Raw genomic sequence first — 112898 nt, 5'->3', positions numbered from 1 at the left:
TGTCTGAGCAAAAAACCTCCAAGAAGATGATTGCATAATCCATGTATGATCTAATTCAGCTTATTGAGAACTCAAGTCGAACTATTAATTCCGACTTCTGCCGCTGGTTTAAAAACGTTCCGCCGGCAGCTGGATGGAATGTTGTTTCTGACTATAGTTTAGGCGATAGCAATAAGCAGAACGATGCATTTTCGTTTGTCATTTTTCCGAACCACGATACCCTTGATAATATCGCGTCATATATAGCCGCGGTGGCCCCCCGCGACATAAAAGCTTCGCGGAAACCATCGCAAGGGCTTCTCGACTATCTCTGTTGTCCAGTAACGTTCAGCTTTAGCTTTTTGGTGGAGCGCCAAAGCCGCTATCTGAGGAGTGTCATTACTCTAACAGAGATGAAGGGACTCGCAGATGTGCTACAAGCTATTGTGCGAGAGTGGGCGGTGGAAGAGCCACCAAATGCGGCTTACTACGAAGCCGTCGGCCAGAGGCTAAGACTTCTCGCCGCTGAACTGGCTAAAAAAGACCCGTCGCTCAAACTGTTGCGTCAGATATTCATTGTCGCGTCTTTTGCCACCATCGTTCTCGCTATGGTTAATGACGCGAAATCACCTTTGACCATTCGCTGGATTAGCGATAGGGACGCAATGTTTGACCGACACGATGGCATCGCTTTCGATCTTGCGTGGGTGCTCTTCCAATGCATGCGGCGCATCAAAGGCGGTGTAGTTGATCTTCGTCGACCTCAGCTAGCCTTTGCAACACCAGGCATGGACGGCGTGACAGAATACGCCGAATTTGTACGGCTGGCCGATTACTTGGCGGGAACCTTGGCAGACATAAAGCTACCTCAGATGATGTTTACGCACCCAAAGTTTCCGCCTGTGTTCAATCGCCTCTTAGTGAATTCTCCAAATAACGCCGTAATTGAGCTTGTTGACGCAGAGATTGGAATAAAATCGCGACGCCTCGTGTTCGGAGAACCGCCTATCGGAGCGACAAGCGCGCGCCGAAGAGGCGAAGGTGATAGCTCCCGGGGGTCCTGAATATTACAAACTATAGCTTTCAAGCCTGCGCTCAAAAAGAAAGTCGAAGGGCGCTAAGCTGCTGTTCAATGCCCTTTAGGAGAACGTCGGCATTGGGCCCACAATTGCCCATCCCCGCAACCAGTCTCATAACGCTATCAGCCGCCAGAGCCATCCGGCCTGCCAGCCACGCGAGTCTGGCCCGATCACCCCGGCCCCGCAAATAAACGCTTGTTCACCGGCCGCCATTGGTGCCAGTTTAGGGCTTGTATCAAGGGGAGAATTCTGTGTTTCACGGCAAGGTACTGGTGGCCCAGGGGGGCGGGCCGACGGCGGTTATCAACCAGTCGATGGTTGGGGCGGTTCTGGAATCACGCAAGTTCCGCGCTGTCGAGTTGATCTACGGCGCGGTCCACGGTGTGAGCGGAATCCTGGACGAGGATTTTTACGATCTGACCCAGGAGACCACCCACAATCTGGAGATGGTCGCCAACACGCCGTCCTCGGCGCTTGGTTCGACGCGCGACAAACCGGATCTGAAGTACTGCCAGGAACTGTTCAAGGTGCTGCGGGCGCACCAGATCGGCTATTTCTTCTACACCGGCGGTAATGATTCCTCGGACACGGTGCGCATCGTCAATGATGAAGCGCGCAAGGCAGGCTACGATCTGCGCTGCATCCACATCCCGAAGACCATCGACAATGATCTGGTCGAGAATGACCATACGCCGGGCTTCCCTTCCGCTGCGCGCTATGTGGCCCAGGCCTTCATGGGCATCAATCTCGACAATGCGGCGCTGCCCGGCGTCTATATCGGCGTTGTCATGGGCCGCCATGCAGGCTTTCTCACCGCGGCCTCGGCGCTCGGCAAGAAATTCTCCGATGACGGCCCGCACCTGATCTACATGCCCGAGCGCACCTTCGAGATCGACGGGTTCCTGAGCGACGTCAAGCAGGTCTATGAGCGCTACGGGCGCTGCATCGTGGCCGTCAGCGAGGGCATCCATGACGCCTCGGGTGAACCCATCATCACCAAACTATCCAGGGCAATCGAACGTGACGCCCATGGCAATGTGCAATTGTCGGGAAGCGGCGCGCTCGCCGATCTGCTGACGCAGAAGGTCAAGGACGAGTTGGGGATCACCCGGGTGCGCGGCGACACGCTCGGCTACATCCAGCGCAGTTTCGTTGGATGTGTGTCCGATGTCGACCAGAACGAGGCCCGCGAAGTGGGCGAAAAGGCCGTTCAGTACGGCATGTTCGGCGATCGCGACGGATCGGTGACGATCAAGCGCACCGGCCACTACTCGGTCGACTATGAACTGGTTCCGCTGGAATTGGTTGCCGGAAAGACCCGGACCATGCCCGACGAATTCATCGCGGCCTCGGGTCACGACGTCACCGACGCGTTCCGCATGTATCTTCGCCCGTTGCTGGGCTCAGGCATGCCGGACGCCCATCGCCTGCGCCCCAACAAGGTGCCGAAGATCCTGGCCGTCCGGTCATAAGGCCCCGCATCCGGGCGGGGTTGTGGTGTCCGGCCATGTGCATTTGGCCGGATGCGCGGCAGTGTGGCGTGGCGGCGTTGTCAGCCGCCTGAAAGCTCGGCCTCGAGCCGCGCGAATCCGCGAAACCTTATGCGGCCGCCCTGTTGGCGGGAGGTTATCCGGTAGCTTTGAAAGCGGTTCAGGAACCGCGTCAGGGCCACCCGGCCTTCGAGCCGCGCAAGGGTGAGGCCGACGCAGATATGTGGCCCTCCGGCAAAGGCCAGGTGACGGTTCGGCTTGCGGGCGATGTTGAAGCTGCCGGGATTGCCGAAGACCGCCGGATCGCGGTTTGCGGCGCCGATGCACAGGTGCAGGTTGGTGCCTGCGGGGATGGCAACGCCATCGATTTCGGTGTCTCTAGCGGCTTCGCGATTGCCGAACTGATTGGGCGAAGCCATGCGCAGCACCTCCTCGACACAGCTGTTGATCAGCTCCGGATTGGCGCGCAAACGGGCCTGTTCCTCGGCGTGATCATTGAGCATTGCGAGAGCGTTTCCGATCAGGTTGGTGGTCGTCTCGTGGCCGGCGTTGAGGATGAAGATGCAGTTCTGTATCAGCTCGATTTCGCTCAATTTGCCGCCCTCATCGCCGGCTGTCAGGCGGGTCAGCACATCGGTTTCCGGATCTCCCGGGTGCTGCCTGCGATGGGCGATGAGATCCTGCAGATAGGCCTTGAATTCAGCCACGGCCTGATTGCCCTGAGCCTGCTGAGCGGGGGTCAGCACCGGCTCCAGGGCCCCGAGGATCGCCAGCGACCAGTCGCGCAACGGCGCCCGGTCCGCCATCGGGACGTCGAGCAGGTTGCCGATGATCTGGATCGGGATCTGCGCTGCGAAATCCTCAATCAGGTCCGCCTTTTGCGGCAAGGCATCCAGCAGGGCGTCGACGGTGCCGATCAGGCCGGGCTCAAGCCGCGAAATGGCGCGCGGCGTCAGAGCCGAGGACATGATCCGCCGCACACGGGTGTGCAGTGGCGGATCATTGAACACCAGCGATGTGGTGTGATGCTCGAACAGCGGACTGTTCTCGCCGAATTTTGGCTTGAAGGCAGCGCGCTTGTCGGAGGTGAAAAGGCCCGTGTCCTTGTAGATCCGCTCAAGATCCGCGTGACGCGACAACAGCACCGAGCCGTCGGGTTGGAGGCACACAGGTGCGTGCAAAAGCAGCCGGTCGTAATGGGGAAAGGGGTTGTCGTGAAACCCGCCGGGCAAATTCTGCAGATCAAGCATGATCCATGGGTGCCGTGCTGATCGGCACATGTCAACGCTCAAGCCTGCCTGATCAGGCTGCGGGCTTCAGCGCTGCCTGATCAGCTGTCCGCCTGCCATCATCCGCTGACAGGACCCTACCCTGGCTCCTGGCCCTAGCTCTTGGTCTCTTCCTCATCTTCTTCCGGCAGCGCATGGCGCTGCATCAGCGGCAATTGCAGCAGCGTGAAGACGATAGAGAGTGGCAGGTTGCCCCAGACCTTGAAGGCGATCCAGAAATCGGTGGAGAAATTGCGCCAGATCACCTCGTTGACCACGGCCATCACCAGGAAGAAAATCCCCCAGCGCAGGGTCAGGATGCGCCAGCCCTCGGCATCGAGGCGGAAGGCGGAATCGAAGACGTAGCCCAGCAGAGACTTTTTGAAGAGCAGCCCGCCCAGCAGGATTCCGCCGAACAGCGTGTTGATGATGGTCGGCTTGACCTTGATGAAGGTCTCATCCTGCAGCCACAGCGTCAGGGCGCCGAAGACCAGCACGATAATGCCCGAGACAAGCGGCATCATCGGCAGGGTGCGGGTCAGGCTCCAGGAGACCGAGAGCGAAATCGCCGTGGCGATCATGAAACAGGCGGTGCCGACAAAGATCGGTCCGCCGATATCGGCCAGAAACGGCACCCGCTCGGCAATCCAGTCGCCACGCGCATTGGCAAAGAAGAAGACCAGAAGCGGACCCAGTTCCAGCGCCATCTTGAGGGCGGGATTGATGTGCTTGCGCTTGGGATCGTTGGGATCGCGCTCGAACAATGGAGCAGGATCCTCGCCGGCCACCTGTTTGTCGGGGCTCTTGTCGTTCATGTTGGCTCTCCAGCGATGGCGGAGGCGAAATCTGCTGCCTCGAAGGGTTCCAGATCATCTACCCCTTCGCCGACACCGATGAAATAGACCGGCAATTTGTGCTTGGCCGCGATTGCAACCAGAATGCCGCCGCGGGCGGTCCCGTCGAGCTTGGTCATCACCAGCCCGTTGACGCCTGCGACATTTTTGAAGATTTCGACCTGGTTGAGTGCGTTCTGACCGGTGGTGGCGTCGAGCGTCTGCAGCACCGTATGCGGCGCGTCGGGGTCGAGCTTGCCGATGACGCGGACCACCTTGGCGAGTTCGTCCATCAGCTCGGTGCGGTTTTGCAGCCGGCCGGCGGTGTCGATGATCAGCACGTCGGCGCCATCCGCCCGGGCGGTCTCGAAGGCTTCGTAGGCGAGCCCCGCCGCATCGGCGCCAAGCTTGGTCGAGACCACTTTCGAGCCGGTGCGATCGCCCCAGATCTTGAGCTGCTCGATCGCTGCGGCACGGAAGGTGTCGCCTGCGGCGAGCGTCACCTTGAGCCCGCCCGAATGCAGTTTTGCGGCAAGCTTGCCGATGGTGGTGGTCTTGCCGGTGCCGTTGACGCCGACCACCAGAATGACATGCGGCTTGTGGCTGAGATCAAGCTCCAGCGGCTTGGCCACCGGCTCAAGCACGCGGGCGATCTCGTCGGCCATGACCTTCTGCACTTCGGCGGGCGAAATGTCCTTGCCGTAACGGCCCGAAGCCAGCGCGTCGGTGATCCGCAGCGCTGTTTCAACGCCGAGATCGGCCTGCAGCAGCACGTCCTCGAGCTCTTCGAGCGTTTCCTCGTCGAGCTTGCGTTTGGTGAAGATGCCGGTGATCTGGCCGGTGAGCTGACCCGAGGTGCGCGACAGGCCCTGGCGCAGGCGCTGCCACCAGCCGCCCTGCGGTTCCGGCTCGGTCGGTGCGGGCTCCGTCGCGGTTTGCACGCTTGACACTTCGTCGCGGACGATAAGCTTTCGAGGCTCAGGCTCAGGCTCAGGCTCAGGCTCAGGCTCAGGCTCAGGCTCAGGCTCAGGCTCAGGCTCAGGCTCAGGCTCAGGTTCGGTGTCTGCCGCCGGTTCGGGATCTGCGGTCTCGAACGCTTCGGTGGCGGCGATCTGTTCGATGGCCGGGTCAGCCGCGATGTCGGCCAGCGTCACCTGATCCGGGGTTTCCGCAACGGCGCCTTGGTCCGGTTCCTCGCCCGAAAGCGGAGGTTCGCCGGAATGTTCTTCATCCTGGGGTTCAGGCGCGGACAGCGTGCCGTTGCCCGCCGTCTCCGGCGTGAAGTGCATTTCGCCGGGGTTGTGGGGGAAGGACTGTTCGGTTTCCGCGGTGGCAGCTGCCGCGGGTTCCTCAACGTCAGGATCCGGCGTGACATCAGGCGCAACGGGCTCTGGCCCGGGCGCGGCTTCTGTCTGAGCCGTGTCTGCTTGTGGAGTCTGTGCCGGCGAAGATTCGGGCGGGGCGGTTTCCGGCGGTGCTGCCGGCGTCTCCATCTGCGGCTCTGATTCCGGAGCTGGCGCTTCGTCCTTGGTCTTGCCAAAGGAGAAGACTTTCTTGATGAAATTGAACGCCATGCCGGAAGTGTGTCCTTTTCAGATCGAGCTTGCGGGGAGAGCGCTCAGGCCAGGTTGCCAAGCCGCGTCATGTGAAAGGGCAACGCGCTGTCCACCAGCCTTGCCACCCAATTCTCCGCCAACAGGCCCCTCTGCAAGTTCCCCGGTGAGCCGCTCGCCGTCCTGTCCGGTAACCCTGATCAGTGCCATCTGCCCTTTCGGCGCGCCGGGCGCAACCACCGGGGTGAAATTTTCTGTCCGGGCGATGCCGGAAAACTCGACCAGCGCCGAATGGATGCCGCCGGTCCTGGCCATCTCCCCGAGATGGGCGCGATAGGCTTTTTCGCCCGAGTCCCGCAGCCGCGCGGCGCGGGTCTTGATCAGGCCCCGGTCAAGCTGCGGCATGCGGGCTGCCGGTGTGCCCTCGCGCGGCGAATAGGGAAACACGTGCAGGAATGAGATGCCGCACGCCTCGATGATCTCCAGAGAACGGGCGAACATCTCCTCGGTCTCGGTTGGAAATCCCGCGATCAGATCGGCGCCAAAGGCAAAGCCGGGTCTGAGATCGCGCACCGTGCGGCAGAAGGAAACAGCATCATCACGGCTGTGACGGCGTTTCATGCGCTTGAGGATCATGTCATCGCCATGCTGCAGCGAAAGATGCAGATACGGCATGAAGCGCGGCTCATCGGCAATCAGATCCATCAGCGCGTCGTCAACCTCGATGGAATCGATCGAGGACAGTCGCAACCGCTGGAGCTCGGGGATCTGGTTGAGAATGGTTCTGGCCAGGGTGCCAAGGCTCGGCCTGCCGGGCAGATCGGCGCCATAGCTGGTGGCATCGACCCCGGTGATGACCACTTCCTGATAGCCGTTTTCGACCAGAGTGCGGATCTGGTCGACCACCGCGCCCATCGGCACCGAACGGGAATTGCCGCGGCCATAGGGAATCACGCAGAAGGTGCAGCGGTGATCGCAGCCGTTCTGGACCTGCACGAAGGCGCGGGCATGGCCCGCGACCGCCTCAATCATCTGCGGTGCGGTTTCGCGCACCGCCATGATGTCGTTGACGCGGATCTTCTCGCTCTGCGAGACGCCGAAATCGGGCAGTTTGCGGTAGGTGGCGGCCTCGCCCTTGGCGTCGTTGCCGATCACCGCATCCACTTCGTCCATGCCTGCGAATGTCTCAGGCTCGGTCTGCGCGGCGCAGCCCGAAACCACGATGCGGGCGTGGGGGTTGTCGCGCCGCAGCCTGCGTATGGTCTGCCGCGCCTGGCGCACCGCGTCCGCGGTCACCGCACAGGTGTTGACCAGCACCGCATTGTTGAGCCCTGCGGTTTCCGCGGCCTTGCGCATGGTTTCTGATTCGAAGGTGTTGAGGCGGCATCCGAAGGTCACCACCTTCACTCCGCTCACGCAAGCACCTCGTCGGCCTGCCAGGCGCCGGTCAGCGGGTCGACCCGGCCGGAGAATTCCCATTCCGCAGGCCCGGTCATGATCACGTGATTGTTCTCGCGCCATTCGATCTCAAGCGGACCGCCGGGAACATTCACAGTGACTGTGCGCCCTGTGCGTCCGGTGCGGGCCGCCGAGACACCGGCCGCGCAGGCCGCCGAGCCGCAGGCGCGGGTCAGGCCGGTGCCGCGTTCCCAGGTCCGGATGTCCAGTGTGTGATCATCGATCACCCGGGCAATCGAGATGTTGGCACGTTCGGGGAAGATCGGATGATTCTCCAGAAGCGGGCCAAAACGCTCGAGATCATAGGACCAGACGTCGTCCTTGACCCAGAAGACGGCATGCGGATTGCCGATCGCCACGGCCGATGGTGAATGCAGCACCGGCGCGTCAATCGGGCCGATCTGCAATTCGATCCGGGTGGTGTCGTGGAACTCCTCGGCCAGCGGGATCTTGTCCCAGGCAAATTCCGGCCGCCCCATGTCGACCGAGATCAGGCCGTCTTCGTGTTCCTCGGCGGTGAGAATGCCGGCCAGCGTCTTGAAGGTGAAGCTCTTGCGCCCGGTTTCCGACGCCAGCGCCTGGACCACACAGCGCGTGCCGTTGCCGCAGGCCTGGGAGCGCGAGCCGTCGCGGTTGAGGATGTCGATTCGGTAATCGACGCCGTCGAGATCGATGTCGTGGATCGCCATGATCTGGTCAAAGCCGGTCCGGTCCCCGCTCGCAAGCGCAATGGCTGCCTCCGAGGTCACGGCATCGCTGCGGCCACGCATGTCGATGACGACAATGTCGTTGCCCAGTCCGTTCATCTTTGCAAAAGGAACCGTCGATTCCATGTGCGCGCCTACCAGTTAACTTCCCGGCCTATATGGCTGAAAAGCGGCCGGATTACCAGTGTGCCGGACCTGATCTTACCTTCAGGCCGTCTGCGGAAGATCCCAGACTTCACCGACATGAAGCGGCCGGAAGCGCTCGGGCGCAACGCCCTTTTGGGCAAGCGCGGCATTGAGAACGTCCTTGGGGGCGTCACGCCCCTCATTGGTCAGCTGGAAGGTGCCCCAATGGTGGCCAAGCGCGTAGTCGGCACCCGAGAGCACAAAACCCTCGATGGCTTCTTCCGGGTTCTGATGCTGGTCCTTCATGAACCAGCGCGGCTCGTAGGCGCCGACGGGCAGGATTGCGGCGCGGAACTTGCCGTGGCGTTCCCTCGCATTGGTGTAGGGCCGGCCCTTGTCGAAGCCGGTGTCGCCGATATGCAGGATCTTGCCGCCGGACGTTTCGATCACGAAGGCCGCCCACAGCGCCATGGAGCGGTCATTCATGCCACGCGCCGACCAGTGATGGCAGGGTTCGAAATGGATGGTTGCTGGTCCGGATTTGACGGCCTGACCCCAGTCGCCGGTCATGATCTGCATACCCGGAGTATGGTTCTTGATGATGGCGTCATTGCCAAGCGGCGTGATCACCAGCGGATTGTGCGCCTGCCGCAGCCGCGCCAGGGTGGTCAGATCGAGATGGTCATAGTGATTGTGCGACAGCAGCACCAGATCGATCTTGGGCAGGTCTTCAAAGGCGACGCCCGGATCGATGATCCTTTTGGGGCCTGCAAAGGACACCGGGCTGGCGCGGTCGGACCAGACGGGATCGGTGAGGATGTTGATTCCTGCAGTCTGGATCAGCATCGTCGCATGACCCACCATGGTGATTCTCAACGCATCGCCTTCAACCCGGGCTTCCGGCTTTGCCGGTGCAAAGGGGCTTGAGGCGCTTGCAGGCCAGGTTTCGCTGGTCTCGCCAAGCTTCCACTTGAGCAGCTCCGAAAATCCCTTGGGCGCCGAGCCGTCGGGATTGAAGAACCGGGTCCCGTCGAAATGATCGCTGACAGGGCCGGAATGATAGGGATTGTTGGCGCGAATGAGTGCCATTGCGGTTCCAGAGGCGCCAAGGCCAAACAACCCTGCAAGCGCGGACATTTTGAGAAAAGAGCGTCGGTTCATGGTGTGAAATATGGGCTTTCTCAGAAAAGGATCAAGAGACTGGCTTGCCCGGTCCGCGCGCCGTTTCAGGCAAGATGTTGCTGTCTGTGGCAAAGGTTCTTTAGGAAAACTCGGGTATCTCTGACTTGGAGAGGCGCTCACAAACGCGCAACCAGCGCCCTCTGCCTGATTGGCCCAAGGAAAGAAGATGAGCTTCTCGACTCCGCTCCTCGTCGTGATAACGGTGCTGGTGATCCTTCTGATCGTCATAACCGTCCGGTCGCCACAGGCGCCGGGGCGAACCGCTTTCGGGTTGGCCGCCGTGGCATCGCTCTGGTGGACCGCCATGGTCGTGCTTCGCCTCAACAGCGATGACCTGACGGACAAGATAATGTTCAGCAGGCTGGCCTGGTTTGGCATCATGGCCACGCCTCTGTTCTGGTCGGCAGCCCTTCTTGACCATGCCGGCTTCAGCCAAGTCACCAAACGCCTGCCCATCACCATCATGTTCATAGTTAGCGCGCTGGCTGGCTTGGGCGCCCTGACGGATGGCTATCATCACGGGCTCTACACCGGAATCATCAACGAAGAACGGCCGAGCTTCACCTACGGATGGCTGTTCTACACGTTGTTGCTGGTGGCGTATCTGTGCATGATGCTGGCATGCGCGATGTCGATTTCGCAACTGAAGCGGGCCGCCCGTCTGCACAGAAACCAGATGATTGCGCTGCTGATCGCAACATGTGTCCCGTGGGCATGCAACGCGGCTTTCGTTCTGTTCGGGTTCCGGCTTTTCAACGATGACCCGACGCCCTTCGCCTTCGGTGCAACGGTGTTGTCCGTGCTTTTTGCCCAACACCGCGGAAAACTGTTCACTGCACCGCCCATTGCCCGGGGCATCATTTTCTCGGTTCTGCCGGATCCGATCGTCGTGCTTGCGCCGAGCGGTCTGGTTCTCGAAATGAATCCGGCAGCGGAGAAGCTGACGGGATTCAGCAACGAAACCGTGGGGACCACACTGCCGCCGTTTCACCCGCTGATGGGTCTTGTCGCTGCGGACGGGGGGCCCGGGACAAAGAAACCGATTGTTCACTTCGCCGCGATGGGGAAGATCTTCGAAGTCTCGGTTCAGCCACTGGAGCGCTGGGGCCGGCAAGGCAGCATCATGTTCGTGTTGCGCGACGTCACCGAGCGCGAAGCAGCGCAGCAAAGCCTCTCGGATACCGGGAAAGCGCTGAAACTGCGCCTTGAGGAAAATTTGCGGCTGCAGGAGAAACTGGAGCGGCAGGCTTTTGAAGACCACCTGACAGGTCTGTTCAATCGCCGTCACGCCAGCTCCACCATGCCGCCTGTACTGGCGAGTGCGCGCGAAGACGCGCCGGTTTCCTTGATCATCGTGGATCTTGATTACTTCAAGCAGGTCAATGACCGCCACGGTCATGATGTCGGCGACAAGGTGTTGCAGGCTTTTGCAAGGATCCTCAGTGACAGCTTGCAGGCCGGAGAAATTGCGTTCCGCTACGGCGGCGAGGAATTCCTCATCGTGTTGCCGGGCGCAGGCCGCAATCAGGCGCTGGAACGATGCAGTTTGTGGCGGCAAGAGCTTGCCGCGCTGACCATTGTAGAGCTGAAGGACGACCAGCTGTCTTTCTCTGCAGGCATAGCCTTCGCACCCGAGGCAGGCGCGTCGCTGACAGAGTGCACAAAGGCAGCCGACATTGCCCTTTACCGGGCAAAGATATCCGGTCGCAACACGGATGTCGTCTGGGGCGAGCATCTTGGCGGCATGAGCCGCGACGGGTCAACCGACAACCGCAATGCGGTCGAGCGCCGGACACACAGAGCCTGGGTGTGATGCCTGGCGCGCTGGATCGGATTGCCTTGCGCAACAATCTCCACGCATCCTTTCAAATCTCAGACATGGATGACGGTACGGCGCAGGCATTGCCGTTTTGAAGCCGGCTTAAAAAACCACGCCGCTTGACCAAAAAGACTCTTGCATTTGCATGCAAAGCCTGTTGAATACGGCTCACCACAGGGGTGCCGCGTAGAGCCGCGGCTGAGATGCGGGCGACAAGCCTGCGGACCCTCGAAGCTGATCTGGATAATGCCAGCGTAGCAAGGAGGAACCAGGATGTTCGCAGGCGCGCAAGTCTCCCTTTACCCCATGACCGACGGGTTCGTGGACGTGATCATGTCGTCACTCTCGGCGCTGGATCCCTATCGAGAGCGGCTCAGGATCGAGACCGACGATATCTCCACGCTGATCGTCGGGCCGCCGGAAGTGCTGTTTCCCGCCCTGCGCGATCTTTATGTCGCAGCCGCCGCGTCCCGGCAGCATGTTGTGCTGCGGGCAACGCTGTCGCGTGGCTGTCCCGGCGAGCCTGATGACCCGATCTGCCAGACCAATGCGCTTGCCAATCCTTCCGAACCGCTTGATTCGCGGCAGGCCGGGGCCTTGGCCGCTCTGGCTGAAACGCCACAAACCGGCGAGACGGCGCGGGCGCAATTCTCGCTTTATGTGATGGGTGCCGGCGACCACATGGCCGAAATCATGGGCTGCATTGATTTCCTCAAGAGAAGCGGCACGTTCGACCGGTCGAAAAATTTCTGCACCCGGCTGATCGGCGATTCGGGTCCGGTATTTGCCACACTGCAAGAGGCCTTCTGCCGCTTCGGCCCGCCGCAGGGCCATGTCACCATTGATCTGACGGTTTCAGCCAACAGTCCTTCGATCGCCTGATCCGATGGCCCGTTTGTTGTCCCGCCTGCCGGCGGCACGGTTTCGCCGTGTCCTGCCCGCAATTCTCAGTGTCGCGGCTCTGCTCGCGGCCTGGGAAGTCTATGTCCGTGCCTCGGGCATTTTGGCGCTGGTGCTGCCGGCGCCCTCACGGGTGATCGGCCAGATCGTGGCCAATCGCGAAATCCTGTGGGCCAACACGCTGCCCACGCTCACCGCAACCCTGACCGGGTTTGCCTGTTCGCTCAGCGTGGCGTTTGCGCTGTCGGTTCTGATCGATTTCATCCCGCGTCTCAGGCGTGCCCTGTTCCCGGTCTTCGTCATCAGCCAGACCCTGCCGCTGGTGGCGATCGCGCCGCTGGTGGTGCTGTGGTTCGGCTTTGGCCTGACCCCGAAAATCCTGCTGGTGGCGCTGGTCACCTTCTTTCCGATGCTGATCGCGCTGGTGGATGGCTATCACTCCACCGATCGCGATATTTCGGCACTGCTGGCGTCGATGGGTGCGTCGCGCGCCACGATCTTCCGCCGCGCCCGGCTGCCCTCGGCGACGCCCTATTTCTTTGCCGGCTTACGGATCTCGATCACCTATGCGGTGGTGGCGGCGATCTTTGCCGAATATGTCGGCGCCCGCGCAGGGCTCGGTATCGTCATTCTCAATGCCAAGAACAGCTTCCGGCCCGATCTGATGCTGGCCGCGGTGGTGATCAGCTCAGCGCTGACGCTGGCCCTGTTTGCGGCAACGGCTCTCGCCCAACGCATGGTGCTGGGCTGGCGTCATGCGGGGGCGGGTCAATGAGCGCGCTGATGCTTGCAAATCTGGCGGTCACACTGGGCGGCACCCCGGTTCTCGACAACATTTCCCTGAGCGTGGCCAGGGGCGAGTTCGTCTCGATCCTCGGGCCATCGGGCGCGGGCAAATCCACCCTGTTCCGCTTGCTCACCGGTGCGATTCGTCCCGATGCGGGCACGATCCTGGTCGATGGCGCGCCGCTTTCACAAACACAGCGCATATTCGCCTTCATGCCGCAGCGCGATGCGCTGATGCCGTGGCGGCGGATCATCGACAATGTCACGCTCGGCCTTGAGGTGCAGGGGGTGGACCGGGAGGCCGCGCGGCGTCATGTGCTGCCGATGTTTCCGGCCTTCGGGCTAGAGGGGTTCGAGCGCCACTACCCGGCGCAGCTCTCGGGCGGCATGCGCCAGCGCGCAGCGCTTTTGCGCACCATCGTTCAGGACCGCCCGATCCAGCTTCTCGACGAACCCTTCGGCGCGCTCGATGCGCTGACCCGGGCCGAAATGCAGCGCTTCATCGAGCGCAGCTGGAGCCAGGCGCGCTGGACCATAGTTCTGGTCACCCATGATGTGCGTGAGGCGGTGGCGCTGTCGGACCGGATCTACGTTTTCTCGCGTCGGCCCGCCCGGATCCTAACCGAATTCCATGTTCCCTGGCCGCGCCCGCGGCTGGGCGGCTCGTTGCCGCCAGAGGCAAGCCGTCTTGAGGCCGAGCTTCTCGACACCCTTCTCAACCAGACAGGAGACTGATCATGAAACACATCCTTGCAGCGCTTGCCCTGCTTGTTGCCTTGCCGGTGCAGGCTGCGGAAAAACTCACCGTGGCGCTCGACTGGACGCCCAACACCAATCATGTCGGCCTCTATGTGGCCCAGGCCAAGGGCTGGTTCACTGATGCCGGTCTTGATGTCGAGATCCTGCCCTACACCGACACCTCGTCGGGCACGCTGGTGGCGACCGGTGTTGCAGAGTTCGGAATCCTCAGCGCCGTCGGCTTTCACAGCCAGCGCTCGATGGGGGCTGACATGACAGCGGTGATGGCAGTGGTGCAGCATGAAACCGGGCGGCTGGTGTTCAACGGTGAGCGCGAGGACATCCAGCGTCCCGCCGATCTTGATGGAAAGATCTATGCCGGCTTCGGCAGCGCCTGGGAAAATGCGCTGATCTCCTCGATCATCCGGCATGATGGCGGCGAGGGCAGGTTCGAGACGGTGACGCTCGGCACCTCGGCCTATGAGGCGCTGGCCAATGGTTCAGTCGATTTCACCCTTGAGGTGCGAACTTGGGAAGGGGTGAATTCGGTGCTGCTCGGCCGCCCGCAGCGCGCCTTCAATTATGCCGATTATGGCGTGCCGGATCAGCACACCACCTTCCTGGGCGGCAATGCGACCTGGCTTGCGGCCAATCCCGCCACGGCCGAAGCCTTCGTCAAGGCAGCCCAGCGCGGTTATGAATTCGCCGCCGACAATCCGGATGAAGCCGGTGACATTCTGATCGCGGAGACCAACGGCATGCTGTCCAATCCCGATCTGGTCCACGCCTCCATGCAGGCGCTGGTCGATGGCGGATTCCTGCGCGATCCCGGCGAACCCGCCGGGCTGATCGATCCGGAGCTGATTTCAGGAATCACCGCTTTCCTGTTCGAAGCGGGGATCCTGCGCGACGCCAATGGTGACGTGCACAAGGCAATGCCGGATGTGTCGGGCTGGACCACCAACCAATATCTGGCGCAGTAGCTCGCGGGATCTTTGAGAGGTCAGCACCGGGTTTCGGCGGAGTATTGCGCGGGCCTGTTGAACAGCAGCCGCAGGTTCCGCTTGATGATGTTGACCCAGATCAGAAATGGCAGGCCCCGGAAGAAATCCGGAGCCGCGCCCTTGCCTGCATGGCCCAGCGTGCGCAAGGCGACAGCGGGCGTTGCGGGGAAAAAGAAGCTGCGCGCAGTGACGGGGCTGTTGTCGGTGAGTTGCCGCAGCGCCTTGCGGGTGGCGGTGGGATTGTTCCATTCCGCGTGGAAAACCACGCATCTGTGCTTGTTGATGATGAACACGGCATTGGGCATGCTGCCATAGGCCTTGTGCGCATGACCTTCCAGATCGTCGATGAATATGGTCCTGGTCTCGCCGTCGAACTGCTTGAGGCGGCGGGCGCAATGGGCCTTGTCGACGAAGCTCTTGTGCGCGGGGATGTTCGCGCCGGGATGGGCTTCTCGGACATAGAGCACGGCTGAAGTTGCGTTGGGGAATTCGCGCTGCAACGGTTCCATGATGGTTCGCCGACTCTGGAACAGTGGGCAGGTGATGCTGCCAAGCTCCAGCACCAGGAAATCTCCGGGAAAGTCGAGCAGGTTTCTGCTTTCGCCGTCGACTGTCTCGAGCGTGAAGTCCAGGGCCTTGTGCCCAAGGGCAGCGCCGGTTTGGGTGTCGAACTCGTAGTCATTGGTCGAAAACCCGTCGTAATTGTAATCCTGCATGTTCAGCTCCTTTCGGGGGCGTCCGGGCCTGTGCGCGCTGTCAGTGTTTCGGTGATTTTCCGCAAGGTCCGTAGGGTTGTTTCCATGTCGTCGACCGGGATTTCGGCGACGGCCTCGGCGATGAAGGCCTGGGCTATGGGGATCAGAAGGTGTTTGAGGTCTTCGCCGTGGCGGCTGAGTGTTATGATGCTGCGGCGTCTGTCGGCTAAATCCTCGGAACGGGTGACCAGGTCTTTGCGCACCATGGCGTCGATCAGCCGGGTGACGGTGGTCCGGTCCTTGACCGTTTCCTGAGCCAGCTCGCCTGGCGTTCTCGGCCCCTTTGCCCAGAGCATCAGCAGCAGCGCCCATTCTTCGGCGCTGATCGAATGGCCGGCCGCGCGAAACCGCGCCGCCAGTTCGCTTCGGCTGAGAAATCCGATCCGGTTGACCCAGTGCAGGACGATGTCTTCATGATTGAACATGATGGGTATATACAATAGGTGTAGTTTACACGCAATAGCATGGACTTCAAATTTGTCAGACGAGCGGCGGGCGCGTTATGTGTCCGTCGTTGTGATCGGGTCGTGAGTGCCGGGGTTGACCATGGGCATGGTCCATGTACCCCTCAGCCGGGAATTTCACGTCCAGGACACGAGAGACCACGCCCCATGACCACCGAACAGATCATGCTTTTTGGAATTCTGATCGTCCTGTTCGGGATGCTGGTGTGGGGCCGGTTCCGCTACGATCTGGTGGCGTTTGTCGCCTTGCTTGCCACGGTGCTGCTCGGGCTGATCGAGCCGGGTGCGGCCTTTGGCGGCTTCGGCCATCCCGCCGTCGTCATCATCGCGCTTGTTCTGATCGTCTCGCGCGGGCTGATGAATTCCGGCGCGGTCGAGCTGATCGCCCGCTTCGTCATCTCTTCAGACCGGCCGCTTCCTGTCCATATCGGGGTGATGGCGGTGGCCGGTGCGGCGTTGTCTGCGGTGATCAACAATGTCGCGGCCCTGGCCTTGTTGATGACGCTCGACATCGATGCGGCGCGCAAGGCCAAACGGGCGGTTTCGCTCTCGCTGATGCCGCTGTCCTTCGGCACCATTCTGGGCGGAATGATCACCCTGATCGGCACGCCGCCCAACATCGTGATTGCCCAATACCGCGAGGATGCGCTCGGCGCGCCGTTCTCTATGTTCGATTTCGCGCCGGTGGGCATCGCGGTTGCTGTTGTCGGCATTGCCTATGTGGCCTTCATCGGCTGGCGTCTGCTGCCCGCGCGCCCCGATGCCGTCTCGCTGGAAGGCGATGCGGGCCTCTACGTTGCCGAAGCGCGGGTGAAGGAGGGCTCCAGATCGATCGGTCAGACCGTCGGCGACCTCTATTCCCTCGCCAATGACAGTGACGTCACGATCCTGGGCCTTGTGCGGCAGGGCAAGCGGCTGCCGGGCTTCTCGCGTGCCCGCGAACTCCGGCAGGGCGATTTTCTGGCGCTGGAAGGCGATCCCAAGCAGATCGAGGCGTTCATGGGCGCGGCCGAGCTCGATACGGTCGGGGCCGAGCACCATGGGGGGTTGCTGGGCAAGTCCCTGAGCCTTGTCGAGGTGATCGTGCCAGAAGACGCGCGCATTGTTGGCCGGACCACGGCAGGCTTGCGGCTGGTTCAGAAACACGGTGTGACGCTGCTGGGTGTTTCGCGCCAGGGCAAGCGGTTCCGCGAGCGGGTGCGCAATCTGCCGGTGAAGGCCGGCGACGTACTGCTTTTGATCGGGCCGGATGACAACATTGCCGCCGCCAGCGCCTGGCTCGGTGTGCTGCCGCTGGAAAACCGCCGGCTTGAGGTGTTGCAGCGGACCAAGGCGCTCGCCGCACTGGCGATTTTCGCGGCCTCGATTGCGCTTACCGTGATCGGCGTTGCGCCGCTGACAATTTCATTGGGTCTGTGCGTGGTGGCCTATCTGGCGCTCGGGGTGATCGGCGGGCGCGATTTCTACGCGCTGATCGAGTGGAAGGTGATCGTGCTGCTGGCCTGCCTGATTCCGGTGGGGGCAGCACTTGAGCAGACCGGGGGCAGCCAGCTGATTGCCGGGCTCATCGTCACCCAGACCGTCGACCTGCCGCCCTGGGCGGTGCTCATGGTGCTGATGGTGATCACCATGACACTGTCGGACTTTCTCAACAATGTCGCCACCGCGCTGATCGCGGCCCCGATCGGAGTCAGCATCGCCAATACGCTCGATGTCAGTCCCGACCCGTTCCTGATGGGCGTGGCGGTCGCCGCCTCCTGCGCCTTCCTCACCCCGATCGGGCACAAGAACAACACCATCATCATGGGCCCGGGCAACTACCAGTTCGGCGACTACTGGCGCATGGGCCTGATCCTCGAGGTGATCGTGATTGCCGTTTCGGTGCCGATGATCGTCTGGGTGTGGGGGTTTTAGAGGGGCGTGCAAGATTGGGGCGCGATGATTGTACCGCTTGTGCGGGATGTCGCACCTTCCCTTGGTATTGGTCTTGATTACAGGCGCATGGCTCTATGCGAGTTTGAGACATATCAGTTAAGGTCTGGCGGCCAGCCGGCTTGTGGATTATATGCCAGACAGTCTTTCGCTCTGGTCAGATGGGCTGCAATGATGTGGCGACGGAAATTTCTCAGGAAGCTTGCTTTGATCGGCGCAGTCGGGCCGTCTTTCTTGTCGACCGTGACCTATGCAGGGGTCAAGCTGGAAGGAATTGACGGCATGGCGGGCCAAGCGTTGATTGCAGCGCTACGCGAGATTGGCAAACCGGTCTGCAGCCAGATGGCCGCGAAACTGGAGGCGGATGGCTTTCCGGCGTCCGGGTTCGATCTGCATCTGCGCCGGGCCGGCTTGAGCCCGCAAGATGCGCTGGCGATCGCTCAGGGGCTGAACGCGCTGCGTTTGCACGATGCGCGCGCGATGCGCTCATTCAGCATCAGCTACAATCAAGAGATCGGCGAGACCGGTGCCGTTGCCCTCGTCGACGCCTTGCCTGCCTCGCTCCCGGAGATCGGGATGGTCGGCTGTGACCTGGGTGATGAGAGCGGCGAAGCACTCATGCAATTTGCGCTCGATGCCCCAAAGCTGAAAATGATGTGCATCGAAAACAATGCCTTCTCGCCAGAAATGCGCCGGCGCTTAGAGACATTGCGCACTCTGCGCTCTGACATGTTTTTGGTCGTCTGAACCGGGCTGAACGATACGGTTAGGCGATGGCCGGCTGTGTTGTCACAACCGTGATGGCCGCAAAGAAACAGGCCGACGCCGCAATGACGAAACCATGCCAGATCGCGTTCGAGAATTTCATTTTCTTCGCCGCGTAAAACACCACGCCGACGGTGTAGAGCAGTCCACCGGCGATGATGTAGCCAATGGGCAGTTGTGACCATGCCGACCAGAACAGCACCACGCTCATCCACCCCATGATCAGATAGAGCGCGGGGCCGAACTGACCGGGCTTGCTCCAGAACACCAGCTTGAGCACCATGCCGACCAGCGCCAGGGCCCAGACAACGGCAAGAACCACATAGGCCAGTCCGGAACCGATCATCACCACCAGAGGCGTATAGGTGCCGGCGATCTTCAGATAGATCGCCGCATGATCGATCCGCCGCAGAACCGGCCGGAGGCTCTCCCACGGGGTCATGTGGTAAAACGCCGAGGCCGAGAATGTGCCAATCAGCGTGATCGCGTAGACCGAGATGGCCGTGATTTCCAAGGGCGAGGCGACCGGCGCCGCCCACACCAGCAACAGGATCGCACCGAGCAGTGCCCCGGTGACCCCGATGGCGTGCATGCTGCCGTCGGCAATGCGTTCTGATCTGGTGTAGGTGGGGTACATGGGGCGCCTCAAACTCCGCATCAATATTAGAAGATAGCAAAACAAGCTGGCAAGAATAGGGGGAGGGTGCCGGGATTTTTTGCTGGATGGCGGGTTGGGGAGGATGCGGCGGCTGGGGGAGTGCGAGAACTGTCGTTCAGGAGTGTGAAGTCACAAATGCGGGCTTGGAGATGCGCTGGCAGTCAAGCGAGTTCGCCGTGGCCTATTTTCGCCATGTGCTGGATGCGTATGGGATTCACGTATCAGAAAAAGTAGGAACTATTCTCACTTTGTGTCATGATCGGCCACAAAGAAAGGGCTGAGCCATGGCGAATGTGAAGAAATCTTATGTGGTCGGAGACCGCTACGAAGCCTTTATTGCCGAGAAAGTTGCGTCTGGACGCTTCAACAATGCGAGTGAAGTTGTTCGGGCTGGTCTGCGGATGCTGGAGGATTATGAAACCCGCCTTGTCGAAACGCGTGCATTGGTGGACATTGCTGACGCAGAAATTGCAGCGGGCGAAGGTATCGAGTATGCTGGTGGCCAAGACATTACAGACGAAATCGTGAAACGGGGAATGGTAAGATTGTCTCAAAAAGACTAGGGCCTGTGGACAATCATCTTGACGCAATCAGGGTCGCGGCAAGGTTCCAACTGGCTGTGTAGCTACAGTCCGTTTTGTCATAGCGTGTTGCTATGCCTCTGAATTCCTTGATCTTCGCGAAGTAGTTTTCAACCAGATGCCGCCACTTGTAGGCTTCGACATCGTAGTCACGCTGTTGCTTTCGGTTTGATTTCGGTGGGATCACGGCGCTTGCGCCACGCTCATCCAACTCCTCTAGAAGCCAGTTCGCGTCGAATGCTTTATCCGCCATTAGCGCGCCGAAGGAGACATCCCGGATCAGCGGCGCAACGCCTTTCATGTCGTGCGCATGACCCGGCAGCAGCAGAAAGCGGACCAAGTTGCCAAGAGCATCGACGAGTGCAACGATTTTGGTCGTCAGGCCGCCGCGTGAGCGCCCGATGGCCTGAGCCTGAGTCCCCCTTTTGCGCCAGCTGCCTTCTGGTGAACCTGAACAATGGTGCCGTCGATGAGCGCATATTCGAGGTCGGGGTCACCGCTCATGGCTTTGAAAAGACCCTCGAATACTCCCGCCTTCGCCCAGCGGCGAAACCGCCGAAACTGACTGTTCCAATTCCCGAAAGCTGGCGGCAGGTCGCGCCATGGTGAGCCGGTCCGAACGCGCCAAAAAACTGATTCAAGAAACAGCCGATTGTCTCTTGCCGTGGCTCCCGCATCGCTGGCCTTTCCACGCAAATGCGGCTCAAGTCGCTGCCATACATCATCCGTCACCACAAAGCGCTGCTCGTTCATTCAAACCTCCGTTTGGAAAGTTTGAATCAGAAATCAAACCCGATGGGAATCCTGAATGTCCACAGGCCCTAGTTCTCGCGCCGAAAGCGCAGGACGACCTGACAGAGATTTTTATCTATCTCGCCCACGAGGACGTCGGCATTGCCACCAGGTTTGTGGCCGACCTCAACGCGAAGATCGAGTGGATTGCCAAAACCGGATTCACGGGTGTGCCCCGTGATTGGATACGTCCAGGACTGAGAGCCCTCCCCTACCGCGAACGCTGTATCTATTTCCGCATCGATGGTGATGCCGTCATAGTTTTGCGCGTCATTCATGGACGGCAGGATGTGGCAGCGCAGGAGTTTTAGTGGATGTGGTTATTGTGGAGCGAAGTTCGAGCCAGAGACGTAACCTTGGCCAAGGCATTAAAGTGTGATGGCTCCGAAAAAAGCCGAAAACTGAAGGTGAACCATGACGCGGGATGATGACTATATTCGCGAGCTGTTGTTAGAGATCGAGAAATCTACGGAGCCTTATCTTTCGGCTGCGGAGCATCTCAACATGTCAACCGATGAGCAGAAGCGGCATCAGCACGCCGAGCATCTATGTGATGCGGGTTTTTGAATCTGTAAATAAGGTGTCTACCGGATAACCAATCAGGTTCACGACTATCTCGCGGCCATCCGGTTGGATACGATTTGGAAGAAAACCAAAGGGGCCACAAGCCAACTCGGTGGTGGTGGTACGATTTTTATTATGAAAGATATGACCGCGGCTTCCCTAAAGCAGGAAGCCAAAGAGCGGCTAGGCTTGTATCTTGCTTAGCTTCGCAATTGATGACTTCGATGCTGCGAACACAGAATACATTATACTTCCGTCGGCAATAAGTGTCGGAATGGCCTGATATCTTGATGAGCCTGATGGTTCCCATAAACTCACAATGAATCAACGCGAGCCTCATGACCATGTCCGCCGTTATCGTCCGCGTGCCCGATGAAAACGCAGATCGGCTCGAACAACTCGCTGCAAAGCAGGATCGCTCCCGCGCCTACATGGCTGCCAAGGCGATCGAGGACTTTGTCGCCCGTGAAGAGCGGCAGCTTGCCGAAATCGAGGCGGGGGTTGGCGAGGGCGTCAACCAGGCGGCCATAGCTGTCCTGGCAGGATCAAGACCACGCGCGAACTGGTGCTGGCGGATGCGCCCTAAATCATCGCCTATCGCTTGACATACAGCCATGTCGAGTCCTGACCGTGATGCATTCCGCCCAGAAGTGGCCGGTGTCGTTTTAGGGACCGGAGCGCCGGTTGCCGCGAAATCGCCGGCTGAGCCTCCCCCGCCCCCAAACCTTGACTCAGCCCCCCTTTTCCTGTTTACCCCACGCAAATCTGCGACGAGCATGACTCCGAGCCGCCGACCGGGACCCCAAGTGGTGTAAAATCGATCCCGGAGGTCACCACCCGACAGCGCGATGCGCCCTCGGGTGTTGTTTGGCTTTGGGTAATGGTCGTCCCATATGGGCTGGAGACCGCTTCAGCAAAAACAGGACGACGTAATGTTTGAAAATCTCCAGGACCGGCTTGGCTCCATCCTCAACAATCTGACCGGGCGCGGCGCCCTGTCGGACAAGGATGTGTCGGAAGCCATGCGCGAGGTTCGCCGCGCGCTTCTGGAGGCCGACGTGGCGCTGGAAGTGGTCCGCGGCTTCACCGACCGGGTGCGCGAAAAGGCCGTCGGCGCCGAGATCGTCAAGTCGATCAAGCCGGGCCAGATGGTGGTCAAGCTTGTCCACGACGAGCTGGTGGCGCTTCTGGGCGAAGAAGGCGTTGCCATCGATCTCAATGCCGCCGCGCCCGTCGTCATCATGATGGTCGGCCTGCAGGGCTCGGGCAAGACCACGACCTCGGCCAAGATCGCGGCACGGCTGGAAAAGCGCGACCGCAAGAAAGTGCTGATGGCCTCGCTCGACACGCGGCGGCCGGCGGCGCAGGAACAGCTCAGGCAGTTGGGCGAGCAGACCGGGGTCGCCACATTGCCGATCATTGCCGGCCAGTCGCCCACCGACATCGCCGCGCGCGCGGTGCAGGCGGCCAAGCTCGGCGGCCACGACGTGGTCATTCTCGATACCGCCGGCCGCACCCATATCGACGAGCCGCTGATGGCCGAAATGGCCGAGATCAAGCGCCGCGCCAACCCGCATGAAATCCTGCTGGTGGCCGATGCGCTGACCGGCCAGGACGCGGTCAACCTGGCCCGCAATTTCGACGAGCGCGTCGGCATTTCCGGCCTGGTTCTGACCCGCATGGACGGCGATGGTCGCGGCGGTGCCGCGCTGTCGATGCGCGCCGTCACCGGCAAGCCGATCAAGCTGATCGGCACCGGCGAAAAGATGGATGCGCTCGAGGAATTCCATCCCCGCCGCGTCGCCGACCGCATCCTCGGCATGGGCGACATCGTCAGCCTGGTCGAAAAGGCGGCGGAGAATTTCGACGCCGAAAAGGCGCAGACCATGGCCGCCCGGATGAAATCCGGCAAGTTCGATCTCAATGATCTGGCCGACCAGCTCGGGCAGATGCAGAAGCTTGGCGGCATGGGCGGGATCATGGGCATGATGCCCGGCATGGGCAAGATGAAGGACCAGATGTCGGCCGCCGGCATGGATGACAAGACGTTTGCCCGCCAGCTCGCCATCATCGGCTCGATGACCAAGGCCGAGCGCGCCAATCCCGATATCTTGAAGCACAGCCGCAAAAAGCGTATCGCCGCCGGTTCGGGCACCGATGCCGCCGCCATCAACAAGCTTCTCAAGATGCACCGGCAGATGGGTGACATGATGAAAGCCATGGGCGGCAAGGGCAAGGGTGGCGGCATGATGCGCGCGGCCATGGGCGGCCTGGCCCAGAAAATGGGCCTGCCCGGCGGTATGGGTGGCATGGGCGGCATGCCGGATCTGTCGAAGATGGACCCGAAGCAGCTTGAGGCGCTCCAGAAGCAGGCCGAGGCCGCCGGTCTCGGCAAGGGTGGTTTGCCGGGCGGCCTTCCCGGTGGCATGCCGGGTGGATTGCCCGGTGGTCTTCCAGGCCTGGGCGGGCCGAAGCTTCCGGGACTGGGTGGCGGCCTTCCCGGCCTGCCGAAGAAGAAGTGAGGGCCGGGGCATGAGCACCAACACCGAGGCGATGGCCAAGCTGCTTGAATACCGCCGTTCGATCGACAATTTCGACGCGGCGCTGATTCACATCCTGGCCGAGCGCTTCCGGGTGACCAAGGCCGTCGGCGCGCTCAAGGCCTCGGCCGAGCTGCCGCCGTCCGACCCGAACCGCGAGGCAGAGCAGGTTGCCCGGCTGCGCGATCTGGCGAAATCCTCCGATCTCGATCCGGATTTCGCCGAAAAATTTCTCGAATTCGTCATTCGCGAAGTCATCCAGCACCACAAGCAGGCGGCCTCGAAATGATTTCACCGATCTGGCGCTGAACGGCGTCCGAAGACTTTCAACCCAACAGCCAACAAGACTGCTTACTCAAAGGAAAAGAAAATGGCACTGAAAATTCGTCTGGCCCGTGGCGGCTCCAAGAAGCGTCCTTACTACCACGTTGTCGTTGCCGATGTGCGCAGCCCGCGCGACGGCCGCTTCATCGAGCGCCTGGGCTACTGGAACCCGATGCTGGCCAAGGACGACGCGGCCCGCGTCAGCCTGAACCAGGAGCGCATCCAGCACTGGCTCGACAACGGCGCGCTGCCGACCGACCGCGTCGCCCGCTTCATGGCCGAAGCCGGCATGATGACCCGCGAAGCCCGCAACAACCCGAACAAGGCACAGCCTGGCAAGAAGGCGCAGGAGCGCGCTGCCGAGAAGAAGCAGAAGGAAGAGGATGCAGCAGCAGCTGCCGCCGAAGCCGCTGCCGCACCGGCAGAAGAAGCTCCGGTCGAAGAAGCAGCTGCGGAATAACCGGGACAGCGTCTCGCCCATCCTCTAGGCTGGGCGTTTTGCGCTATATTACGGGCGGCATCATGCCGCCCGTTTCGCGTTGCCCACCCTGGAGATGTCCATGAGCAAGCTCGAAAACCCCATCCTGATCGGCATCATCGGTGCTGCGCAGGGCATTCGCGGTGAGGTGCGGGTCAAGCCGTTCACCGAGGATCCGATGGCGATCGCCGAGTATGGTGCGCTCTACAGCGAAGATGGCCGCCGCTTCGAGATCCTTGATCACCGGCTTGCCAAGACCGTCGTTGTGGTCCGCTTCCGCGGCATCAACGACCGCAATGCTGCCGAAGCGCTCAAGGGCCTCAATCTCTATATCGACCGCTCCAGCCTTGATGACGAGGATCTGGAGGAGGGCGAGTATTTCCATGCCGATCTCGAAGGGCTGGAGGCCTGGGACGCCGAGGGGCAATTCTGGGGCGAAGTCTCCGGCGTGCTCGATTTCGGTGGCGGCGACCTTTTGGAATTGCGTGAGGACGGCAGGAAGCCGGTGGTGATCCCGTTCACGCTGGCTGCCGTACCCAAAGTCGATCTCGAGGCCGGCCGCATTCTTGTCGATCCCATCGCAGCCGGGCTGATCGACACCGGCGAAGATGACGAGCCCGGCGAAGGTTTTGATGGCAAGGGTGAAGGCCCGGGCGGAGCGCGGGACTGATGGGCTTTCGCGCCACCGTTCTCACACTCTATCCGGAGATGTTTCCCGGCCATCTGGGGGTGTCGTTGGCGGGCCGGGCGCTCGAGCGCGGTGACGCATCGCTCGAGCCGGTCAATATCCGTGATTATGCCACCGGCAAGCACCGCAATGTCGATGACACGCCGGCCGGCGGTGGCGCCGGCATGGTGCTCCGGTCCGATGTGCTGGCCCGGGCCATCGATGCGGTCAGCCCCGAGGGCGACACGCGGCCACGGCTGCTGATGAGCCCGCGCGGGCGTCCGCTGACCCAGGCCCGGGTTCGCGCGCTGGCGGATGGCCCCGGCGCGATGATCGTCTGCGGCCGCTTCGAGGGAGTTGACCAGCGGGTGATCGAGGCGCGCAATCTCGAGGAGGTCTCGATCGGCGATTATGTGCTCTCGGGCGGCGAGCCTGCGGCGCTGATCCTGCTCGATGCGGTGATCCGGGTGCTGCCGGGCGTCATGGGCAATGCCGAGTCCGGAAGCCATGAAAGCTTCGAGACCGGATTGCTCGAACACCCGCATTACACCCGGCCGCAACTGTTTGAAGACCGCGAGATCCCTGCCGTTCTGACCTCGGGCAATCACAAGGCCGTGGAGGAGTGGCGCGAGGCGGAATCGCTCAAGCTGACGCGCGCGCGGCGGCCTGATCTGCTGGCTCAGAGAAAAATCACTGATATCGGGTGACAAGCGGGCGCGTTTGGTGTATCTGCCCCGCGATCGGCAACGTCCGACAGCCGTGCAAACAACGGCGCCTGCCAAACAATGAATGGTGAATCCGCTCCTGCCTTCACCGGCACAGCACTGAGGATGATCCCGGACCGGGACATGCCAAAGAGGCGAGACGAGAGCGCTCTGACCGTTTGAGAAGAACGAAAGGTCGAGGACCATGAACATTATTGCCCAGCTGGAGGCCGAACAGGCCGCCAAGATCGAAGCTTCCCGCAAGTTTCCAGAATTTTCCGCCGGCGACACACTGCGCGTCCAGGTCCGCGTGACCGAAGGCAAGCGCACCCGTCTGCAGGCTTTTGAAGGCGTGTGCATCGCGCGCGCCGGCGCCGGCCTCAATGAGAGCTTCACCGTCCGCAAGATTTCCTACGGCGAAGGCGTGGAACGCGTGTTCCCGATGTACTCGCCGCTGGTTGAAGCCGTTGAAGTGGTCCGCCGCGGTAAGGTTCGCCGCGCCAAGCTCTACTACATGCGCGACCGTCGCGGTAAGTCGGCCCGTATCGTCGAGAACACCAACACCCGCGCCCGCAAGCTCAATGACGCCGAGCGTCAGGCTCTGGCCGAGGAGAAGGCACGCATCGAGGCCGAGAAGATCGCAGCCGCCGAGGCTCTGGCCGCGGAAAAGGCAGCAGCAGACGCCGCTGAAGCCGCCGCCGCAAAGGCCGCAGCGGATGAAGCAGCTGCCGCAGAAGCAGCAGCACCGGCTGAAGAAGCCAAGAGCGAATAGGCCGCACACATCGTTTCTGACAAGCCTTCGGGTCTGTCCCTCAAAGCGCCGGTTTCCCGGCGCTTTTTTGGTTTTTGGGGCCGGCGCCCGTGATAAGTGACCGATGCCTAAAATGCGACGGATCGGTTTAAATCTCTGGCAATGGGGAGCGTCCATAGCTGGAGGTTGATCCTGGCCTTGGCCCCGTGAACACCGGCTCATCGTGACTGGTGGATGGGGACCTGGGCCCTTTCGGAGTGAACCGCCGTGTCCCTTCCTGTTCTCGTCAACACCGGTAAGCATGCGGTTGTGCCGCAGATTGCGCTGCCGGTGCGGCCTGACAACGGGACCGCGAGCCAACGCACAAATGCGAAAAAGACCAGCGCCGAGCGAAGCCTTGAAGCCGAACTCAAGGCGATGGGCGACAAGGCGCCTGCGTCAAAGGCCAAGTCTTCCCCTTTCGAGGCCGGTGCTGACATGTGGGACCTCCTCGCCTCCGCCGCCCGCAACGAAGCCGGCCGCTGAGCGGTTGCTGACGTAGCTCACGAGTGAGGCGTGCTCTCTGCGCGCCAGTCCAGGGCGCATTCTCTCCTTGGTCATCCCGGGGCACATTCTCCCGGTCGTCAGTCCAGGGCGTATTCCCTCCTTCGTCATCCTCGGGCTTGACCCGAGGACCCAAAGCCAAACCTGCCTGACTCTCATCACCACAGTTCGTCATACAAATCCCGCCAATCCGGATTGACGCTTTCGATCAGCTCGATCTTCCATTTGCGATACCAGCGCTTGAGCGATTTCTCCCGCTGGATTGCGCCGGCAATATTGAAATGCTCCTCATACCAGACCAGTTGCCGGCAACCGTATTTCGAGGCAAATCCCGGCGTTCCCGCCTCCCGATGTTCATGGATCCGGCGCGCGAGATCGGACGTCACGCCGATGTAGAGCGTGCCGTGTTTGTGGTTGGTGACGATGTAAACATATCCCGTCATGCGGGAAATCTGCTTGGTTCTGGGTCCTCGGGTCAAGCCCGAGGATGACGACGGAGAGAACGAACCAAGGATGACGATGGAGAGAGTGACCGAGGATGACGACGGAGAAAGTGAGCCGGGGATGAAGAGGTGAGAGCTCTGGACAGCTCCGAACCCGAATTTCAAGCGCAAAGGTGTAACCTGTTCGGGACTATCTGTGCCGCATGCACGAATTGAAGTTGACGAGAAGGAAGTGAACGTCCGTAACAGGCTCTCCCGGTCGTCATCCCGGGGTGCATTCTCTCGGTCGCCGGCCCGGGGCACATTCTCCCGGCCGTCAGTCCAGGGCGTATTCCCTCCGTCGTCATTCCCGGGCCCATTCTCTCCTTCGTCATCCTCGGGCTTGACCCGAGGACCCAAAGCCAAACCTGCCTGACTCTCATCACCACAGTTCGCAAGTTCATGTTGTCTTCTGCTTTATTGCCCACCCACCGGCACGTCAGTTCAGGCCGGACATGGCGGAGGACAGGGTACGCTTGAGTCTCCTCCTCCCACAAAAAAATCCACAATTTCTTCCCCACCTTCCAAACCCATGGGATCATCGTCTCACTCCTGCTGCCGGATGGTTTCGCGGACGTTTCGGGCCAGGTGGGAGGGATGCCGTTCAGGCGGGCCGTAGCGTGCGGCCGGGCTGGGCGGAGGCGATTGCGCGGCGGTGCTCCGCTGGCAGCGCGATCGTCCCAAGCGGGATGCCAAGCCGGATTTCCGGGCGGCATCTTCGGGCGGGAGGATCGGGCCAAGCCAGCCACCGGTGAAGCGCCGGATCCCGAAAAGCCCCATTGGCGGGGCGGGGCCGGCGCTGAAACGGGCCTGTGGCGGTCTGTCTGCCCGAAAGGGCGGCATGTCCGTGCCGGACCCGCTGTTTGACGCCATGCCTGCGGGCCCGGCCGGGGCCTGCTGTTCCGGGCCAATCCGGGGCGGACGCACGGAAGGAGACCCCTTCTGTCCGGCATGGTCAGCCAGATGCCTGTCGGATGGCGCACCCCATCCGGCGAATTCCGGGCCGCGCGCGGGTTCGCGCCACCCTTTCTACCCTTTCCGTTCGGCACAGCCTGCGCGCGGCCCTCCGGACTGTCATTTCCCAAACTCCGGCGCTCAGCGCGCGGAGGGTTTCGGTGTGCCTGTTCAAATCAACCCACTGTTTTCATCCTCGGGTCAAGCCCGAGGATGACGACGGAGAGAGTGTCCATGCCATGACGATAGAGAAATGCCGTTATGTCTGTTGCTTGATCGCCTCTGCCCTTGCAGCCCGCCGTGCGGCATTGCAAAGTGCCAGTCTCGCGCCGCGCCATTGCCAATGGCTGCCGCGCCGGCAATTCGATCCCGAGACCTCATAGGGGAAAAACCATGTTCTATTTCAAATCCGCAATGATGGCGGCCGCCACCATGTTTGGCCTTTCCGCAGCCCTGCTCCCGGCTGCCGCCCAGGCATCCGACCTGCCCGATCTCGGCGGCGAGACTGTCGTGGTCGTGACCGAGAACGCCTATCCGCCGCTGCAGTTCATCGATCCCAAGACCGGCGATCAGATCGGCTGGGAGTATGACGCGATGAACGAGATCGCCAAGCGGCTCAATTTCACCGTCGAGTACCAGAACACATCCTGGGACGCGATGATCCAGGCGGTGTCGGACGGTCAGTACCAGATCGGCATGACCGGGATCACCATCAAGGAAGAGCGCAAGGAGAAGGTGGACTTTTCCGATCCCTATATGCGCTCTGAAATGTTCATGCTGGTGCGCGGCGACGAGGACCGGTTCACCGATGCGGCAAGCTTCGCGGAGTTTGAAGACGGGCTTGTCGGCGCCCAGGCCGGCACCACGCCGTTCTATGTGGCCGTCTATGACATGCTGGACGGCGACGAGCAGAACCCGCGCATCAAGCTGATGGAAACCTTCGGCGCGACGGTGCAGGCGCTCAAAACGGGCGATGTCGATCTGGTGCTCACCGATGGCACCGCCGGCAAGGGCTATGTCGAAGCCTCCGATGGCGGGCTCAAGCTGATCGGCGAAGCCATGGGCACAGAGGATTTCGGCTTCATCTTCCCCAAGGGCTCGGAGCTGGTGGCGCCGATCAATGCGGCAATCGCCGACATGAAGGCCGACGGCACCATCGACGCGCTCAACACGAAGTGGTTCCTCGATTACAAGCTCGGCGGCTGATCGGGCGGTGTTCGTGGTTTTTGACGGCTACAGGCCGGGTGCGCTTTCGGGCGTTCTCGGCCTGCATATGGGCTATTATGCGCGGGAATGGGGTTTTGGCCTGGCGTTCGAAACCAAGGTGGCGGCGGAACTCGCGGAGTTCCTCGCTCGCATGGATCCGGAGCGCGACCTTTTCCTGACCGCCTGGCGAGGCGGGGCGCTCGCCGGGTCGGTCAGCATGGATGTGACGGGTGGCGGGCCGGATGGCGCGCATCTGAGATGGTTCGTGGTCTCGGATACCGCGCGCGGCAGCGGGCTCGGCAAACAGCTGATGCGCCGCGCGATCGATCATGCGGACCGCGTGGCGGCAGGACCGGTCTGGCTGACCACCTTCGCCGGGCTTGAGGCGGCGCGGGTGCTGTATGAGCGGCATGGCTTCGTGCTCAGCGCGCAGAGCGAGGACGACCAATGGCAAGGCGGGGTGCGGGAGCAATTGTTCACGCGGCCGGCGCCAATTGGTGGACAAACGGAAAGCCCCCAGGCGTGACCATGGCCCCAAAGCAGGACGGCAAGGATGATTTTCCCTGGTGGCTGCTGGCCGCCGGCGCCATCGCGCTGTTCCTGGCGGTCCAGATCGCGATCAACGATCTCTACAGCCAGATCTTCACCATCGTCTCCAAGGGCGTCTGGATCACCATCTTCGTCACCCTCGTGGGATTTGCGTTGGCGACCCTGTTCGGCCTGCTTCTGGCGGTGATGGGGCTTTCCGGTTCGCTGCTGGCGCGGCAGGTGGCGCGGTTCTATGTCGAAATCATCCGCGGCATCCCGATCCTGGTGCTGTTGTTCTACATCGCCTTTGTCGGCGCGCCGGGCTTCGTGATCGCCTGGAATTTCCTGATGACGCCGCTGATCGAGGCGGGGCTGATCGGCGAGTTGCTGGTGCGCGACGTGTCGCTGCTCTGGCGGGCGATCATTGCGCTGACCATCGGCTATTCGGCCTTCATCTCGGAAGTGTTCCGCGCTGGCATCCTGGCGGTCGACGAGGGCCAGATCGAAGCGGCCAAGGCGCTGGGGCTGACCCGGCTGCAGCGTTTCCGCTTCATCGTGCTGCCGCAGGCGATCCGCACCATCCTGCCACCGCTCGGCAATGACTTTATCGCCATGATCAAGGATTCCTCGTTGGTGTCGGTGCTGGGCGTTGCCGACCTCACCCAGATGGGCAAGGTCTACGCCTCGGGCTCGTTCCGCTTCTTCGAAACCTATTCGATCGTCGCCTATGTCTATCTGCTGCTCACGGTCGGTTTGTCGCTGGGGCTCAGGGCGCTGGAGAAACGCCTGCGGCGTGCAGATGAGGAACGTTCGGGCGGGCGCGACTAGACATCGCATATCCCGGTCGATGTTGCTGTCAGCCGGCCGCCCAGAAAACCACTTAAATCTGAGTGTTATTTCTGCAGAGCTTGGAAAAATATCGGATTTCAGAAAGCCAACACCGGCGGTTTAGCGTTTTGTTAGGGGAGCACGAGCAGGTTGTACCCAGCTCACATTACGGATCTCCGCGTGCCTTTGAAACTCACAGCCCGAAACTTCACAGCCTGGTTTTTCGCCTTCGCCGCCCTGCTTGCGCTGGGCAAGGTGTTCTTTGCTCAGGCGCTGTGGTTCGTCGTTCCGCTGCTCGCGGGCCGGGGCTGTGTCAGTGGCGGCATCTGCGGGGAGGTGGCGCAGGTGCTTGGCCTGTGGCTTCAGCCGTCGCTGCTTCTTGCCGCGGCCTGGGTCGGGGCGGTTGCCTTCTACCGCCGTGGTCTGGCGGTCGGGTCGCGGTTCTGGGTGCTGTTTCCGCTGGCGCTGCTGCTGCCCGATCTGCCTTCGTTCTTCATGTATGGCAGTTTCTGGGGCATCGATCTGTCGGCCGCGTTTCTGTTTTTTCCGCGCGCGGGCCTCGTCGAACTCCTGCCGCTCTTGGCGTTCGGGGCGCTGTTGTGTTTCCATGTCGAATACATGCCCGGCTTTGCCGGTTCGATCCTCCGGACACGGCTTTATGGCAGCATCCCGATCGGGCTGATCTATGTCGGCAGTTGTCTCTGGATTGGTTCGGATCTGGCTTTGTCCCTGTCACCGGCCTTGGGCATTCCCGTGTTTTCGGCCCAGAGCATTCATGATGCCCTGCATTTCCCGATATCGGTCTTTGACGGCGAGGTGTTCGCGGGGTTGCCGCCAAATGGCGACCGGCCGGATCTCCTGGTTCCGCTTGGCAGCCTGATCAATCTGATCAGCTTCGCCATTCTTGTGTTCGCGCTTGTGCTTGATGGCTCGGGCCGTCTGCGCCGTCCTGAGGCGAGCACCCTTGGCATGCTGAACAACTGACCCCACATAGGGTCCGTACACACAGACTGTCAGAAGGATACCCCGATGAAACGCATTGTGCTCATTGCCCTTGCAGGAGCGCTGGTTCTGCCGACGCTGGCCTGGGCCGATTCGAGCCGCTCCGGCCGCAGGCTTGATGCGATCCAGTCCGGGCGGCTCTATGATCCGATCCTGACGCCGCAGCTCAATCCCGGTTTCGAGTTCAATGATCCCAACGCCGAGGCCCGTTTCCTGCATGAACTGCGCCGGGGCCGGGTCAATGTTGACCGGATTCCCGAACAGCAGCTGCAGTATTTCCAGATGCAGCTCAACCGCGACCGCTAGATTCTACGGGTGTTGTGGCGCTAATGTTGCGCTCATCAAACGGGGAATCGCCGATGGCTGGCCGCAGCAATGAAGAGCTTGAACAAGTCTACAATGCCGGTACGCCCGATGAGCTGAATGCGGCCTATGCGAATTGGGCCGCCGGCTATGACCGCGACACGCTGGCGGCGGGCTACTGCCTTCCCTTCCAGGCGCTGGCCTGGGTTTCCCGCCATGTCCGTCCGGATGCAGGACCTGTTCTGGATGCGGGCTGCGGCACCGGCTTGTCCGGTCCCTATCTCAATGCGCTGGGATATCTAGAGATCGAGGGGCTCGACTTTTCCGAGGAGATGTTGCGGCTTGCAGGCTCGCGTGGCGCTTACGCCGCACTCAAGCGCGCCACTCTCAGAGAGGAGCTGCCCTGGGCCGACAATCATTTTGCGGCATTCCTGTCCACCGGGGTGTTCACCGAAGGCCATGCGCCCGCCTCGAGCCTTGGGGAATTGTGCCGCATCACCCGGCCGGGCGGACATGCGATCTTCACGGTGCGTGACAAGATCTTCGAAACCGGCGGCTTTGCGGCGGTGATTGCCGATTTGAGTGCCCGCGGCATCTGGCGCCAGCTTGAGCGAAGCCAGCCGTTCCGCGCCTTCGCGCTTGACGAAGCCGATGTTCTGGTCACGGCCTTCGTCTTCGAGGTGCTGGCCTGAACGGACCCGACACCGTTGCTTCAGGCGTCTGGATTGTCAGGCATTGCCGGTTCCGTGCGTAGCCTGTCGGCGGCAACAGCGGCGGTGATCCATTCGCGGAACGCCTTGATCTTCGGTGTGTTGCGGCGGCTGTGTGGATAGACCAGCCAGACCCCGACATCGTCTCCGCTGGGTGTGTGGAACGGCGCAACCAGCCGTCCGGAGGCAAGTTCATCCGGGTAGTAGATATGATTGAGCATCGCGACCCCCTGGCCGGCAAGCGCCGCGTTGCCGCTCAGATCCTGTTCGATGTAATTGTGCTGCTTGTGCGATGTCAGGTCCGGAATGGCCTCACCCATGGCCGCGAACCAGTGTTGCCAGGCTTCTTGCTGGGCGCCGATGATCGGCAGCTTCAACAGGTCTGAGGGCTGGTTGACGCCGCCGATGCTTGCGGCCAGCGCCGGGCTGAGCATCGGGGCATAGGTGAAGCGGCCCAGAAGCTGACACTCGAGATCGGGCCAGGGACCAACCCCCCAGCGGATCGCGACATCCGCCGGGTCGCGGTTGAAATCGGTGATCTTGCTGACCCTGAGCAGCCGCACCGCAATGCCTGGGTGTTCGAGCTGGAAAGCGCCGAGATTGCGCGCCAGCCAGTGCGAGGCGAAGGTCGGCGAGGAATGAATCTCCAGCGTCTCGCTGGCCGTCTGCTGCGCCAGCGCCATGGCTTCGCCAAGAAAATCGAAAGCCTTGACGACAGACGGCAGCATGCGCTCGGCAGTCTCTGTGTTGACGATCTGCCGGGGCTGGCGTAGGAACAATTGGTCGCCAATGTGCCCTTCCAGCAGCTTGATCTGATAGCTGACTGCGGTTTGCGTCATTCCCAATTCATCCGCCGCACGCGAAAAACTGCCATGCCGGGCGACTGCCTCGAACACGCGCAGGGCATTGAGCGGAACCTTCCTCGACAGTTTCATGCATAAGCTCTCTTTATGGGCTTAGATCGTATTTCCATTGGAAATCCGAGCTTTTAGGTGGCACCCTAGCTTCAACACATATCAAAAGGAAAGAGCGATGAGCGATCACAATCGCGCCTCGCAAGGCCGGCTTGCACGGTTTTGCGAAACGGGAAAGCTGTGCCTGTTTCTCAAAAGGCTGTTCGGCGCCCGCACCGTCATCAGGGCTGACGGGCTTGATGAGCGGCTCAAGCGCGACATCGGGATTGCCGGGGGCATTCATGATGGCGGGCTGGACGGTTCGGCCCGGCCAGATCCGCGTGGCGATCACTACCGCCGCCTGCTCCGGCGCGGCTATCCGCTTGGGTGATTCATGTCTCCTTTGAACGCATAACAGCGGCCTTTGCCGATCCAATCGGATGTGCCGCGCTTGCAAAGGCGGGAGTGTCACAGACGCGCGGGCCAGTGTCTGCAGGCATCAAATGCCGATGCCTGAGGCCAACACGCCGGTGTCACACCAACGTGTTTTGAGCTTGATCGCGGGAATACCCAGTTTGATCATGCGGAAGCAATCGCTTGCCGCAGAACGAAAACCATCATTGGTGGCCTTGCACAGGCCGGAAAGGATTCTGACATGATCAAGGCACTTGTATTCGCGCTGGCCGTGATGGCCGCAATTCCTGCGCAGGCAAGCGGACGCTGGGACGCCATTTCCTCGGGCCGAATCTACGACCGGCTGCTAACGCCGCAGCTCAATCCGAGTTTCTCTTTCGTCGATGACCGGGCCGCGCGTCTCTACCAGAAGGATCTGGCGGAAGGTCGGGTCAAGCCCCCTCAAAAGGGCCAGAGATACCATTTGTTCGACTTCCAGCGGCGTTGATTGGCCCATTCCGGATGGCATCGATCCTTGACGCCGCATATGGTTCAAGTGCATATCGCGGCCTGAGTATCGATGACCATTCGGAGACTGGATGATGACCGCACCGCGCACGCTCTATGACAAGATCTGGGACGACCACGTTGTCAGCCAGCAGGATGACGGCACCTGCCTGCTCTATATCGACCGCCATCTGGTTCACGAGGTCACCAGCCCGCAGGCCTTTGAAGGCCTTCGCACCACGCACCGCAAGGTGCGCGCGCCGGAAAAGACGCTCGCCGTGGTCGACCACAATGTGCCGACCTCGCCGGACCGGGCGCAGGGCATCAAGAACGAGGAAAGCCGCATCCAGGTCGAGGCGCTGGCCACCAATTCGGCCGAGTTCGGCGTCGAGTATCTCAACGAGAACGACAAGCGCCAGGGCATCGTTCACATCGTCGGCCCCGAGCAGGGCTTTACCCTGCCCGGCACCACTATTGTCTGCGGCGACAGCCACACCTCGACGCATGGCGCGTTCGGCGCGCTGGCGCACGGCATCGGCACATCGGAGGTCGAGCATGTGCTCGCCACCCAGACGCTGATCCAGAAAAAAGCCAAGAACATGCTGGTCGAGGTCAATGGCGAACTGCCTGAGGGCGTCACCGCCAAGGACATCATCCTGGCGATCATCGGCGAGATCGGCACCGCCGGCGGCACCGGCCATGTCATCGAATTCGCCGGCGAAGCGATTCGCGCGCTGTCGATGGAAGGCCGCATGACGGTCTGCAACATGACCATCGAGGGCGGCGCCCGCGCCGGCCTGATTGCACCCGACGAGAAGACCTATGCCTATTTCAAGGACCGGCCGCGCGCCCCCAAGGGCAAGGCCTGGGACATGGCGGTCGAGTACTGGAAGACGCTGCCGTCGGATGAGGGCGCGCATTACGACAAGATCGTCCGGCTTGACGCCGCCTCGCTGCCGCCGATCGTCTCCTGGGGCTCGTCGCCCGAGGACGTGATTTCGGTGACCGGTGCGGTGCCGAACCCTGACGACATTGCGGATGAGGCCAAGCGCACCTCGAAATGGCGGGCGCTCGACTATATGGGCCTCAAGCCCGGCACCCCGATCACTGACATCACCATCGACCGGGTGTTCATCGGCTCCTGCACAAATGGCCGGATCGAGGATCTGCGCGCAGCCGCCAAGGTGGTCGAGGGCAAGACCGTCAGCCCGACGGTTGACGCGATGATCGTTCCGGGCTCCGGCCTGGTTAAGGAACAGGCGGAAGCCGAGGGCCTCGATAAGATCTTCAAGGCAGCCGGCTTTGACTGGCGCGAGCCGGGCTGCTCGATGTGCCTGGCGATGAATGACGACCGGCTCAAGCCCGGCGAACGCTGCGCCTCGACATCCAACCGCAACTTCGAAGGCCGCCAGGGCTTCAAGGGCCGCACCCACCTGGTCTCGCCGGCCATGGCGGCGGCGGCTGCGATTGCCGGGCATTTCGTCGATATCCGCACGTGGGAATAGGGGTTAGCCGGGTAAGTGCCTGACCGGCGCTCAGTGACCCCCACCCGGATCAGCTGCGCCCTCCACTTCGCTCCGGCCTTGCTTCTCCGACCTCCCCTCAAGGGGGAGGTTGGAATTGCCACAACCGGTTGCCCCCGGTTCCCACCTCCCCCTTGAGGGGAGGTCGGCGACTGGCTTGCAACGCAAGACAGAGCCGGGTGGGGGTGCTGCCGCCGGAGAGCCCGTCCTGCTTCAGGGCACACCCGTCACTCCGGTTCCTTGAGCCTATCTCGCCGCCGCCATCCCGGACTTGATTCAGACAAGCGAAGCGACGTCGTAATCACCGGGATCCAGCTCGCCCAAGTCCTTGGGCGAAAAGAGTCTTTGACCCGGCAGACGCCGGGTCGCGGGACTCCGGATCACGTCCGGAGTGACGGAGATTGAGGTTCGTCATCCTCGATCTCCCGTTTTGTCATCCTCGGCCTCCGAGCAAGACAAGCCAGAGGATGACGAAGGAGGGGGCGCGCCTACGCCAACTACTCCGCTTCCGCCGCCCGCAACCTCTCGCGCAACATGCCGGGAATGAAATCATCGACCGGCGCCAGCCGTTCGACGATCTCTAGCCCTCGGGAAAATATGCGGACTGAAACTTCTGATTGCAAGCGAGAATGGGTTCGCCGGATGTTGCCAAGGCTGAGGCATCGCTGCCGCAAAGGCCTTACAAGCGAAGGCCCACTTTGTTTACCGGCTGTAAACCCTGTCCGGAAATTGGCGCGCGGAAAGCCAGCCGGGAGGCCTGCTGTCCGCCGCATATTCGTCATTCCTTAATTCAAATCCCGCTATGTTTGGCTGTTAGACGAATGTTGGAAAAGCATATGATGGCAGGCAACACTCCCAAACATATCTTCGGATATCTGTTTCTGCTCGGCATTGTTGCCGTCGGCATGATCCTTGGCAGCGTGTTCTGGCTTACAGGCCGGATCGACCAGCTGGAGAAGGAAAGCAGCGAGAGCATCGTGGAATTGCTGGTGACCGAGAAGGTCGCCCATGTGAAAGCCTCGACCAGCGACTATTCCTACTGGGATCTCGCCTATGAGCTGGTCAAGGCCGAGGATGCTGCCGGTCTCTACGACAATATCGGTGCCGGAGCGACCGAGAGCGACCTGTTTGATCACATCATTGTTCTGAGCGCTGATGGTCAGGTCCTGCATGTCTATGACGGAACCGGCGCAATGACGTCGGCGGAGCAGTTTGATGTCGAAAGCGTACAGCCGTTCCTGTCGCGGCTTCGGGAAACCCGGCCCAAGGATTATGTCACCGTCTCCGGAATCGGTCAGATCAAGGGGATCTATGGCGCCATTGCCGCGAGCTGGATCACGCCTGACTATCTCGCAAGGGTAGATGCGGCGTCGCTGCCGATCATGCTTGGCGTCAAGCTGTTCGGCGATGAGGCGTTGCACACCATTGCCAAGATGACCCAGGGGACGGGTTATGCGATCACGCCGGCGGACAATCCGCCGAATGAACCGTCGGTCGACCTGGTTGGCCCGGACGGCACACCGGTTGCCCAGCTCGTCTGGACCCACAAACATGTCGGGACCATGCTGCGCATGGAGATCATGCCCGGCATCCTGCTGGTCTGTTTCGGCATCTTCGCGATTTGTGTTTTCGCTGCGCGGTATTTCCACCAGCAGAGCAAGGCGCTTGCGCGCGCCATGACCGTTGCCTCGACGGACAAGCTGACCGGTCTTCTGAACCGCTCGGGGCTTGATGAGGTGCTCAGAAAACCGGATGCGAAAGCGCGGATCGATGCAGGCGAAGTCGCGGTGCTCTATCTGGACCTCAACGACTTCAAGAAACTCAATGACGAGCATGGCCACCGGGAAGGTGATCATGCGCTGAAAGCCACCGCCGAGCGGCTCAAGGCCTCGGTAAGGCCGCATGATTATGTGGTGCGGCTGGGGGGAGACGAATTCATCTGCGTGGTGTTTGACCAGAACCCGGCAGCTGCTGCGAAGTCCGTTTCAGACCGGGTGCTGATCAGCTGCAACGCCCCGATTGCGTTCGTGGGCTTTGAGTGCATTCTTGCTCCCGCGTTAGGTGTTGCGGTGGCCGAACCGGGCATCGCCTGGGAAACGCTGCTTGGCCGTGCGGATGCCGCGATGTACAGCGCCAAACGGAAACAGCTTCGCATTGCGGAGTTCTATGTGCCGGAAAATGCGGGCGGCTTGGAAGATGCGGCGGTCTCTAAGCCCGCCAAGTCCAAAGGAACAGCTGCCGCCTAGGCCCAGGTGCTGATCCCAAACCGGATTCTGCGCCAGCCACATGGCTGATGCGGCCCGCGGTTCAGAGCGCCGCGTGCCCAATCACGCGCGACATGCATCGGGCCGGTCTCCCGGTCAGCTGGCGCCTCAAGGCCTGATCACGCAGACGCCGGAGCTTTTGCAAGCGCTCGAGTTGCGGTCGACAATGATGATCTTCGGGCCGTGATCCTTGCCACTTTCCCGGTGTCCCGAGCCGTCATGCCCCGTTCCTTTATGCCCTGCTCCGTCTTGACCGGCCCAGCGGCGTTCATCTTCATCATTGCCATATCCCCGGTCGCCGGTTTGCTGGCGCCGGTGATTATTGTCTCGATGGTCGCTGGAGTGGCGCGGAATGCGGATGCGGATTTCATCGTCGCGCTGCTTGAAGGTCGTCGCCGCACCTGGCTTGCGTTTGTCTTCGGTGACGAAACGCTTCCTGTCGCTGTCCTTGCGATCGATGACGATGATGGTCACATCGTCCTTGTGGCGTTTCTTGAACACAGGGCTGTCAGTTGCAAAAGCCGAGGCGGATGCCGCCAGCGTGAATGCGACCGCCAGGGTGGCGGATGCCAATGTCGTGGCTTTTGCTGCGGTCAGAGCAGATCTGGTCATGGGTCAATCCTTTTTCGCAATCCGGGGCCGTTTCGCAAAACGGGGTTGGTTCCCAGGTCAATTCTGTGCGATCTGGCCGTATCCTGCCCGAAGGGCGGGGCGAAGTCACCGCTTGGCCAGGCCTAGATGGATTTAACGTTAAGATTGCGGCCCGGATCGGGTCCCTGTTGGGGGCCCACACAACTTTAGCAAGGCTTGACCGTGGCGGCGCTTTAACGGAAACATGGGCGTCATGACAAAGCCCGATACACCGACCCGCATCCCGCCCGAAAACATCGATATCTCGCTGCTGCGGCTGAAAGACGCGCATCAGTTCTCACCGCTGCTGGCGGCCTATGTGCAGTCGCTCAAGCGCGGCGCGCCGCGGCGGCCGGATGATTTTTATGCCGAGACCCTGCTGCAGGACCGCTCGGCGCAGGTGTTCGGCGCACGGCTTGATGGTGAACTGGTCGGTTTCGTGATGTTTTATGATCTGCCCGATCCGGTCACCGGCATGCGGCTGGGCCAGGTCGACCATCTCTATGTCAGCCATCTGCACCGCAACATGGGCATCGCCCAGACGATGATCGACATGCTGGCGGAGGAAAGCGACGCCCATGGCTGGTCGCGCATCGTGCTCAACGCGCCGCGGTTGCCGGAGGACGGGCGCAAGCTCTATGAAAAGCTCGCCAACAAGGCGGATTTCTCCAGCTGGGAAATCCGCTTCGACCATTCGCGCTGAAACCGGCGGGATAAAGTGTCGCGGGGTCTCGTGGTGTGCGGGAAGACGTGCTTTTCCGGTTTGAACCGATTGAACCCTGATCCGTGGCAAGAACGGGCTCGCGCTTTCGACCAAAGGCTTGGCTTCAAAGGCAAACCGGGCTTTGACGCGGTGCACATAACGCACTAAAACCCTGTCAAAGCCAGCTGCGCTGCATTGCAAGCGGTCAGCATTGGTTTTGGGTGCTGCACATGATTTCTTAAACCTGTTCGGATTTAGGATCTGGTGCAGCAGGGCCAAGCGCTGCAGCGTGTTTCAAACACCCGACCGGGCTCCCGGCAAGGTGCGCAGCGCGAGATGAGGGAAAAGGATCAGGTCTCCATGACCAATGTGACGCAGAACCGGCCGCTATCGCCGCACCTGAGTATCTACAAGCAAATTCCGACCATGGTGATGTCCATCCTGCACCGGCTGACCGGTATGGCGCTGTATGCAGGAACCATCCTGGTCGCCTGGTGGCTGATCGCAGCCGCCTCGGGGCCTGAGTATTTCGATTGGGTCAATGGCATCTTCGGATCGCTGCTGGGCCGGCTGGTGCTGTTTGGCTACACCTGGGCGCTGGTGCATCACCTGCTCGGCGGTATCCGCCATTTCATCTGGGATACCGGCCACGGCTTTGATCCGCAGACCTCGACCAAGATGGCCTGGGCGACGATCACCGGCTCGGTCATCCTGACGGTCCTGATCTGGATCGCCGGCTACGCGACCCGCTTCTGAGCGCCGGATTTGAGGGACACTGACATGAACAACATGCGCACACCACTTTCCAAGGTTCGCGGTCTGGGTTCGGCCAAGGAAGGCACGGATCATTTCTGGCGGCAGCGGGTGACTGCGGTCGCCAATGTGCCGCTGATCATCTTCTTCATCCTGTTCATCATCGCCTATAATGGCGAGCCCTACGAGGTGGTTGCCGGCGCGCTGTCGAATCCGCTGGTGGCGGTGCTGATGGGCCTGGTGGTGATTTCCGGCCTGGTTCACATGCGCCTGGGTATGCAGGTGATCATCGAGGACTATATACACGCCGAGGGCGCCAAGGTGGCGCTGTTGCTTTTCAACACGTTCTTTACAGCCGCAATCGGCGCCGTATCGCTGTTTTCGGTTCTCAAACTCGGCTTCGGAGGCTGACAGACCATGGTAATGACGTCGAGCGTCAACATTGGCGGACGCGCCTACACGATTGTCGACCACGCCTATGACGTGGTTGTCGTTGGCGCCGGTGGCGCCGGTCTTCGCGCCACGCTGGGCATGGCCGAACAGGGCTTCCGCACCGCCTGCATCTCCAAGGTGTTCCCGACCCGCTCGCACACGGTTGCAGCACAGGGCGGCATCGCCGCATCGCTGACAAACATGACGCCCGACAGCTGGCAGTGGCACATGTATGACACCGTCAAGGGCTCGGACTGGCTCGGCGATGTCGACGCCATGCAGTATCTGACCATGGAAGCGCCCAAGGCGGTCTATGAGCTGGAGCATTACGGCGTGCCGTTCTCGCGCACCGAGGATGGCCGGATCTACCAGCGGCCGTTTGGCGGCCACATGCAGAATTACGGTGAAGGCCCTCCGGTGCAGCGCACCTGTGCTGCGGCCGACCGCACCGGCCACGCCATCCTGCACACGCTGTATGGCCAGTCGCTGAAGAACAATGCTGAATTCTTCATCGAGTATTTCGCCACCGATCTTCTGATGGAAGAGGACGGCCGCTGCACCGGCGTTGTCGCCTGGAACCTTGATGACGGCACGATTCACCGCTTCTCGGCCAAGATGGTGGTGCTGGCCACCGGCGGTTACGGCCGGGCCTATTTCTCGGCCACTTCGGCGCATACCTGCACCGGCGATGGCGGCGGCATGATCGCCCGCGCCGGCCTGCCGCTCCAGGACATGGAGTTCGTGCAGTTCCACCCGACAGGGATCTATGGCGCAGGCTGCCTGATCACCGAGGGTGCGCGCGGCGAAGGCGGCTATCTGGTCAATTCCGAGGGCGAGCGCTTCATGGAGCGCTATGCGCCATCGGCGAAGGATCTGGCTTCGCGTGACGTTGTCTCGCGCTGCATGACTATGGAAATCCGCGAGGGCCGTGGCGTCGGCAAGGCCAAGGACCACATCTTCCTGCATCTCGATCACCTTGACCCGGCGGTGCTGCACGAGCGGCTTCCGGGCATCTCGGAAAGTGCCAAGATCTTCGCCGGCGTCGATGTGACCCGCGAGCCGATCCCGGTGTTGCCGACTGTGCATTACAACATGGGCGGCATCCCGACCAATTACTGGGGTGAGGTGCTCAACCCGACCAAGAAAGACCCGGACAAGGTGACGCCCGGCCTGATGGCCGTCGGCGAAGCCGGTTGCGCCTCGGTGCATGGCGCCAACCGCCTGGGTTCAAACTCGCTGATCGACCTGGTCGTGTTCGGCCGCGCAGCGGCGATCCGCGCCGGCGAGGTGATTGACCGCGCGTCGAGCATCCCTCCGGTCAACGAGGCGTCGTTCGAGAAGGTGATGACCCGCTTTGACGCGGTGCGTCACGCCAATGGCTCGACCCCGACAGCCGAACTGCGCGAAAAGATGCAGCGCACCATGCAGGAAGACGCCGCGGTGTTCCGCACCCAGGAATCGCTCGAATCCGGCTGCAAGCGGATGAGCGCGATCTGGGACGAGCTTCCCGATGTGAAGGTCACCGACCGCTCGCTGATCTGGAATTCGGACCTGATGGAAACGCTCGAGCTCGACAATCTGATGGCGAATGCGATCACCACGGTCTATTCGGCCGAGGCGCGCAAGGAAAGCCGCGGCTCCCACGCCCGCGAGGACTATGTCGAGGGGGCCTTTGGCGGCCGTGACGACGAGAACTGGCGCAAGCATTCGCTGGCCTGGGTGGATGAGAAGGGCAAGGTCAAGCTCGACTATCGCCCGGTTCACACCGAGCTGATTGCAGACGGCATCGACATCGCCAAGATCGCGCCCAAGGCGCGGGTCTACTAAGAGGGAACGGGACCAATGGTTGAACTCACACTCCCGAAGAATTCGCAGCCCAAGCCGGGCAAGGTCTGGCCGAAGCCGGAAGGCGCGACCCATACGCGCGAATTCAAGATTTACCGCTGGTCGCCGGATGATGCCGAGAACCCGCGCATCGACACGTTCCACATCGACACCGATGATTGCGGACCGATGGTGCTCGACGGCCTGTTGTGGATCAAGAACAAGATAGACGCGACGCTGACGCTGCGCCGCTCCTGCCGCGAGGGCATTTGCGGCTCCTGTGCGATGAACATCGACGGCACCAACACGCTGGCCTGCACCAAGGGTCTCGACGAGATTGACGGTGCGGTGAAGGTCTATCCGTTGCCGCATTTGCCGGTGGTCAAGGATCTGGTGCCGGATCTGACCAATTTCTACGCCCAGCACCGCTCAATCGAGCCGTGGCTGAAAACGGTGTCGCCGACGCCGGCGAAGGAATGGAAGCAGAGCCATGAGGACCGGGCCAAGCTCGACGGGCTCTATGAGTGCATTTTGTGCGCCTGCTGCTCGACCTCCTGCCCGAGCTACTGGTGGAATGGCGACCGCTATCTCGGCCCGGCCGTTCTGTTGCAGGCCTATCGCTGGCTGATCGATTCCCGTGACGAATCCACCGGCGAACGGCTCGATGATCTCGAGGATCCGTTCCGGCTCTACCGCTGCCACACCATCATGAACTGCGCGCAAACCTGCCCCAAGGGCCTGAACCCAGCCAAGGCGATTGCCGAGATCAAGAAGATGATGGTCGAGCGCCGGGTGTAGGCCAGGCGAGATACGAAGTTGAAAAGGGGAGCTTTTGCTCCCCTTTTTTGTGTCCGAGTGTGTCCGAAGCTGGCATCCACTTATCTCCCCCCTTGCGGGGGAGGAGATCTGGGAGCCCCCGAGCTTCGATCTCAGCCCAGCGCCCGGCTCAGATCCGCAATCAGATCATTAGCATCCTCGATGCCCACCGAAACACGGATCAGGCTTTCGGGGATGCCGGTGTGGGGTTCGATGGTGTGGCGGTGCTCGACCAGGCTTTCGACGCCGCCCAATGATGTGGCGCGGTGGAACAGCTTGAGTTTGCCGACCACGGCGAGGGCTTCCGGCGCGCCGCCCTGAACCAGGAAGGACAGCAGGCAGCCGAAGCCGCCCTGCATCTGGGTTCTGGCGACCGCGTGGCCGGGATGGCTTTCAAGGCCGGGATAATAGACATCCGCCACCTTGGGATGGGCCTTGAGCCATCTGGCGATCTTGAGCGCATTGGCGCTCATCCGCTCTACGCGCAAGGGCAGGGTGCGCATGCCGCGCAGCAGGAGCCAGGCCTCGAAGGGCCCCAGTACCGCACCGGCGTCGTGGCGGTCGGTCTTGATGTCGGTCCAGATCTGTGCCGCTGGGGCTGCCGTGGCGAGGACGCCGGCGAGCACATCTGAATGGCCGTTGATGCCCTTGGTGGCGGAATGCATGACGATGTCGGCGCCAAGCTCCAGCGGTTTCTGCAGCACCGGCGTTGCGGCGGTGGAATCGACGGCCAGCAGGCCACCGGCGGCATGGGCGCATTTGGCGGCATGGGCGATGTTGACAGTCTTGAGCCAGGGGTTCGACGGCGTCTCGATGAACACGATACCCGGAGTATGGGCTGTGCAGGCCGCGGCGAGGGCTTCGGGATCGGCCGCATCAACCTCGTGCAGGGCAATCTCGCGGCGGGCGGAAAAGTCCCTCAGCCACTTGGTGGTGCCCCAGTAAATACCGGACTGGACCACCACGGTGGCGCCGTTCGGCAGGGTGCGGAACAGCGCCGCAATCGCCGCCATACCTGCTGGAAACAGCAGCGCTTCTTCCGCGCCCTCGAGCCGCGCCAGCACATTTTCGGTGATGCGGACGATGTCGGAATTGTCGCGGGAATAGATATTGTCGGGATTGACCAGCGCGTAACCCTCGTCACGCACGAAGGTGGTCGAGGGCTGCACCGGCGGCACTACGCCGCCCGAGGGTGTGTCGATGATGCCGCCGGCCTGGGCCGCGATGGTGGAGGCTTTGACGTCGTTGGGGAGGCTCATGTGAACTCGGTCTTTCCCTGGCATGTGCACCAGATTTCCGGACGCCGGTGCGCCCACTCAAGCCCACGTGTCTATGCAGTCCGGCGGCGAATTTCAACGGCCTGTTTGACCCTCCGGCCTGGCCGGCAGAAGCCGCCCCGGTCAGGCCGGCGCATTGGTGATGACGACGTTGCCCTTCCTGGCCGGGCTCTCGTAGTAACGGTGGGCCTGGGCGGCATCTGCCAGCGCAAAGCGCTTGTCGATGTAGGGCATGAACTGGCCCCTGGCCGCAAGATCGGCGAGAAAGCGCAGGTCCTCGGCGCGTTCAGGGGCGTAGCCGCCCGATGCCTTGCGGCCGCCGCGCTTGCGGGCAAACAGCGTGCCGATGTGCTGCCACAGATTGGCGGAGACCAGCAGCAGCCGGCCGCCCGGTTTCAGCGAAGAGCCATACTTCGGGTATGTCGCGGTGCCGCTTGTGTCGAGAATGATGTCATAGGCGTCCCGGGCAGCGGCGGGGTTCTCACGTGAGTGGTCGATCACTTGGTCGGCGCCGAGATCGCCCACCATGTCGAGCTTGCCAGCCGATGCGGTTGCGGTGACATGGGCGCCAAAGGCTTTTGAGACTTGCACGGCGGCGCTGCCGACGCTGCCCGAGGCGCCGATGACCAGAACATGGTCGCCGGGTTTGATGCCGGCCTTGTCGCGCAGGAAATTGAGCGCGGTTGCGCCGCCGAAGGGGATTGCCGCGGCTTCATCGAAATCGAGATCGGCGGGCATAGGGGCAATCGCCGCGGTCTCGGCGATCACCGCGTATTCGGCATAGCCACCGAAGCCGGCGCCGGGATAGGCGAAGACCCGGTCGCCGGGGGCGAAGCGGGTGACGTCGTTGCCGACCGCCTCGACCACGCCGGAAAACTCGGCTCCGAGCACCTGGCGGCGGGGCCGGAACAGCCCGAATGCCAGCCTGCCGACCAGGCCGAAACCCGGGGGTATGTCGAGGCTGCGAGCGCGGTAGTCGCCCGCGGTTACGGTGGTGGCGCGAATCCGGACCAGGACTTCACCGGGCTTCGCAGCGGGCTTGGGCAGGTCGACGGGTTTGAGCACGTCCGGCGTCCCGTAGTTGGAATGGGCGATGGCTTTCATCGATCTGTTCTCCAGTTTCTGGTCCGGATATAGCCATGCGCAGGCGCAGAATAAATTGACCAATAATGCCGATATGATATGCATTTTCGCATGGATTGGAGATCTGTCAATTTCGACTGGAACCGGGCGCGGGCGTTTCTGGTGACTGCCGAGGAGGGCTCGCTGTCAGCCGCCGCGCGGGCGCTCGGCATGGCGCAGCCGACGCTTGGCCGCCAGGTGGCGGCGCTGGAACGGGAGCTAGGGGTGGCGCTGTTCGAGCGGGTCGGGCGTGGGCTGACGCTGACGCCGAGCGGGCTCGAGCTGATGGACCATGTCCGGGCCATGGGCGAGGCGGCGGCGCGGATGTCGCTGTCGGCGTCGGGCAAGGCGCAGGCGATTGAGGGCACGGTGTCGATCAGCGCCAGCGAGACCGACGCAGCGTTCCGGCTGCCGCCGATCATCCGCAAACTCCGGGAGACTGCGCCCGGTATCGATGTCGAGATCGTCGCCACCAACACCGAGAGTGACCTGAGGCGGCGCGAGGCCGATATCGCCATCCGCAATTACCGGCCGACCCAGCCCAACCTGGTGGCGCGCAAGATCCGCGATATCGAGGGCCGGATCTACGCCACGCCCTTCTATCTCGAGAGCATCGGCAATCCCTCGGCGCCGGAAGATTTCGCGGCGGCGGAGTTCATCGGCTTCAACCGGTCGGGAGAGCTGATTGCGGCGATGGCCCGGTTCGGGCTGACACTGACGCAGAAGAATTTTTCGCTGATCTCGGAAAGCCACCTGGTGCAGTGGAGCCACGTCAAGCAGGGGCTCGGCATCGGCGTCATGGCCGCCGACATCGGCGACGCGGAACCGGGCGTGGTCCGGGTGCTGCCCGGTGTCGATCCGCTGGTCTTCCCCGTCTGGCTGGTGACCCACCGCGAGGTCCACACCAGCCGGCGGGTGCGGCTGGTGTTTGACCTGATGGCCGAAGCCCTGGCGCGGGCTTACCGCGTGCTCCCCGCAGGAGCTGAATGACAATGCAAATCGCTGATCTATCGGGTGGCGTGAGGAATCTGCTAGCGTGACCAAATGATCGAGATCCTCAAACATCCTGCCTATGCCCGCCTGTTTTCGGCGCAGGTGATTGCGCTTGCGGGAACCGGGCTTCTGACGGTGGCGCTGGGGCTGCTTGCCTATGATCTGGCGGGGGACCGGGCCGGTGCAGTGCTCGGCACGGTGTTTGCGATCAAGATGATCGCCTATGTGGGCCTGGCGCCGCTTGCCAATGCGATTGCCGGGCGCCGGCCGCGCAAGCAGCTGCTGATCGGGGCCGACCTGGTGCGCGCCTCGGTGGCGCTCGCGTTGCCCTTCATTGACCAGGTCTGGCAGATCTATGGTCTGATCTTTGTGCTGCAGGCGGCCTCGGCGACCTTCACCCCGGCGTTTCAGGCGGCGATTCCGGATATTCTTCCCGATGAAAGGGACTATACGCGGGCGCTTTCGCTGTCGCGGCTGGCCTATGATCTGGAAAACCTGCTGAGCCCGGCGCTGGCGGGCCTGCTGCTGATGTTCATTAGCTACCACTGGCTGTTTGGCGGCACGGTTCTGGGCTTTTTGGGTTCGGCATTGCTGGTGGCTGTTGCGGCCATCCCACTGGCCAAGCCCGAGCGGGTGCAGCGCCCGTTTGCCGAGCGGCTGACGCGCGGGGTGCGGATCTATCTGGCAACGCCGCGGCTCAGAGGGTTGCTGGCGCTCAACCTAACAGCAGCCAGCGCCGGAGCGTTCGTGCTGGTAAACACCGTGGTGATCGTGCGCGGCGGCTATGGCGGCGGCGAGGCCGGAGTGGCCGCCGCCCTTGCGGCCTTCGGAGCCGGCTCCATGCTGTCAGCGATTGCACTGCCGCGGTTGCTGGAAACGATCGCCGACCGGATGGTGATGGTCCGGTCGGGCTTTCTGCTGGCGCTGCTGACGCTCGGGCATGCGACCTATCTCTTCGCGGAGGGTTGGCCGGCCTGGACCGGGTTTCTTCTTGCCTGGGTCCTGAGCGGCGTGTTCTATTCCGCCATCCTGACGCCTTCGGGGCGTCTGCTGCGGGTCTCGGCCCATGCCGAGGACCGGCCGGCGGTGTTTGCCGCGCAGTTCACGCTGTCGCATGCCTGCTGGCTTGTCACCTATCCGCTGGCGGGCTGGGCTGGGCTTGCTCTTGGCCTGCCCGCGGCAATGCTGATGCTGGGCGGCATGGCGCTGACCGGCGCGCTGGCGGCGCTCCGGGTCTGGCCTGCCGATGATGCGTCGATGCTTGATCATGAGCATGGTGACCTTCCGCCCAATCATCCGCATCTGCGCGCCCACCCGCCGCAGGGCACCCGGCACCGCCATGTGTTTGTCATCGATGATGAACACCACCGGGTCTGGCCGACGCAGGGCTGACCTCAACCGGACGGTAACCGCAGAGAACGTGGCGCCTTCGGTGCAATGGCCGCAGGAGCACAGGATGCCGGATATTGCGGCAAAGACCTCAGTCTCACGGCAATGTGCGGAAGCGTGAGTTGTCATGCCGTGCCGATGGTCTAGCTTCGAACTGAACAGGAGATGTGCCGATGAGACGATTGTTGCCCGCGACCATCATGCTGGCGCTGAGCATGCTGACGGCAGGCGTTGCCAGGGCCCAGGATGACGCAACAGCAGCCGAGGCCAACACCGGTGTGGCCATTTTCGCAGGTGGCTGCTTCTGGTGCGTCGAGTCCGATTTCGACCATATCGAAGGGGTCAAGGAAACGGTGTCGGGCTATATTGGCGGCAAGAATGACAATCCGACCTATGAAACCCACACCAGGAACGGTGACCGTGAGGCGGTGCGGATTACCTATGATCCGTCGATGGTCAGCTACGACGCGCTGCTCAAGACCTTTTTCCGCACCGTTGATCCGACCGATGATGGCGGGCAATTCTGTGACCGCGGTTTCAGCTACAGCACCGCCGTCTACACCCTGAATGATGCGCAAGGCGCTCTTGCCGAGGCGGCAAAGGCTGATGCCGCGATGGTGCTGGCGCAGCCGGTCGCCACCGAGGTGTTGCCTGCGCCGACGTTCTGGCCGGCTGAGGAGTACCACCAGAACTTCCACGCCAAGAACCCGATCCGCTACCGCTATTACCGCAATGGCTGCGGCCGCGACAAACGGGTCAAATCATTGTGGGGCGATCAGGCCTATTCCGGCATCGACAAGAAGTGAATGGAAACCGGTTGCTCTCCGGCACGGCCTCAAGGCGCGAAATGACCTGACTCCAAACGCGAATTGACTTTGATGTCGCTGCCTCGCAAAGCTTGCGCCCGGCAATTCGGTCTCGGGAGAGTGTCATGGCCATGAAACGCAGCAAGGAACCGTGGATGTCGGCTGAAGATTTTGGCCGATCACTGCCGCGTGGTGTCGGGGTCAATCTGCTGGTTGCCGATATTGGTGCACAAGTTGCGTTCTGCCGGGATTGCCTGGGCGCCATGGTGCTTGATCACGACGAGGACTTTGCCGCCATCGAACTGTGCGGCTCGGTGTTCATGCTGCATGCCGACCATTCCTATGCCAGCCACCCGATGTCGGGCATTGTCGCCGGCGCCGAGAGCCGTGGCGCCGGTGTCGAACTCCGCGTTTACGGACTCGATCCGGACAAGGTGGAGGCCCGGGCCGAATCGCAGGGCCATCATGTTCTGGCAGGCAGCATCGACAAGCCGCACGGGTTGCGCGAATGCTTTGTTGTCGATCCTGAAGGCTATATCTGGGTTCCGAGTGCGGCGATCCGGCCGGATTAAAGTGTATTCTTTCTTAAGAAATCTGTTCTAATTTGTTCGAATGATCTGGACATGGCCGGATGTGTCTTTACTGAACGGCCAGTTTGCCTTGCAATTTCCATTGTCTCGACATTTTATGCGGGAAGATGGGACGAACAGCGAAGCTGGTGCTTCGCGCAATCGGAGCGAGCCTATGAAAATGCACACCTTGCTGGTCGCGGTCGCGGTCACCGCCGCACTGGGTGGATGTCAGCGGACGTCCTTTGGCGGGTTGAGCACGCAGCCCCGCCCCGCGCCTTTGATGCCTGCTCCTATTGGCGGCGTGGAATCGGGCCAGTTGGCGCCACCTGTGAGCGACGGAACATCCCAGTTCCCCGAAGCGCCAACTGCACCTCCGCCGGTCAACCCGCAAGTTGCCGCGGCCAATGCGCCCGAGCTCACCCGCGAGGCGCTGATTGGCCGCTGGTCGGCAGGCACCGGTGGCTCGAGCTGTGATGTGTTCCTTTCGCTGACCAAATGGACCGGCGGATATCGTGCCGCGTCACGTGGCTGTGTCGGCGATGCTGCTGCGATTGCGGCCTGGGATGTTCAGGGCAAGCAGGTGATCCTGGCGGATTCGAGCGGCAATCAGGTTGCAAGGCTTTATCAGTCGGCCAACGAGCGCTATGACGGATCGACCGCCACCGGGCAGCCGATCTCGCTTTCGCGCTGACCGGTTCTTGCGCGCCGCCGGTGATAGCTGACAGGGTCTGACCCATATGCCATGGAGACACCACACCACGGTCGCTGAGGCCTATGCCTCGCGGGTTGCCAGTGGTGAATTTTCGCTCGATACGGCGCAGGTGAAGCTGGCCAAACGGTTCGACGCGCTGTTGCTGGAGGTTTCGAGCCGCCGGCTGGCGAAGAAATCCAGCGCGCTGGGCTGGATGTTCGCGCGCAAGACCAAATCCATCAATGCGCCGCGCGGGCTCTATGTCCATGGCGCGGTTGGCCGTGGCAAGACCATGCTGATGGACATGTTCTATGAACTGGTCCCGGCCAAGCGCAAGCGGCGGGCGCATTTCCATGATTTCATGGCGGATGTGCATAGCCGCATTCATGCCCACCGCCAGAAGCTGAAGGCCGGGGAAACCAAGGAGACAGATCCGGTGCCGCCGGTGGCGAGAGATCTGATCGATGAGGCCTGGGTGCTGTGTTTCGATGAGTTCTCGGTCACCGACATTGCTGATGCAATGCTGCTGTCGCGGCTGTTCGAGCAATTGTTCACGCGCGGTTGCGTGCTGGTGGCGACGTCCAATGTGGAACCGGACAATCTCTACCGTGACGGGCTGAACAGGCAGTTGTTCGTTCCTTTCATCGGATTGCTCAAGGAGAACGTCGATGTGCTCGACCTTGATGCGCGCACCGACTACCGGATGGAGGCCACGACCCGGCTGCCTGTTTATCATGAGCTGTCGGGGGGCGGCGACGCCGGGGCGGCAATGGATCTTGCCTGGATCCGGGTGACGGCCGGCAAGCAGACGGCGGCTTCGGAGATAGAGGTCAAGGGCCGGAAGGTTCCGGTGCCGCAAGCCGGTGGCGGGGCCGCGCGGTTCAGCTTTGCGGGGCTTTGCGAAAAACCGCTCGGGGCATCCGACTATGCGGCAATCGCCGGGCGTTATCACACCGTATTTGTCGACCAGGTGCCGGTGATGGGGCAGGCGAACCGGAACGCCGCGAAGCGCTTCATCACGCTGATTGACACGTTTTATGACCGCAAGATCCGGCTGTTCGTGTCCGCTGAGGCGGCGCCGGATGGGCTCTATCAGGCGGAGAGCGGCACCGAGAAGTTCGAGTTTGCGCGCACCGCCTCACGTCTCAACGAGATGCAAAGCGAGGCCTATCTGGAGGCGAGCCAGGCGGCGAAAGTGTCCGGAACGCTAGATCCGGTCTGAAAATATTGACGTTTACGTAAAAGCCGAACAAGCTAACCGATTGAATTATATAATATCAAAAGTTTGAGTTGCCAGTTCCCGGCATACAGTCTATGCGAAAAGTCGAACTCGGGGCCGGGCAGTCAAGCGTGGGTTCCGTTCGTCCATTGACCCGCGGAGGCTAAGATATGGCGCGCAACAAGATTGCATTGATTGGTTCGGGAATGATCGGCGGCACGCTCGCCCATCTGGCCGGCTTGAAGGAAATGGGCGATATCGTCCTGTTCGATATCGCCGAGGGCACGCCTCAGGGCAAGGCGCTCGACATCGCCGAGTCCGCACCGGTTGAAGGCTTTGATTCCCGCCTGTCGGGTGCAAATGATTATTCCGCCATCGAGGGCGCGGATGTCTGCATTGTGACAGCCGGTGTTGCCCGCAAGCCCGGCATGAGCCGCGACGATCTGCTCGGCATCAACCTCAAGGTGATGGAACAGGTTGGTGCGGGCATCAAGAAATACGCCCCCAACGCCTTCGTCATCTGCATCACCAACCCGCTCGACGCGATGGTCTGGGCGCTGCAGAAATTCTCGGGCCTGCCCAAGAACAAGGTCGTCGGTATGGCCGGCGTGCTCGACTCGGGCCGCTTCCAGCATTTCCTGGCCGAAGAATTCAATGTTTCGGTCGAGGACGTCACCGCCTTCGTGCTTGGCGGGCATGGCGACACCATGGTCCCCTTAGCGCGCTACTCGACGGTTGCAGGCATCCCGCTGCCGGATCTGGTCAAGATGGGCTGGACCTCGAAGGAAAAGCTCGAGGAAATCATCCAGCGCACCCGCGATGGCGGCGCGGAGATCGTCTCGCTGCTCAAGACCGGCTCGGCCTATTACGCGCCTGCCGCTTCGGCGATCCTGATGGCCGAGAGCTATCTCAAGGACAAGAAGCGGGTTCTGCCCTGTGCGGCCTATCTGTCGGGCCAGTATGGCGTGAAGGACATGTATGTGGGCGTGCCCTGCGTCATCGGCGAAGGCGGCATCGAGCGGGTGATCGAGATCGAGCTCAACAAGACCGAGCAGAAAGCCTTCGACAATTCGGTGGCATCGGTTGCAGGGCTTTGCGAAGCCTGCATCGCCATCGCCCCGAATCTGAAGTAAGCGCGGCCGAGCCGCTGATCCAATCCAGGAGTTCCCATGAACATCCATGAATATCAGGCCAAGGCCCTTTTGAAGGGTTTTGGCGCGCCGGTGGCCGAAGGGGTTGCCATTTTCTCTGCTGACGAGGCGGAAGCGGCTGCGAAGTCGCTGCCCGGCCCGCTCTATGTGGTCAAGAGCCAGATCCATGCCGGCGGCCGCGGCAAGGGCAAGTTCAAGGAGCTCGGCCCCGACGCCAAGGGCGGTGTGCGGCTGGCCTTCTCGATCGATGAAGCCAAGGCGCATGCGGCCGAGATGCTCGGCAACACGCTGGTCACCAAGCAGACCGGCGAGGCCGGCAAGCAGGTCAACCGGCTCTACATCGAAGACGGCGCAGATATTGAGCGCGAGCTCTATCTCTCGATCCTGGTGGACCGCACCGTCGGTCAGGTGGCCTTCGTGGTTTCCACCGAGGGCGGCATGGACATCGAGGCGGTTGCCGAAGAAACACCCGAAAAGATCATCACCGTCGCCATTGATCCGGAAGCCGGTGTGACGGCTGCAGATCTGGCCAAGCTCAACGGCGCGCTGGAGCTTACCGGCGAGGCTGCGGCTGACGGCGAAAAGCTGTTCCCGATCCTCTACAAGGCATTTGTCGAAAAGGACATGGCGCTGCTCGAGGTCAACCCGCTGATCGTCATGAAGGACGGCCGCCTGCGGGTGCTCGACGCCAAGGTGTCGTTCGACAACAACGCGCTGTTCCGCCACGACGACATCGTCGCGCTGCGTGACCTGACCGAGGAAGACGCCAAGGAAATCGAGGCGTCGAAATACGACCTCGCCTATGTCGCGCTCGACGGCAATATCGGCTGCATGGTCAACGGCGCGGGTCTTGCCATGGCGACGATGGACATCATCAAGCTCTATGGCCAGGAGCCGGCGAACTTTCTCGATGTCGGTGGTGGCGCGACCAAGGAAAAGGTCACGGCAGCGTTCAAGATCATCACTGCCGACCCCGCGGTCAAAGGCATTCTGGTCAACATCTTCGGCGGCATCATGAAGTGTGATGTCATCGCCGAGGGCGTTGTTGCCGCGGTCAAGGAAGTCGGGCTCAAGGTTCCGCTGGTGGTCCGCCTCGAAGGCACCAATGTGGCGCTCGGCAAGAAGATCATCAATGAAAGCGGCCTCGATGTGATCGCGGCTGACGATCTCGACGACGCAGCCCAGAAGATCGTCAATGCGGTGAAGGGATCCTGAGACCATGTCCATTCTGATCAACAAAGACACCAAGGTCCTGGTCCAGGGGCTCACCGGCAAGACCGGCACCTTCCACACCGAACAGGCGCTGGCCTATCACGGTACGCAGATGGTTGGCGGTATCCACCCGAAAAAGGGCGGCTCCACCTGGGAAGGCTCGGGCGGCGAGAAGCTGCCGATCTTCGCATCCGTCGCTGAAGGCAAGTCCGCAACCGGCGCCAATGCCTCGGTGATTTACGTGCCGCCGGCAGGCGCTGCGGCGGCGATCATCGAAGCCATCGAGGCCGAGATCGAGCTGATCGTCTGCATCACCGAGGGCATTCCTGTTGCCGACATGATCCGCGCCAAGGATGTTCTCGACAAGTCGAAGTCGCGTTTGATCGGCCCCAACTGTCCCGGCGTGATGACGCCGGACGAGTGCAAGATCGGCATCATGCCGGGCAACATCTTCAAGAAGGGCTCGGTGGGCATCCTGTCGCGCTCGGGCACGCTGACCTATGAAGCGGTGTTCCAGACCACCAATGAAGGTCTTGGCCAGTCGAGCGCTGTCGGGATCGGCGGCGACCCGGTCAAGGGCACCGAGTTCATCGACATTCTCGATCTCTATCTGGACGATCCGGAAACCGAATCGATCATCATGATCGGTGAAATCGGCGGCTCGGCGGAAGAAGATGCAGCCGAGTGGCTGATCGAGCAGGCCAAGAAGGGCCGCAAGAAGCCGATGGCAGGCTTCATCGCCGGCCGCACGGCGCCTCCCGGACGCACCATGGGCCATGCCGGCGCGGTGATTTCGGGCGGCAAGGGCGGCGCAGAAGACAAGATCAAGGCCATGGAAGCGGCGGGTATCCGCGTCTCGCCGTCGCCTGCGCGTCTTGGCAAGACACTGGTTGAAGTCCTCAAGGGGTAATCCCGGGGGCAAACGAGGTTTGAAGCAATGAGCGACGCCGTGCGCGAAACGCTGGACCGCTACTACGCCGCGCTGAAAGCGGGCGACAGTGTGGCCCTGCGCGGCGTCGTCTCCGGCGATATCGAGGTTCATTACCCGGCGCCTGAAGGGCTTCTGCCCTGGGCCGGGGACTGGACCGGGTTCGAAGGCTTTGAAGCCTTCCTCAAGACCGTGAGCGATCATCTGGTGATCGACACGGTCGAGCCGATTTCCCTTCATGTTGCCGGTGACACCGTGATCACGGTTCTCAGAGGCGAATGGACGGTCAAGGCGACGGCACGCAAGGTGCATACGGAAACAGTCAACATGTTCACGCTGCGCGACGGCAAGATCACCCGTTTTCAGGTGTTCACCGATACCGCCGCGCTGGGAATAGGTTTGGGCAGGCTCGCGGCGTAAAGGTCGCGCAAGCCACACAGTCTAGGGAAGGGCCGGAAAGGCCCGCAAAAAGGTGAGACCCATGGCACGCAACGACGAAGCCAATGACATCATGGCGCAGACCTCGTTCCTGTATGGCGGCAATGCCCCCTACATCGAGGACATGTACGCCCGTTTTCAGGACAATCCGAACAGCGTGCCATCGGAATGGCAGGCCTTTTTCGCCGATTTGAAGGATGATCCGGACCAGGTCCGCAAATCGGCTGCAGGAGCGTCGTGGAAAAAGGCCAACTGGCCGTTGCAGGCCAATGGCGAACTGGTTTCCGCACTCGATGGCGACTGGGGTGCTGTCGAAAAGGCGATGGGCGACAAGATCAACGGCAAGGCCAAGGCTGCGGGCCAGCCGATCGATGCCGCCGCGATCGAGCAGGCGACGCGCGATTCGGTCCGTGCCATCATGATGATCCGCGCCTTCCGCATGCGTGGCCATCTGCATGCCAACCTTGATCCGCTGAGCCTGGCCCAGCAGCCCGATGATGACTACAACGAGCTCGCGCCCGAGGCTTACGGCTTCACCGAGGCCGACTACGACCGGCCGATCTTCATCGATCATGTGCTCGGGCTCGAATATGCGACCATCCGCGAGATGCTCGATATTCTCAAGCGGACCTACTGTTCGACGCTGGGCGTCGAGTTCATGCACATCTCCAACCCCGAGGAGAAGTCCTGGATCCAGGAGCGCATCGAGGGTCCGGACAAGGGCGTCGACTTCACCGACATGGGCAAGAAGGCGATCCTGCAGAAGCTGATCGAGGCGGAAGGCTTCGAGCAGTTCATCGATGTCAAATACAAGGGCACCAAGCGTTTCGGCCTGGATGGAGGCGAATCGCTGATTCCGGCGCTTGAGCAAATCATCAAGCGCGGCGGCAATATGGGGCTGAAGGAAATTGTCTTCGGCATGGCCCACCGCGGCCGCCTCAATGTGCTGACACAGGTTATGTCGAAGCCGCACCGGGCGGTGTTTCACGAGTTCAAGGGCGGTTCGTTCAAGCCCGACGAGGTCGAGGGTTCGGGCGATGTGAAGTATCACCTTGGCGCCTCATCGGACCGCGAGTTTGATGGCAACAAGGTGCATATGTCGCTGACGGCCAACCCGTCGCATCTGGAAATCGTCAATCCGGTGGTGATGGGCAAGGCGCGCGCCAAGCAGGACATGATCGCCACCGACTTCGAGGGTGACATCATTCCGCTGCGCGAGCGCGTCAAGGTGATGCCGCTGCTTCTGCACGGCGATGCGGCCTTTGCCGGACAGGGTGTGGTTGCCGAAATTCTTGGCCTGTCGGGGCTGCGCGGTCACCGGGTGGCCGGTACCGTGCACTTCATCATCAACAACCAGATCGGTTTCACCACCAATCCGGGCTTCTCGCGCTCCTCGCCCTATCCCTCGGATGTGGCGAAGATGATCGAGGCGCCGATCTTCCATGTGAATGGCGACGACCCGGAAGCGGTGGTCTATGCCGCAAAGGTGGCGACCGAGTTCCGCATGACCTTCCACAAGCCGGTGGTCATCGACATGTTCTGCTACCGCCGTTTCGGCCACAATGAGGGTGACGAGCCGTCATTCACCCAGCCGAAGATGTACAAGAAGATCCGCAGCCACGAGACCACGGTGACGCTTTATGCGCGGCGCCTGGTTGAGGAAGGCGTGATCACAGAGGGTGAATTCGAGAAGATGAAGGCCGACTGGCGCGCCCATCTGGAAGGCGAATTCGACATCGGCCAGAGCTACAAGCCTAACAAGGCGGACTGGCTCGACGGCCAGTGGTCGGGGCTCAGAACCGCTGACAACCAGGATGAGCAGCGCCGCGGCAAGACCGGTGTGCCGATCAAGACGCTGCGTGAAATCGGCAAGAAGCTGGCGGAAGTCCCGAACGACTTCAAGGCGCACCGCACGATCCAGCGCTTCATGGACAACCGGGCCAAGATGGTCGAGACCGGAGAGGGCATCGACTGGGCCATGGCCGAAGCGCTGGCCTTTGGAACGCTGATGCATGAAGGCACCAAGATCCGGCTTTCGGGCCAGGATGTCGAGCGCGGAACGTTCTCGCAGCGGCATTCGGTGCTCTATGATCAGGAAACCGAGGAACGTTACATCCCGCTCGCCCATGTGGCGCTCAATCAGGCCCGCTATGAAGTCATCAACTCGATGCTCTCGGAAGAAGCGGTTCTCGGCTTTGAATATGGCTACTCACTGGCCCGCCCGAATGCGCTGACGCTCTGGGAAGCGCAGTTCGGCGACTTCGCCAATGGTGCGCAGGTGCTGTTTGACCAGTTCATCTCGTCGGGCGAGCGCAAGTGGCTGAGGATGTCGGGCCTCGTCTGCCTGCTGCCGCACGGTTATGAGGGGCAGGGACCGGAGCACTCTTCGGCGCGTCTCGAGCGCTTCTTGCAGATGTGTGCGGAAGACAACATGCAGGTGGCCAACTGCACCACGCCATCGAACTATTTCCACATCCTCCGGCGGCAGGTGAACCGCGATTTCCGCAAGCCGCTTATCATGATGACACCGAAGTCGCTGCTCAGGCACAAGCGGGCGGTCTCGATGCTCAGCGAAATGTCCGGCGACACCTCGTTCCACCGCTTGCTGTGGGACGATGCCGAGGTGCTCAAGAACGAACAGATCAAGCTGGCCAAGGACAACAAGATCCGCCGCGTGGTGATGTGCTCGGGCAAGGTCTATTTCGATCTCTATGAAGAGCGCGAGAAGCGCGGCATCGACGATATCTACCTGCTGCGCCTCGAGCAGCTGTACCCGTTCCCGGCCAAGGCGCTGATCAACGAGCTGTCGCGCTTCCGCAATGCCGAGATGGTGTGGTGCCAGGAGGAGCCCAAGAACATGGGCGCCTGGTCGTTCATCGATCCCTATCTCGAATGGGTGCTGGCCCATATCGACGCCAAGTATCAGCGCGTGCGTTACACTGGACGTCCGGCCTCTGCCTCGACCGCGACCGGTCTGATGTCGCGCCACCTCGCCCAGCTTGAAGCCTTCCTCGAGGATGCGTTGGGCGGCTGAGGCCGCCCCCGTCTGAAAATCAACCCGAGTTGGATGTCCACGCGTCCTGTCTGACTGAGAAAGAACGGAAACAACATCATGGCTACTGAAGTCCGCGTCCCGACCCTTGGCGAATCCGTCAGCGAAGCCACCATCGGCACCTGGTTCAAGAAGGCGGGCGACACCGTCAAGGTGGACGAGCCGTTGGTGGAACTGGAAACCGACAAGGTGTCGATCGAAGTTCCGTCGCCGGTCTCCGGCGTCTTGAGCGAAATCCTCGCCAAGGACGGAGAGACCGTAGAGGTCAATGCGCTTCTGGCGCAGATTGCCGAAGGCGAAGCAGGTGCGGCAGCGGCGGCACCTGCGAAGGCCGAGGCTCCAGCCAAGGCTGAGCCCGCAAAGGCTGACGAAGCGCCGAAGCAGGCCGCAGGGTCCGACATGCCAGCTTCTCCTTCCGCCCAGAAGCTGATGGCGGAAAACAAGATCGATGCCGGCAACGTGGCCGGTTCGGGCAAGCGCGGCCAGGTGCTCAAGGGCGATGTGCTTGACGCCATCGGCAAGGGATCGGCCCCGGCGGCTGCGCCAGCCGCAGCGCGCCCGGCCTCGTCGGCTGACGATGCGCCGCGCGAGGAGCGGGTGAAGATGACCCGCCTGCGGCAGACCATCGCCCGGCGCCTCAAGGAAGCGCAGAACACGGCTGCGATGCTGACCACCTACAATGAGGTGGACATGACCGCAGTCATGGAGCTGCGCAAGAAGTACAAGGACCTGTTCGAGAAGAAGCACGGGGTCAAACTCGGCTTCATGGGCTTCTTCACAAAGGCTGTCTGCCATGCGCTGAAGGAAGTTCCGGGCGTCAATGCCGAGATGGACGCGACCGACATCATCTACAAGAACTACTGCCATATCGGCGTTGCCGTGGGCACCGACAAGGGTCTGGTGGTTCCGGTGGTGCGCGACGCCGACCAGATGAGCATCGCTGGTATCGAACAGGAAATCGGACGTCTGGGCCGGGCCGCGCGTGACGGTGAATTGTCGATGGCCGACATGCAGGGCGGCACCTTCACCATTTCCAATGGTGGTGTCTACGGCTCGCTGATGTCCTCGCCGATCCTGAATTCGCCGCAGTCGGGCGTGCTCGGCATGCACAAGATCCAGGAACGCCCGATGGCTATCGGCGGTCAGGTTGTGATCCGTCCGATGATGTATTTGGCGCTTTCCTATGATCACCGGGTTGTCGATGGCAAGGAAGCCGTGACCTTCCTGGTGCGGGTCAAGGAAAGCCTGGAAGATCCCGAGCGTCTGGTCCTCGATCTGTAAGGAGAGGACTTGATGGCGTCCCTCCGCCATATCGCCTTGGTGTTGACGGGGCTGGCTGCCCCGCTCGGCACCGCGATGGCTGCCTGCCCGCAGGCTCTGGCGGTCTATGGATCTGCCAGAGGCGATCTCGAGATCGGCTTTTCCGGTCCGCCCGGACCGGCAGATTCGATGCTGCACCGGTTTGATCTGGCATTCGCCGGTTCCGGCGTTACCATGGAAGGCGTGGTGATGCTTGCCGGAGGCCCCGACCGGCCCTGGGGCATCGTGATGCATGACTGCCCGGAAGGGGACGCCACGGGGGCCGAAATCGCCGCCTGCACTGTGTGGCAGGGACCGATCTACGCCATCAGCGACAAGGGTGGCGTCGCCTGGCTTCCGGTGCCCAGCAGCAGCCAGACATCCCAAGCGGCAAGTGAGAACCTGCTGCTTCCCGATTTCACCGCCGCCTTGATGCAGTCCGCGGCCTTTGAGGCCAACCAGATCACCAGCCTTCCCGGCGATTCATTTCGCCTCAAGGCATGTCAGGAATAAGATCAGGGGCAACCCTTATCGACCAAAGGAAAAGACCATGAGCTACGACGTCATCGTTATCGGTTCCGGCCCCGGGGGCTATGTCTGCGCCATCAAGGCTGCACAGCTTGGCCTCAAGGTGGCCGTGATCGAAAAGCGCGCGACCTTTGGCGGCACCTGCCTCAATATCGGCTGTATTCCGTCCAAGGCACTGCTGCACGCCTCGGAGGTCTATGCCCATGCCAGCCATGGGATGGAGAGCCTCGGTGTGGAAATCGGCGGCGCCAAGCTCAATCTCGAAAAGATGATGGGGCACAAGGATGCGGTGGTGAAATCCAATGTCGAGGGCGTCGCCTATCTGTTCAAGAAGAACAAGATCGACAGCTTCATCGGCACCGGCAAGGTGCTTGGCGAGGGCAAGGTGGCGGTGACCGGCGATGACGGCAAGACCCAGGAGCTTGAATCCAAGAATGTGGTGATCGCCACCGGGTCCGATGTTGCCGGCATTCCCGGCGTCAAGGTCGATATCGACGAGAAGGTGATTGTCTCGTCCACCGGTGCGATTGCGCTCGAGAAGGTTCCCGGCGATCTGATCGTGGTTGGCGGCGGCGTGATCGGGCTCGAAATGGGCTCGGTTTGGGCGCGGCTCGGCGCCAAGGTGACCGTGGTCGAGTATCTCGACACGATCCTGGGCGGGATGGACGCGGATGTCGCCAAGCAGTTCCAGCGGATTCTGGCCAAGCAGGGCATGGAGTTCAAGCTCGGCGCCAAGGTGACCGGGGTCGAAAAGTCCGGAAAGGGCGCCAAGGTCAGTTTCGAACCGGTGAAGGGCGGCGATGCCGAAACACTTGAGGCCGATGTGGTTCTGGTCGCCACCGGCCGCAAGCCCTACACCGAGGGGCTTGGGCTCGAAGAGGCGGGCGTGGTGCTCGACGAGCGCGGCCGGGTGCGCACCGATCATCATTACCAGACCAATGTGCCGGGCGTGTACGCCATTGGCGATGTGATCGTGGGCCCGATGCTCGCACACAAGGCCGAGGACGAAGGCGTGGCGCTGGCCGAGATCATGGCCGGCCAGGCCGGTCATGTGAACTACGGGGTGATCCCCGGCGTGGTCTACACCCAGCCGGAAGTCGCCGCCGTCGGCAAGACCGAAGAGGAACTCAAGGCCGAGGGCATCAAGTACAAGACCGGAAAGTTCCCGTTCTCGGCCAATGGCCGGGCGCGTGCAATGCAGACCCCGGACGGCTTCGTCAAGGTTCTGGCAGATGCCGAGACCGACCGGGTTCTGGGCGTGCACATCATCGGCTTTGGCGCGGGCGAACTGATCCATGAAGCCGCCGTGCTGATGGAATTCGGTGGATCTTCGGAGGATCTCGGCCGGACCTGTCACGCGCATCCAACCATGTCGGAGGCCGTGCGCGAGGCAGCCCTTGCGACCTTCGCAAAGCCGCTGCATCTCTAGAATTTGCTTTCAGGTTCCGTACTCAGGGTATGGAGCCTGATTCTTTCTGGTGAGGGTGCAACAACGCCGCCCGGTCTCAGGTCCATCAGGAGCGTTCCGCGATGTCGGTTTACGAGGTTGAGCCTGACTGGCCGCATTGGGCCCTGCCGGATGCGGACTGGGCTGATTGTTTTGAAGTGATCGTCGCAGCGCCCGCTGGCGGAGAAAGCCTCTTGACCGCGGATCTGGTGGCGCGGCAGGCGTTTGGGCGCTTGCCGTTCTGGTTTCACGGCCTGCTCAAGCTGCGCAACATCCTGGTTTGGCCACTCGGGCTGAAGGGTGATGCCGCCGATGTGCCCGCCGAGGTCGAGCGGATGGGGATCTTCCCAGTGGTTCACAAACAACCACGGGAAGTCGTGCTTGGCTTTGATGACCGGCATCTGAATTTCCGGATTGTTGTGACGGCTGAGCCTGACGACGACGGCGCGACCCGGGTGCGGATGATGACACTGGTCCAACGCAACAATGCCTTCGGCCGCGCCTATCTGGCGGTGATCACGCCGTTTCACAAGCTGATCGTCCGGACGTCTCTCTTACGGGTTGGCTGACCGCAGCCTATCTGATGGCGGTTACGGTAAATCCGTCCTGCTGCAACAGGGTCACGAGGCCTTCCTCGCCGGGCAGATGCAGCGCGCCGACCGCGATGAAGGCGTTGCCTTCGGCCAGAATCGGGGCTGAGCGTTCCGCCATGACATGATTGCGCATCACCACGATGCGTCTTTCGAACTCTGCATAGCCGTCGATGTCGTCGGCATTTGCCTCGGGTCCGGCAGCCAGGATGGTGGGCATGATCAGCGCGATCTCGCCTTGAAGATAAAGTTCGGTCATGGTGGCCATGATGTCGGGCATCAGCTCGGCGAGCCGGATGGTTTCGACCAGACCGCGAATGTGAAACTCCATCGGCAGATCAGCCATCGCGGCCATCTGTTCACCGATGCTCTCCAGCCCGAGCAAGGCCTTGCCATCGCGCCTGGCGTCGTTGGCGATCCGGATGTCGAGAAACTCCTCGCCGCTGCTCTTGCGGGCAAGTTCGCATTGCGGCAGCGCCAGCATGCCGGCAACCATCCATGGTTTCATCCGCGAGACCAGCGCCAGCGGAATGCCGCGGTTGGCAAGCTCGGATTCGACAAGCTTCGCGTCTTCCTCATCGAGGAAGGAGACAAGCGTGTTGCCATCGGTGAACATGGTGAGTTCGGGCTTGGCCATCAGCGCGGCCTGGGCTTTCGCCGGGTCGAGAATGTCGACGGTTTCGATCACTACCGTCCGGGCGCTGTCGAAGGCCGTGCGGGCGGCATCGGGCATGCGAACCACCCGCGGATCGGTGATGTGCATGGTGCCAAACAGCCAGGATGGGGCAACACCGGATTTTTCAATCTTCCAGAGCTTGCTGTCCCCATTGGGGACTGCGGCGGCTTCGGCACGGGCTGCGGCCAGGGCCTCAGGGTTGGTCTTGCCAAGCTGAACAGCCAGGTTTTCCCCGTCACAGGTGGCTTGCGTCTGATCTGCCGGCGCTGCCACGGTGCGGATTTCGGCGTTTGCCCGGGCTGTTCCCAGTAGCAAGCCAACCGCGAGCATCGCCAGCAAAAGCAGTGGCAGTGAAACCGCGGCGGCAAACGCCATTCCCGGCAAACGGGCGCTTGCGGCCTTTAACGGCGGAAGATGGGGCAAGTGTCGCATGGGCGTGTCAACCTGTTGAGTGTTGACCGCAAGTGTAGGCGACAAGCCGCAACCGACAGGTTAACCAAGGCCTTGGTGTTTGCGGATGGTAAATGTCTGCTTAATGCCGGGCTTGCTGGTGCAATCCAAGAGTGCCCGGCCTTGAAGATGAGCCGGCCTCAGGCTCGGGGATGCGCGCGGTCGTAGATCTCCAGCAGGCGGCTGGTTTCGACGCCGGTGTAGACCTGAGTGGTGGACAGGCTGGCGTGGCCGAGAAGTTCCTGAATGGTGCGGAGATCACCGCCGCCGGCGAGCAGGTGGGTGGCGAAGGAATGCCTGAGCGCGTGCGGTGTGGCGGTTTCGGGAAGATCGAGCGCCGAGCGCAGGGCTCGCATGGCTTTCTGCACGATGGCCGGCTGCAAGGGGCAGCCGCGTGCCCCGCGGAACATCGGCGCATCGGCAGCGGGGCGGAACGGGCTCAGTTCGAGATAATCACTGATCGCGCTGCGGGCGATGGGCAGCAGCGGCACAATCCGGGTCTTGCCGCCCTTGCCGGTGATCCGGAGGCTCTCGCCGTCACGGGGAATGTCATTGCGGGTGAGCCCCAGCGCTTCGGAAATGCGCAGGCCGCAGCCATAGAGCAGTGTCAGCACGGCGGCATCGCGCGCGGCGATCCAGGGTTCGTCCGAGAGCTGCAGATCGGCGTCGACGACGCGGCGGGCGTCGCGGGCGCTTAACGGTTTGGGCAGGGATTTGGGCTGTTTGGGCGCGCGGGTGGCCGTGGCGCCGGCGGCATTGGCAAGGCCTTTGCGCTCGAGATGGCGCAGAAATGACCTTATCCCGGCAAGGCCCCGTCCCAGCGTTCTAGCACCCGCACCTTCCCTGCGGCGTTCAGCCATGAAGGCTCGCAGATCAAGAGGCCTGAGATCAGCCAGATCGGAAATTTTCGGCGGACCGCCCAGATGCAGGGTGAGAAAGCCGAGGAACTGGCGCAGATCGCGTTCATAGGCCTCGGCGGTCTTGTCGGCCAGACGGCGTTCCTCGGTCAGCTGGGCCAGCCAACGCTGTTGTTCCGCAACCACATCGGGTGCGGCGATAACCAATGGTTTTTCCATGGTTTGTCCATCCATCCGTCCCGTCATCTGGCGCGGAACATCAAGTGGACTATTGCATTGACGCCTTAGCGGGGGGTAAACGATGGTGTCTCGATGTCATCATGACATCACAATCGGTTGCGATAGAGTTGTTGACATCCGGTTCGAGAGGGGTCGATTCCATGGCGAATGTGGCGGATATTTCATACCGTTTGAACGTGCTCGCGCATGGGCGTCCGGGCCATATCATCGACCGATTGATCGCCGAGCGTGGCGGCCGGCTGGTGGAGCATCCCGCCTGGCCGGTGATGCGGCCGATCGTTTATGCAACGCTGAAATATGGTGCGGCCGTCAAGATGGCCGATGCGATCGCAAAGATGTCGGGGGCGGAGGCGTTCCACTATCTCAGCGGCATCCTCAAGCTGGATATCGTCTCGCAAGGCGAGGAGCGGATCCCGCGCAAGGGTGCCTTTTTGCTGGTCTCCAATCACCCGACAGGTATCGCCGATGGCGTGGCGATGTTCGATTTTCTCAAGAACACCCGTCCGGATATGATGTTCTTTGCCAACCGCGATGCGGTGCGGGTGAGTCCGAGACTCGATGAAATCATCATTCCGGTGGAATGGCGTGACGACTTCAAGAGCCGCGACAAGACCCGCGAAACACTGCAGCTGACCAATCGCGCAGTTGAAGACGGCAAGGCAACGGTGCTGTTCCCTTCAGGCCGGATCGCGTTCTGGAACGAGGGCAAGCTGACCGAGCGGCCCTGGAAAATTTCGGCGGTGACGCTGGCTCGCCGCTATGATTTGCCGATTGTTCCGGTCAACATGGCAGCGCGGAATTCAGGCCTGTTCTACTGGCTCTCCAAGCACTCGACCGAATTGCGCGACATGACCGTATTCCACGAGTTGCTCAACAAGAAACAGCAGACCTTCGGTTTCACCGTCGGTCAGCCGATCATGCCAGAAGCTCTTGATGCAGACCCCAATGATGCGGTTCGCGCGCTGGAGTACCACACGGTGCACGGTCTCGCCCAAAATCCGGACCGGGTGTTCGAGCCGGCGCCCAAGGGCTGGAGTCAGGCTGCCTGAGGTGGCGGCAGTGTCCTCTGGCAGAAACGGCCCGGGGTGACCGGGCCGCTGCAACTTTTTCCTGAATAATAGCGGTTTGGCGTGCCTGCAATCAGGCGATGCTCTGGCCGGTCTTCTTCCAGTCGGCGAGGAATGCTTCCAGGCCCTTGTCGGTGAGCGGGTGCTTGACCAGCGCCTTGATGGTGGAGGCCGGAATGGTAGCCACATCCGCGCCGATCAGGGCTGCTTCGCGCACGTGATTGACGGTGCGGATCGAGGCGGCGAGGATTTCGGTCTCGAAGCCGTAATTGTCATAGATCTGGCGGATCTCGCGGATCAGCTCCATGCCATCGATGGCCATGTCATCAAGACGGCCGATGAAGGGCGAGATGAAGGTCGCGCCGGCCTTGGCGGCCAGCAGGGCCTGGTTGGCCGAGAAGCACAAGGTCACATTGGTCTGGTGGCCGTCCGAAGTCAGCGCCCGGCAGGCTTTCAGGCCATCAAGGGTCAGCGGCAGCTTGATGCAGATGTTGTCGGCGATCTTGGCGAGAACCGCAGCTTCCTTCATCATCGCTTCGTACTCGGTCGCGGCGACTTCGGCGGAGACCGGGCCCTCGACGATATCGCAGATTTCCTTGGTGACTTCGCGGATGTCACGGCCGGACTTCATGATCAGCGACGGGTTGGTGGTCACCCCGTCGATCAGGCCCAGGTCGTTAAGCTCCCGGATCTCGTTGACGTCGGCTGTGTCGACAAAGAACTTCATTGCAGGCTCCCAAACTGTCCATGCCGTATCAATCCGGCGCTGGAATAAACAAATCCGGGTTCCCTTTAGCCCAAAGCGGGGGCAAGGTCACGCCACATGGCCAAAGATTCGCGACAAATCGAAAGCGGGCTGTTCCCGCGAAAAGTGGTGCCGGTGCTGCTGCCGATGCCGGCTGAGCGCGCCTATTCCTATGCGCTGCCCGACGGCGCGGATGCGGTGCCCGGGCAGATCGTGCAGGTGCCGCTCGGGCCGCGGCTGGTGGCCGGCGTGGTCTGGGACGGCGAGGCGGATGTGGTCAACCCTGACAAGCTGCGCGAGATCACCCAGGTGTTCGACTGCCCGCCGCTCAACGCGCCGATGCGCCGGTTCATCGACTGGGTCGCCAGCTACACGCTGTCATCGCCGGGGCTGGTGGCGCGGATGGCGCTGCGGGCGCCGGCGGCGTTTGACCCCGAACCGCTGATCGAGGCGCTGCAGCTCACCGATCAGCAGCCCGAGCGGATTACGGCGGCGCGCGAACGGGTTCTCGCCCAGGCGGCTGACGGTCTGGCCTGGACCAAGAGCGGGCTTGCCCATGCCGCGGGCGTATCGGCCAGCGTGATCGACGGGCTGAGGGAGCAGGGTGTATTCGCGCCGGTGATGCTGCCGCCGCAGCCGGTGGTGCCGGCCCCGGATCCCGATTACGACCCGGCCGAGCTTGAGGCCGACCAGCTGGCTGCGGCCCAAGTGCTGCGCGAGACGGTGGCCGCGGGCGGCTTTGGCGTGACGCTGCTGGATGGCGTCACCGGATCGGGCAAGACCGAGGTCTATTTCGAGGCGATTGCCGAGACCATCAGGCAAGGAAAGCAGGTGCTCATCCTGTTGCCCGAAATCGCCCTGACCAATGCCTTTCTGGACCGGTTTCACAACCGGTTCGGGGCGCGGCCGGCGGAATGGCATTCCGAGCTGGCACCGCGCACCCGCGAAAAGGTCTGGCGGCAGGTGACCGAATCACGGGTCAGTGTGGTGGCGGGGGCGCGGTCGGCGCTGTTCCTGCCGTTTGCCGATCTTGGCCTGATTATCGTCGATGAGGAGCACGATCCTGCCTACAAGCAGGAAGACCGGGTGTTCTACAATGCGCGCGACATGGCGGTGGTGCGCGCCCGGCTGAGCGACATTCCGGTGGTGCTGGCTTCGGCAACGCCGTCGATCGAAAGCCGGGTCAATGCGGCGCAGGGGCGCTACAGCCATCTGGTGCTGTCGGGCCGTTATGCCGATGCCGGGCTGCCCGATATCGAGCTGGTTGATTTGAGGCGCCATGCCCCGGCGCGGGGCGGGTTCCTGTCGCCGGTGCTCATCAAGGCGATGGCCGGAACACTGGAGCGCGGCGAGCAGTCATTGCTGTTTCTCAATCGCCGTGGCTATGCGCCGCTGACGCTGTGCCGGGTCTGTGGCCACCGGTTCGAATGCCCGCAATGCTCGAGCTGGCTGGTTGAGCATAGGTTCCGGTCGCAATTGCAGTGCCACCATTGCGGCCACAACGAGCCGACGCCTCAGGCCTGCCCGTCCTGCGGCGCGCTGGATCATCTGGTTGCCTGCGGGCCGGGAATCGAGCGCATTGCCGAGGAGGCGGACAAGCATTTCCCCGATGCGCGCACCATCGTGCTGTCGTCCGACATGGCCGGCGGCACAAGGCGCTTGCGCATCGAGCTGGAGGCGATTGCCAAGGGCGAGGCCGATATCGTCATCGGCACGCAGCTGGTGGCCAAGGGGCACAATTTTCCGCTGATGACGCTGGTCGGCGTGGTCGATGCCGATCTTGGCCTGTCCAATGGCGATCCGCGCGCCGCCGAACGAACCTATCAGCTGCTATCGCAGGTAACCGGCCGGGCCGGGCGATCCGGGCGCAAGAGCCATGGCCTGATCCAGACCTTTCAACCGCACCACCCGGTGATGCAGGCCTTCGCATCGGGCGATCCGCATGCCTTTTACGAGCGCGAAACCGACGAGCGCCGGATGGCGGTGCTGCCGCCCTTCGGACGGCTGGCCTCGGTGATCATCTCGGCCGCCACACGGCCTGAGGCCGAGGCCCATGCGCGGGGCCTGCGCGCTGCTGCCCCGTCATCCGCGGGGATCATGGTGCTCGGCCCCGCCGAAGCGCCGCTGGCCCTGATCCGCGGCCGCCACCGCTTCCGGCTGCTGGTGCATGGCGCCCGCGGCAACGACATGCAGGGCTTCGTCAAGGACATGCTCGCCAAGGGGCCGAAACAGCGCGGCTCGGTGCAGGTGCAGGTGGATATCGATCCGCAGAGTTTTTTGTGAGGGGTGTCGCGGCCTTCGCCTTCCTATTGGCGCTTTCATCAATCCTGACGGTTTAATGGCTAACGGCCGCTCCGGCCCTTTTCTGCCAGCATGAGCATCGAGACGAAGGCTGTCACCTTTGCGGGGCGGAAGCGGGAGGGCGGGTAGACGGTGTAGATGCCGCCGTCGCGCAAGCTCCAGCCGGGCAGGATGATCTGCAGCTTGCCAGTCTGCAATTGGTCCTGGACCAGGTAGTCCGGCAGGACGGCAAGTCCCGCGCCGGCCTTCACCGCTTCAAGAAGGGCAGGTGTGCTGTCGATGGAGAGCGTGTTCTCCATGCGCACCGTCACTTCGTTGCCTTTTGTGTTTGTGAACCGCCACATGTCGGGATCAGTCATCAGGGCGTTGGAGACAAAATCGGCCGTCCGAAGATCGTCAGGATGCGCGATTGCCGGCAACCCGGAGACATAGTCAGAGCCGCCGACCAGCACCTGGCGGAAGCTCCCGATCTTTCTGGCCTGCAGCGCCGAATCGGTGAGCCAGCCGACGCGGATCGCCAGATCCAGCTCGCCCGTCATCAGGTCGCTGCGGCTCTCGCCCAAGTGAAAATCAACCTTGCAGAACGGGTACTGGCGGCGGAAGGCGGCGACCACGGGCGTGACGATGGCCGTGCCGTAGTCGTTGGGCGCGGTCAATCGCAGCGTCCCTGCCGGCACGGCGGTCATCTGCGAGAGCTCCTCGAAGGCTTCGTCCGCCTCGGCCAGGATTGTTGCGCAACGGGCGTAGAAAGCCTCTCCCGCCTCGGTGGGGCTGACCTTTCGGGTGTTGCGGATCAGAAGCGTTGCCTGGATCTCCTGTTCGAGCTGGGTGATCTGGCTTGAGACCACGGCCTTGGTCACCTTCAGGCGATCGGCAGCGCGCGTGAAGGATCCGGTTTCGACCACGGCGGCGAAATAGGCGAGGCGGTTGAGATTGTAGCCCTTTGTCATCAGTATTATTGTTAGTTAACAGCAAACAGTATGTCAAAATCGTTTGCCTTCTCCTGATCGGCTGAAGCCACCATATTCAGGCCAAGGAGACAGACCATGACTCAACAGACCATGACCAAGGCAATCACCTTGCAGTATCTCTTCGACCCGCTTTGCGGCTGGTGCTACGGCGCGTCGGCGACCGTTGCAGAGCTTGCGCAGCACCCCGACATTGATCTTCAGCCGCTTGCGACCGGCCTGTTCTCGGGCCGGGGCGCGCGGTCGATGGAAGGCTTTGCCGCACAGGCCTGGCAGGCCGACCAGCGGATCGCGCAATTGAGCGGCCGCACCTTCAGCGAGGCCTACCGGAGCGATGTGCTCGGGGCCAAGGGTGGGATGCTTGATTCCACCATTGCCACCCGGGCGGTGACCGCCGTCCGGATGGAAGCCCCGGAGCGGGAGATCGAAGCGCTCAAGGCAATCCAGGAAGCTCGCTATGTAGGCGGCAAGGATGTGACGTCGGCCAAGGTGGTCGCGGAGCTGCTGAACGGACTTGGGCTGACCCGGTCCGCCGTCGTGGTGACCGAACCTGATGAAGCGCTTGTACGTCTCCTGCAGGAGCGGATGGCCGAGGCTCACGCCACCATGTCGAAATTCCACGTCCAGGGTGTTCCGGCGCTGATCGTTGGTACCGGCGATGCACGCCAACCGATGAACGCAAGCGCGCTCTACTCCGGAACCGATCCTATGCTTGCCGCCCTCGGGCTGGCCTGACTTCCCTCTCATACGAAAGAAGACCTCCATGCTTACCAGAAGACATGTCATGAAATTCACCGCAGCCGCCGGCGCTGCAATGCTGATGTCCTCAACGGGCTCGAATGCCGCTGATGCAGGCCTCACATGGGCCCATTTTCCCGCGGGAGAGGCGGGTTTCAACCGCGCGCCTGTGCTTGTGACGGGCGAGACGGAAGCTGTTCTGATCGACGGCGGTTTTACCCTTGAAGGTGGCCGCAAACTTGCCGAAGCGATCAAGGCCACCGGCAAGCCGCTGACAACCATCTATGTCAGCCAGAGCGATCCGGATTACTATTTCAGCCTGCGCCCGGTCGTAGAGGCGTTCCCGGACGCTCGCGTGATTGCAGCCAGTGCGACGATTGCAGCGATCAATGCCAATGTGGCCAAGAAGATTGCCACCTGGGGCCCGAAGCTGGGCGAAAACGGTCCGCAATCGGTCGAAGAGGTCGTCATGCCCGTCGCCTATGATGAGGCGAGCCTGAGCGTCGATGGTCATGAAATCGAGATCGTCACGGCAGAGGGTCTGGCCAATCGCCGCTATCTCTGGTCCCAAGACCTGAAGGCGGTTCTTGGCGGTGTCATGATCTTCTCCGGGGTTCATGTCTGGGTCGCCGATACGCCAACCAAGGAAGAGCGTGCCGCCTGGGTCGCCAATCTGGACGCCATTGCTGCACGCAATCCAGAGGTGGTTGTGCCCGGACACATGGCTCCGGACGCGCCGATGGGCATCGCGGCGGTGGAGTACACAAAGGCCTATCTTTTGGCCTTTGAAGAAGAGCTTGCCAAAGCCAAGTCTTCAGAAGAGCTGATCGCGGCGATGAAGGCCCGCTTCCCGGATCTGGGTGGCGGAATCAACCTGGACCTCGGCGCAAAGGTCGCCACCGGCGAAATGAAGTGGGGTTGATCAGAGGCGTCGCCTGTTCCGGTTTCCGGAGCTTGTGCTCTCAGCCATGATACAAAGGTTCCCGGCAAGCGATGCCTGTACGGCTGAAGCTTGAGGGGAACCCGAAAACGAGCGGATCGGTGCCGGCTGACGTCGGCATCGATCCGTGGCGTTTGCGCAGGGAGCGAAATGAACATTTCTTGAAGAAAGGCCGACCGCAGGACATCATCGATCCTGTGCGGCCACACTGACAACTTGTTTCCTGTTTCTCCTGCTCGGATGCTATCCTTGGCTGACGCCGAAACAGAACGGATCGAACATGTCGTTTGTGAAAATGCCGCCGCCGCCGCCATTTGTAGCCCGCTTTCGCAAGTTGCAGGAGGCGGAAGAGCAGCAAGCCAGGTCAAATCCGTTTCTGGCGAAAGCGCTGGAAGATGAAAAACACCAGGGGCACCGGCTGGCGGTGTTCGCGCGGAGCATTGCGCTGGGGCTTGTCGCCATCCTGCTGCCATTCCTGAACATGCGGCTCGATGTCCTGTTCTATGAGGCCACGCTGTTGATGTTCATCGCTTTGGGATGGCTGCAATACCGGGTTGCGAGTGTCGGCCGGTCGAGGCTGGAGCTGGCGCTGATTCTGCTCGATCTCAGCCTTTTGACGCTGCTCTTCATTCTGCCGAACCCTTTCCTCAATGAGGAACTTCCGACCGCCCTCACTTACCGGTTCGATAACTTCATCTACTTTTTCATCATTCTGGCCGTCGCAACACTGGCCTACTCGTGGAGAACCGTATGGGCGATGGGCACCTGGGTTGCCCTGCTCTGGCTGCTTGGGTTCTTCGGGGTGACCTTGTTCGGTCATGAAATGCCCGAACTCAGCGAAGCAGCTGCTTTTGCATTTGCCGGTCATGACATACTGGCGTCCGAACTTGATCCAAACTCCACCCAACCAGCCGTCCGGGTTCAGGAGATGGTTGTTTTTGTGATCGTCGCCGGCATTCTTGCGCTCAAGGGCTGGCGCTCAAACCAGCTGTTGATGCGACAGGCCAATATCGCGACTGAGCGGGCGAATCTTTCGCGGTATTTTCCGTCCAGCCTTGTCGATGTGCTGGCGTCGACCGAGCATGACATCGGCGCGGTTCGAACACAGGATGTGGCGGTGCTGTTTTCCGACATTGTCGGTTTCACGCAGTTCGCAGAGAGCCATTCACCGCAGGAGGTTATGGAGTTGTTGCGGCGGTATCATGCTTTTGTTGAGCGGGCCATTTTTCAGAATGGCGGCACCCTGGACAAATATCTGGGTGACGGGGTGATGGCGACCTTCGGGACGCCTCAAACCAAGCCCGAAGATGCGGCCAATGCGCTGAAAGCCGCCTTGCAGCTGATTGAGGAAGCCAAGGCTTTCAACAAGGACCGGGAAGCGAACGGATTGGCCGCGGTCGAGATCTCGATCGGCGTGCATTACGGGCCGGTCATCCTGGGGGACATTGGACCCTCCCGACGGCTGGAGTTTGCTGTCGTGGGCGATACCGTCAATGTTGCAAGCCGGCTCGAGGCGTCAACGCGGGAGCTCGGCTGCCAATGTGTGGTCAGCGAAGATCTCATGCGGCGGGCTGAATCATCGGATGCCGGGATAGATCCAACGCGCAAGGCATTCCTGGCTCGGCCGGCGATCACATTGCGGGGCCGCAAAACACCGATCGAAATATGGACCGCGTGATATCCAGGTTTCAGGATTTCGTCAGTGTCTCGTGCGGCTGAGCGGGTTTTGACAGATCCGGCACGGCGGTGCATGTGTTGAGCGCCACCCATGGCAAACTGGCTGCGTGAGCCTGAGAGAAAGAACCATCTTGAAATCTGACCATACAGTGCGTCCTGCCCGGCATGATGTTGACCGCGAGGCAATGCCGCCGGTGGCAATGCTGCTGGCGATATTGACCTTCATGTGTTTCGCGGCTCTCGATACGGGCGCCAAATATCTGGTGACCGCCGGTTACGCAGCGATCTTCGTGGTCTGGTGCCGGTTCATCAGCCATACCGTGATTTCCTTCATTGCTTTCCAGGGATGGCGCCGCGCCGACATGTACCGGGTGAACAACATGCCGCTGCAGGTTCTGCGCGGCCTGCTTCTGCCGGCAACCACGCTGTTCAATTTCATGGCACTGCGCGAGCTTCAGCTGGCGCAAACCATCAGCATTTTTCTAAGTGTGCCGATGCTGGTCACGGCGATGGCCGGACCGCTGCTGGGAGAATGGGCCGGGCCGCGCCGCTGGGCGGCGATCATGGTCGGTTTCATCGGTGTGCTGATCGTGGTGCGGCCGGGCACAGACGTGTTCTCCCTGGCGATCATCTGGTCGATTCTCGCCGCAACCACCTATTCGCTGTACTCGATCGTGACCCGCAAGCTGGCGATGCAGGAAAGCCAGCCCAGCCTGGTGTTCTATTCCAGCATTTTCGCCACGGTGCTGCTCGCGCCGCCAGCGCTGATCTACGGGCAGGTGCCTGGTTCGACGTTCGATTGGCTGCTGCTTGCCAGCCTGGGCGCGTTTGGCTTGGGCGGACATGCGCTTCTGGTCAAGGCCAGCCGCCTGGCCAGCGCGTCAAAGCTTGCACCGTTTGTCTACAGCCAGTTGCTGTGGATGACAGGGCTGGGCTTTATCGTTTTTGGTGATGTGCCCGATGGCTGGACCATGGTCGGGGCGTCCATCATCTGCATAAGCGGCATCTACATCATGAACCGGGAGCGGCAGATCGCCCGCAACGAGCGCAAGCTGGCAGCCCTGGGCTGAGAGCGGACCAATTGTGCCCGAAGAGCTGGTGGTTTGGCGTGGCTGCGGGTCATGATATGAGGAGCTCATGTCTGATTTGCCGCCGGGCCGGGGCCTGGTGAACGGAGCGCAACAATGATCGAGTTTTACTGGCCTTCAAGTCAGGGTGAGTGGATGGCCTGGTGTTCCGCGGTGGTCACCATCGCATTTGGCCTTCTGTGCATGTTCGCGCCGCGGCTGTCGCTGAAAATCCTCAGGCTCCAGACCTTGCCGGATCATCCCGAAGCGGTGTCCGAAGCGCGCGCCACCATGTCCGGATTTTATCTCGGTATCGGGCTGTGCGCGATCCTGTTTGCGCAGCCGCTGATTTACCTGGCGCTGGGTGCCGGATGGGCCTTCACCGCTTTCGGGCGAATCATCTCGATGATGTCGGACCGGGGTGCAACGCTGTTCAACTTTGTTTCCGTCGCCATAGAAATCGTGCTTGCCGCGCTGCCACTGGCCTACGGCATGGGATTGATCTGAAGCCGAATCGCAGTTTCAGGCTGGCGCCTCGGCGCGGCCTGCCCTGCCGCCTCATCCTAAAGCATGTACGATATGCCGCACCCGGCGTGTTGCGACTCCTCACACACTATGCTAGACGGACCGCGCAAATGAGGAAAAACAAGCTTTTGGGCTTGGAAATCCTGATTTTTACCGCAACAAAATCAATGGCTTGCTTTTCCGGCTCCCGGTGATGTGCAGGCCTTTGACCGCCAACGAGAGACAATCCCGACCGTGGCAGACAACTCCCAGCAAATTTCCGGTGTCGCCGAGCGCTACGCTTCCTCGCTTTTTGAGGTTGCAGCCGAAGCCAAATCGATCGATGCCGTGGCGAAGGATCTTGACGGTTTCCAGGCCTTGATCGACAGCAGCGAAGACTTGCAGCGTCTGATCAAAAGCCCCGTGTTTTCCGCCGATGACCAGTCCCGCTCCATCGAGGCTCTGCTCAAGAAAGCGCGTCTGGGTGCCCTCGTTACCAATTTCCTCAAGGTCGTCGCGCGTAACCGCCGCTTGTTTGCAGTGCCCGCGATCGTCCGTGCCTATGGCGAGATTGTCGCCCGGGAACGTGGCGAAGTGACCGCTGATGTGAAAACTGCCCACCAGCTTTCGGCGGCGCAGCAAAAAGAACTCAAGGCCGCGCTGTCCAGCGTGACTGGGAAAACCGTGACGCTCAACGTCACAGTGGATGCGTCGCTTCTGGGTGGGCTGATCGTCAAGATCGGTTCGCGTCAGGTCGACACATCTCTTCGCACTAAACTTTCCACCCTTAAGCTTGCACTGAAAGAGGTTGGCTGATGGATATCCGCGCCGCGGAAATTTCCGCAATTCTCAAGGATCAAATCAAGAATTTCGGCAAGGAAGCCGAAGTTTCCGAAGTTGGTCAGGTTCTGTCCGTCGGTGACGGCATCGCCCGCGTCTACGGCCTCGACAATGTCCAGGCTGGTGAAATGGTCGAATTCCCAGGTGGAATTCGCGGCATGGCGCTCAACCTTGAAGCCGACAATGTCGGTGTCGTGATCTTCGGTTCCGACCGAGACATCAAGGAAGGCGACATCGTCAAGCGGACGGGCGCCATCGTGGACGTGCCGGTCGGTCCGGAGCTTCTCGGCCGCGTTGTCGACGCGCTTGGAAATCCGATCGACGGCAAGGGCCCGATCAAGGCCAAGAAGCGTGCCCGTGTGGACGTCAAGGCTCCCGGCATCATGCCGCGCAAATCGGTGCATGAGCCGATGTCGACCGGCCTCAAGGCCATCGATGCGCTTATCCCGGTCGGCCGCGGACAGCGCGAACTGGTGATTGGTGACCGTCAGACCGGCAAGACCGCAATCATTCTCGACACCTTCCTGAACCAGAAGTCGATCCACGAGAACGGGCCTGAGGGCGAGAAGCTCTACTGCGTCTATGTGGCTGTCGGTCAGAAGCGTTCGACCGTTGCCCAGTTCGTCAAGGTCCTTGAAGACCGCGGCGCGCTTGAGTACTCGATCGTGATCGCTGCGACCGCATCGGACTCTGCTCCGCTGCAGTTCCTGGCACCGTTTGCCGGCTGTGCGATGGGTGAGTATTTCCGCGACAACGGCAAGCATGCCCTGATCGCCTATGACGACCTTTCCAAGCAGGCCGTTGCCTATCGTCAGATGTCGCTGCTGCTGCGTCGTCCTCCGGGCCGTGAAGCTTACCCAGGTGACGTTTTCTATCTTCACTCGCGCCTTCTCGAGCGCGCTGCGAAGCTCAATGAAGACAATGGCTCTGGTTCGTTGACCGCTCTGCCGGTGATCGAAACCCAGGCCAACGACGTGTCAGCCTATATTCCGACCAACGTGATCTCGATCACCGACGGTCAGATCTTCCTTGAAACCGAACTGTTCTTCCAGGGTATCCGCCCGGCTGTGAACGTCGGTCTGTCGGTGTCCCGCGTGGGTTCGTCGGCGCAGATCAAGGCGATGAAGCAGGTTGCCGGCTCGATCAAGGGTGAGCTTGCACAGTACCGCGAAATGGCGGCGTTCGCGCAGTTCGGCTCCGACCTCGACGCTGCCACCCAGCGGCTTCTTAACCGTGGTGCACGCCTGACGGAACTTCTCAAGCAGGCACAGTTCTCGCCGCTGAAGACCGAAGAGCAGGTTGCCGTGATCTTCGCCGGTGTGAACGGCTATCTCGACAAATTGGCGGTGTCCGATGTCGGCCGGTTCGAGCAGGGTCTGCTCGGGCATATGCGCAGCGAAGGCAGTGACGTGCTTGAAGCGATCCGCACCGAGAAGGCCATCAGCGACGACGTCAAGTCGAAGCTGAAGGACACGATCGACACCTTCGCAAAAACCTTCGCCTGAGGGCGAGAGACCGAGGACGGATAACGGATGCCTTCACTTAAGGATCTGAAAAACCGGATCGCCTCCGTCAAGGCGACGCAGAAGATCACCAAGGCGATGCAGATGGTCGCCGCGGCGAAGCTTCGGCGTGCGCAGGACGCGGCCGAGGCCGCCCGGCCTTACTCGCAGCGTATGGCTGCCGTGATGGCAAACATCGCCGATGCCGTGGGCAGCGGTGACGATGCGCCACGGTTGATGGCCGGGACCGGCAAGGACGACACTCATCTTCTGGTGGTTTGCACCGCCGAACGTGGGCTTTGCGGTGGCTTCAACAGCCAAATCGCCCGGTTTGCGCGCGAACATGTGCGCAAGCTGGTTGCCGACGGCAAGACTGTGAAGATCATCTGCGTTGGCAAGAAGGGTTACGACATCCTTCGCCGCGAGTATTCGTCGCTGATCATCGAGCGGGTTGATTTCCGTGAGGTCAAGCAGATGAGCTTTGCCCAGGCCGAAACGGTTGCCGGCAAGGTGATGAGCCTGTTTGAGGAAGGCGGCTTTGATGTTTGCACCCTGTTCTACTCGGAATTCAAATCCGTGATCAGCCAGGTGCCAACCGCGCAGCAGCTTATTCCGGCTTCTGCCGCTCCGGTTGAAGCGGATGCAGGTGCCATGGCAATCTATGACTACGAACCCGACGCGACCGAGATCCTGGAGGATCTGCTGCCGCGTTCTATCAAGGTGCAGATCTTCAGGGCGCTGCTTGAGAATGTCGCCGGCGAAATGGGTGCGAAGATGTCCGCAATGGACAGCGCTACCCGCAACGCAGGCGAGATGATCGACAAGCTGTCGATGAGCTACAACCGTCAGCGGCAGGCCCAGATCACCAAGGAACTTATTGAAATCATCTCCGGCGCGGAAGCGCTCTAAGGGACACGAAAGAGGGTAAGACGATATGGCTAAGGCAGCTACCCCGGCAACCAAGCCCGCAGCGGCAACCAGATCCGCAGCGGCGAAAAAACCCGCAGCGGCGAAGAAGCCCGCAGCACGCGCGGCCAAGACAACCACTGCCAAGGTTTCGGCCGCGGCATCCGGCTCGAAGGGTCGCATTTCGCAGGTGATTGGCGCGGTTGTGGACGTTTCGTTCGACGGTCCGTTGCCGCGTATCCTGAGCGCGCTGGAAACTCAGAACATGGGCAACCGCCTGGTTCTCGAGGTTGCGCAGCACCTGGGTGAAAACACCGTCCGCACCATCGCCATGGACTCGACCGAAGGTCTGGTTCGCGGCCAGGAAGTGGTCGATACCGGCGCCGCAATCTCGGTGCCTGTTGGTGACGAGACGCTCGGTCGCATCATGAACGTGATCGGTGAGCCGGTGGATGATGCCGGTCCGATCAAGACCAAGGCGACACGCGAGATCCACCAGGATGCGCCGTCCTATGTCGAGCAGTCGACCGAAGCGGAAATTCTGGTGACGGGCATCAAGGTCGTTGACCTGCTTGCGCCTTACGCCAAGGGCGGCAAGATCGGCCTGTTCGGCGGTGCCGGCGTGGGCAAGACGGTGTTGATCATGGAACTGATCAACAACGTGGCGCGCGCCCATGGTGGTTACTCGGTGTTCGCCGGCGTTGGCGAGCGCACCCGCGAAGGCAACGATCTCTATCATGAAATGATCGAATCGGGCGTGAACAAGCATGGCGGCGGCGACGGCTCCAAGGCTGCGCTCGTCTATGGTCAGATGAACGAGCCTCCAGGCGCCCGCGCCCGTGTTGCTCTGACCGGTCTGACCGTGGCTGAGCATTTCCGCGACCAGGGCCAGGACGTGTTGTTCTTCGTCGACAACATCTTCCGCTTCACCCAGGCGGGTTCGGAAGTGTCGGCACTTCTCGGCCGTATTCCTTCGGCTGTGGGCTACCAGCCGACACTGGCCACCGATATGGGCCAGATGCAGGAACGCATCACCACCACCAACAAGGGCTCGATCACTTCGGTGCAGGCGATTTACGTGCCGGCCGATGACTTGACCGACCCTGCTCCGGCAACCTCGTTTGCCCACCTTGACGCCACCACCGTGTTGTCGCGTGCGATTTCGGAAAAGGGCATCTACCCGGCCGTGGATCCGCTTGACTCGACTTCGCGCATGCTCGACCCGCAGATCGTCGGTGAAGAGCACTATGAAGTGGCACGTAAAGTGCAGTCGACGCTGCAGCGCTACAAGTCGCTTCAGGACATCATCGCCATTCTCGGCATGGATGAACTGTCGGAAGAAGACAAGCTGACCGTGGCACGGGCCCGCAAGATCGAGCGCTTCCTGTCGCAGCCGTTCTTCGTGGCTGAAGTGTTCACCGGCGCTCCGGGCAAGCTCGTTGATCTCGAAGACACCATCAAGAGCTTCAAGGGTCTTGTCGAAGGTCAGTATGACCATCTTCCCGAGCCGGCCTTCTACATGGTTGGCACCATCGAGGAAGCCATCGAGAAGGCGCAGCGTCTTGCTGCGGAAGTCGCCTAAACAGAAAATACGGACCGCGCCGATCGTGACGATTGGCGCGGGTTCTCGTCTGGCACTACGGTAAAGTGAAGGTCATGGCTGACAACTTCAATTTTGAACTCGTATCTCCCGAGCGGTTGCTGTTGTCAGCTTCCGCCACCGAAGTCGTGCTGCCCGGTACGGATGGCGAAATGACCGTGATGGCGCATCATGCACCGACCATGACGACCATCAAGCCCGGCGTGGTCAGTGTCGTGACAGCGGAAGGCGCGACAGAACGCTACGTCGTGTTTGGCGGTTTTGCCGACATCCTGCCCGATGGCTGCACACTGCTTGCCGAATCGGCTGTTGCGGTGGGTGATATCGACCGTGATGATCTCGCACAGCGTTTGCAGGATGCGCGGGAAGATGTCGCCGATGCGAGCTCCGATGCCGCCAAGCAGAAGGCGCAGGATTATCTTGATCACCTGACGACGCTCAACGAGGCGATCGTGTCTGCCTGAGCAATTCGGCAAGAAACAGGATAATTTGGAACGGGCGGCCTGCGGGCCGCTTTTTCTTTGCAGGATGGTCCGGACACGAACGTTTCTGACAGGCTGGCTCTAACGTTCAGATCGCTCTGAGCCTCAATGGCTTTGTTCGCTTCGGCATGCGCCATTGCGCCGGCGCGGCAGTTGATCCTGGCACCGATGCCGCAGGGTTCAAACGTGATGTTCTTAAAGCGCGCGCTGCACGGCGGCGCGGGCATGAAGCCGGGTCGTGTCATAAACCGGGATGAGGTCGTAATCCGGCGGTACGATCGCTGTGATCTCCGAACAGGCAAGGATCAAGCCTTGAGCCCCACGCCGGTGCAGCTTGCCGATCAGTTCCGAAACATAGCGACGTGAACTGGCGTGTATGACGCCGTCAGCCAGTTCGTCGATTATGATCTGGTGCACACGTTCCCGTTCGTCCGCTTCGGGCGTTATCATGGCAATGCCATAGTGCTTTTCGAGCCATTCCTGGTAGAAATCTCCTTCCATCGTGTCTCGCGTGCCGATCAATGCTACCAGCCTGTGTCCGTCATTATGGACCATTGCCGCGGCAGGTTCGGCAATATGCAGCAGATCAAGTTTGGAATTGCAGGTGATGTGGTCGGCCACCTGATGCATGGCATTGCTGGTCAATACGATGAAATCAGCGCCACCATTCTTCAGGCTCCGGCCCGCTTCACCGAGAATCGCGCCGATCTCCGGCCAATCATTGTTGCACTGATGCTGATGCAGCATATGGGAATCCACCGAATGCAAGAGGATGCGTGCGGTATGCTCACCACCAAGTTGGCGGCGGGTGTATTCATTGATCATTCGGTAGTAGTCGGCAGTGGTCTTCCAGCCCACGGCGCCCAACAAACCGATCAACTTCATTCGGGTACCCCCGCCAAATGTGAAAAGGCCGCAACCACCTGCTCATAGGCCCGCCGTTTGAAAGGCACGATCAATTCGGGAAGCGTCGCCATTGGCTTCCATTCCCATGCATCAAATTCCGGTTTGTGGCCTTCCGGGGGCGGGTTGATTCGGATTTCACGCTCGTTGCCGGTAAACCGGAGGGCAAACCAGCGCTGGCGCTGTCCACGGTATTTGCCCTTCAGGCCAATGCCGATCATATGATCGGGAAGATCATAGTCGATCCAGTCAGGTGCTTCGGCGATCAGTTCGACCGACGTGATTCCGGTTTCCTCATAGAGTTCCCGCACCGCGGCCATGTAGGGGTCTTCACCCTTGTCGATCCCGCCTTGCGGCATCTGCCAGAGTTGCGGTGAGCCATCATATTCGGTGTTGCCCTCCGAAATGCGCCGACCGGCCCAGACCAGTCCACGCGTATCGAGCACCATGATTCCCACGCACAGCCGGTAGGGCAGGTTGGTCCCTGGCTTTGTGTCCACTGTCTTCCCGCCCATGTATTCGCTCATCCTTCCGGATCTTCGGCGCCCGCGGAGGCCGAGACTATCTCTATGCCGCGGGCCTTGGCTTCGTTGGCCCAGCTGGCGATTGCGTCCACACTTACCTCGAATGCCGAGGCCACCCCTATTGCAATTCCATTGCGCCGGGCCGAGCGCTCAAGATCATCGAGTTTGGCAAGAATGTAGCCGCGCTCCTGTGTGGCGTCGAGGACCATATCGGCCGCAGCGAAAGGAATTCCGAGTGTCTTGGAGAAGGGCTCGGTAAGCGACTGGGCGGATGTGCCGTCGTCAAGGAACATGAGCCCGCGGTCGGCGATATCGCGCATCACCGGTTCAAGCGCGTCCGCGTCGGAGAGAAACCTTCCGCCCATGAAGTTGGTGATCCCGGTGTAGTTGGTAATCCGGGCCATGGAGGCGTGCAGATTATCCAGATTTGCCTCTGCCCCTGCCTCCACGGTCAAGGTGCGCGGGCCGGGATCGTTGGCCGGGTAGTCGAAAGGTTCAAAGGGGATCTGCAACAGGATTTCGTGGCCTTCGCGACGGGCCTCCTGCATCCAGCGCTGAAGGCTGTTGCCATTGGCGGCGAAGGCCAGCGTGATGTCTTCCGGCAAGGCGGCGATTGCATGCTGGGTGCCGGTCTGGCTCAGGCCGAGACCGCCGACAATTATGACAACACGCGCGCCCCGCGCTCCTGACCAGGGCCGGCCATAGATGTCGAAAGGGCGCTCGCCGTTCTCGCCACGCACCGGCAGGTCGCCGATACCGGCCTCTTCAAGGACGGATGGATCGGGCAAATGTGCAAGCCGCGGGTTCTGGCCCACGCGCCCGGGCGGAGTGAGCAGCACCGGACGGTTGTCCGGCCGTTGAAGCGGTGTGATCGTGACGATCTCGTTGCCATCGTCATCAAGGGTTTTGACGACCTCCGCACCGGACTGGCCGTGAAGCGACTGAAGCGGGTCGTCGGAGGTGCCGGAAATGCCCGAGCCCGATTGTCCGGAAACCGAGTCTTCCTTCTGGTTCTGGGCAGATGCCACATCAACTGTGTCGGGCGGCGTGTCAGATCCGGGTCCGCTCGCAGTTACCGATGTTCCCAACCGTTCGATTTGTGAGCTGGAGAAAGCTATCCATCCTGCGCTGCCAAGAATGGCAAGAAGGACGAGGCCGATCGCAAGTCTGGAAGCCCAAGCGGATGCTGGCCTGGCCTGGCGCTGGGCCGAGGGCCTGGTGTTTGTTCCCAGCGGCTTGTGAATGTCATTGCCCAAGATATTCTGCCCGAATCCCGATGCGATCCCGAATCCCGGTGCGGCCCTGAACCCTGTTGTGGCATTGAATCAGTCCGCCGCCGTTGATGCAAGACAGACTTGCACAAATGAGGCGGCGGACAAAGGTGTCGTCAGTTCTCGTTGGCAGCCTGGTCCGGGTTCGGCGGGAACGCCGGATCGGTCTTCTCGCCACGAAGCAGTTCCATCGCATAGCCGAGCTGAACATCGTCCTTCGGATCCGGCGGGACATAGGCAATCGAACCGGAGCCCTCTTCGTCCTCGTTCTCGCCCTGGATGTGACCGCGAAGTTCGCTCTCGCCAGAAGGCTTCACACGGCCGCGCAATTCTTCAGGGACCGGCTGTTCGACGCGGATGTCCGGCTTGATCCCGGTGCCCTGGATCGATGTGCCTGACGGCGTGTAATAGAGCGCAGTTGTGAGACGCAGGGCTGTCGACGAATCGAGCGGAATGATGGTCTGCACGGATCCCTTGCCGAAGGAGCGGGTGCCGAGCACGGTGGCGCGGCGGTGATCCTGAAGCGCACCGGCGACAATTTCCGAGGCAGATGCGGAACCGCCATTGATCAGCACGATCACCGGCTTGCCACCGGTCAGATCGCCCGGACGGGAATTGAAGCGGCGGGTTTCCTCGGCATTGCGGCCGCGGGTCGAGACGATTTCGCCGCGGTCAAGGAACGCATCCGAAACGCTGATGGCCTGATCGAGAAGACCACCGGGGTTGAGCCGCAGATCGAGGACAAAACCCTTGAGTCTGTCTTCGCCAATTTCATCGGTCATCTTTTCGATGGCGTCGGAGAGGTCATCATAGGTCTTTTCGGTGAAGGAAATGACCCGGAGATACCCGATATCATCCTCAACGCGGGAACGCACCGCCTTGACCGCGATGATGTCGCGAACGACCTTGATCTTGATCGGAGCGTCGGCGCCCTCACGCAGGATGGTCAGTTCGATGGCTGTGTTGACGGGCCCGCGCATCTTATCAACCGCCTGGCCGAGCGACAGGCCGCGAACCGGCTCGCCATCAATCTCCGAGATGAAATCACCGGACAGAACACCGGCTCTGGAGGCCGGGGTCTCGTCGATCGGCGTGATCACCTTGACCAGTTCGTCTTCCATGGTGACTTCGATGCCGAGGCCGCCAAATTCGCCGCGGGTCTGGGTCCGCATGTCGTCGGCAGCTTCCTGGTTCAGGTAGCTCGAATGTGGATCAAGCGAGGTGAGCATGCCGTTGATAGCGTTTTCGATCAGCTTGTCTTCTTCCGGCGGTGTCACGTATTGCGCCCTGACGCGTTCGAACACGTTGCCGAAGATGGCAAGCTGGCGATAGGTCGCCGCACCCGCAGCTTCGGCAGAGCTGCCGAAGACATTGATTGCGCTCATTGCCGTCGCGCCCATCAAAGCGCCGACTGCCAAAAGTGTCACCTTACGTATCATTGCTTGCCTTTCCCGAAGACCTCGGGTCTTTCCACCATGCACGCGGATCGACCGGTTGACCGTCTTTTCTAAACTCAATGTAGAGCGTTGGACGCTCCGAGGCCAGCGTCAAAGCCGCCGAGCCTGCAAATCTTGTCTGGCCCATGGTGGCCAGAGGCTCGCCGGAAAGCACGAATTGGCCAGCTTTGACCTCGATTGTTTCCATTCCGGCAAGAACCAGATGATGTCTTTCTCCGACATCGAGAATCACCACCTGCCCATAGCTCCTGAAGGGGCCCGCATAGGCCACCCAGGCATCCACCGGCGAACGCACCACATCCCCTTCACTGGACGCAACAACCTCGCCGGTGAGCGAATGGCCTGCACCGTCATCGGCGCCAAAGAAACGAACCGGTTCGCCTTCGACCGGCCTGTCGAGCGTTCCAAGAAGTCTTGAAAACGCATATGCCGGGGCAATGCGGTTTTTGTCGGGCAGCGCGGTGGCGGCGAAAGCGTGGGCCCGTTCAAGCTGCTCGGCGAGCCGCTGCTGGCGCTCCTGTTCAGCCACTCGTGCAGCTTCGGCGGCGCGCTGAAGATCTTCGATCTCGCCGGCCAGGGAGGCAATCACCGATTCGAGCTCGCTCGAGCGGACGGTGAGCGCTTCTGCACGGGTTTGCTCCCGAATGAGGCGGCGCCGGCTTTCTGCCTGAAGTGCCACTTTCTCTGCGGCGAGTTCGGCCAGCCGCTTCTCTTCGGCGGCGTTTTCAGCCAGCGCGCTGGCGAGGGAGCTGCGTTCGAGCGCAATTGCCTGCCTGAGCGCCGCAAGCTCCTTGAGGTCTCCGGCCAGCGCTTCCGTTTCTGCGCGGATTTCTGGCACCACAGCACCAAGAAGGATTGCACTGCGAACCGAAGACAGCGCATCCTCGGGGCTGACGAGCAGTGCGGGTGGCGGATCGCGGCCGATGCGCTGCAGCGCTGCGAGCACTTCGGCAAGGACTGCGCGGCGCGAGATCAGAGACAGGCGCACGGCCTCCTGGCGCTCCGAAAGATCGACCATTGCCGTTTCACCTTCGGCAATGCGCTGATCAAGCTCGGCGCGGCGTGCACCGGTGGCGTTGATCTTCTCATCCAGATCCTGCTGGTCGTTGCGCAATGCTGCCATGTCGGATTCAAGGGCGGCGAGCGCGCGGGCTGTTGCTGCGGCCTGTTCCTCGACAGACTGGAGTTCGAGATTGTTCGCCTGCTTCTGCTCTTCAAGCTCGCTGGCAACCTGTGAGGCGCCTGGCTCGTCAGGACCGATCGGTTCATTGGGGTCGGTGGCGTGGGCCGGGAACGAAAAGCCGAACCAAAGTGCCGCTGTCATGGCCGCAGCGATGCGCCGGATCCGGGTCCGGTGTGGCTGAGCTCCAGGCGATGTGTGCGGCACACAAATCATTGCACAATGATAACTGCTTTGCCGCAAATCCTCCATGTCCCATATTGTCCTGGAAGATCACTTCTTTGCGACCCGGCGCGCGTGGACGACGCTATCGGGCTGGTCGTTGTCAGGACGCGCTCAGGCCCGGTGGTAGGGATGGCCGGCCAGAATGGTGACAGCCCGGTAGAGCTGTTCGGCTGCCATGATGCGCACCAATTGATGTGGCCAGGTCATTCGCCCGAAGCAGATCACTGCGTCTGCTTTCGCATGCAATGCCGGGTCAAGCCCGTCGGGACCACCAATGGCAATCACTAGATCGCGGCGGCCATCGTCGCGAAAGCGAGCCAGGAGGTCGGCAAAGCCGGGTGAATCAGGTGTCTTGCCGCGCTCGTCAAGCAGGATCAGGGCTGCGCCGCCTCCAAGATGGCGTTCAAGCTGAGCCGCTTCCTCGCGCTTGCGCAACTCGGCGGTTGCAGCGCGGCTTTCAGCCACCTCAATAACGCGGGCGAAATCAAGACCCAGCGCGCTGCCGGATTTGGCGAAGCGGTCGAGATAGCGGGCTGACAGATCACTTTCGGGGCCAGATTTGAGCCGCCCGACGGCAAACAGGGAGACGCGCATATTGGCCGTGCTTTTCTGTTTGAGATCAGCGCAGTCCGCTCTCGGCCGCCCTGTCCCACGGGACTGGGCGGTTTCACCTCTGATCCAGACAACCGGAAGGCCGGGTCAGGCCGGTCCGGTCAATGCAGTTTCTCGTCCTCGATTTCCGGGGTCTGCCACATCTTTTCGATGTTGTAGAATTCCCGGATTTCAGGGCGGAAAACATGGACGATGACATCGCCGGCATCGATCAGCACCCAGTCTCCGGTGGCCAGACCCTCGACCCGAGGTGTGCCATAGCCGGCATCCTTGAGTTCGCTGATCAGGCGGTCGCAGACCGCAGCGACATGACGGTTGGAGCGGCCTGAAGCCACAACCATATGATCGGCCAGCGCCGATTTGCCCGCGATATCGATGAAAACGGCATCTTCTGCCTTTGAGTCCGCGAGACTTTCACGGACCAGTTTAAGCTGGCGCAAAGCAGACTGTTCTCCGCTACCCGCCGCTTGTGAGAACCCGCTCGTCGCGGTTCCCTTTTCGTGTGCTGTTCTCAGGGTGGTTCCTTTCCTTTTCCTGAACAGTCCAACAGGCGACTCAGGCGATGAAACCTTCAGGTCGCTCCTTAAAGATAGTCACGGACATGTTGCAATTTCAAGACGCGGGATTTGAAAGGGCCCGCAGCTCCCGGCGAATGGCGCTTGAGGACAGCGACGAGCGCGGTCCGTGAATGAAGGTCCAGGCCGGCGCGGTCATGAACGGCAGCACTGCGGCATCATCCTCATCGACGCGGGCCTTGGAGTAGGTCTTGGCCACTTTCGAGGACAGGTAGGCGAGTGTCGAACCCGGCCGGTCGATCACTGCGAGGGGGACGGTTTCAGTGATGCCGCGCCAGTTCTGCCAGTGGTGAAAATGCTTGAGATTGTCTGCCCCCATGACCCAGACGAAGTGGACGCCGGGATTGCGGGCCATCACGAAGTCCAGTGTCTGGGCAGTATAATTCAACCCGTGAGCGGCCTCAAAGGCAGTGACCTTGACGCGTGGTCCGGGCGCGATGTCCCGGCTCAGCTTGATTCGATCTTCAAGGCCGGCGAGCTCGTTGTGGTTTTTAAGCGGATTGCCGGGGGTGACCATCCACCACAATTGATCAAGCTGCAGGCGTCTCAGCGCGATCTCGGCCACCAGCACATGGCCCTGATGCGGCGGGTTGAAGGATCCGCCAAACAGGCCGACGGTCATACCCTTCTCGACATGCGGCATTTTCAAAAAGGGCGGAAGTGACTTGAGCTGCACCGTCAGGGCCGTGTCTGACCCGTGCCACGCACGCGATACTTGAAAGAGGTCAGTTGTTCGACGCCGACGGGGCCGCGGGCATGCATCTTGCCGGTGGCGATACCGATTTCAGCTCCCATGCCGAATTCACCGCCATCGGCGAACTGGGTCGAGGCATTGTGCAGCAGTATCGCCGAATCTACCTCGTTGAAGAAGCGTTCAACGACGCGGCTATCCTCGGCGATCACGGCTTCGGTGTGATTGGAGGAATAGGTGGCGATATGAGTGATGGCGCCATCGATGCCGTCAACGAAGCGGGCCGAGATGATGGCGTCGAGATACTCGGTGCGCCAGTCTTCCTCGGCCGCGGGTTTGGCTTCAGGAACGAGGGCACAGACATCCTCATCGCCACGGATTTCGCAGCCCGCGCCGAGGAGATCTGTGAGAAGGCTCTTGGCCGTGTCCAGGTCGAGGGAACGGTCAATCAGCAGGGTTTCCGCCGATCCGCAGATGCCGGTGCGGCGCATCTTGGCGTTGACCACGATGGCGCGCGCCATCGCCGCATCGGCAGAGGCGTCGACATAGATGTGGCAGAGCCCCTCGAGATGGGCGAAGACCGGTACGCGCGCATCGGACTGGACGCGGGCCACCAGGCTCTTGCCGCCGCGCGGTACGATCACATCCACCGCGCCGCCAAGGCCGGTGAGCAGTTCACCGACCGCGGCCCGGTCGCTGACCGGGATCATCTGGATCGCATCGCCGGGCAGGCCAGCCTGCTCGAGGCCTTTGACCAGACAGGCGTGAATGGCGCGGGAGGAATGAAACGAATCCGATCCGCCGCGCAGGATCACGGCATTGCCGGATTTGAGGCACAGCGCTCCGGCGTCCGCGGTGACGTTGGGCCGGCTTTCATAGATCACCCCGATGACGCCGAGCGGCGTGCGCACGCGTTCGATTTTCAGCCCGTTGGGCCGGTCCCAGGCGGCGATCACATCGCCGACCGGATCGGCTAGCGCGGCAATGGCCTGCATGCCGGCAATGATGCCGTCGATGCGGGCATCATCAAGCTTGAGACGGTCGACAAAGGATGCGGCCATGCCGGATGCCAGTGCCGCTTCGACATCGATCTGGTTGGCGTCGAGGATGGTCTGTCGCTCGGCGTCAATGGCAATTGCCATGGCTTCAAGCGCTGCGTTCTTCTGGTCCGGGCCCGCGATCGCCAATGGCCGTGCGGCAGCCGTCGCACGGCGGCCGATATCGGCCATCAGCTCGGCAATGTCAGCCTGCGAATTGGTCTTTTCAAGCATAGCGGGTCTCCCGGCGGCGATCAGGCGATTGTCTTACGCAATCGTGGGGATTGCGTAAAGCCGGGATGCGCCCTGGATCACCGATCCGGCCCGGATCAGATCCGTATGCGTTACTGGCCGGGTCGTAACCAGATCAGGCTCAGCTTATCACCATGTCATCACGGTGAAGCATGGCGGTGCGGCCTGAATAGCCCAGAATGGCTTCGATCTCACCGGATTTGCGGCCGGCGATCCGGCGGGCCTCATCGGCGTCATAGCCTGAGAGGCCACGGGCGATCTCACGGCCATTGGCGTCACAGACGGCCACCGGATCACCGCGCTGGAAGTCGCCCGCAACGCTGACGACGCCCGCGGGCAGCAGACTCTTGCCCGAACGGAGCGCGGCCTCTGCGCCTGCGTCGATTACCAGGCGGCCGGAGGGATCGAGTTGGCCCGCGATCCAGGTTTTGCGGGCGGTCTGGGGTGTGCCCGAGGGTTTGAACCAGCTCGAACGCGCGCCCGTGTCGATGGCGGCAATCGGATGATCCGCTTTGCCCGAAGCGATGATCATGGCGCAACCGGCACTGGTGGCGATCTTGCCGGCGTCGATCTTGGTCTTCATGCCGCCGCGGGAAAGTTCGGACCCGGCGTCGCCAGCCATGGCCTCGATCTCCGGGGTGATGGCTTCGATCTCTGGAAGAAAACGGGCGTCAGGATCGTTGGCTGGCGGGGCGGTGTAGAGCCCGTCAATGTCCGACATCAGAATCAGAAGATCGGCGCCGACCATGGTGGCGACGCGGGCGGCCAGACGGTCATTGTCACCATAGCGGATTTCGGATGTGGCAACGGTGTCGTTCTCGTTGATGATCGGGACCGCCTTGCGGCGCATCAGTTCGCCCATGGTCGCGCGGGCATTGAGATAGCGCCGCCGCTCCTCGGTGTCGCCCAGCGTCAGCAGGATCTGGCCGGCAACGATTCCGTGGGTGGAGAGGCCGGTGGACCAGGCCCGCGCCAGCGCAATCTGGCCGACGGCTGCGGCAGCCTGGCTTTCCTCAAGCCTGAGTGCAGCCGGGGGCAGGCCGAGCACGGTGCGGCCAAGCGCGATGGCGCCTGACGAGACCACCAGAACGTCAGCGCCTGCCTGTTTGAGGGCGGCGATGTCGGTGCAGAGTGAATCAAGCCAGGCGGACTTGAGACCGGACTTGCGATCGACCAGCAATGCGGAGCCGATCTTGATGACGATGCGCTTGTGCGCGGAGAGCGGTTTTCGGCTGGCGGTCATGATCAGTCTTCCGCGCGGCCCGCATCATTGTCGATGTCCTGGTCTGCCCTGTCCTTGACAATGACATCGCGCAGGGCTCGCAGTGCGCCGGTCATGCCTTCGCCTGTGATGGCGGACAGTTCGTACGGGGCTCGTCCGGCGGCCTTCTTGAGGGCGCGGACTTTTTCCGCGCGGGTTTCAGCATCCAGCACGTCGACCTGGCTCAAGGCGACCACTTCCGGCTTCTCGGCAATGCCGTGGCCATAGGCTTCAAGCTCGTGGCGGACCACGCGGTAGGCTTCCGCCACGTCTTCCTCCAGCGCCGAAACCAGATGCAGCAGCACCCGTGTGCGCTCGACATGGCCCAGAAACCGGTCGCCGATGCCCACGCCCTCATGGGCGCCCTCGATCAGGCCGGGTATGTCGGCCAGAACGAATTCACGGTTGTCGATGGTGGCGACGCCGAGATTGGGATGGAGCGTGGTGAAGGGATAATTGGCGATCTTCGGCCGGGCCCGAGTGACCGAGGCCAGGAAGGTGGATTTGCCTGCATTGGGAAGGCCGACAAGGCCGGCATCCGCGATCAGCTTGAGCCGAAGCCAGACGGTTTTTTCCTCTCCGGCCAATCCGGGATTGGCGTGCCGCGGGGCCTGATTGGTGGCGGTCTTGAAATGGGCATTGCCGAAGCCGCCATTGCCGCCCTTGGCGATGCGGTAGCGCTCGCCCACGGTGGTGAGGTCACAGACCAGGGTCTCGTTGTCTTCCTCGAAGACCTGAGTTCCGGCAGGCACTTTCAGCGTGATGCTGGCGCCGTTTGCGCCGGTGCGGTTGCGGCCCATGCCGTGAACGCCGGTCTTGGCCTTGTGATGCTGCTGGAAGCGGAAATCAATGAGCGTGTTGAGCCCGTCGACTGCCTCGACCCAGACATCCCCGCCGCGCCCGCCATCGCCGCCATCCGGTCCGCCGAATTCGATAAACTTTTCACGGTGAAAGGAAATGGCACCTCCACCGCCGTCTCCGGCGCGGATGTAGACCTTGGTTTCATCGAGGAATTTCATAGGAGTTGACCGATCCGGCTTGCAACGCGAGGCGGCCGGATTGGCAGGCGCCTCCGGCTTTGCGCGCATCGATAGCGGTCTGTGCGCGCAAGGTCAAAGATTATCGCGGTTTTGAGCCCTTTGGAGGCCGTGCCGCGCACTGATTTCAGACGTGCAGGCCGGCTAAGCTCGACTTACGGCCGGATAGATTTCGCTGCGTTGAGGGTGCGGGCGAAATTGACCTTCACGCGGGCCACCGGGAGCAGGAACTTCGTGACCAGCGCTGAGTTGCGCAGGGTCCCGTCATTCTTCAGTGTGAGCTTGTCGTAAAAACGCACGATGTTGGGCTTGCCGCCGGGGTTGAGATCGACGCGGTAGGTGAAGCGGGCCACATTGCCTGATACCCGCACCGTTGTTTCGCCGATCACATCCTCGCGGGTGCCGCTGTAGGTGCCCGGGCCAGTGCGGGTGAAGATCCAGGTTTTGGTGTCACGTTCGCCGTCACCATAGATGAAGTCCTCGCGAAGGGTGAGAACAGGTCCGCGTACATGGCCGGTCAGATCCACCCGGAATGTGCGTGTGGTGCCGTTGATCGCACCAAACCGGCCATAGGCGAAGGTCTTCCCTTTGAAGAAGTCTTCAAGCACCAGACCGGCCTTGCCACCCTGGGCGTGAGCCTTGTGGGCCGGCAGGGAAAGAGATGCAAACAGCATCGCAAACATCGAGAGGGCAAGCGAACGCGGAAGGGTCATGGGGTTTGCTCCGGTGTGACAGCCTTTCTACGCGAAACGGCTCCGGGCGGATTGGTCGCCGGCATTGCGGTTCATGACGGAGTCAGAGCGGCGGCCAGGGGGATCTCCTGGCCGCCAGGTTTTTTTACCGCGTCAGCGCTCCTGATGGCTCCAGCTCATCAGCGACATCCAGGTCTTGCGATCAAGCCGGAACCATTCCATCGAGACCGAGGCATTGAGTGAAAGTACCGGGTGCATCTCGGTGCCCTGAAACTGAAAGCCGCTTTTCTGCAGCACCCGCCGTGAGGCGGGGTTGGTGACCCGGCAACGAGCATCGATATGGTTGATGTCGCGGGTTCTGAAGGCCATGGCGATCAGTGCGTGGGCGGCTTCGGTGGCGATGCCGCGGCCCCAGAAGGGTTCGCCCACCCAGTAGCCGAGTTCGAGCGAATTGCCGGTCTTGCCGGTTTGCAGCGAACAGCATCCGAGAAAACGGCCGCTGTCAGCTTCGGTGATGGCATAGACGCAATTGCCATTCTCGCGTTTGGCCGAGGCTTTTACAAAGGTCTCGGCGTCGGTGCGGCCATAGGGATGCGGCATGCGCGACAGCATGGTGGCGATCGCCGGGTTGTCCGCGAGAATGGCAATGGCGTCAATGTCCTCGGCGTGCGGCGCTCGAAGGACCAGACTTTCGCTCAACAGAACGGGGCAGTGGGGCGCCGCATCGGTGGGTGGCCGCGCTTCGGGACTTATGCTGTCAGGTGGCGCGCTCGGCGCGCTGAATTCGCTGCTTTCGGGGTCATGTCTCATGGTCATTCTCCGTTTTTGGACAAAAAGAAAGGGGAGATGGCGTTCCATCTCCCCTGCCTTGTCCGGTAATCCGGAGGATGCCTGTTTCGGCCGGGTCAATGAGACGCCGGCTGATAAAGAATCCGGCTTATTCTGCTGCTTCGGCTTTCGCCACAACGGATACGTAAGTTCGGCCGTTGGCTTTCTTGCGGAAGTCAACATTGCCAGGCTGCACGGCAAAAATGGTATGGTCAGTACCAATGCCGACGCCCGTGCCCGGATGCCACTTGGTTCCGCGCTGACGAATGATGATGTTTCCGGAAATCACAGCTTCGCCGCCGAACTTCTTCACGCCGAGGCGCTTGGAGTTCGAATCGCGACCGTTGCGCGTGGAACCGCCAGCTTTTTTGTGTGCCATGGGTCTGCTCCTGTTCCGCCCTCAAGGGCGATTGTCTGTTTGCGGCCTTAAGCCGCCAGGGCCCGAACGGGCGGTTGATTACTTCGCGAGTGCCTTGGCCTGCTCGCGCCAGTCCGAAATCTGATCGGCGCTGAACGGCATGGCTTCGTCGATGCGGGTGATGTCAGCGTCAGACAGAGCCGCCACCTGTGCAAAGGTGGTGATGCCCTGTTCGGCAAGCTGACCGGCTGCGACCGGGCCGATGCCCTTGATCTTGGTCAGATTGTCGGGCTCGCCAGCCGGTGCGGTGAACAGCGGCGCTGCAGCTGTTTCAGCCTTTGGTGCAGCTTCCTTCTTGGTCTCGGCCTTCGGGGCCGCGTCCTTCTTTGCCGCTGCCTTCTTGGCTGGCTTCGCACCGCCGGTCAGGATGTCGGTGATCTTGACGACAGTCTGGTGCTGGCGGTGACCGCGAATGCGCTTGGAGTTCTGGCGGCGGCGCTTCTTGAATGCGAGAACCTTGCGGGCACGGCCCTGCTCGACAACTTCGGCAACAACCATTGCGCCTTCGACGAACGGTGCGCCAACAGATGCGCCGGCGCCTTCGCCGACCATGAGGATTTCGTTGAATTCAACGGTATCGCCTGCAGCGCCTTCGAGCTTCTCGATGGTGAGAACGTCATTGGCTGCAACGCGGTACTGCTTGCCGCCGGTTTTGATGACTGCGAACATCTTTTGTCCTTTCGTGTTCATCCGGCTCTCACTTGTCAAAGCGGGCCGTCTTTTTGCCAGTCGGAAACGAATCGGCCGATCCATGGCTGGGTCTGCCGGGTGAAGCCTGTGGTGCAGCCCAGTGTGGGAGCACGCATCCAAAGGCGAACGGCGCAGGAAGCCCCACGCCGCATTCGGTTCGCGGGATACGTGAGGCGGGCCAAAGAGTCAAGCAATATCCAGCCAGTCTCCGGGCCTGGAACCAGCGCCGTGATGCGGGCGGACAACAGGCCTGCCGGCACGGCTGCAAATTTTGTCCTTGTCTAAGCGGTCCATCGCTAGTATTGAACCGCCGCGCATCAAAATGCGCCGACCAAAGACGCGGAGAGGTGGCTGAGTGGTCGAAAGTACCGCACTCGAAATGCGGCGTGGGGGCAACTCCACCGTGGGTTCGAATCCCACCCTCTCCGCCATTTCTTTTCTTAAATGATTGGTTTTAAAGAATAATTGTGGAGATTGGATCTTCTATTCCACATTTCATACCACATATTGTTTTGCTTCTCTCTGAGCCTTGCTGGACGACACATAACCAACTTTATGGCTGGCACAGATTTCATTTAGCATCGAGTGAAGGTGGGGCCTTCGCCGCAGTGCGCACCTAAATCACTTTGGGTCGCAGAAGCCGGGCCTTCGCAGCGTTGGCCACGAATGGCTGAAATGGGGTCGGGAACTGACTGGTGGCTTCTGGTATTCCAGGCATCGTTGGCGCTGGCGCTCGGACTCTCAGTTATTGTGCAACAGAATAGCGGCGTAATCTGGCTCAACGCCATTTTCATCGACGACGGATTTGGCACGCTAGATGACGAGACACTGAACACCGCACTGGAACGCTCTATTCCCTTGCCAACGAGATGTGGGCGGTGGGTTTGATCTCCCACACGGAGCAGGTGAAAGCCCTGATCCCAGCCGGCTTCGATATCGAAGGGACACCGACCGGATCGCATATCCAATCCCGCACCGAGGCGCTCTAGGACGATTATGCAAATCACAGAGCGCGACGGACAGATACGCCTCATTATATGGGAGTAAGCTGTTGCAGAGAACCCCTCAGCTCTTCCATCGCATGTCTGTAGGATACATCACCACAACTTTTCATGATTTGGATTGCTAGTGATATGTCCTTCGTTGCAGCACGAAGCTTCCCAGACGTCAGGCCTTCAGACGGATAATGCAAAGTGCGAATGTATTGGAGTCGGACCTTTAGATAGAGCGCAATACCTTCTGTTGGTCTCAGGCCTAGGGCGTTCGCGGTCTGGTAGACAGCATCCACATCCCGTTGCGCGTTTTCCATTGTCGCCCGGTTTGCCAAACGATCATTCGCAGCATCTGATCTCGCGACTTCGGATGCTTCGATCAGGATTGCGACCAGATTGAGTAGTATCTGAATCTGCATCCCGTAACTGACCCTATTGTCTTCGCAGAATTGTCGCGCCTCCAACGCATATTGCATGGCCAGGTCAATGTTTCCGTTCACAAATGCGAACCTTGAACGATCGATCAGCAAAGCGGCCTGTTCTGCACCTCCAAACCGAGCCAGGCGCGACGCATTGGCAGAGAGCATTCCTAGAACACGGCGTGACCGCTCATCAGGCATCTGCATGTCGTTTTTCGAAAGGATAAAGTCCCGCATCATTATGTGAAGGGCCACTCGTGCCGGACGGCCTTGGAGGATTCTGGCATGACCAAAACTATTCGATCTTGCAAGCGCAGAGTCCCATGTGTGGATGTTTTTTAGTTCCTCCTGAGCTTTCTGGAGCTGACCAGTTAAACCAAGAAGTTGCGCCCTTCGTACTTCAATTCGTTTGATGGCTTCGATGTGGTTGCGCTTTCGCGTGATCGATAGGTCGAACTCGGCAGGAATGGGCGTTTCTTTGCCAAATTCGGGGAACTCACCCGCAATGAAGTCTTCAACCTGCCGGAGGGTAAGCTCGTGACCGTTGCGGGTATCGTCTCTCGAACCGTTTTGAATGAGAGGCTTCCCGAGTTGAATCGCCATATCAACTGTCGAGCAGTAAATCCTTGCGACGCGGGCAATCAAATCGGTACGATCTATGCCACGATCTACAAGGCGTTCGATGAGCTCCTCAGTCCGAACCCATGCCCACCGCACGACATGCGGGACTTGAGCGTGCAGAGCCGAGATCGCTACAGCTTCCAAGAGACAGAAAATCTCTTCCACGGAAAAGATGGTCTCCAGCCATTCAGGGAAGGAACTAGGAAGAGCTTCGTATTCCATATCATCGAGCCGATCGAAGTGCCGACGACCGACGCCTACGAATGGAAGCATGTATAGCCTCATCCGCATCAAATCCTGATCATAGCACATGGACATCTGGTTGTCCTGATCGACTGTCTCGAGCAGGAGTATTTGAACGGCGAACCGGATAGCGACAGCAGCGGAATGGCCATTCCCACATGTGAATACTGCTTCCACAGAATGATGAAGCAAGGGATTGGCGCTGACCTGATCTGCGTTGCGGTTGTTATCGGTCAAGTCTGCAGGATCAATACTAGCCAGAAGAGTTTCGTAGGCTTGAATATCGAGAAGTAAGTCCTGCCATCTTGGCGTGAGGTTCGAAAGCACTGTTCGGCAGCGCCATTCTTGCGCCCTATTGAACGCAAGCCTTGCGATGTGGCGCATCCCCTCACGAAGAAGCCTTGTGAATGGGGCTGCCCAATCCTGCTCGCCATGCGCAGTTAGTGCGGAGATCAACGTCTTTCTCAGTGACTCATAAGTCTCCCAAGAGGCCTCCCCAGCTATCCCGCGCTCGGTAGGATCGAATTGCAAGGCGCTGATTGGTTTGATCATCCTGCATCGGAGGAAGAAGCTGTTCGCGAGCCCCTCCAATTCCTCCAATCCAGCATTAATCTGCGACCCCTTCCTCTGGAGGCTCCGACCAGTGTCGCTGTCCCAGTTGCTCATAAGTCGTTGCAGGGAACTGGGGCGCAACCCATCGTCAGATGCAGCTATTGCAACCACGATCCTGAACAGGTCCCGGTTATGCAGGCGCTCAACTAACAATCGAACAAACTGGTGGGCCGCCGGCTTAGAGAGTGTTAGATACTGTTCAGGCGAAAGCTGCCTGAGTGTATCATTGGCTCTCGCCCCCCATTCTGGATCGCCGCGACATAGCTCAAGTGCCCCGGCGAAAAGTATGAGATGATCTCCCGGTATAGCCACCTTGTTCATCCGCTTAGCTGCGGCGAATAGTTCTTCTTCGTAGCAGGAAGGGTATTGCAAGTCTGGTAAATAGCGAATGATGTCCTTTAACCGAGGATCTTCGACATCATAGAGCTCAAATGCGGGAAGCGATTGTTCCGAGCGGGCCGTCGGTACATCAGTGGTTGTGACCAAAAATCGGCTCGTTTCGTTGCTATCGTGCAAAAGCTCAATCAAAGATGCTTTCGACTGATCACGTAGTTGCGCGCGTGGCGTGCTCCATGTCAGATCTTCCCAGTTCGTCAATATGAAAACTGCTGGGTTGTCTCTGTGTAGGTTCCGGATTCTCTGTTTAATCCTCTGGAGTTCTTCTGCCCCCGGCTCCGTTCCATATTCGTTGCGCAGTTCAGCGACACATCGTTCGAAGGTGGACTTCCTCCGGTCTCGTGCTGGCATTTCGAGACGAGACAGAAAGGCCAAAACATGTAGCAGTAACTCATAACCCGTGTAGTCTTGCACGCTCACTGTGAACACGGGCAGAGTGCCCTCCGAGCTCTTGCTACCAAAAGATAACGATAGCCCGATCGTCGTGTTGTCGGACGAGTAAAGGGCTCGCAAGAACTCGACAACGCATCCTGACTTGCCGGCATTCACCTTTCCAGAGATAACAGCAAGCCGAGCTCTGGCATGACGAAACTGCTGCAGGACAAGTTCAGCCATGTCTGACAGTTCGCGCGGATTTCGATTGCCGTGAAACCGTCCTGATGGGGGAAGATACTCAGCCAGTTTAGGTGGTATGAAGTGAAGTGCATTTGACGGATCGGGCGGTTGCTTTTTGGCAATGGCTTCTACGTCGCCTTTCGGCGCCAGATAGGAGAGGCCCTCTAGCCAAGTGGTGCTGATGATGCTGAAGACTTCATTGGCGGTTTTGCAGTGCGCCTTGACTATGCGATCGTACAGCGCAACTGCGTCGCTGATAGCGGTTTTCGGCTCTTGTTGTATCCCGCGTGCTTTATCGAGCGTCTGTTTCGCTCTGGATGCGAAACAGACGAACGCCAGCCTGTCACGTTTAGGGTCGTAGCGACGTATGTTTTTCTCATTCTCGGATGCAAGCGGCGCTATCGCATTCTTGAAGTCATTCACCGACTCTGAAATGCCTTCTTTTCTCAACAGTTCGTCGTCGAGTGCAGGGTAATCCCTGAGGTCCTTCAAGTCAGAGATCTTGAGAATCTCGCTAGTTGCGTAGCGATAGATGAGATGGGTGGCGAGTATCGCAACCCTGACGCCAACATGCCCACCTGCACTGTCGGCAATCCAAAGAGGGTTGAGTTTCCGAGCGGAATGTTTAGACAGATCAGATTCCGATCGCGTCAAGCGCGGCCATAGGGATTCTAGCTTCTCCAAGGCCTCGAAAAGCGAAGCCTGATTATAGTAACGATCACTATCGCTAGTGCGCCCTTGTCCCAATCCTGCCCCCAAAAAGCCAAACGAATCACTCCGATACGTGGCTGGTCACGAAGCTCGATCGGGTCGCTGTTTTGTCAGTTTCTTTCTAGAACCTGTAGTTTTTTAATCAACCTGTCAAAAAAAGAATACACAATCGTCTCAATCGCAGAATCAAAGAATATCCTCGGCGTTTGAAAATTCGCGAGCCGATTTCATTTCCTAGACGTTGCCCAGCGATCGTTCAAACTGCTCTTGCTAGCGGGTTTCACCCCCCCCGCTCGAAGGAGGAAGTCATGAACCAGGCAAAACCATCCGGCACAGAGATCAAAAGTTTCCGATCCAGCGTAATCCATGAGATGCGATACGACATTGTGATTATGGGCGGCGGCTTTGCGGGATTGCGCGCAGCTGTTGCCGCGAAGAAGACGAGACCGACGGCACGCGTTGGACTTCTGACTGCTGGTCCAAATAATGGCTACGGCTGCTGCTCCCACAAAACACACGGTGCGAATGCAGCAATGAATCCCGGCGATAGTGTCGCTGTTCATGCGAGTGACACGCTTCGTGGCGGCGGCGGTATCGGCAAGCCTGAGCTTGTCGCAACGCTTTGTGAAGGTGCTCCGGAAGCGATTCGCGAACTGGAGCAGCTCGGCGTTCAATTTGACAAGATCGGCGACCGATACGATCCAGGATTCTACGGCGGCAGCACACATCCACGCTCCGTTCATGCACAGGATATGTTGGGCCTTTCTGGCGTGACTCGCCTCTGGGAAGAAGCACGCCGATGCGGTGTGGAGGCGCTTCACAGCCGGCAAGTACTCAGCTTCGTGATCGCCGACAATGTCTTTGGTGGCGTGATCGTGATGGATACGGTGACTGGTGAGACTGAATATGTTGCTGCTCCCGTGGGCATTACGGCCATGGGTGGAGGTGCATGCGTGTACCCCATTGCAACAATCTCCGACGACAAACAAGCGACTGCCGCTGCTTGTTTCCTCGAAGCGGGTGGTGCGCTGATGGACAGTGAAATGATGCAATTTCATCCAACTGGGTTGGCGCGCCCGGGGCGCAAGGGGCACGGCGAAATCATGGAGGAAGAGCTGCGCGCTCAGGGAGCCCAGTTCTTTAACGTCCACGGAGAGCGCTTCATGAAGTATGAACATGAAGATGCCGAACGTGCCACACGCGATGTAAACGCGCGTGCTTGTTACCGTGAAATCATGGAGGGGCGTGGAACGCCTAACGGCGGCGTCATTTTTGATCTCTCTATGCTGCCACCGCAGTTTCTGCAACAGCGCTTTCCGTACATGTTGGAACGCCTTCGTACGTACGTTGATCTTACCCAGGTTACACAGGTCGAAACCAGCCCTGCGGCACATTTCTGGATGGGCGGTATCGAGATTGATATTCATGCACAGACCAGCATCAAAGGGCTTTTTGCATGCGGTGAAGACGCCGCTGGGATCCACGGAGGCAATCGTTTGGGCGGGAACGGCGTTTCGGACGCACTCGTGTTCGGAAAAATCGCTGGCGAGGCGGCTGCGCGTTCTGACGCTGGTCAAACCGGCAGTTTCGATCCAACAAAATGCGTTGTCTCATTGCTGAACCTTCCAGACGTGTCGGAGACAGTCCGATTGGACGCCTTGATCAAGAAGACCATGTGGCATCACGTCGGGCCGATCCGTTCGGGTGACGGTCTTCAACTAGCACGTTTGCTATTGAACGATGTTTTTGCTCGGGTCGCGTCAAATGTCATCAAAGTTCCGGCGCGAGACCTTTCTCTGCCATGCGCGGCGATGCGGTCGCTCTATCAAAAACTCATACTGTCACGCGCTGTTAACAGCGCAGCTATCGAACGAACCAATTCGGTCGGTGCGCATTACCGCACAGACGCTGACGGTGAAATAGACATCTACAATACTTCTGTGCGGATGAGCGAGGACGGAGTGATGCATACCTCCCGTGTTTACCGGGCTGGCACAATGAATGACGCTCTATCACCGGAGGAAGCGGCATGATCCGTCCTTTTGTGACCATGTCAGAAGAGGTCCGGGAATTCCCGGACCTCCAGTTTGCATTTTTCCGAGTCTCCGGTATCCGAGCCTATGCATGCGATAGTGAGCGGCGGCATGCCGAAGACATGGCCACGGCCGCAGCCCGCGCCACTTGCGGTAATGCCCAAGCAGTATCAGAGGTCAAATTTTCCTGGACTTATCCTGAGTTCTACAAGGCAACAGGAATTCGCGGGAAGCGGGTATCAACACCATTCCGGCAGGCATTTAGATTCCACGACAAGAGCTATCGTTCAATTTCTCGGCTGGTGGATGCATGCATGATTGCTGAGTACGGATCCGGAGTGAGCTTTCAGTGTTTTAAACCCCCTATGCAAAAGGGACTGCACTTGGGACGCTTTAGAACGAAATCGACAGCACCTGGACCTATTGCGATCTATGATGGTTCAAATGTCGTACATGCGCCTGAGTCTGGACTAAATCACGACTATATGCTGGAGGAGGCCTCTCCGGATGCCGTGGTCCGGATTATGAAGGTCCCAGGCCTACCGAACAAGCGCTTGGACGACGCTCTCAGGATGTTCCATTCGCTCATTAATACCGCTCGTGCAACGGTAGAGCCGATTCCGATCGTGGAAATCGCGCAGACGCCTGCTGCCAGAGAGCTTCGAGCACAAGGGCACTATATTCGTCAGCGCTATCATAAGCCGCACGAAGGTGTGTATCCGAATTTCTTAACCAATGAATTACGTGGCAGTGTCTTGAAGACACTTATCTGCCAAGCCGCAGACCGCCGATTTTGTCTGGTGCTTGGCTACGAAAGACGCGTGGACTTCAAGCGTCTTGCAACTGCACTTGGTTCTTCTCGGATCGAATTGATACCCCAAGAAGATGTGGCAGAAGCAACCGGTGGATTTATGAGTGGAGCCGTTACACCATTTCTTGATACTGACTTGGAGTTTGTCTGCGACGAGGCGGTGACATCTTTCTCACACGTCTACGTCAATGGCGGCAGACCCGGTAATCAGCTCCGCATCAGAGTTTCCAGCCTTCTAGCGATGCGCCGCTTCCAGGTTCTCGAGTTCACAATAGCATGACAAGAATTCACTCGCTCTACACGCCGCGGACGAAGAAATCCTACGGTACTACGCCTCGAGAATAGCCGCGCGAGTTGGCTTCTACCTTCAAGAAGAGGAAAGACGAATGAAGCATGCTTCAACACTTGACGATATTGATTTTGCCTGGCTGCCCCGTTCATGGGAAAGCGCGCAGCGAGCTGCCGGGGCGATTTTTCACGAGACAGGTATGAACGTCGATCAAGCGAATCTTCTCCAGCTGTCTAAGGACTTGCTTTCAGTCCTTTTGTTGACGGCTCTTCGAGAAGGATCGCCAAATATGCGTTTTGTCGAGATACTTGCGACCGAGATGGACTGCAATTCGGAAATGAACATGGATCACTTGTTGGATCCAGATGTTCCGACAACGGGTGTCGCCCTGACTTCAATTAAAAGGGTATCTGGCTCCTGGTTCTGCGAACCGGTTAAGTTTGTGGTCATGAACATCAAAGACGGAAACGCCAAGCAGATATCGCGCCAACTGCGAAATTCGGCGTTGCTGCTAGGTCAATGTCGGGCTGAAATAAGTAAGGCAGATTGAGTTGGTCCGTGCCAAGGCCACGTTGGCAGCCGATTCATGCAAGGCTTATAATGTTAGCCATACGAAGTTCACTGATTGGTGGGTTCTCTGTTGTGGAAAGCAGGGCCGGATCCGCCACGCTCCAGCATAGGCGCTTCTATTTGTTTGCAAGCGAGACTGCGGGAACTGGCGGAAAGCAACCTCATGCCAGCGAAGCCCAGCTGAGCTTCGCTGGCATGAAATACCCAACCCAGACGTTTTGAATGACCTTGTAACGATCGCCAGAAAAGCGAAGAGACACGGGACGGTCTATGAGGCAATGCGTGCTGTTATGCGATCAGCTCCACTGATGGTGGACGGTCAGCAGACGGGTTCACGGAAGAGTTCGGTCTCGATGTAGGTGCGTACGTACATAAGACGGTCGTCCATGCATGGCATGCTTGGAGCGAAGCGGCAAGAGAACTCGACGATGTTCTGAAGCGGTAGATCGGCGCAACGGCAGCTCTTGGAAGTCGTCGAAAGGATTCGAACGACCACATTGACGGCGCACAACGGACTTTTGAATTTACGACCCCAAGGTCGGCTTAGGACGATAGTTTCGCGGGGTCCTCGATATTCTGTCAACTCCGCCCAATTTCATATTTTAACGCGTTGTAGCTCTCAAATTAATTGATAACACTAAAGTATACTCTGGTGTTACGTATCGAAAGCGCCAGAAACCCGTAACATCAGCCTTGACTTGGTCTATTTGTGACATCGTAGACTCCGGTCTAGAAGCTGGAGTTACATATGGCACGCATCGGATATGCTCGCGTCAGCACCACCGACCAGGACCTGCACATACAGACAGAACGGCTGACCGCTGAAGGGTGCAGTCTCATCCGCTCGGAAAAGGTATCCGGCAAGAGCCGCGATGACCGCGATGAGCTGGCAACCATTCTCAGTTTCCTCCGGCCAGACGACGAATTAATTGTCACACGGTTGGACCGGCTTGGTCGCGATACCCGCGATGTTTTGAACATCATCCATGAATGCGAGCAGAAACAGGCTTTTGTCACCGTGCTCGATCCCTACGTCTCAACGAAGGGCGACATGGGTCAGATCGTCATGACCGTACTTGGCATGGTGGCTCAAATGGAACGCCGGTTCATCAAGGAGCGCCAGCGTGAAGGGATCGATCGCGCCAAGTCGCTTGGCCGGTACAAGGGCGGCAAGCAGCGAATTGATCGAATTGAAGTCAAACGATTGGCAGGTGTTGGCGAAAAGCCATCCGCAATAGCAAGGATCTTGGATTGTTCGCGGATGCAGGTCTACAGGATCCTGAACGAGAATGTGTGATGTTCGAAATGGGGCCGGAAGCGGACTGTCTGCTTCCGGGTGATCAGCACGGATAGTGGACGTTTGGCTGCCGACCCTATCCGATCGTGTGCCTGCAGATTTGGCATTTCGAAAGTTACATGTCGATAGTGCTATGAGGGCCGGTCTTGTTAACGCAAAGGAAACGAAACTTATGGTGACGCCGTGGTGCCGATGGTTCATGTTTGTCGGTAAATAATAGGGGTAGCCCATACATAGATGAATTGCAGTCCAACCATCCGAATTCGATCGCTGCTTTCGCAAATATGTGACGGCGTTTGGATCGGCAGTCAGCGCCAGAGGTCGGCGTTTTGAGGCAGCGACCTATTCTGTTTTGTGCAATTGTAAGTTATGGTCCTGACACAATGGAGTCAGGTCGTGGGCATCCTATGTCATGGCGTTGGGGCGGTAGAATATTTTGACTGGCGTGAAACTTAAAGTGGTGGACCTATTTGCTGGCGCTGGTGGGTTTTCCCTGGCTGCCGTGCGAGCGGGCTGCGAGATCGTATTCGCGGTCGAGTTCGACAAGAACGCCGCGACGACCTTCAGGAACAATATCGGCGCGGACCATCGCAGCAAAAACGTTGTCGTCTACAATCGGGACATTACCTCGCTGAGCGCGTCGGCTTTGGCGAAGAAACATTTTCCAGCATCCGATTGCGACCTGCTACTAGGCGGTCCGCCATGCCAAGGCTTCTCGACACACAGGATCAACGATGCTGGTGTAAACGACCCACGTAATGCGTTGATACACGAATATTTTGCTTTCGTGCGCAGCCTACAACCCAAGGCGTTCCTGATGGAGAACGTTCCCGGCATGCTATGGCCGCGCCATAAGAGCTACCTCGATGAATTTTACGGACAGGCTCGCGACAGCGGTTACGTTGTCTACCAGCCTCAGAAATTGGACGCTCGAGACTATGGCACCCCCCAACGCCGGCAGCGGGTCTTCATTCTAGGCATCCGTAGAGACGTATCTACGGATGGTTTCGAATGGCCGCCAGCCCGGACCCATTGTGAACCGGAAACGGCGACGACGTTCGGCTTGGAGCCTTGGCTGTCCTGCAAAACCGCCTTCGAGGACATGCCCGAAGATGACATCAATGGCGTACACATGAATCACGGACCGGAGCTGATCGCCGCGTTCAAGCGCACGCCAGCAAATGGAGGCAGTCGCAGAGATTCGGGTCGAGTGCTCGCTTGCCATGTCGATCATGATGGTCACAAAGACGTCTATGGCCGCATAGATCCGAGCAAGCCAGCCCCTACTATGACAACTGCCTGCATCAATCCGTCCAAGGGACGTTTCGTGCATCCCGTCCTTCATCACGGAATAACTGCCCGTCAGGCGGCGCGCATCCAGACCTTCCCGGACGACTACATCTTCGTTGGCGGTTTGATGGCCGCTGGTAAGCAAATCGGGAATGCGGTCCCCGTTGCTCTGGGCGAAGTCCTTATTCGGCACATCAGTTCTCTTCTGTTCCAGAACGAACCGGAGACGATGATAGTGATCCCAGAGCGAGGAGCCTCCGACATTGGCGAGTTGATCGAGGCATGAGGACAGTCGGCTTTAAGACCACGGCACGTACGGTCGATCACTTGGGGCGCGAACAGATCGCTGACGTCCCCACAGCTATCTCAGAGCTGTGGAAAAATTCTTATGACGCGTACGCCCGATCGGTGTCGTTGACCATTTTCGATGAGGATCCCTTGGTTGTGACCATCGCCGATGATGGCCATGGTATGAACATAGAGGAACTAATAGATCGTTGGTTGGTTGTCGGTACAGAATCTAAGCTTTTTGGCGATGGTCGTTCTGACGAAGATCGTGATGGACTGGAACCAAGAACGCGCCAAGGTCAAAAGGGCATTGGCCGGCTATCGTCCGCACACCTCGGTCCGTTGATGCTGCTCCTCACCAAGCGCCGGCGGCAGAAAATGGCTGCTGCATTGATCGATTGGCGGCTCTTTGAGAATCCGTTTCTTGTCCTCACTGACATCGAGATCCCAGTTATCGAGTTTGACGATCATAACGAGATCACCGAATTTCTGCCTCTAATGACCGAGGCGCTCCTCGAGAACGTGCTTGGCACAGGTCTGGAAGATGGACGGTCACTCAGGATGATCGACGCCTGGTCCAGATATGATCTGGCTGTGCAGGCAGAGGGGCGGAACGGCGATAAAGCAGCGCCCTCGCTATCTATTGTGACGGCTTGCAGATCGTTCAAGCTTACCAACGAATATCTGGCCCCATGGAGTGCCTGGTCCGGAGCTGCCGATAAAGGCACCGCCATGGTGGTCTCCGGCGCCAGCGAAGAATTCGCGGCACTTCTACCTGCCAACAGTCAACTGTCGACGGCAAAGGAGGACAAAGCCCGGTTCGAGAGGACCTTGGGAGGGTTTGTAGATCCACTTTATGATCCCGCGATACCTGAGATCAACGCAGCGATGCCTGATTTCGAGTACGGTGTCTTTCTTTCCTCGAACGGTCATTCTCGCAAGATCATCGGCTCTGCTGCCGAGTTCAACAGATCGCTTACGGATCGGATGGAGCATATCGTCGACGGACGCATCGACGAAAAAGGTGTGTTCAGGGGGCAAATCAAGTCCTTTGGCAAGTGGCGTAAAGTTGGAACCGAGTACGAAATTCGTCCCCCCAAGGAGTTCGTTCTGCCAACTGGGTCAGGGACCTTGCTTGGACCGGTCGACGTTTATTTCGCGACATTCGAGCAAGAACCGAAGAACACCAGCCACACTCCTATTGAGTTTGAGTATCTCAAGCAGCACGCCTCTCCTCATGCGGGTCTGATGATCTACCGCAACGGCTTGCGCGTACTGCCGTATGGCCGCGAAGATAACGACTTCTTCGAGATCGAAAAGCGACGCAGCATCAATGCCGGGCGAGAGTATTGGAACTCCCGCCGAATATTCGGTCGGATAGCCATAAGTCGCGAACACAACCCCAATCTTAAGGATAAGGCTGGACGCGAAGGGTTCATCGTCAACAAGGCCGCTAAAACTCTCAAGGTCCTGATCGTCAACATCCTCAGGTCGTCTGCTTACGACTATTTTGGCTCAAACTCCGATGACCGCGCCGTGGAATTGGCGGACGCTCGAAGTAATTTCGCCGAACACAAGGCAAAGGAGTCTCAGGCAAAGCTACGCCAGAAGCAGCGCAGGTCATTCCGAAAGAATCTGAAAGCTCGCATCGCCAGCATCCCTTCTGTGTCGGAACGACTGCGTGCGGACATAAAGGCAACCCGCATCGAATTTGCCGATGACATCCCGACCGCGCAAGAGTGCTTAGAGGCGGTCCAAGCGAGCATAGCTGAACTCAGGCTGCCTGGTGCGCCGTCGCCGCTCGGCACCCTGGAGGAAGAATATCGATCCTATCGTCGGGCGATGACCGAACTGAACCAAATGGTTGCAGATTTCTCCAACAGCATCGCCAGTGCCGTCGAAAAGATAAATCCACCGTCGCCGGAAGAGATCGTACTCAAGCAGATCCAGCGTAATGAGGGTCAGCTCACTTCGCGTGTAACCCGCTGGTCCAAGGAGATAAGGGTATTACAAGACGCGGAACGTGATCGCATTAGCGACCTGGTTTCTGAGCGCAACAAGCTCTTGCGGGAGGAGACTATGCCGCTGATCGAGCAGACAGCCAGCGGCAGGCTATCGCTGACGTCAGCTTCCCGATCTGTCGTCGATGCCAAAAATAGGATCGACGGCGAGAATGAGCTGCTGTTCCAGAACTATATACTGGCCTTGGAGAATCTGAAGGAAAGCATCGACATCCAAGCAGTCGCTATTCTCGCTGGCGAGGAGAACAACGAACTTCGCAGCACCGTCGATCGCTTGAATGGGCTGGCGCAGCTAGGCATTACCGTCGAATTTCTCGACCATGAGCTCCATTCCCATGACTCTGTCATCGACGAGGGCATTCTGAAGCTCAAGAAAAAGCTTGGGAAGGATAAGGACCTTGAACAGCTCGCCATGGGCTATGCTGGCCTCAAACAGATCCTCGATTTCCTCGGACCACTACGCATGGCAGGCCGCCCGCAGCCACGAGACATCGGAGGAGACTACATCGATCAGTACGTCTCGGATTTTTTCGGGCGCACCCTTGCCGAGAGTGGCATAGAGTTGGTCGCCACCCCGGCGTTTCGGCGGTTCAACGTTTTCGACCAGCCATCGCGGTTGCTGCCGGTGTTCGTGAACCTCGTGAACAACAGTATCTATTGGTTGGTCAACGCACGAGTTGAGGGTCCGAAGATCTTACTTGATGTCCGGGATGACGAAGTTTTCGTGGCCGACAACGGCCCTGGCGTAGACGAGATAGATCTGAAACGCCTGTTCACCTTGTTCTTCACCCGGAAGATCGAGGGTGGGCGCGGCATAGGCCTATATTTGTCTCAGGCCAATCTCGCCGCCGGAGGACACACAATCCGTTATGTGCAAGAGGACGACAGGAAGATCCTGTCCGGCGCGAACTTCGCAATGAAGTTCCGGGGGGCGAATATTAATGACTGAACTGGCAATTGCGGCTGAGGAACCCAAGGTTACGTTTTCGGATCTGGTCAAGGAGGCTTTCATTGACCCTATCAAATCGGTGCTGATCATCGATGACCAATATCCAACTTGGGAGCAGGTCTTCGGTGAGGAGGGCTATGATGCCTCCGACACCAAACGTTGGACACCCAAGAACAAAATCTTGAAGGTGGTCAAACAGTTTCGGCAAATGTCACCCGCGCTGACAGTGGACATTCATGACGGCCAACACAACGAAGAGATCGGTAGCTATTTGTGCCAGTCCGACCTTCTGGTGCTCGACTATCAGCTTGAAAAGAACGAACCGCATGGTGTCCGTGCTGCACAGATTGTAGCGGATTTGCTGAATAACAATCACTTTAACCTGGTGGTTATCCATACAGCGATTGGCGATCTGATTGACCCGTTCAACACCATCTTGATGTCACTGCTAACTCCACTGAACATATCCGATGACAGGGCCGTCGAGGGCTTCAATTTGGTCGAAGCCTTGGAGGACACTGGAGAGGAGCGGTTCGCGGACGTTTTTGAAGATTTGAAGAAGGCCCTAAACGCAACCGCTTATATTGCACTCCAAGGCTTTGAACGGAATGGACGCGAGCGGGCGGACTGCATGAAGTCGTCGCCCGAGTTTGCCAATTTTCGTGCCATTGCGGATGAAGCCGGTTGGGATGACGACCAACGCCTTAAGGTCATGGAATGGGGGATGTCATCACACGATAAGAAAGTTGCATCCTATGAAGCGTCTCCAAGAGATCTACGATGGAGCAAGCCCGGAAACCGACGTAAGCCGTGGATACGAACCAACGGCGGCTTCATCGCCTTCGCCGACAAGAAGAATACCCAACTGCTTAAAATTCTCCAAACCGCAATCGTAGATTGGCGCCCATCCCCATCGAGGCTAATGTCCGCTCACATTCGCGCTGAGATCAGTCAGAAAGGTGCTGGAGCTGAGCACCATGCCTTAAGCGATAAGTACGCATATTGGCACTACTATAAGGAGCTCAGAAAAGCTCCGCTGGATCCTTCTCCCGAGGCGGTTCAAAATCGTAGAAAAAACTTACTGGAAAGCCATGTTGCGCGGCACACGGAGCGATTGCTCGATCAGATTGGCAAGAAGGCTGTAGATTTCGGTTTGCAGGTTTTGCGAGCCGATCCGAGCGAAGCCAACCCAAAGCGCCCGGGGTTCTCGAGGTACTACGCGATCAATTCCTCTGTGAAAGCGGAGAGCACCAAAGCACTTGCTCACTACAACGCTCACATATCGACCAAGCAGCTCTCCGGTTGGCACCTTAATCCCGGTCACATTTTCAAGATAAAGAAGGAGATGTGGGTATGCCTTTCGCCGTCTTGTGATTTGGTACCGTTCCAAAAGGCATCAATAGCTGTCCTGAATTCCCGTGAGGCATCTGTAAAACCGTTCGTTGCGGTCAGATTAACTCCTTGGCAGACGTATACGAGTTCTGAAGTGAACTCAAACACCTTGATATTCCTCAAGGAAGACGATGCCATCAAGACTTACACAGTCTATCCACGGGGTGGCCAGTTTGGTTCACCGATTTGGCGCCTCTTTATGGCTGCCGACTTCGGAAAATTTGTGATCGAGGAGGACCACACCGCCAAGCTTAGCCTGAGCTACCTCTTGAGCAAGGAAAAGCAAATGCAGGTGAAAGAGGTCGATGCCAAATTGGTTGGCCAGTTGCGATACGAGTATGCATTAAACCTGATCCAGAAATTGGGCATTGAGTTTACTAGGATCGGTCTCGACTTTTCTGCACCAACCGAGTGACGCCCGCCAGCCGACCTATTCGAGGAAAGATACATGCTGCTTCGCAGCGCAGGGGTGGAAATCCGCTGGGATGAAGGAATCCGTGGGCTGCGCAGCTTGGATGAGGCTCAATTGCTTGCCGACCTAGCCGAAGCTGGGTGGAACACAGAGGAGGCCGAAGATGTCGTCGAGGACAACATGGGTGCCATCGGATTGACCTCTCTCTTGGATCCTGGTGTCGCGGGTTTGGTCATAGCGATTTCTGCTCTCGGAGGCACGCCCATTAGTTCCTGCAACGGCGGCTTGATCGGAACTTCGGCTAACATGAGCGATGTGCCCAACATCCTCTTCACGGCATCTCCCGACACCATGGACCGGATCATCCAGCAGGCCATGGGCAGTGAGGTGGGGCTGGTCTTCAACGAAGGGTATGCTGAGGCATTTGTCGATCACCTGCCGAACTTTCACCGGCTTGCTAGGAAGCTCTTGGATCTGCCGCCTTTGGCAAGGACAACTAGCAATTAAGTCTTTGTGGTCATCGCGAAACTCTGGTCCGGTGGCCGTCCGGGCAGCAGCAAGTATCTGCCTGCCAACCCTCAATGGAGCCAGCGGTCGCTCTGATCGCAAACACACTCGCATTTTTACGCTTTTGGCAATGTCATCAAAGCCAGAAATAGCCTCGATAGCCTTGTGCTGTCGATCTTTAGGTCGACCAAAGGACTGCGCGGAACGACATTGTTGGCGTCCCCTATGGCAGCTTTCAGGGAGCTGAAGGTATCGAGCGAACCGCGGGAGTGGGGGCGCATAGCAGTCGTTGTGTGAAGCGTCATGATCTTCAGTTGGCTTGGCAGAGCTTTGGCGGATACGGCTAACAATCGTCATAGCGGCTCGTGTGGCGGCTTTGTGAGTTTTTTCTGGTCTAGTACTCCTCGGCACGCATCAGCGTCAGCACGCGCTGTGTGGCGGTTTCGTCGCTGGCGTCAGATGAACCGCATGTCAGCGCTGGATCATAATATTCAATTTTCCAAAAATATCGGCATCCACCGAGGTCGATGGAGCCGAAGTCATGTTCGCCGTACGGGTCATTGTCTGGCGAAAATTCATCGAAATGCCGGACCCTGTCGATGAGGGTCCGGCGGTCGTCGTAGGCCATGGCAGCAACGCCCGCAGTCATCATCACTCGGCCACCGAGAAAGGTCTGACGGAATCGATCATTGAGAACTTGAATTTGGTTGCTGCCCATGGCCATCACCCCTCGCTTGGCCGTTTAAGCGCTGGTCGCAGCGTCGAGCTGCATCATCAGCGCAAGCCTGGACACATGACGGGTAATGATCGGATCGTCGGGGTAATCACGGTACCTTAATTTGAAAACGTGCTTGGGGCAGACCTCCAGAATGATCGCCTCGAACCAGCCCTCCATTCTCGCTTCCTCGGCCAGGACCAGTGACCCCACGGTTATCTGCGACCAGTCCGTCGGCCGCGTGCCTTCGGGCACTGATGCGCCTGGGCTTTCCGCATCGGCATCACCGTCGTCGCTTGAAGCTGCACTCATCACCAGCCTCGGCTTGGCCGTGATCCCATGTTCGGGGAGGTGGGTCATGAGTTCGTCATAGACCTTGGTTTGGATCAGCGGGGTGAAGAGCTTTCCGCTGTCGAAGATCCGGCCCTTAGGCAGTCGTTGAGCAAGGCTGATGATCTCATCGGTGCTGGCTTTCACAGCCTGCATGCCCATCTCTGCGGCACCGGCGAGCACACCCTCAATGTCGTCGGCGGGGAACCACGCCCCCCGTGGCGTGTCTTTGCCGTTGCGGAACACGACGGCAACTGCGGGCGTATCGGCCGCGCCGGTAGCGGTTGCCACCTCGGCTGGCGCATCGGTTGGGTTGATTTCGTTTTTTGCTGCTTGTGCCATTTTGATCCTCAATTTGGTGTCGGAAGCTTGAAGCCTCGCGTGGGTTCATCAACAAGCTGAACCATCGCCGAATTGAGCGAGAGCCATGAAGTCGGAATGGCTCAGACGAATACAAACATATAGGAATATATTCATATTGTCAAGTTGTGTGGATCGTGACTGCAATCAATGAGGGTGCGCAATGCGGCAATCGGCGGCAACCGGACTGCCACGACTGACGGAATGTACGAGTGGCTTGATGCGTACTAGCGGCCTCCACTACATGTTATCGCCTAGGACAGCTGATCGGCGCCATCTTCCTTACCGAGACCATGAAGACCCTCAGAACACCGCTAAAGATCTCTGCTGCTCTTCCCCTATCTATCTTCGCCTCAGGCCTTGGAGCAACTCAACGCCTTCCGCATTTACCTATGAACGCCAAAGACATCAAGATACCTGGATAGCCCGCCCTTGGGGGAAGATCTTCATTGATCTCACATCGACAGACTCAAAACCCCGTGAAAGCCGCAAACCTGAATTACGGTGAGCACCCACGCCTCAACCAATAGTTCTAGGCAAACGCTCAATCGGCGACCAAAAGACCAAAGCGAATTTTCCCCCTACCGGAATGGTTCACCTTCTGTTTATAAGGCGGTTTACAGGAAGGGGATTCGGTCTTCAGAATCACCTACATCTTTACATTACTGTTCTCAATCACCATGAAAATTATCAATAAATCATCTTACGAAAAAGATACTTTTCTCTGCCCGGATCAAAACCCATCAGAACAATAAGCCTTCTCAACGTGCAACAAAAACCCCCCTCATCACCCAAAACAACCCCAAAGTGACCTTGGGGTTTCCAACTATGGAAACACGGAATTTATTGTACCACTGAATAATAAAGAATTTACAAATGTCCTATATAGGGACCAAAAACCTATTAG

General features: G+C 60.2%; 106 protein-coding genes, 1 tRNA gene, 1 pseudogene and 1 riboswitch. Of the genes and pseudogenes, 71 read left to right on the top strand and 37 right to left on the bottom strand.

The annotated features are described in order from the left end of the window. The first annotated feature begins 41 nt into the window (after window positions 1-41). Window positions 42-1043 (top strand): hypothetical protein, encoded by a 1002-nt coding sequence (locus tag HPDFL43_RS20625; RefSeq protein ID WP_007199370.1) that lies wholly within the window; start codon window positions 42-44, stop codon window positions 1041-1043. Between the two features lie 266 nt (window positions 1044-1309). Further along, entirely contained in the window at window positions 1310-2530 is a 1221-nt protein-coding gene (locus tag HPDFL43_RS20620) for a 6-phosphofructokinase (protein WP_007199368.1), read from the top strand. Window positions 2531-2610: 80 nt separating this feature from the next. On the opposite strand, the gene HPDFL43_RS20615 is transcribed toward HPDFL43_RS20620, so the two are convergent. From HPDFL43_RS20615 to HPDFL43_RS20590, 6 genes are all read right to left on the bottom strand, one after another. Beyond that, window positions 2611-3798 carry a cytochrome P450 gene (locus HPDFL43_RS20615; RefSeq protein WP_007199367.1) on the bottom strand — a complete coding sequence of 396 codons (1188 nt, stop codon included), beginning with the start codon at window positions 3796-3798 and terminating at the stop codon, window positions 2611-2613. 134 nt (window positions 3799-3932) lie between these two features. Next, on the bottom strand, window positions 3933-4631 hold the full coding sequence (locus tag HPDFL43_RS20610; RefSeq protein WP_007199366.1) for a septation protein A: 699 nt from the start codon (window positions 4629-4631) through the stop codon (window positions 3933-3935). Next, on the bottom strand, window positions 4628-6223 hold the full coding sequence (gene ftsY / locus HPDFL43_RS20605; RefSeq protein ID WP_040449414.1) for a signal recognition particle-docking protein FtsY: 1596 nt from the start codon (window positions 6221-6223) through the stop codon (window positions 4628-4630). The genes HPDFL43_RS20610 and ftsY overlap by 4 nt, the downstream gene beginning before the upstream one ends. Window positions 6224-6241: 18 nt before the next feature. Further along, on the bottom strand, window positions 6242-7618 hold the full coding sequence (mtaB, locus tag HPDFL43_RS20600) for a tRNA (N(6)-L-threonylcarbamoyladenosine(37)-C(2))-methylthiotransferase MtaB (protein ID WP_084594748.1): 1377 nt from the start codon (window positions 7616-7618) through the stop codon (window positions 6242-6244). Further along, window positions 7615-8493: a diaminopimelate epimerase gene (gene dapF, locus HPDFL43_RS20595; RefSeq protein ID WP_007199363.1), complete on the bottom strand. Its 879-nt coding sequence runs from the start codon at window positions 8491-8493 to the stop codon at window positions 7615-7617. The genes mtaB and dapF overlap by 4 nt, the downstream gene beginning before the upstream one ends. A gap of 81 nt (window positions 8494-8574) precedes the next feature. Continuing rightward, entirely contained in the window at window positions 8575-9630 is a 1056-nt protein-coding gene (locus tag HPDFL43_RS20590) for an MBL fold metallo-hydrolase (RefSeq protein ID WP_007199362.1), read from the bottom strand. 211 nt (window positions 9631-9841) lie between these two features. On the opposite strand from HPDFL43_RS20590, the gene HPDFL43_RS20585 reads away from it, so the two are divergent. The 5 genes from HPDFL43_RS20585 (at window position 9842) to HPDFL43_RS20565 (ending at window position 14901) form a co-directional block, all read left to right on the top strand. Next, the gene (locus tag HPDFL43_RS20585) at window positions 9842-11488 is read left to right on the top strand and encodes a diguanylate cyclase (RefSeq protein ID WP_007199361.1); all 1647 of its coding nucleotides are present in this window, start codon (window positions 9842-9844) and stop codon (window positions 11486-11488) included. 171 nt (window positions 11489-11659) lie between these two features. Beyond that, window positions 11660-11773: riboswitch (TPP riboswitch) on the top strand. Beyond that, window positions 11768-12376 carry a YkoF family thiamine/hydroxymethylpyrimidine-binding protein gene (locus HPDFL43_RS20580; protein ID WP_007199360.1) on the top strand — a complete coding sequence of 203 codons (609 nt, stop codon included), beginning with the start codon at window positions 11768-11770 and terminating at the stop codon, window positions 12374-12376. Its footprint overlaps the riboswitch before it by 6 nt. Before the next feature lie 4 nt (window positions 12377-12380). Next, window positions 12381-13169 (top strand): ABC transporter permease, encoded by a 789-nt coding sequence (locus HPDFL43_RS20575; RefSeq protein ID WP_007199359.1) that lies wholly within the window; start codon window positions 12381-12383, stop codon window positions 13167-13169. Next, entirely contained in the window at window positions 13166-13915 is a 750-nt protein-coding gene (locus HPDFL43_RS20570) for an ABC transporter ATP-binding protein (protein ID WP_007199358.1), read from the top strand. The genes HPDFL43_RS20575 and HPDFL43_RS20570 overlap by 4 nt, the downstream gene beginning before the upstream one ends. A gap of 2 nt (window positions 13916-13917) precedes the next feature. After that, window positions 13918-14901, top strand: a complete 984-nt coding sequence (locus HPDFL43_RS20565) for an ABC transporter substrate-binding protein (RefSeq protein WP_007199357.1) — start codon at window positions 13918-13920, stop codon at window positions 14899-14901. 20 nt (window positions 14902-14921) lie between these two features. Here the strand turns inward: HPDFL43_RS20565 and HPDFL43_RS21520 are convergent, their stop codons facing one another. Then, entirely contained in the window at window positions 14922-15638 is a 717-nt protein-coding gene (locus HPDFL43_RS21520; RefSeq protein WP_007199356.1) for a deiodinase-like protein, read from the bottom strand. Between the two features lie 2 nt (window positions 15639-15640). Further along, window positions 15641-16102 (bottom strand): MarR family winged helix-turn-helix transcriptional regulator, encoded by a 462-nt coding sequence (locus HPDFL43_RS20555; RefSeq protein WP_007199355.1) that lies wholly within the window; start codon window positions 16100-16102, stop codon window positions 15641-15643. A 186-nt stretch (window positions 16103-16288) separates the two neighbouring features. Here HPDFL43_RS20555 and HPDFL43_RS20550 point away from each other — a divergent pair, with 186 nt between their 5' ends. Beyond that, entirely contained in the window at window positions 16289-18055 is a 1767-nt protein-coding gene (locus HPDFL43_RS20550; protein ID WP_007199354.1) for an SLC13 family permease, read from the top strand. 225 nt (window positions 18056-18280) lie between these two features. Then, window positions 18281-18820 carry a leucine-rich repeat domain-containing protein gene (locus HPDFL43_RS20545; RefSeq protein ID WP_156970355.1) on the top strand — a complete coding sequence of 180 codons (540 nt, stop codon included), beginning with the start codon at window positions 18281-18283 and terminating at the stop codon, window positions 18818-18820. Between the two features lie 19 nt (window positions 18821-18839). Here HPDFL43_RS20545 and trhA read toward each other — a convergent pair whose 3' ends face one another. Beyond that, window positions 18840-19475 (bottom strand): PAQR family membrane homeostasis protein TrhA, encoded by a 636-nt coding sequence (trhA, locus tag HPDFL43_RS20540; protein WP_007199352.1) that lies wholly within the window; start codon window positions 19473-19475, stop codon window positions 18840-18842. Window positions 19476-19780: 305 nt separating this feature from the next. On the opposite strand from trhA, the gene HPDFL43_RS20535 reads away from it, so the two are divergent. Next, window positions 19781-20059, top strand: coding sequence for a type II toxin-antitoxin system ParD family antitoxin (locus HPDFL43_RS20535; protein WP_007199351.1), 279 nt, complete (start codon window positions 19781-19783; stop codon window positions 20057-20059). Between the two features lie 13 nt (window positions 20060-20072). Here HPDFL43_RS20535 and HPDFL43_RS21820 read toward each other — a convergent pair. After that, window positions 20073-20773, bottom strand: a pseudogene (locus tag HPDFL43_RS21820) (IS5 family transposase). On the opposite strand from HPDFL43_RS21820, the gene HPDFL43_RS22320 reads away from it, so the two are divergent. From HPDFL43_RS22320 to HPDFL43_RS20485, 10 genes are all read left to right on the top strand, one after another. Continuing rightward, window positions 20680-21180, top strand: a complete 501-nt coding sequence (locus tag HPDFL43_RS22320; RefSeq protein ID WP_007199348.1) for a type II toxin-antitoxin system RelE/ParE family toxin — start codon at window positions 20680-20682, stop codon at window positions 21178-21180. The pseudogene HPDFL43_RS21820 and the gene HPDFL43_RS22320 sit on opposite strands and share 94 nt — an antisense overlap. Window positions 21181-21283: 103 nt before the next feature. Next, window positions 21284-21436: a hypothetical protein gene (locus HPDFL43_RS22080; RefSeq protein ID WP_156970354.1), complete on the top strand. Its 153-nt coding sequence runs from the start codon at window positions 21284-21286 to the stop codon at window positions 21434-21436. Between the two features lie 341 nt (window positions 21437-21777). Beyond that, a complete protein-coding gene (locus tag HPDFL43_RS20520; protein ID WP_084594807.1) occupies window positions 21778-22038 on the top strand; it encodes a CopG family ribbon-helix-helix protein in 261 nt (86 codons plus the stop codon). 327 nt (window positions 22039-22365) lie between these two features. Beyond that, window positions 22366-23955 (top strand): signal recognition particle protein, encoded by a 1590-nt coding sequence (gene ffh, locus HPDFL43_RS20515; RefSeq protein WP_040449412.1) that lies wholly within the window; start codon window positions 22366-22368, stop codon window positions 23953-23955. Between the two features lie 10 nt (window positions 23956-23965). After that, window positions 23966-24262 (top strand): chorismate mutase, encoded by a 297-nt coding sequence (locus HPDFL43_RS20510; protein ID WP_007199345.1) that lies wholly within the window; start codon window positions 23966-23968, stop codon window positions 24260-24262. Window positions 24263-24343: 81 nt separating this feature from the next. Further along, the gene (gene rpsP / locus HPDFL43_RS20505; protein ID WP_007199344.1) at window positions 24344-24757 is read left to right on the top strand and encodes a 30S ribosomal protein S16; all 414 of its coding nucleotides are present in this window, start codon (window positions 24344-24346) and stop codon (window positions 24755-24757) included. Window positions 24758-24857: 100 nt separating this feature from the next. Beyond that, window positions 24858-25445 carry a ribosome maturation factor RimM gene (gene rimM / locus HPDFL43_RS20500; protein ID WP_040450641.1) on the top strand — a complete coding sequence of 196 codons (588 nt, stop codon included), beginning with the start codon at window positions 24858-24860 and terminating at the stop codon, window positions 25443-25445. Continuing rightward, the gene (gene trmD / locus HPDFL43_RS20495) at window positions 25445-26149 is read left to right on the top strand and encodes a tRNA (guanosine(37)-N1)-methyltransferase TrmD (protein ID WP_007199342.1); all 705 of its coding nucleotides are present in this window, start codon (window positions 25445-25447) and stop codon (window positions 26147-26149) included. The genes rimM and trmD overlap by 1 nt, the downstream gene beginning before the upstream one ends. Before the next feature lie 202 nt (window positions 26150-26351). Continuing rightward, window positions 26352-26918: a 50S ribosomal protein L19 gene (gene rplS, locus HPDFL43_RS20490; protein ID WP_007199341.1), complete on the top strand. Its 567-nt coding sequence runs from the start codon at window positions 26352-26354 to the stop codon at window positions 26916-26918. 246 nt (window positions 26919-27164) lie between these two features. After that, window positions 27165-27422, top strand: a complete 258-nt coding sequence (locus HPDFL43_RS20485) for a hypothetical protein (protein ID WP_007199340.1) — start codon at window positions 27165-27167, stop codon at window positions 27420-27422. A 176-nt stretch (window positions 27423-27598) separates the two neighbouring features. Here the strand turns inward: HPDFL43_RS20485 and HPDFL43_RS20480 are convergent, their stop codons facing one another. Beyond that, complete coding sequence (locus HPDFL43_RS20480; protein WP_007199339.1) at window positions 27599-27883, bottom strand: GIY-YIG nuclease family protein; 285 nt, start codon at window positions 27881-27883, stop codon at window positions 27599-27601. Between the two features lie 1407 nt (window positions 27884-29290). On the opposite strand from HPDFL43_RS20480, the gene HPDFL43_RS20470 reads away from it, so the two are divergent. The 6 genes from HPDFL43_RS20470 (at window position 29291) to HPDFL43_RS20445 (ending at window position 33435) form a co-directional block, all read left to right on the top strand. Further along, a complete protein-coding gene (locus HPDFL43_RS20470) occupies window positions 29291-30082 on the top strand; it encodes a transporter substrate-binding domain-containing protein (RefSeq protein ID WP_425348864.1) in 792 nt (263 codons plus the stop codon). A 13-nt stretch (window positions 30083-30095) separates the two neighbouring features. Further along, entirely contained in the window at window positions 30096-30608 is a 513-nt protein-coding gene (locus tag HPDFL43_RS20465; protein ID WP_245271079.1) for a GNAT family N-acetyltransferase, read from the top strand. Between the two features lie 2 nt (window positions 30609-30610). Next, window positions 30611-31438, top strand: a complete 828-nt coding sequence (locus HPDFL43_RS20460; RefSeq protein ID WP_040449409.1) for an amino acid ABC transporter permease — start codon at window positions 30611-30613, stop codon at window positions 31436-31438. Window positions 31439-31618: 180 nt separating this feature from the next. After that, window positions 31619-32422, top strand: a complete 804-nt coding sequence (locus tag HPDFL43_RS20455) for a hypothetical protein (protein ID WP_156970353.1) — start codon at window positions 31619-31621, stop codon at window positions 32420-32422. A 45-nt stretch (window positions 32423-32467) separates the two neighbouring features. Beyond that, window positions 32468-32746: a hypothetical protein gene (locus HPDFL43_RS20450; RefSeq protein WP_007199333.1), complete on the top strand. Its 279-nt coding sequence runs from the start codon at window positions 32468-32470 to the stop codon at window positions 32744-32746. 53 nt (window positions 32747-32799) lie between these two features. After that, a complete protein-coding gene (locus HPDFL43_RS20445; RefSeq protein ID WP_007199332.1) occupies window positions 32800-33435 on the top strand; it encodes a class I SAM-dependent DNA methyltransferase in 636 nt (211 codons plus the stop codon). A 20-nt stretch (window positions 33436-33455) separates the two neighbouring features. Here HPDFL43_RS20445 and HPDFL43_RS20440 read toward each other — a convergent pair whose 3' ends face one another. After that, a complete protein-coding gene (locus HPDFL43_RS20440; RefSeq protein ID WP_007199331.1) occupies window positions 33456-34388 on the bottom strand; it encodes a LysR substrate-binding domain-containing protein in 933 nt (310 codons plus the stop codon). A gap of 97 nt (window positions 34389-34485) precedes the next feature. On the opposite strand from HPDFL43_RS20440, the gene HPDFL43_RS20435 reads away from it, so the two are divergent. From HPDFL43_RS20435 to HPDFL43_RS20420, 4 genes are all read left to right on the top strand, one after another. Beyond that, complete coding sequence (locus HPDFL43_RS20435) at window positions 34486-34737, top strand: hypothetical protein (protein ID WP_007199330.1); 252 nt, start codon at window positions 34486-34488, stop codon at window positions 34735-34737. Window positions 34738-35001: 264 nt separating this feature from the next. Beyond that, window positions 35002-35247 (top strand): hypothetical protein, encoded by a 246-nt coding sequence (locus HPDFL43_RS20430; protein WP_007199328.1) that lies wholly within the window; start codon window positions 35002-35004, stop codon window positions 35245-35247. A gap of 94 nt (window positions 35248-35341) precedes the next feature. Then, window positions 35342-36751: a 3-isopropylmalate dehydratase large subunit gene (gene leuC / locus HPDFL43_RS20425; RefSeq protein ID WP_007199327.1), complete on the top strand. Its 1410-nt coding sequence runs from the start codon at window positions 35342-35344 to the stop codon at window positions 36749-36751. Window positions 36752-37605: 854 nt separating this feature from the next. Beyond that, entirely contained in the window at window positions 37606-39015 is a 1410-nt protein-coding gene (locus tag HPDFL43_RS20420; RefSeq protein ID WP_169743271.1) for a diguanylate cyclase domain-containing protein, read from the top strand. A 126-nt stretch (window positions 39016-39141) separates the two neighbouring features. Here the strand turns inward: HPDFL43_RS20420 and HPDFL43_RS20415 are convergent, their stop codons facing one another. Next, a complete protein-coding gene (locus HPDFL43_RS20415; protein ID WP_007199324.1) occupies window positions 39142-39645 on the bottom strand; it encodes a hypothetical protein in 504 nt (167 codons plus the stop codon). Between the two features lie 223 nt (window positions 39646-39868). Between HPDFL43_RS20415 and HPDFL43_RS20410 the strand changes: the two genes are divergently transcribed. The 5 genes from HPDFL43_RS20410 to HPDFL43_RS20390 all read left to right on the top strand — a co-directional run bounded on the left by HPDFL43_RS20410 (window position 39869) and on the right by HPDFL43_RS20390 (window position 44173). Next, on the top strand, window positions 39869-40366 hold the full coding sequence (locus tag HPDFL43_RS20410) for a GNAT family N-acetyltransferase (RefSeq protein ID WP_007199323.1): 498 nt from the start codon (window positions 39869-39871) through the stop codon (window positions 40364-40366). Between the two features lie 360 nt (window positions 40367-40726). After that, window positions 40727-41122, top strand: a complete 396-nt coding sequence (sdhC, locus tag HPDFL43_RS20405; protein ID WP_040450634.1) for a succinate dehydrogenase, cytochrome b556 subunit — start codon at window positions 40727-40729, stop codon at window positions 41120-41122. Window positions 41123-41146: 24 nt separating this feature from the next. Beyond that, complete coding sequence (gene sdhD, locus HPDFL43_RS20400) at window positions 41147-41530, top strand: succinate dehydrogenase, hydrophobic membrane anchor protein (RefSeq protein WP_007199321.1); 384 nt, start codon at window positions 41147-41149, stop codon at window positions 41528-41530. Window positions 41531-41542: 12 nt separating this feature from the next. After that, window positions 41543-43378, top strand: a complete 1836-nt coding sequence (sdhA, locus tag HPDFL43_RS20395) for a succinate dehydrogenase flavoprotein subunit (protein WP_007199320.1) — start codon at window positions 41543-41545, stop codon at window positions 43376-43378. Window positions 43379-43393: 15 nt separating this feature from the next. Further along, window positions 43394-44173: a succinate dehydrogenase iron-sulfur subunit gene (locus tag HPDFL43_RS20390; RefSeq protein WP_007199319.1), complete on the top strand. Its 780-nt coding sequence runs from the start codon at window positions 43394-43396 to the stop codon at window positions 44171-44173. A 131-nt stretch (window positions 44174-44304) separates the two neighbouring features. Here the strand turns inward: HPDFL43_RS20390 and HPDFL43_RS20385 are convergent, their stop codons facing one another. Then, complete coding sequence (locus HPDFL43_RS20385) at window positions 44305-45450, bottom strand: trans-sulfuration enzyme family protein (RefSeq protein WP_007199318.1); 1146 nt, start codon at window positions 45448-45450, stop codon at window positions 44305-44307. A gap of 141 nt (window positions 45451-45591) precedes the next feature. Next, window positions 45592-46572: an NAD(P)-dependent alcohol dehydrogenase gene (locus HPDFL43_RS20380; protein WP_007199317.1), complete on the bottom strand. Its 981-nt coding sequence runs from the start codon at window positions 46570-46572 to the stop codon at window positions 45592-45594. 90 nt (window positions 46573-46662) lie between these two features. Here HPDFL43_RS20380 and HPDFL43_RS20375 point away from each other — a divergent pair, with 90 nt between their 5' ends. From HPDFL43_RS20375 to HPDFL43_RS20305, 15 genes are all read left to right on the top strand, one after another. Beyond that, window positions 46663-47580: a LysR family transcriptional regulator gene (locus tag HPDFL43_RS20375; RefSeq protein WP_007199316.1), complete on the top strand. Its 918-nt coding sequence runs from the start codon at window positions 46663-46665 to the stop codon at window positions 47578-47580. A 54-nt stretch (window positions 47581-47634) separates the two neighbouring features. Then, entirely contained in the window at window positions 47635-48975 is a 1341-nt protein-coding gene (locus HPDFL43_RS20370) for an MFS transporter (RefSeq protein ID WP_007199315.1), read from the top strand. A 212-nt stretch (window positions 48976-49187) separates the two neighbouring features. Continuing rightward, the gene (msrA, locus tag HPDFL43_RS20365; protein ID WP_156970459.1) at window positions 49188-49778 is read left to right on the top strand and encodes a peptide-methionine (S)-S-oxide reductase MsrA; all 591 of its coding nucleotides are present in this window, start codon (window positions 49188-49190) and stop codon (window positions 49776-49778) included. A 125-nt stretch (window positions 49779-49903) separates the two neighbouring features. Then, the gene (locus HPDFL43_RS20360) at window positions 49904-50350 is read left to right on the top strand and encodes a VOC family protein (protein WP_007199313.1); all 447 of its coding nucleotides are present in this window, start codon (window positions 49904-49906) and stop codon (window positions 50348-50350) included. A gap of 172 nt (window positions 50351-50522) precedes the next feature. Further along, window positions 50523-51041 carry a protease inhibitor Inh/omp19 family protein gene (locus tag HPDFL43_RS20355; protein ID WP_040450630.1) on the top strand — a complete coding sequence of 173 codons (519 nt, stop codon included), beginning with the start codon at window positions 50523-50525 and terminating at the stop codon, window positions 51039-51041. A gap of 46 nt (window positions 51042-51087) precedes the next feature. Further along, on the top strand, window positions 51088-52263 hold the full coding sequence (zapE, locus tag HPDFL43_RS20350) for a cell division protein ZapE (protein ID WP_007199311.1): 1176 nt from the start codon (window positions 51088-51090) through the stop codon (window positions 52261-52263). A 167-nt stretch (window positions 52264-52430) separates the two neighbouring features. Next, entirely contained in the window at window positions 52431-53393 is a 963-nt protein-coding gene (gene mdh, locus HPDFL43_RS20345; protein WP_007199310.1) for a malate dehydrogenase, read from the top strand. A gap of 36 nt (window positions 53394-53429) precedes the next feature. After that, on the top strand, window positions 53430-54626 hold the full coding sequence (gene sucC / locus HPDFL43_RS20340) for an ADP-forming succinate--CoA ligase subunit beta (protein ID WP_007199309.1): 1197 nt from the start codon (window positions 53430-53432) through the stop codon (window positions 54624-54626). Window positions 54627-54630: 4 nt separating this feature from the next. Beyond that, on the top strand, window positions 54631-55533 hold the full coding sequence (gene sucD, locus HPDFL43_RS20335) for a succinate--CoA ligase subunit alpha (RefSeq protein WP_007199308.1): 903 nt from the start codon (window positions 54631-54633) through the stop codon (window positions 55531-55533). A 27-nt stretch (window positions 55534-55560) separates the two neighbouring features. Beyond that, complete coding sequence (locus HPDFL43_RS20330; RefSeq protein ID WP_007199307.1) at window positions 55561-55971, top strand: nuclear transport factor 2 family protein; 411 nt, start codon at window positions 55561-55563, stop codon at window positions 55969-55971. 61 nt (window positions 55972-56032) lie between these two features. Further along, window positions 56033-59023: a 2-oxoglutarate dehydrogenase E1 component gene (locus HPDFL43_RS20325; protein ID WP_007199306.1), complete on the top strand. Its 2991-nt coding sequence runs from the start codon at window positions 56033-56035 to the stop codon at window positions 59021-59023. 78 nt (window positions 59024-59101) lie between these two features. Then, window positions 59102-60322: a 2-oxoglutarate dehydrogenase complex dihydrolipoyllysine-residue succinyltransferase gene (gene odhB / locus HPDFL43_RS20320; RefSeq protein WP_007199305.1), complete on the top strand. Its 1221-nt coding sequence runs from the start codon at window positions 59102-59104 to the stop codon at window positions 60320-60322. 12 nt (window positions 60323-60334) lie between these two features. Continuing rightward, window positions 60335-60853, top strand: coding sequence for a hypothetical protein (locus HPDFL43_RS20315; RefSeq protein WP_007199304.1), 519 nt, complete (start codon window positions 60335-60337; stop codon window positions 60851-60853). Window positions 60854-60890: 37 nt separating this feature from the next. Continuing rightward, window positions 60891-62297: a dihydrolipoyl dehydrogenase gene (lpdA, locus tag HPDFL43_RS20310; RefSeq protein WP_007199303.1), complete on the top strand. Its 1407-nt coding sequence runs from the start codon at window positions 60891-60893 to the stop codon at window positions 62295-62297. A gap of 101 nt (window positions 62298-62398) precedes the next feature. Further along, complete coding sequence (locus HPDFL43_RS20305; RefSeq protein ID WP_007199302.1) at window positions 62399-62884, top strand: DUF2867 domain-containing protein; 486 nt, start codon at window positions 62399-62401, stop codon at window positions 62882-62884. A 7-nt stretch (window positions 62885-62891) separates the two neighbouring features. On the opposite strand, the gene HPDFL43_RS20300 is transcribed toward HPDFL43_RS20305, so the two are convergent. Both HPDFL43_RS20300 and HPDFL43_RS20295 read right to left on the bottom strand, forming a co-directional pair. Next, on the bottom strand, window positions 62892-63956 hold the full coding sequence (locus HPDFL43_RS20300; protein ID WP_007199301.1) for a TraB/GumN family protein: 1065 nt from the start codon (window positions 63954-63956) through the stop codon (window positions 62892-62894). A gap of 215 nt (window positions 63957-64171) precedes the next feature. After that, window positions 64172-65107, bottom strand: coding sequence for a tyrosine recombinase XerC (locus HPDFL43_RS20295; protein WP_040450627.1), 936 nt, complete (start codon window positions 65105-65107; stop codon window positions 64172-64174). A 161-nt stretch (window positions 65108-65268) separates the two neighbouring features. Here HPDFL43_RS20295 and HPDFL43_RS20290 point away from each other — a divergent pair, with 161 nt between their 5' ends. Continuing rightward, on the top strand, window positions 65269-66177 hold the full coding sequence (locus HPDFL43_RS20290; RefSeq protein WP_007199299.1) for a 1-acyl-sn-glycerol-3-phosphate acyltransferase: 909 nt from the start codon (window positions 65269-65271) through the stop codon (window positions 66175-66177). Between the two features lie 91 nt (window positions 66178-66268). Here the strand turns inward: HPDFL43_RS20290 and fsa are convergent, their stop codons facing one another. After that, complete coding sequence (gene fsa / locus HPDFL43_RS20285; protein ID WP_007199298.1) at window positions 66269-66922, bottom strand: fructose-6-phosphate aldolase; 654 nt, start codon at window positions 66920-66922, stop codon at window positions 66269-66271. Between the two features lie 96 nt (window positions 66923-67018). Here fsa and HPDFL43_RS20280 point away from each other — a divergent pair, with 96 nt between their 5' ends. After that, window positions 67019-69223, top strand: coding sequence for a primosomal protein N' (locus tag HPDFL43_RS20280; RefSeq protein ID WP_007199297.1), 2205 nt, complete (start codon window positions 67019-67021; stop codon window positions 69221-69223). A gap of 59 nt (window positions 69224-69282) precedes the next feature. Here the strand turns inward: HPDFL43_RS20280 and HPDFL43_RS20275 are convergent, their stop codons facing one another. Beyond that, the gene (locus tag HPDFL43_RS20275; protein WP_007199296.1) at window positions 69283-70191 is read right to left on the bottom strand and encodes a LysR family transcriptional regulator; all 909 of its coding nucleotides are present in this window, start codon (window positions 70189-70191) and stop codon (window positions 69283-69285) included. A 96-nt stretch (window positions 70192-70287) separates the two neighbouring features. On the opposite strand from HPDFL43_RS20275, the gene HPDFL43_RS20270 reads away from it, so the two are divergent. The 10 genes from HPDFL43_RS20270 to HPDFL43_RS20225 all read left to right on the top strand — a co-directional run bounded on the left by HPDFL43_RS20270 (window position 70288) and on the right by HPDFL43_RS20225 (window position 80447). Further along, window positions 70288-70944: a DsbA family protein gene (locus tag HPDFL43_RS20270; protein WP_007199294.1), complete on the top strand. Its 657-nt coding sequence runs from the start codon at window positions 70288-70290 to the stop codon at window positions 70942-70944. Window positions 70945-70972: 28 nt separating this feature from the next. Further along, window positions 70973-71869: an MBL fold metallo-hydrolase gene (locus HPDFL43_RS20265; protein WP_040449406.1), complete on the top strand. Its 897-nt coding sequence runs from the start codon at window positions 70973-70975 to the stop codon at window positions 71867-71869. A 298-nt stretch (window positions 71870-72167) separates the two neighbouring features. Continuing rightward, window positions 72168-73565, top strand: a complete 1398-nt coding sequence (locus HPDFL43_RS20260; protein WP_007199292.1) for an adenylate/guanylate cyclase domain-containing protein — start codon at window positions 72168-72170, stop codon at window positions 73563-73565. Between the two features lie 130 nt (window positions 73566-73695). Then, window positions 73696-74634, top strand: a complete 939-nt coding sequence (locus tag HPDFL43_RS20255) for a DMT family transporter (protein WP_156970351.1) — start codon at window positions 73696-73698, stop codon at window positions 74632-74634. A 114-nt stretch (window positions 74635-74748) separates the two neighbouring features. After that, complete coding sequence (locus HPDFL43_RS20250) at window positions 74749-75138, top strand: AGROH133_08824 family phage infection protein (RefSeq protein WP_007199290.1); 390 nt, start codon at window positions 74749-74751, stop codon at window positions 75136-75138. A 252-nt stretch (window positions 75139-75390) separates the two neighbouring features. Further along, window positions 75391-75951 carry a F0F1 ATP synthase subunit delta gene (locus tag HPDFL43_RS20245; RefSeq protein WP_040449404.1) on the top strand — a complete coding sequence of 187 codons (561 nt, stop codon included), beginning with the start codon at window positions 75391-75393 and terminating at the stop codon, window positions 75949-75951. Beyond that, a complete protein-coding gene (gene atpA / locus HPDFL43_RS20240) occupies window positions 75951-77480 on the top strand; it encodes a F0F1 ATP synthase subunit alpha (protein WP_007199288.1) in 1530 nt (509 codons plus the stop codon). Before HPDFL43_RS20245 ends, atpA begins: the two co-directional genes overlap by 1 nt. A gap of 27 nt (window positions 77481-77507) precedes the next feature. Continuing rightward, a complete protein-coding gene (locus tag HPDFL43_RS20235; protein WP_007199287.1) occupies window positions 77508-78386 on the top strand; it encodes a F0F1 ATP synthase subunit gamma in 879 nt (292 codons plus the stop codon). Window positions 78387-78411: 25 nt separating this feature from the next. Beyond that, window positions 78412-79965: a F0F1 ATP synthase subunit beta gene (gene atpD / locus HPDFL43_RS20230; protein WP_007199286.1), complete on the top strand. Its 1554-nt coding sequence runs from the start codon at window positions 78412-78414 to the stop codon at window positions 79963-79965. A 74-nt stretch (window positions 79966-80039) separates the two neighbouring features. Next, complete coding sequence (locus tag HPDFL43_RS20225; protein ID WP_007199285.1) at window positions 80040-80447, top strand: F0F1 ATP synthase subunit epsilon; 408 nt, start codon at window positions 80040-80042, stop codon at window positions 80445-80447. 213 nt (window positions 80448-80660) lie between these two features. On the opposite strand, the gene HPDFL43_RS20220 is transcribed toward HPDFL43_RS20225, so the two are convergent. The 15 genes from HPDFL43_RS20220 to HPDFL43_RS20150 all read right to left on the bottom strand — a co-directional run bounded on the left by HPDFL43_RS20220 (window position 80661) and on the right by HPDFL43_RS20150 (window position 94097). Beyond that, window positions 80661-81350 carry an aspartate/glutamate racemase family protein gene (locus tag HPDFL43_RS20220; protein ID WP_007199284.1) on the bottom strand — a complete coding sequence of 230 codons (690 nt, stop codon included), beginning with the start codon at window positions 81348-81350 and terminating at the stop codon, window positions 80661-80663. Continuing rightward, window positions 81347-81883 (bottom strand): RNA pyrophosphohydrolase, encoded by a 537-nt coding sequence (locus HPDFL43_RS20215; protein WP_052093372.1) that lies wholly within the window; start codon window positions 81881-81883, stop codon window positions 81347-81349. The genes HPDFL43_RS20220 and HPDFL43_RS20215 overlap by 4 nt, the downstream gene beginning before the upstream one ends. A gap of 8 nt (window positions 81884-81891) precedes the next feature. Then, the gene (locus HPDFL43_RS20210) at window positions 81892-83148 is read right to left on the bottom strand and encodes a divergent polysaccharide deacetylase family protein (protein ID WP_007199282.1); all 1257 of its coding nucleotides are present in this window, start codon (window positions 83146-83148) and stop codon (window positions 81892-81894) included. Between the two features lie 131 nt (window positions 83149-83279). Next, window positions 83280-84602, bottom strand: coding sequence for a S41 family peptidase (locus HPDFL43_RS20205; RefSeq protein WP_040449403.1), 1323 nt, complete (start codon window positions 84600-84602; stop codon window positions 83280-83282). After that, complete coding sequence (locus HPDFL43_RS20200) at window positions 84592-85944, bottom strand: murein hydrolase activator EnvC family protein (RefSeq protein ID WP_169743270.1); 1353 nt, start codon at window positions 85942-85944, stop codon at window positions 84592-84594. Before HPDFL43_RS20200 ends, HPDFL43_RS20205 begins: the two co-directional genes overlap by 11 nt. 192 nt (window positions 85945-86136) lie before the next feature. Then, window positions 86137-86619: a 23S rRNA (pseudouridine(1915)-N(3))-methyltransferase RlmH gene (gene rlmH / locus HPDFL43_RS20195; RefSeq protein WP_007199279.1), complete on the bottom strand. Its 483-nt coding sequence runs from the start codon at window positions 86617-86619 to the stop codon at window positions 86137-86139. Between the two features lie 119 nt (window positions 86620-86738). Then, window positions 86739-87212 (bottom strand): ribosome silencing factor, encoded by a 474-nt coding sequence (gene rsfS / locus HPDFL43_RS20190; RefSeq protein WP_156970350.1) that lies wholly within the window; start codon window positions 87210-87212, stop codon window positions 86739-86741. Between the two features lie 37 nt (window positions 87213-87249). Beyond that, window positions 87250-87855 (bottom strand): nicotinate-nucleotide adenylyltransferase, encoded by a 606-nt coding sequence (locus HPDFL43_RS20185; RefSeq protein WP_007199277.1) that lies wholly within the window; start codon window positions 87853-87855, stop codon window positions 87250-87252. Window positions 87856-87890: 35 nt separating this feature from the next. Beyond that, window positions 87891-89174, bottom strand: coding sequence for a glutamate-5-semialdehyde dehydrogenase (locus tag HPDFL43_RS20180; RefSeq protein ID WP_007199276.1), 1284 nt, complete (start codon window positions 89172-89174; stop codon window positions 87891-87893). Window positions 89175-89313: 139 nt separating this feature from the next. Next, window positions 89314-90435 (bottom strand): glutamate 5-kinase, encoded by a 1122-nt coding sequence (gene proB, locus HPDFL43_RS20175; RefSeq protein WP_007199275.1) that lies wholly within the window; start codon window positions 90433-90435, stop codon window positions 89314-89316. Window positions 90436-90437: 2 nt separating this feature from the next. Next, entirely contained in the window at window positions 90438-91472 is a 1035-nt protein-coding gene (obgE, locus tag HPDFL43_RS20170) for a GTPase ObgE (protein WP_040450620.1), read from the bottom strand. A 173-nt stretch (window positions 91473-91645) separates the two neighbouring features. After that, the gene (locus HPDFL43_RS20165; RefSeq protein ID WP_007199273.1) at window positions 91646-92203 is read right to left on the bottom strand and encodes a DUF3833 family protein; all 558 of its coding nucleotides are present in this window, start codon (window positions 92201-92203) and stop codon (window positions 91646-91648) included. 132 nt (window positions 92204-92335) lie between these two features. Continuing rightward, a complete protein-coding gene (locus tag HPDFL43_RS20160) occupies window positions 92336-92998 on the bottom strand; it encodes a GNAT family N-acetyltransferase (protein WP_007199272.1) in 663 nt (220 codons plus the stop codon). A 121-nt stretch (window positions 92999-93119) separates the two neighbouring features. Next, window positions 93120-93389, bottom strand: a complete 270-nt coding sequence (rpmA, locus tag HPDFL43_RS20155; protein ID WP_007199271.1) for a 50S ribosomal protein L27 — start codon at window positions 93387-93389, stop codon at window positions 93120-93122. A gap of 78 nt (window positions 93390-93467) precedes the next feature. Next, a complete protein-coding gene (locus HPDFL43_RS20150; protein ID WP_040450616.1) occupies window positions 93468-94097 on the bottom strand; it encodes a 50S ribosomal protein L21 in 630 nt (209 codons plus the stop codon). A gap of 362 nt (window positions 94098-94459) precedes the next feature. Here HPDFL43_RS20150 and HPDFL43_RS20145 point away from each other — a divergent pair. Next, window positions 94460-94549: transfer RNA gene (locus tag HPDFL43_RS20145), tRNA-Ser, on the top strand. Window positions 94550-95151: 602 nt separating this feature from the next. On the opposite strand, the gene HPDFL43_RS21515 is transcribed toward HPDFL43_RS20145, so the two are convergent. Further along, window positions 95152-98763, bottom strand: a complete 3612-nt coding sequence (locus HPDFL43_RS21515) for a hypothetical protein (RefSeq protein WP_007199267.1) — start codon at window positions 98761-98763, stop codon at window positions 95152-95154. 272 nt (window positions 98764-99035) lie between these two features. Here HPDFL43_RS21515 and HPDFL43_RS20130 point away from each other — a divergent pair, with 272 nt between their 5' ends. From HPDFL43_RS20130 to HPDFL43_RS20095, 8 genes are all read left to right on the top strand, one after another. After that, window positions 99036-100760, top strand: coding sequence for an FAD-binding protein (locus HPDFL43_RS20130; protein ID WP_007199266.1), 1725 nt, complete (start codon window positions 99036-99038; stop codon window positions 100758-100760). After that, complete coding sequence (locus HPDFL43_RS21810) at window positions 100757-101851, top strand: aminoacyl-tRNA deacylase (protein WP_084594736.1); 1095 nt, start codon at window positions 100757-100759, stop codon at window positions 101849-101851. The genes HPDFL43_RS20130 and HPDFL43_RS21810 overlap by 4 nt, the downstream gene beginning before the upstream one ends. 106 nt (window positions 101852-101957) lie before the next feature. Beyond that, a complete protein-coding gene (locus tag HPDFL43_RS20120) occupies window positions 101958-102410 on the top strand; it encodes a hypothetical protein (protein WP_040449398.1) in 453 nt (150 codons plus the stop codon). Between the two features lie 768 nt (window positions 102411-103178). Continuing rightward, on the top strand, window positions 103179-103727 hold the full coding sequence (locus HPDFL43_RS20115) for a recombinase family protein (RefSeq protein WP_007199263.1): 549 nt from the start codon (window positions 103179-103181) through the stop codon (window positions 103725-103727). A 445-nt stretch (window positions 103728-104172) separates the two neighbouring features. Then, a complete protein-coding gene (locus HPDFL43_RS20110; protein WP_007199262.1) occupies window positions 104173-105303 on the top strand; it encodes a DNA cytosine methyltransferase in 1131 nt (376 codons plus the stop codon). Then, window positions 105300-108275, top strand: a complete 2976-nt coding sequence (locus HPDFL43_RS20105; protein WP_007199261.1) for an ATP-binding protein — start codon at window positions 105300-105302, stop codon at window positions 108273-108275. Before HPDFL43_RS20110 ends, HPDFL43_RS20105 begins: the two co-directional genes overlap by 4 nt. Continuing rightward, entirely contained in the window at window positions 108268-110082 is a 1815-nt protein-coding gene (locus tag HPDFL43_RS20100) for a response regulator receiver domain (protein ID WP_007199260.1), read from the top strand. Before HPDFL43_RS20105 ends, HPDFL43_RS20100 begins: the two co-directional genes overlap by 8 nt. 33 nt (window positions 110083-110115) lie before the next feature. After that, window positions 110116-110586 (top strand): hypothetical protein, encoded by a 471-nt coding sequence (locus tag HPDFL43_RS20095; protein ID WP_007199259.1) that lies wholly within the window; start codon window positions 110116-110118, stop codon window positions 110584-110586. A gap of 394 nt (window positions 110587-110980) precedes the next feature. On the opposite strand, the gene HPDFL43_RS20090 is transcribed toward HPDFL43_RS20095, so the two are convergent. Both HPDFL43_RS20090 and HPDFL43_RS21510 read right to left on the bottom strand, forming a co-directional pair. After that, window positions 110981-111304, bottom strand: a complete 324-nt coding sequence (locus HPDFL43_RS20090; protein WP_040450614.1) for a DUF3768 domain-containing protein — start codon at window positions 111302-111304, stop codon at window positions 110981-110983. A 24-nt stretch (window positions 111305-111328) separates the two neighbouring features. Continuing rightward, window positions 111329-111973, bottom strand: a complete 645-nt coding sequence (locus HPDFL43_RS21510; RefSeq protein WP_007199257.1) for a hypothetical protein — start codon at window positions 111971-111973, stop codon at window positions 111329-111331. Between the last annotated feature and the right edge of the window lie 925 nt (window positions 111974-112898).

This window comes from Hoeflea phototrophica DFL-43, assembly GCF_000154705.2.
Lineage (GTDB): Bacteria > Pseudomonadota > Alphaproteobacteria > Rhizobiales > Rhizobiaceae > Hoeflea > Hoeflea phototrophica.
The sequence above is the reverse complement of the archived record's forward strand: the minus strand, read 5'-3'. Positions and strand labels throughout refer to the sequence as shown.

Bases quoted from the DNA above. Each gene is read 5' to 3' on its own strand.
- HPDFL43_RS20625 (WP_007199370.1), top strand. From the start codon at position 42: ATGTATGATCTAATTCAGCTTATTGAGAACTCAAGTCGAACTATTAAT.
- HPDFL43_RS20615 (WP_007199367.1), bottom strand. From the start codon at position 3,798: ATGCTTGATCTGCAGAATTTGCCCGGCGGGTTTCACGACAACCCCTTT.
- HPDFL43_RS20610 (WP_007199366.1), bottom strand. From the start codon at position 4,631: ATGAACGACAAGAGCCCCGACAAACAGGTGGCCGGCGAGGATCCTGCT.
- ftsY (WP_040449414.1), bottom strand. From the start codon at position 6,223: ATGGCGTTCAATTTCATCAAGAAAGTCTTCTCCTTTGGCAAGACCAAG.
- dapF (WP_007199363.1), bottom strand. From the start codon at position 8,493: ATGGAATCGACGGTTCCTTTTGCAAAGATGAACGGACTGGGCAACGAC.
- HPDFL43_RS20590 (WP_007199362.1), bottom strand. From the start codon at position 9,630: ATGTCCGCGCTTGCAGGGTTGTTTGGCCTTGGCGCCTCTGGAACCGCA.
- HPDFL43_RS20585 (WP_007199361.1), top strand. From the start codon at position 9,842: ATGAGCTTCTCGACTCCGCTCCTCGTCGTGATAACGGTGCTGGTGATC.
- HPDFL43_RS20580 (WP_007199360.1), top strand. From the start codon at position 11,768: ATGTTCGCAGGCGCGCAAGTCTCCCTTTACCCCATGACCGACGGGTTC.
- HPDFL43_RS20575 (WP_007199359.1), top strand. From the start codon at position 12,381: ATGGCCCGTTTGTTGTCCCGCCTGCCGGCGGCACGGTTTCGCCGTGTC.
- HPDFL43_RS20570 (WP_007199358.1), top strand. From the start codon at position 13,166: ATGAGCGCGCTGATGCTTGCAAATCTGGCGGTCACACTGGGCGGCACC.
- HPDFL43_RS20565 (WP_007199357.1), top strand. From the start codon at position 13,918: ATGAAACACATCCTTGCAGCGCTTGCCCTGCTTGTTGCCTTGCCGGTG.
- HPDFL43_RS21520 (WP_007199356.1), bottom strand. From the start codon at position 15,638: ATGCAGGATTACAATTACGACGGGTTTTCGACCAATGACTACGAGTTC.
- HPDFL43_RS20555 (WP_007199355.1), bottom strand. From the start codon at position 16,102: ATGTTCAATCATGAAGACATCGTCCTGCACTGGGTCAACCGGATCGGA.
- HPDFL43_RS20550 (WP_007199354.1), top strand. From the start codon at position 16,289: ATGACCACCGAACAGATCATGCTTTTTGGAATTCTGATCGTCCTGTTC.
- trhA (WP_007199352.1), bottom strand. From the start codon at position 19,475: ATGTACCCCACCTACACCAGATCAGAACGCATTGCCGACGGCAGCATG.
- HPDFL43_RS20535 (WP_007199351.1), top strand. From the start codon at position 19,781: ATGGCGAATGTGAAGAAATCTTATGTGGTCGGAGACCGCTACGAAGCC.
- HPDFL43_RS22320 (WP_007199348.1), top strand. From the start codon at position 20,680: ATGGTGAGCCGGTCCGAACGCGCCAAAAAACTGATTCAAGAAACAGCC.
- HPDFL43_RS22080 (WP_156970354.1), top strand. From the start codon at position 21,284: ATGACGCGGGATGATGACTATATTCGCGAGCTGTTGTTAGAGATCGAG.
- HPDFL43_RS20520 (WP_084594807.1), top strand. From the start codon at position 21,778: ATGTCCGCCGTTATCGTCCGCGTGCCCGATGAAAACGCAGATCGGCTC.
- ffh (WP_040449412.1), top strand. From the start codon at position 22,366: ATGTTTGAAAATCTCCAGGACCGGCTTGGCTCCATCCTCAACAATCTG.
- HPDFL43_RS20510 (WP_007199345.1), top strand. From the start codon at position 23,966: ATGAGCACCAACACCGAGGCGATGGCCAAGCTGCTTGAATACCGCCGT.
- rpsP (WP_007199344.1), top strand. From the start codon at position 24,344: ATGGCACTGAAAATTCGTCTGGCCCGTGGCGGCTCCAAGAAGCGTCCT.
- rimM (WP_040450641.1), top strand. From the start codon at position 24,858: ATGAGCAAGCTCGAAAACCCCATCCTGATCGGCATCATCGGTGCTGCG.
- trmD (WP_007199342.1), top strand. From the start codon at position 25,445: ATGGGCTTTCGCGCCACCGTTCTCACACTCTATCCGGAGATGTTTCCC.
- rplS (WP_007199341.1), top strand. From the start codon at position 26,352: ATGAACATTATTGCCCAGCTGGAGGCCGAACAGGCCGCCAAGATCGAA.
- HPDFL43_RS20480 (WP_007199339.1), bottom strand. From the start codon at position 27,883: ATGACGGGATATGTTTACATCGTCACCAACCACAAACACGGCACGCTC.
- HPDFL43_RS20470 (WP_425348864.1), top strand. From the start codon at position 29,291: ATGATGGCGGCCGCCACCATGTTTGGCCTTTCCGCAGCCCTGCTCCCG.
- HPDFL43_RS20460 (WP_040449409.1), top strand. From the start codon at position 30,611: ATGGCCCCAAAGCAGGACGGCAAGGATGATTTTCCCTGGTGGCTGCTG.
- HPDFL43_RS20450 (WP_007199333.1), top strand. From the start codon at position 32,468: ATGAAACGCATTGTGCTCATTGCCCTTGCAGGAGCGCTGGTTCTGCCG.
- HPDFL43_RS20445 (WP_007199332.1), top strand. From the start codon at position 32,800: ATGGCTGGCCGCAGCAATGAAGAGCTTGAACAAGTCTACAATGCCGGT.
- HPDFL43_RS20440 (WP_007199331.1), bottom strand. From the start codon at position 34,388: ATGAAACTGTCGAGGAAGGTTCCGCTCAATGCCCTGCGCGTGTTCGAG.
- HPDFL43_RS20435 (WP_007199330.1), top strand. From the start codon at position 34,486: ATGAGCGATCACAATCGCGCCTCGCAAGGCCGGCTTGCACGGTTTTGC.
- HPDFL43_RS20430 (WP_007199328.1), top strand. From the start codon at position 35,002: ATGATCAAGGCACTTGTATTCGCGCTGGCCGTGATGGCCGCAATTCCT.
- leuC (WP_007199327.1), top strand. From the start codon at position 35,342: ATGACCGCACCGCGCACGCTCTATGACAAGATCTGGGACGACCACGTT.
- HPDFL43_RS20420 (WP_169743271.1), top strand. From the start codon at position 37,606: ATGATGGCAGGCAACACTCCCAAACATATCTTCGGATATCTGTTTCTG.
- HPDFL43_RS20415 (WP_007199324.1), bottom strand. From the start codon at position 39,645: ATGACCAGATCTGCTCTGACCGCAGCAAAAGCCACGACATTGGCATCC.
- HPDFL43_RS20410 (WP_007199323.1), top strand. From the start codon at position 39,869: ATGGGCGTCATGACAAAGCCCGATACACCGACCCGCATCCCGCCCGAA.
- sdhC (WP_040450634.1), top strand. From the start codon at position 40,727: ATGACCAATGTGACGCAGAACCGGCCGCTATCGCCGCACCTGAGTATC.
- sdhD (WP_007199321.1), top strand. From the start codon at position 41,147: ATGAACAACATGCGCACACCACTTTCCAAGGTTCGCGGTCTGGGTTCG.
- sdhA (WP_007199320.1), top strand. From the start codon at position 41,543: ATGACGTCGAGCGTCAACATTGGCGGACGCGCCTACACGATTGTCGAC.
- HPDFL43_RS20390 (WP_007199319.1), top strand. From the start codon at position 43,394: ATGGTTGAACTCACACTCCCGAAGAATTCGCAGCCCAAGCCGGGCAAG.
- HPDFL43_RS20385 (WP_007199318.1), bottom strand. From the start codon at position 45,450: ATGAGCCTCCCCAACGACGTCAAAGCCTCCACCATCGCGGCCCAGGCC.
- HPDFL43_RS20380 (WP_007199317.1), bottom strand. From the start codon at position 46,572: ATGAAAGCCATCGCCCATTCCAACTACGGGACGCCGGACGTGCTCAAA.
- HPDFL43_RS20375 (WP_007199316.1), top strand. From the start codon at position 46,663: ATGGATTGGAGATCTGTCAATTTCGACTGGAACCGGGCGCGGGCGTTT.
- HPDFL43_RS20370 (WP_007199315.1), top strand. From the start codon at position 47,635: ATGATCGAGATCCTCAAACATCCTGCCTATGCCCGCCTGTTTTCGGCG.
- msrA (WP_156970459.1), top strand. From the start codon at position 49,188: ATGCTGACGGCAGGCGTTGCCAGGGCCCAGGATGACGCAACAGCAGCC.
- HPDFL43_RS20360 (WP_007199313.1), top strand. From the start codon at position 49,904: ATGGCCATGAAACGCAGCAAGGAACCGTGGATGTCGGCTGAAGATTTT.
- HPDFL43_RS20355 (WP_040450630.1), top strand. From the start codon at position 50,523: ATGAAAATGCACACCTTGCTGGTCGCGGTCGCGGTCACCGCCGCACTG.
- zapE (WP_007199311.1), top strand. From the start codon at position 51,088: ATGCCATGGAGACACCACACCACGGTCGCTGAGGCCTATGCCTCGCGG.
- mdh (WP_007199310.1), top strand. From the start codon at position 52,431: ATGGCGCGCAACAAGATTGCATTGATTGGTTCGGGAATGATCGGCGGC.
- sucC (WP_007199309.1), top strand. From the start codon at position 53,430: ATGAACATCCATGAATATCAGGCCAAGGCCCTTTTGAAGGGTTTTGGC.
- sucD (WP_007199308.1), top strand. From the start codon at position 54,631: ATGTCCATTCTGATCAACAAAGACACCAAGGTCCTGGTCCAGGGGCTC.
- HPDFL43_RS20330 (WP_007199307.1), top strand. From the start codon at position 55,561: ATGAGCGACGCCGTGCGCGAAACGCTGGACCGCTACTACGCCGCGCTG.
- HPDFL43_RS20325 (WP_007199306.1), top strand. From the start codon at position 56,033: ATGGCACGCAACGACGAAGCCAATGACATCATGGCGCAGACCTCGTTC.
- odhB (WP_007199305.1), top strand. From the start codon at position 59,102: ATGGCTACTGAAGTCCGCGTCCCGACCCTTGGCGAATCCGTCAGCGAA.
- HPDFL43_RS20315 (WP_007199304.1), top strand. From the start codon at position 60,335: ATGGCGTCCCTCCGCCATATCGCCTTGGTGTTGACGGGGCTGGCTGCC.
- lpdA (WP_007199303.1), top strand. From the start codon at position 60,891: ATGAGCTACGACGTCATCGTTATCGGTTCCGGCCCCGGGGGCTATGTC.
- HPDFL43_RS20305 (WP_007199302.1), top strand. From the start codon at position 62,399: ATGTCGGTTTACGAGGTTGAGCCTGACTGGCCGCATTGGGCCCTGCCG.
- HPDFL43_RS20300 (WP_007199301.1), bottom strand. From the start codon at position 63,956: ATGGCGTTTGCCGCCGCGGTTTCACTGCCACTGCTTTTGCTGGCGATG.
- HPDFL43_RS20295 (WP_040450627.1), bottom strand. From the start codon at position 65,107: ATGGAAAAACCATTGGTTATCGCCGCACCCGATGTGGTTGCGGAACAA.
- HPDFL43_RS20290 (WP_007199299.1), top strand. From the start codon at position 65,269: ATGGCGAATGTGGCGGATATTTCATACCGTTTGAACGTGCTCGCGCAT.
- fsa (WP_007199298.1), bottom strand. From the start codon at position 66,922: ATGAAGTTCTTTGTCGACACAGCCGACGTCAACGAGATCCGGGAGCTT.
- HPDFL43_RS20280 (WP_007199297.1), top strand. From the start codon at position 67,019: ATGGCCAAAGATTCGCGACAAATCGAAAGCGGGCTGTTCCCGCGAAAA.
- HPDFL43_RS20275 (WP_007199296.1), bottom strand. From the start codon at position 70,191: ATGACAAAGGGCTACAATCTCAACCGCCTCGCCTATTTCGCCGCCGTG.
- HPDFL43_RS20270 (WP_007199294.1), top strand. From the start codon at position 70,288: ATGACTCAACAGACCATGACCAAGGCAATCACCTTGCAGTATCTCTTC.
- HPDFL43_RS20265 (WP_040449406.1), top strand. From the start codon at position 70,973: ATGCTTACCAGAAGACATGTCATGAAATTCACCGCAGCCGCCGGCGCT.
- HPDFL43_RS20260 (WP_007199292.1), top strand. From the start codon at position 72,168: ATGTCGTTTGTGAAAATGCCGCCGCCGCCGCCATTTGTAGCCCGCTTT.
- HPDFL43_RS20250 (WP_007199290.1), top strand. From the start codon at position 74,749: ATGATCGAGTTTTACTGGCCTTCAAGTCAGGGTGAGTGGATGGCCTGG.
- atpA (WP_007199288.1), top strand. From the start codon at position 75,951: ATGGATATCCGCGCCGCGGAAATTTCCGCAATTCTCAAGGATCAAATC.
- HPDFL43_RS20235 (WP_007199287.1), top strand. From the start codon at position 77,508: ATGCCTTCACTTAAGGATCTGAAAAACCGGATCGCCTCCGTCAAGGCG.
- atpD (WP_007199286.1), top strand. From the start codon at position 78,412: ATGGCTAAGGCAGCTACCCCGGCAACCAAGCCCGCAGCGGCAACCAGA.
- HPDFL43_RS20225 (WP_007199285.1), top strand. From the start codon at position 80,040: ATGGCTGACAACTTCAATTTTGAACTCGTATCTCCCGAGCGGTTGCTG.
- HPDFL43_RS20220 (WP_007199284.1), bottom strand. From the start codon at position 81,350: ATGAAGTTGATCGGTTTGTTGGGCGCCGTGGGCTGGAAGACCACTGCC.
- HPDFL43_RS20215 (WP_052093372.1), bottom strand. From the start codon at position 81,883: ATGGGCGGGAAGACAGTGGACACAAAGCCAGGGACCAACCTGCCCTAC.
- HPDFL43_RS20205 (WP_040449403.1), bottom strand. From the start codon at position 84,602: ATGATACGTAAGGTGACACTTTTGGCAGTCGGCGCTTTGATGGGCGCG.
- HPDFL43_RS20200 (WP_169743270.1), bottom strand. From the start codon at position 85,944: ATGACAGCGGCACTTTGGTTCGGCTTTTCGTTCCCGGCCCACGCCACC.
- rlmH (WP_007199279.1), bottom strand. From the start codon at position 86,619: ATGCGCGTCTCCCTGTTTGCCGTCGGGCGGCTCAAATCTGGCCCCGAA.
- HPDFL43_RS20185 (WP_007199277.1), bottom strand. From the start codon at position 87,855: ATGCCGCATGTCGAGAAGGGTATGACCGTCGGCCTGTTTGGCGGATCC.
- HPDFL43_RS20180 (WP_007199276.1), bottom strand. From the start codon at position 89,174: ATGCTTGAAAAGACCAATTCGCAGGCTGACATTGCCGAGCTGATGGCC.
- proB (WP_007199275.1), bottom strand. From the start codon at position 90,435: ATGACCGCCAGCCGAAAACCGCTCTCCGCGCACAAGCGCATCGTCATC.
- obgE (WP_040450620.1), bottom strand. From the start codon at position 91,472: ATGAAATTCCTCGATGAAACCAAGGTCTACATCCGCGCCGGAGACGGC.
- HPDFL43_RS20165 (WP_007199273.1), bottom strand. From the start codon at position 92,203: ATGACCCTTCCGCGTTCGCTTGCCCTCTCGATGTTTGCGATGCTGTTT.
- HPDFL43_RS20160 (WP_007199272.1), bottom strand. From the start codon at position 92,998: ATGACCATGAGACATGACCCCGAAAGCAGCGAATTCAGCGCGCCGAGC.
- rpmA (WP_007199271.1), bottom strand. From the start codon at position 93,389: ATGGCACACAAAAAAGCTGGCGGTTCCACGCGCAACGGTCGCGATTCG.
- HPDFL43_RS20150 (WP_040450616.1), bottom strand. From the start codon at position 94,097: ATGTTCGCAGTCATCAAAACCGGCGGCAAGCAGTACCGCGTTGCAGCC.
- HPDFL43_RS20130 (WP_007199266.1), top strand. From the start codon at position 99,036: ATGAACCAGGCAAAACCATCCGGCACAGAGATCAAAAGTTTCCGATCC.
- HPDFL43_RS21810 (WP_084594736.1), top strand. From the start codon at position 100,757: ATGATCCGTCCTTTTGTGACCATGTCAGAAGAGGTCCGGGAATTCCCG.
- HPDFL43_RS20120 (WP_040449398.1), top strand. From the start codon at position 101,958: ATGAAGCATGCTTCAACACTTGACGATATTGATTTTGCCTGGCTGCCC.
- HPDFL43_RS20115 (WP_007199263.1), top strand. From the start codon at position 103,179: ATGGCACGCATCGGATATGCTCGCGTCAGCACCACCGACCAGGACCTG.
- HPDFL43_RS20105 (WP_007199261.1), top strand. From the start codon at position 105,300: ATGAGGACAGTCGGCTTTAAGACCACGGCACGTACGGTCGATCACTTG.
- HPDFL43_RS20100 (WP_007199260.1), top strand. From the start codon at position 108,268: ATGACTGAACTGGCAATTGCGGCTGAGGAACCCAAGGTTACGTTTTCG.
- HPDFL43_RS20095 (WP_007199259.1), top strand. From the start codon at position 110,116: ATGCTGCTTCGCAGCGCAGGGGTGGAAATCCGCTGGGATGAAGGAATC.
- HPDFL43_RS20090 (WP_040450614.1), bottom strand. From the start codon at position 111,304: ATGGGCAGCAACCAAATTCAAGTTCTCAATGATCGATTCCGTCAGACC.
- HPDFL43_RS21510 (WP_007199257.1), bottom strand. From the start codon at position 111,973: ATGGCACAAGCAGCAAAAAACGAAATCAACCCAACCGATGCGCCAGCC.